The following is a 114,163-nucleotide window of genomic DNA, read 5'->3' as shown; positions in this document are numbered from 1 at the left end:
AACACGTAGAAAAAGGTGAGCAATTAGGTATGTTCCACTTTGGTGGTTCTACACACTGTTTATTCTTCAGACCTGAAGTAGATTTAGCATTCGATTTACACGGTCAAAATGCAAGTCTTGATGCACACAACATTCCATTGAGATCAAGAATCGCTCAAGTATATGAAACAAAACCTGAAGTTTCTGAAGTGACTGTAAAAGCTGCAGAAGGATTCCAAAAAACAGGTATTCAAGTTGCTGCTGATTCTTTATCAAAAATCGAATATGTAAGCGGTCTTTGGACTACAAACCCTCATATCACACAAAACGGTGGTCTTTACAACGCAGCAGGTAACCCTAATGCTGAAGCAGAACTTGCTACAGAGGAATATGTATTAGCCAACGAAAAAGTAGGTGCATTGATCGGTAAAGTGGGTGACACTAAATTCTTCATCGGTAACTACGCAACAATCCCTGCTGGTTTAGAAGGTGAATTAGAATTATGTATCAATGATAAAGCGGAAGAAGTAGCCAACAACCTTGGTGAAGTAGTAGTAAAAGTTAGCATTGCTTAATTCATTTAAGTAAGCTTAATATATAATTAAAGTCCAATGAGATAGCAACTTATCTTATTGGACTTTTTTGCATATTCATTTTTTTATAATAAAATCATATAGAAAGTGTAACCAATTTTGATCGTCAAATAGTACAATATTGAAAAATGAAAAGTAGATGTGCCATTTTAGGATTTTATGTTCGATAACGAACATGTGGATACCTTAAGAAATACTATAAAACATTTGTAACTAATTGTAATTGAGTTTATTATGATTTTATGGCACAATGATGGAATACTTAGTTAGTGTAAACAAAAAAACAATTACATCATTAAACTTAAAATAACTGTCATGAAAAAATTATTTTTCTCAATCGTCATCACTTTATCTTCTGTTGTTGCTTTTGCTCATAATGCTGAAAAACCATTAGATGATAATACAGATAAATTAAATAGAGCTGTAAAACAACTTGATGCTTCTGATTGGTCTTCTTATACTAAAGCTGCTGAATTAGCTATTAATTGGAATGGAGACTTAGATCTAGCGAAAGATTGGTTAGATAAAGCGATGAGTATTGAAACAAATGCTCAAAACCTTGAAGTTTTAGGAGATTATTATGCTCACAAGGGTGAAACGAAGAAAGCATTCGATACTTACATGGAAGCTTTATCAAAAGATGTTTCTAAAATGGACAAAGACGTGAGAGAAAGTCTTCAAAGAAAAGTTTTAGTTTATTCTAAATACAACTAGAAATTAAACAATAATTCACCATTAATTAGGGAATTATTAAAGATAAAATGTGCTTAAGGGAATGAATAAATAACGTCCCTTTTGTCAAGATAGTGGAACTTAAAGAACCCCTTTCAGTGTATGCTGATGGGGTTCTTTTTTATTTAAATTCTAATATAAATTTATAAAGATCTTCTCCTTGGTTTAGATCAAGTTTTTTTCTTAATCTATAACGACTTGTATCTAAGCTTCTTGTATTGATATTCATTAAGTTAGCAATTTCTTTACTACTTAGATTTAAGCGAATAAAAGAAATAATTCGAATGTCATTTGTTGTGAGATTAGGGTGTTTTTCAGTGATTGACCTGATGAAATCTTGATGTAAATCTGTAAAGAGTTGATGGAATAATAAATCTTTTTTCTCTCTGTTAATTTCTTCCTCGATTAACCCCGACCATTTCATAGCTTCTTTGGTACGCATTCTGTTGAGCCCACCTTGTACTTTCATTAGGAAATTATCTTTTAGATTAATGATTTCCATATATTTTAGAAGCTGTTCTTCTTTTAAAGAAATAATTTCTTGAGCATTTTGCCTCTGTAAATTGCTCTTATGGATATTTACTTTTTTGAAATGAAAATAACGACTGACAATGACAGAGATATAAATACTAAACCCAAAAATCAATAGAATAGGAAGTAGTACCAGGTAAGTCTCGTACCAATATTTTTCTATTTCAAAGACAAGAGTTGTGGTTTTGATACGTCCTTCATTGACTTTACTTTGAAGTTGTAACGTATATTTTCCTCCCTTTAAATTTTGTCTGGTCAAACTTGTATTATCAGCACTCCATTCAGACCACTCTGATTCTAATGGAGTTATTTTATATCTAAATTCAGCAATATCCGTTGATAATTTATCGATAAAAAAGTTGAATTGAATATCTTTTTCCCCTTGATTAAAAACAATTTGATCAGAATAGGGATAAATTAATTTTTGATTTTGATTGGTAATTTCAATGGAACCAATCATTGGTTGACTGTCTTTTTTAAACTTAGACTGATACTTTACATCAAAGGTAGTAAGACCTCGGTCAGTGGCTATTCTAAAGAGATTGTCTTTAAAATCAATGAATTCAAAATCTTTATTTATATCGTTTTGAAGAGATTTAAGTTGAGCATTATAAGTATGAATATTTCCATCGGAAAGTAACTCTATTAGATGAATTTTGTTGTCATAAACATACCCTAAGATATTCTCAGAAGCATTCATAGCCAAGGCAGGAATGTCTTTATTAGAAATTGGATTTAATAATGGATGATTAAGAGAAACAAACTTTCCTTCTTTGTATTTTAAGAATTTATTAGGCCCCCAGAAATAGAGTTCATCATTAATATTATAAATGTTCATAATATTTTTAGCTCTTTCTGTTTTTACAATTGCACCATTTTCTAGTGTACAAAGTACCAATTCTTCATTGTTTATTTCTCCCCAAATACAGTTGTTTTCCTTGTCATAATGTAATTGGACATAGCCATAAATACCAGGGCTGTTGACGTACCAAAATTGACCATCTTTTTTAGCATACAACATTAATCCATCATAGGTAGAAATAAGGTAAAAAGGAGTACCTTCAAAAGCTGCAATATCAACGGTACCTGTATGCACAATCACTTCCTCGATACCATTTTCTTTTAATATTGAAAGTCCAGAATTGTGACAAACGAACAATTCATGATTGATTTCTTTGATATTCCATACCTGTCCCGAGATCTCTTTTTGAAGCGAATATTTACCTTTTTGATCGGATTGAAATAAACCTTTATTCGTACCAATCAAAAGTGAATTTTTATAATCTAAAAAACTGTAGGTGGCGGCACCTTTAAATTCATGAGAGATATTACTTTGCAATTCAACTTTAGCAATACCATAATCCAATCCTAGCCAAATATTGCCTAAACTATCTTTAGCCATTGACAAAACAGTATTATCCATCAGTCCATTGAGTTGGTCCACTTTTTCTGATGTATTTTGTGTTTCATCAATGATAATTAATCCATTTGCCACACTTCCAAGACTAATTTTTTGATCTTCATATGAAATACCTGTAAATAAAGCATCATTTTCTAAGGTCTTATCCAGAGCAACTTCAGTGAGGTTTAGACCGTCATATTTGAATAATTTTCCATTATAAAGTGGAATGTATAAGTCTTTATTGTGGATGAAAAGCTTTCTTACTTGTTGGTTGAGAAGAGAAGAAAACGTTTTTTGAAAGGTAATTTTTCCATTTTCAATAATACCAGTTCGTCCACTTCTAAAAAGTACCCATATTTTATTATTCCATTTAATGCAGGCATTAATACCTTCGTAATGTGTCAGAAAAGTAGTTTTTTGCGTGATTTTATCAAAAAGAGCAATTTTATCTTCCGTCTGAAAAACGATTGTATTCTCGAACGCTTCAATATTCCATACTTGTTGATAATCAAATTTACCTAAAGAAGTAAATTGAAATCCATCCTCTATATGAGTAAAATAACCATATTCATTACCGCCTGCCCAAATGGTATCATTTTCAATAAAAATTGAGCGAACGACCTCTTGATTATTCATCTGAGCAAGTCCCCAATTTCCACAATTATTGTAAAGTAAACCTTGAGAATTACCAAAGTAAATGATTCCATATTTATCAATTTTGACATCCCAATTTTGTCTACCTGCTTTATAATCTTTCTTATGATAATTAATTATGTTCGTTTTTTTGGAATAAGCATAAGTGTCTGATACATTGATTTGTATAACAGAAATGAAGATAAATGATAGTATGTATAGAATGGTTGATTTCATTAACAGAATGTTCTAATTGAGAGAGAAAAAATATAGTTTCTTTTGTGTAAAACTATTGATAGTATAAAAATCTTGTAATTAGCCTCTTAATTAAATCATTTGTTTTTGAATCTACAAATGTCATTTGATAAAAAAGAAGTGCCTTCCGAAATGTGAGAAAATATTCTCTATCAGAAGGCACAATTTAGCATACCAAAAATGACTATTTTAATCCTGTCATTTTATAAAGCGAACAATAAGTAAGTTTTGTTAGTAAAGGTTTATTCTCATGTTCAACCATAACATGACAATACACAACTATTCATTATTAATCTTTAGTTCTATTAAATAATCAGACTACTTGACGAATTCAATTTTATATTATTTTTATTGTAATTGATATGCTCTTACATAATCAATTTCAAAGCGGACTTCTTCATCAAACATACTATCATCTACACCTTGAGCACCACCCCAAGTTCCACCGATAGCAAGGTTCAATATTAAGAAGAAAGGTTCTTGAAAAGGCCAATCTCCAGCGTCTTGAAGTTGAGCAGTTTCTGCAAAAGTTTTGATTTTTTTACCGTCAATATAAATGTGAATTCTATCAAAACCGGCTAATTCATCCTCTACCCATTCCATTGTAACGATATGGAAATCATTCGCTACATTTTCATCGAACTCTTTATGACCTCTTGCATTTTGACCATTTAATCCGTTTTTATTTTTTGTATGTAATGCACAATGGAAAACATTTGGTTCATAGCCGACATGTTCCATAATATCAATTTCTCCAGCTCTTGGCCAAGATCCATATCCCAACATCCAAAATGCTGGCCATGTACCTCTACCTTTTGGTACTTTAAGACGAGCTTCTATTTTACCATATCTAAAGTCTCTTTTGTCTTTTGATACAATACGAGCAGAAGTATATCCTTTGCTTAAATAATTTTCTTTTCTAGCTTCAATCACCAAAATACCATCCTCAATTCTGATATTTTCTTCTCTATCTGTGTAATACTGAAGTTCTTGATTTCCTCCTCCAGATCCATTTACTTCATATGTCCAATTGTCCAAATTCAAAGAATTACCATCAAACTCATCTGACCATACTAATTCATATTCAGGAGAAGATACTGTAACTGTAACTGTTTGTACTTGATCACCTACGGTAGCAGAAATTGTTGTTTCGCCAACTTTAATACCTGTTACTGAACCATGAAAAACAGTTGCAATATTTTCATCATCAGAAGTCCATTGGACGGATACATCCACATCCGGAGCCTGAAGAACAGTAATTTTTTCTACTTCTCCTTCTTTTAGCTCAATGGTTGTTTTATCAAGTAATAATTGACCGTCAGTACTATTGTCTTGAATAGTGCTTCCGGAATCACAACTAACAAAGAGAAGTGCAGTAGACAATATGAGATATAAGTATTTCATTTCTTATTAAATTATTGGATTTTGTAATAGCAGATAGATAGTATATTTCGAGTTGGAAAAGAAAGTATTACCTATAAAGCATTGAATAAATACTTTATAGGTAATAAGAACTATACTTATTTTTTGTAAAAGAAAGCAGCATCCATATCTAATGTAGTTCCTGTTTCACCTCCAGCAAGTACAGAGATTACATTTACATTAGAAAGAGGTTGCTCATAGAATAAACCAATATCTCTTAAAGCTCTCATTGGAATTTCTACTGATTGCCATTCTCCATTTCTTTCAAAGTTTGTATAAGGCTCAATACCTTCTTGTGCAGCTGAACCTACAACAATTCTTCCTTCACTCACACCATCATTAAATAGTAATGTATATGAAGAGTTTTCTTGTGTTGTTTTAAAAGCAACGTGGAAATAATAATCGTCAGGTGCATTAAAAATTGAAGTCATGTCAACTTCACCATAAAAGTTATTGATAAAGAATCCAGCGCCTGACCAGCCAATTGAACCAACTACTAAACTTGTCCATCCTTCTTCTAATCCAAAGAAGTTATTTCCTTCAACTGTACCAGGAGTAAAAGTATCATCCCAGATATATAAGAATTTTGTATCATCATCTGGACGTAAATCTGCAGTAACATTATTTGCAATTAAATCAAAAGTAGTTTGGTCCATTTGAACAACAAAATAGTCTGTACCATTTAATGGAGCTTCTAAATCTGAGTTTCCTGTGTCATCTTTCGGATCTTCAACAACAACTTCTTCATTTACCGTGATATTACAAGTCGCTGAAAAAGCACCATGCGTAGCAGCTACAATTGCATTACCTTTGCTAACGGCAGTAACTGTTCCATCTACTACAGTAGCAATTGCAGCATCAGATGTACTCCAAGATATATCGCCAGTAATTCCTTCAGGTGCTAAAGTTGCTACTAACTGCGTAGTTTCTCCAACTTCTAATTCTACACTCTCTTGATCTAAAGAAAGTCCTGTAACTTCAGCAACGATATCATCTAAAATTTCTTCAACAGCATCTTCAGAACAAGCTGTGAAAAAAGTAATTAATGAGAATAGTGAAAGTGTAATAAGTGTTTTTAAATTGATAGACATAATCAAAAAAGTTTAGAATGTTAAAACTTAAAAAGCAATCCAACTACTACTTATATAGATATGAGAAAAAATGATAAGATAGATGTTTAGATTAATAAGTAAACAATAGATTGGTTATTCATTTCATTATCAACAATTCAGTTTACCGTTTTGTGATTGCTTGTTTACAATCTTAAGAAGTGATTTTTAAGGAATTAAATTTTGAATGTCTATTTGATCTATACAGTAATAAAATTGGTTGTCATATTATCTATACATGATTGTTGTAAGTTATTGATAATGAGTGTTTAGTTTGTTGTTTTTTGTGTGTTTTTTTGATTAAATCATCAACACTCAGAAAATGGGTTTTAACAGTAATTTTATTTAAGTGAATAACATTATCTTTTTAAAAAATAAATCCAGCTAAAACTTTTTCTTGTGGATAAGTAGTCTTTATTACTTTCATTTTTATAAGCCTCTTGTTCAAAAGATATTTTTCTGTAAGCTTTATCCACATTTTTGTGAATAACTAATAGAATAAAGAACTCAGAGATATACCAAAAAAAGAAAAATATAAACAACATTTCCTTTTGCTGTTGAAAATGAATTTTTTCATGGTGAATCATACGGTACCAACTGTTAGTATGTTGATAACTCTTAAATTCTTCACGTACAAAAAGAAATGGAAACACAGCCATAGCAGTATATCCTTTAAAAGGAATCAATTTGTTGAAAATTATAAACACATTTTCAGAATTGGGTTGCGAAAATAAAAAAAGCGAGCATACCAAAGTAAACTCGCTTAATATTAATAACAAATTGTTTGAATTAATATCCCTTCTTCTACGAAGACAATTTATTCTTACTCATTGTATAATTTTTCATAGTACTGTAACGCCATACGGTTAGCGTCGAAGTATGGAAGAACATCACGCATAGAATTTTTCACACGCTCAGTCCAAGCCTCTTGATTATCATAGTACATTGGGATAATCTCATTTTCTAACATATCCAATAAGCTGTTTAAGTCTTGCTCATCTTGCTCATGGATAGGCGCCTCTAAGTTAGCTAATGGAAGAACGAATGAGTTCTCGCCATTGGCGAATTCAGGAATCCAACCATCATCAGTTGAAAGGTTAATACCACCGTTCATTGCTGAAGTCATACCTGAAGTACCAGAAGCTTCACGAGGTACACGAGGGTTGTTTAACCAGATATCAGAACCTTGCTTTAACTTACGAGATAATTTTAATTCATAACCTACTAAAACAGCCATGTTGCTGTAAGATTTCGATAAATGAACTAAAGAATTAAACGTAGAAACAGCACCGTAATCCATTGGATAAGGCTTACCTGCCCAGATGATTTGAACTGGTTTATCAGGATTGTTCATGATACGGTCGAAACGCTCTTTGTTTCTAGTGATCAAGTCAGCACGCTTATAAGCAGCAAAACGACGAGCCCAAACGATTGTAAGAACTTTAGGGTCCATTAACTTACCCGTTTGATCTGCTACTGTTTCGAATAATTTCGATTTTAAGTAACGCTTACGCTTGATTAATTGATCGTCTTCCTCTTTGTGAAGCGCATTATATAATTGCTCATCAGCCCAATATGTACGGTTCTGAGCATTTGTAATAGAAGTAATACGGCAGATATCACCATATTTATTCCACATATCGTTAGAAACTTCACCGTGTAATTTTGATACACCGTTAGCAACTCTTGCAAGACGTAAACAAGCTAATGAGTGATCGAATGTATCATCATGAATCCCCGTAATACGACGCACTTCATCAAGTGGCATACCGTTGAAGTAACCTAATTTATTTAAGAAGTGAATATCATGCTTCTCGTTACCTGCTTCCTCTGGTGTGTGCGTAGTGAATACTAATAAGTCTTTCACTTTTTGCATATCACCATCAAACTTGTTCGCTAAGTGGAATGCAGCTGGCAATGCGTGAGCCTCGTTGAAGTGATATACTTCAGCATTGTACTCAAGCTCGTCAAGAAGTTTTGCACCACCTAAACCTAAAAGCATATATTGAGCTACTTTTGCAGAAGCATCAGCGTCATAAAGACGGTGAGAAATCGACTGTGATAAGTAGTCATTTTCAGGAAGATCAGTTGTTAAGAAGAACATTGGTACAGTATTAAATACGCCTGGACGTAAATATTTAGCTGTAACCCAAACTGGATGACCATTTACTTGAATCGTAAATTTAATGTTTGTGTCTTCTAAGAAGTTATTAATTTTTTCTTGGAATAAAGCATCCATTTCTTGGTTACCCTTACGAACTTGATCGTAGTAACCATATTTCCATAGAATACCAATTCCAATAAAGTTTTGGTTTAATTCATAAGCAGAACGCATGTGCGAACCAGCTAAGAAACCAAGACCTCCAGAGTAGATTTTGAACGGTTGATCAATAGCGAACTCCATACAGAAGTATGCTACACGTTTTTTATATTTTGGGTCGTAAGCATAAGGGTGCTTGAAATCTTGTTCGAAACGTGACATATTAAATGAATTAATTAATAGTATTATTGTTTAAAATGCATAAGAGTTGTCGGTATGACGTTTCTTAATACATGTGCAATTTTTATAAATTATTTATGGATTTGTATGATGTAGGTCATCAAAATGAGAAAGATTTTCTGTAACCGGTTGCGAAACCGTTAGAATGTTAAAGCTTTAACTAAAAATATAACTTTATTCACAAATTTATTTCAAAAACTCCTTCTATTAGTAAATATTTGCCAATAAAAATATATCAAATAAGCTGTTTTAAACAAACATTAAATCTATATTCTACTTATCGATACAAAATTTAAATTATTTTATAATGAAAGGTATAAATTTTAGTAGTGTTTGTGGATAAACATTAAAATTAAACTTGATTTTTTAAGACCATCCAAAATGTTAATGATTTTGTTTAAAAATCACACATTAAGTATGAATTGTGTCATATAAAAAACAATGACTTAAAGTATAACTTCAAAAAGCTATTCTAATATTGATTAATATCAATCAAACATTGTTTGCGATATTTTTCGAAATAATTAATAAAATTTTCAAAATATTATTCTATTCTAATATAAAATTGCATTTAAAAATTTTATGCTATCGTAGAAGTTTGAAATTCTACTTGATTTTGAGGTTTTTCATTTGATTTGAAAAGTTTTTTACTGTAAAAGTAAAGACCGATCACTAATGCAAAAAAGTTGATCATGATCCATGAAATAGAAGAAACTACATTTAAAATTACCCATGTAATTGCTTTGATTATTGGAACGAAAACAACCATAAAGCAGAATAAAATGATCCCAAATATTACCTTGAAAATACCCATAACAAAAGAAAAAGTTTAAGTGATAACTGGAGTGGTCTGGTGAGTGATTTTAAATTTGAAAAATGCTTCTTTTTTATACTTTTCAATGCCATAACGTAATTGAAGTGGAAATAGTTGCTATCTGAAAAAAAATATTAGTTTTTATTAATCTTCTTTTTTGGTCTACTATCAGTTTGTATTTTCGTTCAATTATCAAGAAAACCTTACAGATGTCACAAGATTATTCAATTCCCTTCTTAAAAACTGTAGCAGCTCAAATTTATAATGAGCATAAAAACCATTTGACAAAGATTGTTGTCGTTTTACCTTCTCGAAGAGCAGGAATGTACTTCAAGCAGTATTTTGGAGAGGTTATTCCTTCTACAACGATCGCCCCGGCTGTACTGTCAATGGAAGGTTTTGCAGAAAGGTTGTCCAATCTTGTGAAAGCAGATAGTGTGACTTTACTCTTTAAGTTATTTTCTCTCTATAGAAAAAAAGATAAGACAATTACCATTGAAAAGTTTGCTGCTTTAGGGAAATCATTATTGAGAGAATTCAATATGATTGATAACAACCTGACAGAAGAGCAAACCAGAAAAATGTTTGAACATTTGAAAGAAGCTAAAGCTATTGAACATTGGGCTGAAGCTTTAGGGGAAAAAGATGATGTAATTGAAGAAGTCAAGAATCAGCTTTTTGCAAAGAAAGATAGTATGACAGATTTTCTTGAATTCTGGGAAAATTTAGCAACTACTTATTTCGAATTTAAGGAAACACTAAAAAAAGATGGTTTAGCATATGGAGGTTTGGCTTTCCGTGAGGCGTATAATCATCTTGAAAACCGAATGGAACATTGGGGAATCCAAAAAGTAATCTTTGCCGGTTTTTCACAAATGTCAGGGGTAGAGCAAGCAATTGTACAGCAACTAACCGATCTTGGAAAAGCACAAACTATTTTTGATGCAGACAAACAATATTTTAGCCCTTACCATGAGGCAGGACATTATCTGAGAAGGTATACAAAAGGGTTTGCAAAACAACATATCGATTTTCAAAAAGATTGGTGGTCTTCACACCCTAAAGAGGTAAATATCACTGCTATAAGCAATGTTGTAGGACAGGCTAAATTTGCAGGAGAATGGCTTAATGAATTATTGGATACACCTGAAAAGAGAAGAGACTTCCAGCATACTTTAAATCATACTGCGATATTATTACCTGATGAAGCATTACTTCCAGCTTTATTGAGATCATTGCCAGATATCACATTTGAGGATGGAACATCATTGGCGGAGTTAACCAACATCACAATGGGTATGCCTTTCTCAAAAACACCTTTATTTGATTTATTGAGAGCAATATTTCAGCTTCAAGAAAGAATTAAACTTAATGAAGGGAAGTATTGTGCCTATTTTAGAGATGTACAAAATATTCTTCGTCATCCTTATTTTCAGTATACAAACTCCATCAAAGAGTTCGAAGAAATTTCAAATTCAATTTTAGATGAAATCGTCACAAATCAAATGATATGGGTGCCATTGGAAAAGTTAAATGATTGGGGAGATAAACATCCAATTTACCGTGCCGTATTCCAATACTGGAATCAAGATTATAGAGAAGCCTTAAGTTCATTTAATACATTAATCAAGACCTTAGCTGAGGTACTTAAAGCAAATCCTGATGTGTTAGGAGCATCCACTTCAGATATTCTAGAAAGTTCTTTTGAAGGGGAATTACTAGTACAGTTTTATAAAATAATCAAACGTTTAGAAGATACCTTACCACAGTTTGCTCAGGAAAATGGCCAATTATCAGTGCATGTTTTTAAGTCTTTACTCTTGGAGTTATTAAGAGCTTCTAATATTCCATTTACTGGTGTACCGATTGCTCCACTTCAAATTATGGGTATGCTGGAAAGTAGAGCACTAGATTTTAAAAATGTATTGGTCTTATCTTGTAATGAAGGGAATTTACCAATTAAGAAGGCAGTAGAAGCAATTATTCCTTTCGACACTAGAATGACGTATGGAATGCCTACTTATATTGATAATGAAGCAGCCTTTGCATATACTTTTTATCGATTATTTCATAGAGCAGAAAACCTATGTTTTACCTATCTAGATGGTAATGCAGGAGGTGACATTGGGGAAATGAGTAGATTGGTTTTACAAATTAAAGAGGAATTTGCCGAAGAACCTTCTAACCTAATAACACTTAATTCAGATGTTTGGTTATTGTCTAAAGCAGATAGAACGATGTCTGAGACAGTAACTATTCAAAAAGAGGAGATACTGCAAAAAAGAATAAAAGAACGATTAGCAAATGGTGTCAGTCCATCAGCATTGAATTCATTTATTAGAAATCCGCTTACTTTTATTGATGAAAAAGTATTAAAACTGGATGAAGAAGATGAGGTAGAAGAAGATTTAGATAATAGAACTTTTGGTACTTTGATTCACTTAGCTTTAGAATGGGGATTGAGAAGAATGGCGGGTATCAATGATAAAGATGAAAATACGCCTTTTGTACTCTATAAATCTCATTTTGATAAAGCATTAGACAATAAAGATTTTATACCTCAATTAATCCTTGACTCCGCAAAGCATGAAGGTGTGGATATGAGTAGGGGACAAAACCTCTTGCTAAAAGCAGTTGCTCACAATTTGATGGAACGCTATTTCAAAAAACAAATAGAAGAAATAGAACGCTCTCAAAGTAAAGCAATAACTATCGTTGGGTTAGAAAAGTTTGTCACTCATATTTTTGAGGTTGAAGTTGATAATGAAAAAATTCCTGTGAAATTAGCAGGTATGGCAGACCGTATAGATGTAATCGATGGACACTTAAGAGTTGTTGATTATAAGTCCGGAGGATACAATGTTACAGATCTTGGTGTTAAAGACTGGATGGAACTTTTAGAAGATGAACATAAGGCTAAGTTTATACAGTTAGTTGTCTACAGTTATTTGCTTACTAAAGCGGGCTTAGATGCAACAAATAAGAATTTTCAAACCAAGCTTCAAAAGGCCAATATCCTTCTTCAAAAGGAAGGTCTTCCATTAATCGATTTAGAAAAAGGTGTTGCTTCTGGTTTTTACTTTTTTAGAAATATCAAAGATGGTTTAAAAACGTGTAAAGTAGATCAACCTTTTGGTGATAAAGGGGAATTACCTTTCCTTGATAAAACTGAAAAATTAATAGAAGAGATAGTCAAAAACATGCTTGACACGGAAAAAGTATTAGAAGATGTAATTTGAATTGTAAAAAAACTTAAATAATCAAAATTTAAGGAGTGGATCTATAGAGTAATTTGTTACTTGAGTATAACTTGAGATGTTCTTCTGTGGAACAATCTAATTTATATGCAACTTATACCTGATATAAAATATACTTTGCAAGGATATTTTACTGTCTTTGTACTACTGATCACCTCTTCATTTTTCGTCCAAAGTGCAAGGTCTCAAACTTCTTTGCCTTCCTTGGATGAAGTGGATATGCTGATGACAAACCTGACTGTTCAGTTAGAGATTACATCAGGTATTGATGCTATGTACAATTTTGACTTTAAAGTTGCAGAAGGCCAATTCAGATGGCTAAAATCACATTACCCTGAACATCCTTTACCTTATTTCCTTTTAGGTTTGACACAATGGTGGAAAATTGAGCCTAATCTTAATAACACTTCTTACGATAAAGCTTTTCTCTCTTATATGGATTCTGCGATTTATTTTGCTGATCGTTTGTATAAAGAAGATAAAACAAATCAAGAGGCTGTATTTATTTTAGCGGGAACATGGGCATTTGAAGGAAGATTAAATGGAGAAAGAAAAAACTGGACGAAGGCAGCTTTTGCTGTTCGAAAAGCTCTTAATTATTTCGACAAGCTAAAAGAAATGCCTAAAACGGCACTTACTCCTGAATTACTTTATGGCGATGGTCTATACAATTATTACATAGAGTATATCAAAGAAAATTATAAAATGCTGCGAACCGTTTTGTGGATGTTTGAGAATGGCGACATGAAACTAGGTACCGAACAATTAGAAACGTGTGGGAGGGAAGCCTTTTATACAAGAATTGAAGCAATGTATTATCTAATGAAAATTCATGCTTCTAGTGGTGGAAAGATGATTCGTGCCTTACAGATTGCAGAATATTTACATGAGAAATACCCTAACAATCCATACTTCCAAAGATATTATGCTAGACTGCTCTATTACAGCGGAAGATATCCTCAGTTGTATAAGGTCAGTAAATCGTTGTTAGAACGCGTAGATGAAGGGATGACAGGATATGAGGAAATGAGTGGTAGATATGCAGCTTTTTATCTTGGATCTTATTATAGAGATTATGTTCATGACCAAGAGAAGGCAGATTTTTATTACAAAAGAGCTTTACAATTTGTAGAAGATATCGGAGATTATGGTTCTGGCTATTATCATTATTCATTGGCAGCTTTAGCTAGATCCGCAAAGAAAGCAGATCGTTGGGACGATGCTGAAGAATATTATTCTAAGATTTTAATTTATGCTACTGGACGAAAGAAACTTCAAGCGGAAGCGAAAGAATTTAAAAAGGAATATAAAAAACTCAAAAAGAAAGAAAGAAGAGCTCAAAAAGGAAAATAACCTTATCATTTAGAAATTTGATAAGGTTATTTTTTTGTCTTTACTGTAGGATTAATTGATCACCAAATGCTGTAGAAATTAACGAGAAAGAAATTCCTTTTGCTGCTAACTCATTTTCTACAGAAAGCTTTAAACTGCGGTAACTTCCCATTGCACCATTATATTTTTTATCCAATAATTCTATCTTCCCATTTAGTGTTTCTTTTTCTGCTAAAAGACCTTTATGACGGGCTTCAAGAGAAGCATAATTTTGCTCTAATGCTTGAATTTTATCTCTTAAATCGGTTAGAACAGTAGGATTATTATTTTTCTTTAATTCGTCAACGTATTGTAAAGAGAGAGTATAATTTTCCAATTTTTGAAATGTCGACTCCATCTTACTTTTTTCAGCCATTAGCTTTTTATTTTCAACGATATACTTAGCTACGACTAAAGCACTGTTGTTATTTTGAAGATTTTCGATGTCTAATTTTAGTGCTTGATTTTCTTTTAATAGTTTTTCAATTTCTGAAGAAGGATCAGCATTGGTTAGTAAGGCACTATTTTCTTTTTTTAATGAGGAAATTTCTTCTAATAGACTTTTATTTTTTTCTTGAATTAAATTAAAATTTTCCTCATAAGAATGATCATTTTCTTTCAATTTATCTTCTAAAGAGTCAATAACATTGTTCAGTATTTCTACTTTACTTTTTAGAGTATAATTTTCTTGAACCATTAAATTATTTTCAACAGATTGATCAATTTCATGGTCTTTTGAATTACAAGAAATGAACAGTGAGGTAGCAATGAATGTGAGTAGTAAATTTTTCATCTGAATAGAATTTTGTTTTTGTACATTTCTTAGACAAAACAACTATGCAGAGTGAACAATGTTATTGACTCTTATTTGGAATTTAATAATGATTTACTTGATCATCTTAATACTTTTCAGGAACGAAGGATTGCTCATTTAAAGGTGGTCTTACATATCCTTCTTTTTTGATTTTAGGTAGTTTGATCTTTTTATACTCAATCTCTTGATAAGGAACTTTACTCAAAAAATGGGAAATGCAATTAAGACGTGCTTTCTTTTTATCATCTGCTTTGACAACATACCACGGAGATTGTTTTGTATCAGTGTAAGAAAACATATCATCTTTAGCTTTAGAATATTCAATCCATTTTGATCTTGATTCTAGATCCATTTCACTAAACTTCCAACGTTTGATAGGAGAGTCAATTCTTTCTTTAAATCTTTTTTCTTGCTCTTCATCTGAAACAGAAAACCAATACTTTATGAGAATTATCCCTGAACGAATCAGCATTTTTTCAAATTCTGGACATGTTCTTAAAAATTCCTCATATTGTTGATCAGAACAAAATCCCATGACTTTTTCTACACCAGCACGGTTATACCAGCTTCTATCAAAAAGAACTATTTCACCAGCGGCAGGTAGATGAGGTACATATCTTTGAAAATACCATTGAGATTTTTCTCTTTCTGTAGGTACTCCCAAAGCAACTATCCGAGCAACTCTTGGATTAAGTCGTTCTGTGATTCTTTTTATAACTCCCCCTTTTCCTGCTGCGTCTCTTCCTTCAAAGATGACGACAACTTTAAGTCCTTCTTGTTTAACCCATTCCTGAAGTTTTACCAATTCATTTTGTAAACGAATAAGTTCTTCTTCATAATAAGGTTTTGATAATTTTCCTTTCTTGGTATAGTGTTTTGCTTTCATGATTTATTGATTATTTTCTTCCGAAATCGGCAGGGATTTCACCCCATGCTTTGGTTTCCCATTTCAGAATTGGGTTTTTATAGGTATTATTTTCAAGCCATTTTATAGCTCTGTCTATATATTCAAAAAGAATTTCATTTTTATTATTCTTAGGTAAAGTTGTTTTTATTTTTCGATCTCTCACCCATTTCATTGCTGTACGACTATCCGTATAGACAATCGTATCATCATATCCATGTTGTTTAAGGTAAGCCAATGCATGAACAATACCCAAAAACTCTCCTATGTTGTTTGTCCCATCTTCATAGGGGCCTTTGATAAAGAGTTGTTCTCCGTTTTGAATCCATACCCCTCTATATTCCATAGGTCCTCTAGCGCCACTACACGCGGCGTCTACGGCAATACTATTTGTAGTTATAGGTGAACCGATATTTGGGTCAATCACCTTATTTTTTTTTGCTCCGCCTTTATTTCTAAAGATATATTCTTCAGGTTTTGCTTTGAATGCTTTTTCGGCTTCAGCACGAGAATCAAAAGATTTATATTTAGCTCCTTTTGTACCTTGAACTTGTTTTTGACAATCAGCCCAATTTGTATAAACTCCAGGTTTTCCACCTGACCATACTACATAAAATTTAGGTTTTTTACTTCCGCCCATTCTAATTTTTTAAATTCATTTTTGAATAAATAAATATACTAAGTAAGGTTCCAAAAAGACAAGAAAGGGAAGTTATATATTCAATTCATATTGAAGCCACTTTTGTTGATTTTCTTCAAAACTGTATTGAAATTTCATTCCTAGTTTTTCTATGACGCGAAGAGAGGCAGCATTTTCTTGATTTGCTCTTGCTACTATCTTGTCTAATTTTAAAGCTTTTCCAAAAGCAAGACTCCTTTCAGCGGCCTCTGTGGCATAACCTTTATTCCAACATTTCCGATGAAACCGAAAACCAATATCGACTTCTTCTTTATCTTCTGAATATTTTAATCCACAGAATCCTATGTAGGTGTTATCTTCTTTCAAAAATACAGACCATCGACCAAACCCATATTTTTTGTAATGATCATATTCTTCAATGAACTGTTCCGTTTCTTTGATATTTTGAAAGGCAGTGTCACCTGTAAATTTGAGAACTTCAGGATCATTATTTAAATCAAAAAAATCAGCAGCATCTGAAGTCGAAAATTCTTTGAAATATAATCGTGTTGAAGAGAAAATTACATTTTTATCCATATTTGTTAGCTTTTGATGAATGATAAAAAGAACAATAACAATTATTTAATACTCTAAAATTGTCATTTTCAGACCCAATAAGGCACTTTTTCAAAATAAATTGAAAATTTATCAGTTATTTTTACAAAAGAACTTGAGCAATAAGGATATATCAGTTAAATTTGCACGCTCATATTTCTAGGAATATGTTTTAACTTTGATAATTGATATTAATAAAATATAGTCATGGGATATACAAAACTTATCAGAAAAAGTAAAAGAAATAAGACGATTGCTAAAACTCGTGTTACAACTATCCAACGTTTAAGCGCGAAGCCAGTAATCAAGAAAGTAGACGTAGAAGCTATCAAAGCTGAATTCGCTGCTAAGTAATTTCTTATTACTTCAAGACTAAAAAAGGTCTGATGTTTTTTAACATCAGACCTTTTTTATTTTATATCGTAGGTTATTTATTTTTTAAATAAATCCTTCACTCTTCGCTTTTGTCACTGCTTCAATTTTATTAGAAACTTGCAGCTTCAAATAGATATTTTTGATGTGGAATTTAACGGTATCTTTAGAGACTGAAATAGTGTCCGCAATATCCATATAACTTCTACCTTCAGCTAATAAGTTAAGCACATCTGTTTCTCTTCCCGTAAGTGGAGATTCACTTTCTCTTCTAAATGATTTTACAACAAGCTTGGCAATATGTGTTGACATAGGTGCACCACCTGCAGATACTTCATCTAAGGCTTTTAAAAGTTGAGTATGATTACTATTCTTAGTGATATAACCAGTAGCACCGGCACAAAGAGCATCAAATACATATTGACTGTTTTCGTGTACAGAAATGATAAGGATATCTGTCTTAGGTAAAGTTTGACGAATATGTCTTGTACCCTCAATACCGTTCATTCCGGGTAAATCAATATCCATGAGTACAATATCAGGCTTGTCGTTTTTTATGTTCTTAATTGCATCTTCACAATTATCATATGTGTTTACGACGGCATAATTGTCAGTTTTGGTTTCTATTAGTAGCTTAAATGCCTCTTGGACATCAAAATTGTCCTCAACAATGATAATATTTTTTTTCATGTTACAAATTTACAAAAAAAAAAAAGAGGTGAAACAACATAGGATCACCTCTTTTTTAATTTCAACAATAAGAATGAGTTCCCCAACTCTATAGTAATATATAGGGTTACGTTAGGATTTGTACTGCTTAACGATTCATTATACCCAAATTTAACTTCTTTAGGTATCCCTTGTACTACCCTTAAGGGTAGTATTTCTGTTTATTGCTCAAATTTAGTGTTAAATTGTACTATAATGGTAGTTCCCTCCCCTTCCTGAGACTCTATATTAAGAGTTGCTGAACCTAATTTATTGATTCTTGATTGCATATTTTTCATGCCATTTCCATTTTTCGAATTCTTACTTTTGGCAATCCCTATACCATTGTCTCGAATACTAAATGTGGCGATATCATCTTTAATCATCAAAGCTAAATATACATGAGTTGCTTGTGCATATTTTGCAATATTGGTCATCGCTTCCTTAAAAATGAAAACGAGTTGTAAACTCCAACTTTGTGGTAATAATAAATGTTCATTTTCACCAATCTCTTTATGGGTATGGTATCTGATTTCTAAATCATCAAAAAATTCTTCACCAAAGTCTTTGATGTAATCATAAATAACACCCAATTCGTCATTTTGAGCATCAATTGACCAAATAAAATCTCTAGTACCAGTATATAATTGTTTTGACTGTGATTCTATTCTCGTCAATATTTTAGCTGTATCATCGTCTTTATCTTTCAGTTTCATTGAAGCTAAATCTGCCAATACAGTAATACTAGCAAGTTTATTACCCATTTCATCATGAAAATCTTGAGCAATTTCTTTACGTACTTTTGTTAGTTTTTCTTGTGCTATCGTTTTTTGACGAAGTGTTTCTTTCAGATGATTGGATTTAGACTGTTCTCGTTTAATTAAAATATTAGCATAATAAATAACTGAAATCAACAAGAGTATTATAATTCCACCTTTAAAGATTTGATATTCCCAAAAATAACCATCAATTACTAGGACTGTCTTTTGTGGTACTGACCAATTTGAACCAGTAGTTCTTCCACGAATAAAAATATTATACTTTCCCGGTGATTGATTACTGATCGTAAGTTTTTCCTGATAATTAAAATTGATCCAATCACTTTTTTGAGAGATTTTGAACTGAAGCTGTAACGATTCCATTTCTGAAAGAGCACCAATATCCAAGGGAAGGTGAATAGCTCCATCGCTACTATGAATAAAATATTTTTTTGAAGTCCAATTTACAATTGGAGGAGGAATGTTTTCTACAATTTTATCATTGGTCATACTAACCATTCCTCTATGAGTACCAATCCAGATGATATTATTTCTTGATTCAAATATTGTAGTGATTTGATCTGAAAGTAAACCAGAAGATTCATCAAATTGCCTTTTCAAGATACCATTTTTAAAAACAAAAAGACCACTGGATGTACCAACCCACAATTGATCCATATGATCAAAGGTTAGATTAAAACAGTTGATTCCATCCAAAGAACGGATCTTTGTTAATTGACCGTTGTCTATATCAGTTGTGTTTAAAGTAAATAAACCGTTGGTTGTTGCAATCCATAATATATTACTTTGTTCATCAAGCTTAATATCTTGAACCCATTCCCAATCATTAAAATCTTTACTCCATGTTTTGATGAATGTCAGCTTGTAGTTCTCACTATATTCATAATAGTTTAATGCCCCTTTTGTGGCGACCCAGATTCTATCTTTTTGAATTACAGCACTACTTATTCGAGGAACATCAATGACCCCTTTTGGGAAATTTCCGAACATCTTTTTTAATTCGATTTTTTCTTTTTTAAAGTCAAAAACTTTCAAACAATCTTCTTCTATAACCCAATACCCTCCATCATTGACTCCTGGAAATTTAGCCCATAACAAAGGAATTTTTTTATCTGTATTTGTAAAACTAAAATTATAAGTACTGAATAGTTTTAGAGAATCATCTGGGTTTGAATAAACATCTCTAATAGCAAAACCTTTGAAAATTTTAATGGAGTCACAATCAAACTTTTTAGTGTAGGCTTTATCTGAAGTAGAAAAGATTAAAGAGGAATCATTTAATTGATTAATTGTTTGGATATGAGGAGTGGGAATATCATTAATATCAATGTAATTAATATCAATATTTTCAATCATGTATAAACCATCGCCTTGTGTTGAAATCCAAATACGTTCACGAGAATCCACAAACATATAAGCTGAGGAAGACTTGATTTCTAATAATTTTTCAAGATTTAGAATACTTCCATCTTTTGGATTAATAATGACGCTGGTTTGTACGTTGGTACTTGGATTGATAGAAGCCGCTATTCTGCCATCTTCTAATTCATACATCATAGAAGTATAGCAATTCTCAGGTATTTTAATCGTATAGATGATATTCCCATTAGGGTCTACTTTGTAAATTTCTCCAATAGATCCGACTAAGGCTCCTCCATCTTTCGTTTTTGTAAAAGTTGAAATTACTTTATCACCTAAAGTTTTATGAAAAAAAGATTCTTTTAGTTCTGTGCCTTCAATAACTCTTATACCATGTGATTTATAGCCATAAACTAACATTTTATTCTGATATCTAGAAAAGCTAATAGGTACACTTTGTTCTTCTGGAAGAGGATGATTCATAAACGGTGCAGAAACTGTAGAAAGAATCAAAGTAGTATCTCCAACATAAAAATGTAGGTTTTCAGATTGTCTCGTTTTTTCATTAAAATAAAACCCTCCATTCCATTGCCATGCATAGATATCATCTTTTATTCTGAGTGCTTTATGTAATTTTTTTGCTTTCTCTTTTTGTAGGTAAGGGTAGGTTTTTATTGAGTCTGCACTTTCATCAAATACATGAATACCACCAGACCAAGTAAGTAAATATAAAGAGTCAGAATAGTTTTCAATAAAACCAATCACATAAGGTGATTTTAAACCTTCTTTCGTTCCGTAATTTTTAAATGATTTACCATCAAACACAGACATGCCATTGTCTGTACCAATCAAAAGTTTGCCCTTATTTTCTTTAAGTAAAAAAGTATAATTATGGGGAAGTCCATCTTTTTTTGTGAAATGCCTAAAAAAGACATCTTGCCCGAAAACTGGTAAAGTAACAATTAAGAAAAACAGTATGTTTGTAAATTTTTTTAGCGCCATTAAATGTTAAAAAAAATAATTTTTTAAGAAGTGATTGTACTGCAACCCGTTGTAATATAAAAAGATTTACTCAGATAGAACAATAATGCCTAATATCATTAATTTGAGCAAGTTACTTAAATATATTTGTCTTGAAATGAAAATGAAAAATAAATATAACCTGTAAATAGACTCAATAATTACATTATGTTAGAAATTCAAAAGAAATTAAAATCCTCATTTTTTGCTATACTTAGTTTGCCCGCAACAGCCATGGGGTTTGCACTGTCAATACAAATTGCTGCGTTAAGTTGGATTTTATCCACAAAATATGGTTTTGATATTCATGAGGTTGGTATTGTTTGGGCAGCAGGACCTATTGCAGGTATAATAGGTCAACCCTTAGCTGGTCTCGCATCCGATAAAGTTTGGTTTCTTGGAGGTAGAAGAAGGCCTTTTATTTTAATAGGAGGAATTTTAACTGCTTTAATGCTATTAGCATTGCCAAACATTCATATTATTTCTGATTTTTTTGGATTTGAACCAACAAAAGCCGTAAGTGATTTAAAAGAAGGACAGTTGCAGGCATCAATATATGTTGCCATATTTGTAGCATTAGTACTTGATTTATCCATTAATATCAGTTTTAACCCTACAAGATCAATTATCGCTGACGTTACAGATGATAATTCAGTTACAAAAGGGTATACTTGGATGCAAACCATATCTGGTACATTTGGTGTATTAGCCTATTTTATTGGTTCTACTTTAGGTAACGTAAACTTAATTTATATTGGTGTATTCTTAGTATTCATCTTCTCTGTTTTACCCGTTTTCTTTATTGAAGAACCAGAGACACTTGAGAATACTGATGAAGAAAGTAATGGAGATGTACACTCTAAGAATGAAACAGATTTAGTAGGGTTTTCTAAGGTGCTTTTAGCACATGCACCAACCTGGCTAGGTATTCAAACAATGTTTGTCTTTATGTTTGCCTACGTGCAACAAGTTTATCCAACTCTTGATGATAATGAAGTAGGTAGTGTTATTAATTGGTCGTTCCTTATTTTTAATGCTGTAGCCGCTGTTTTACCTGCATTTGTATTAGAACCGATTACACACAAGATTGGAAGAGTTAAAACCCATGCTATTTGTATAGCAATTATGGCGATAGGATATGCATTAATGATATTTTTTGGGGCTAATTCAGTTTATACTATTTATGGGATAATGGTTATTCTTGGTGTAGGCTGGTCTGCAACGGTATCTTTACCGTTCGCTATTATGTCTGAAAAAGTTGCTAAAGCTAAGATGGGATTTTATATGGGAATTTTTAATTTGTCTGTTGTGCTTCCACAATTAGCAGTTTCAGCTATTATTGGTATGACCTTAAAAGATGCAGAGGATAAAACATTGATGTTTTACATTGCAGCCATTTCTTTAGCTATTTCAGCTGTAATTTGGATGACTGTAAAAGATTCTGATTCCCAAAATATTGCTTCTAATAAACCTTCAGGAGGTGGACATCACTAGAAGAAAAAAAGAGCTAAGATTTCAAAACCTTAGCTCTTTTTTTTGTCTATATTTTAATGCATTTCTGTGTGTAAATTCCTGTATCAGAACTTATCTTAAAAATATAGGTGCCAATTGGTTGTTGTGTAAGATCTACTTGTATTAAAACCTCTTGTTTTGATAAATTTTCAGTGTAAACCTTTTGACCATTTGTATTCCATATTTCCAATATACCATAATGCTGTACATATTCATTGATGTTTACTTTAAAGATACCTTTTGAAGGATTAGGATAAATTACAAAAGACTCTTTTTCAATATTTTCATTGCTTAATACACCATCTCTAAACTTTATTACATTTGAAGATAAAGAATACCCATCTCGATTTACAAGATAGACTCTGTAAGAGATGATTTGATCATATTCTGAGGGATCATAATAAGCTTCGTATGTATTTGTAGTTAAGTCTAAAACAGGGCTTATAGTTTCATACCCTTCATTTTCTAATTGTTTTTCAATAATATACCCAACGGCATCTTCTTCATCTGTTACAGTCCAATTCAAAATATGAAAGTCAGAACCATTGGAAACATTTAAAGAAATTGTACCGCTTGGAACACCTAAACTTAGTGTGTAACGTTGAGGAGCAGATTCTAATACAGCATCAACACGGAGCTTTTGATCCAATGAAAACATGGTCATACAAGCATCATCTGTATAATCCATATAATTCTGATATTGTGAAGATGAGAACATCTCAAGGTCACAAAGGTTATTTGTAATAGCACTTGAATCTCCATCACAAAAATCAGAACCAATTGTACTACCATGATCTCTACTGATCATAGGTGTATCTTCACAATAATCATCTTTAGTACAATCATTTACAGAACTACCTAATCCCCATATATGTAAAATTCCTAAGTAATGCCCTAATTCGTGTGTTAATGTTCTTCCTAAGTTATAAGGTTCCTCAAGATTAGGGAAATCATAAAATTCATTAGAACCAAAATAATCTGTATGCATAACGACACCATCTTCATTAGAAGAAGCTATTTCGTCGCTTGATAGCCCATCAATTCCTTCTAAATCGGGATAATCTGGGAAAAAAGCATAACCTAAGTAATTACTATTAATCTCGGCCACCCATATATTTAAGTATTTTTCTGGGTCCCATATATTTTGACTCATGATATTTCTAATTTCCGATTTATTGAAATATCCTTTTGAACCTGGATTACCTACAATTCTATTTACGCCTGGCTCATATAGTTCATTTCCTTCTGGATCAAAAGCAGCCATTTTAAGTTCAATATCAAGATCGGCGACATCATCTTTAAATTCATGTAATGTGTAATTCCGATTAGTATTGATATTTAATAAATCTTTGTTGGTAGCATTGATTTGAGACATGATCTGTCTATAAGATAGATTACTACCATTTCCTACATTTTCACTACTTAAATGTACGATATGTACAATGGTTGTAAGATTTGTAGTGTTTATCCTTGAAGTTTGTTTTAACTTTGCTTGCGATAGATAAGGTGTTGTTCTAAATTGTACAACAGGCTCATTTATTCCACTTAAACAAATTCTTCGGGGTTTATTTTCTTGTGCAAAAAGTGAGATAGAAGTAAGAAAAATAGCACTAATTGCCAGTGTTATATGTTTTATTGATAACATGTTTAAACAGGAAGTTGAATAAAAAATGCTAATATATTGTCTTGCAATATGATAAGTTTTTATGAAAGGTACATATTTTCTCCCATCATTTGCTTGACTTTTTTATATTTGCAAAACTTCAAGAAAGCCATATATGAAATATAAAAGAGTTCTTCTAAAATTGAGTGGCGAAGCCCTAATGGGTGAGCAACAATACGGTATTGATCCATCACGTTTAGTTCAATACGCACAAGAAATTAAAAAAGTAGTAGATCAAGAGGTCGAAGTAGCCATCGTTATTGGTGCTGGAAATATCTTCAGAGGTATGCAAGCTGATAAAATGGGTATTGATAGAGTACAAGGAGATCACATGGGAATGCTTGCCACTGTAATCAACGGTATGGCATTGCAAAGTGCATTAGAGGGAGCAGGTGTATACACTCGTCTAATGTCAGGTATCCAAATGGATCAAGTATGTGAGCCTTTTATTCGTAGAAGAGCTGTAAGACACCTTGAAAAGGGTAGAGTAGTCATCTTTGGTGCAGGTACTGGTAATCCATACTTTACTACAGATTCAGCAGCATCTTTAAGAGCAATTGAAATCGATGCTGATGTTGTATTGAAAGGTACTCGTGTGGATGGTATTTATACTGCAGATCCTGAAAAAGACCCAACAGCAACTAAGATCAATGAATTGACTTTTGATGAGGCATTAAGCAAAAACTTAAAAATTATGGACTTAACAGCCTTTACTTTATGTAAAGAGAATAGTCTTCCAATTGTAGTTTTTGATATGAATAAGCCAGATAATTTATTCCAGTTAATGTCTGGTGAAGAAATCGGAACAGTAGTTTCAAACTAGTAAAAATAGATTATTATATAATCCTTTAAAAAATAAAATAATGGAAGAGGAAATAGGAATGTATCTTGACGAAGCAAAAGAGATGATGGATAATGCTATCACTCATACAGAAAACGAATTAAGAAAAATTCGTGCTGGTAAAGCTTCTGCTTCAATGTTGGACGGTTTAATGGTAAGTTATTATGGTGCTCCAACTCCTATTAACCAAGTAGCGTCAGCTTCAACTCCTGATGCTCATTCTGTCGTTGTAAAGCCATGGGAGAAAAACATGCTTGCAGAAATCGAAAAAGCAATTCGTGATTCTGACCTAGGTGTGAACCCAATTAATGATGGAGAACAAGTTCGTATCAATATGCCTCCATTAACAGAGGAAAGACGTCGTGAGCTTGTGAAAAGAATTAAAGGTGAAATTGAAAAAGGTAAAATCAGCCTTCGTAACGCTCGTAAAGAGACAAACGATGGTCTTAAAAAGCTTTTGAAAGATGGAGCTTCTGAAGATGCTATCAAAGATGCTGAAGCGTCAGTTCAAGACCTTACAAATAAATATACTGCAAAAATCGATGCGATCTTTGTAGCAAAAGAAAAAGATATTATGACTGTATAATTTCAATTTTCTTATACAAAAAAGGCCAATCAAATTATTTTTGATTGGCCTTTTTTGAGTTCTTTATTTTTAAGAAAGAATTTCTTCTTCTATTATCTCTTCTTTCACAGCTTTGTGAACTTTTGCATTTTTCTTTCTACTTTTGATATTTAATAATTCAACCCCAAAAGCAAAAGCCATTGCAAAGTAAACATATCCTTTTGGAACATGAACACCAAATGCTTCAATTGTAAGTAAGAAACCAATCATTACTAAGAATGATAAAGCAAGCATCTTAATAGTAGGATTGGTGTCTACGAAATTTGCAATCTTCTTCGAAAAGAAAAGCATTACACAAAGAGAAATAATTACAGCTCCAATCATGATTGGTAACTCTTTAACTAATCCAACTGCTGTTAGAATAGAATCAAAAGAGAAAATAATATCAATAAGAACAATTTGAGCAACGCCACTCCAAAATGAAGTCACTTTTTTGACTGCCATTTCATCTTCTTCTTCACCTTCTACATGTTGATGAATTTCACTAGTCGTTTTAGCTATTAAAAATAAACCACCACCTAATAGAATGATATCTCTACCACTCATCGCTCCGTCTACTCCTAATAAGTCTAAGAAAGGAATTGTAAATAGAGGATCTTCTAAGCCTACAAGCCAAGAGATTGAGAATAATAAACCTATTCTGACTACTAAGGCCATCATGATACCTACTGATCGTGCTTTATCTTGATGTTCTTTTGGTAATTTTCCACTGACGATTGAAATAAAAATAATGTTGTCAATTCCCAATACAATTTCTAATAGTGTAAGGGTGATTAAACTGATAAGGCCAGCAGTCGTAAAAAGAGCTTCCATTCGAAATTTAGTTTTTAAATTATAGTTAAAAAGTATCCAAGGCTATAATACCTTTGAAAAAATTATTTTGAGCAATAGTTTATACACAAAAGCTTTAAAACAAAATGCATTGTTTTAAAGCTTTTGATTTTGATAAATTTGATGATGCTTAGATTTCTAGCAATGCACCAAATAAACCTAAGTTCCTAACTTTATCTTTGATAACCATAGTAGAAATCGTAGTGTGTTGCTTTAGCAAATTTTCTGTTGTACTACCAATAAAAGTAGCTGCTAATGCAGAGCGACCTCTAGATCCCATAATAATTAAATCTGCATCTTCAACAAGAGAGATATTGGAAATAATCTTAGCTTCATTACTTCCATAAATATCAAAATGAAGACGTAGTTTATATCTGATATCACCAAATTTAAATTGCTTTAAAAAGTTTTTACATCTTTTTTCAGCATGTTGCTTTAAAACTTGTGCATACTCTTCCGGAGTTTTTCCTGAGGTATGGTATCCTGTAGGTAACGCATAAATATGAAGAATGGTTAGCTCCATATCGTTTCTTTTTGCTATCTCAATTGCATTTTTCATAGCCATTTTTGACATTTCTGAAAAATCGATTGGAATAACTGCTTTCTTAATTGGTACCTTAGGATTTTCAGTGACAGTCAATACAGTACAATAAGCATATCTTGTCAAAAGGCGTGCAATTGTACCACTACCTTCAGCAATATTCTTTTTACCTGCAATAACAACATCTACTTTATTTTTTTGAATCGTTTTTAGAATTTTAGAAGTTGGATCACTAGATTCAGCTACGATAAAATCAAATGTTATATCTCTTGTATTCAGGTCTTTATGTTTGTCTACTAAAGCATGCATTTTCTGCATGACCATGTCTTTTTTAGTCACAAGTTTACCATTATACTCCACTTCTTCATTAGCAGAATTATCTCTAATGACATGCATTAAGATTACTTTCTGTACTAAAAATACAGGTGCTGCAGTAAGTGAATAACGTATAATTGCGTCATCAATATATGTTAGGTCTATAGGTAAAAGTGCTGATAGTGCTTTACTCATTATTACTATATTTTAATAGTAAGAAGATCGGTCCGATTATATAATAATTTCAAGTATGCAAAATACGTGCATATTTTGAATAATTTAACAGAATTAAGAGATTTTTGTTAATAACCCTCCAATTAATTTTGAAAGGTGTGGTTCTGCGTTTCTAGCATTTTCCAAAATTTCAGATAACTCTACTGGTTTTAGTGCTCCTTCGTAACATAAATCAGTCACGACAGATACTGCAAATACTGGTAATTTCATTTGAACAGCAACAATTACTTCAGGAACTGTAGACATTCCTACAACGTCTGCACCAATTATTCCTAAGTATTTGTACTCTGCTTTTGTTTCCAAATTTGGACCAGTAACTGATGCATAAACACCCTCATGTACAGGTAAATTATGTTCTGCAACAACTTCTTTTGCTTTTGCTATAAGTTTATTGCTGTATGGTTCAAACATATCAGGAAAACGGTCTCCCCATTCTTCTTCATTTTTGCCAATTAATGGATTAGCAAACATAAGATTGATATGGTCATTAATGATCATCAAATCACTTTTTTGAAAAGTAGGGTTAATTCCTCCTGCTGCATTTGAAATGATAAGTGCTTTAATTCCTAATAGCTTTAATACTCTAATCGGGAATGTAACTTCTTTCATGTCATACCCTTCATAGAAATGAAATCTACCTTGCATTGCAATCACTTTTCGTCCATTAAGGTAACCAATGATAAGCCTTCCTTTATGAGATTCTACAGTTGATAAAGGAAAATGTGGAAGCTTTTCATAAGATAAGTCGTATTTGATATCTAGTTCATCAACTAACCCTCCTAATCCAGTTCCTAAAACAATCCCTATTTCAGGTTGGAAGCCATCGCATAATGTTTGAATTTTCTCAACACAGGCTTCTACTTTTTCTTTATATGTTAGCATTATATTGGTCTTATTTCTTATTGGAATAATTTACCCCTACTTATCTAAGCGACAAATAGGGGTAGTTTATTATTTGAAGCGATTTTTTAACATCGCTAATTTGTCTTCCATTGAAAGGTTTTCTTCTTGACTAGAACTTCTTCTATTACTGTTTTGAGAGGCAGCAGGTCTTCTATTTGAATTACCTTTGTTCTGAGAACGTCCAGCATTGTTGTTAGCACCGTCGCCACTCTTCATTGATAGAGCAATTCTATTTCTCGCAATATCAACATCTGTTACAATAACTTGTACTTTCTGATTTACTTTTACAACTTCATTTGGATCAGAAATATATCTGTCAGCCATTTGACTAAGGTGTACTAAACCATCTTGATGTACTCCAATATCTACGAACGCACCGAAGTTTGTTATATTTGTGACTATACCTGGTAATTTCATACCTACAGATAAATCAGTGATTTTTTCTACTCCGTCTGCAAACTGGAATACTTCAAATTGTTCACGAGGGTCACGACCAGGTTTGGCTAATTCTTTGAGAATATCTGTAAGTGTAGGAATACCTACATTTTCAGTTACGTAATTCTCTAATTTAATTTGCTTATGAAGATTCTCTTTCGTCATCAATTCAGCAACTGTTACACCAAGATCACCAGCCATTTGTTTAACAATCTCATAGCTTTCAGGGTGAACAGCACTAGAGTCTAATGGATTTTTAGCATCTCTGATTCTTAAGAATCCAGCACACTGCTCATATGCTTTTGGTCCTAATCGAGGTACTTTCTTCAATTGAGCTCTACTTGTAAATGCACCATTTTCATTTCTGAAATCAACAATATTTTGAGCAATACTTGGTCCTAATCCAGAAACATAAGAAAGTAATTCTTTACTAGCTGTATTTACTTCTACACCTACAGCGTTTACACAGCTCATAACGACATCATCAAGACTCTGCTTCAAAGCAGATTGGTCTACATCATGCTGATACTGTCCAACACCAATTGATTTAGGGTCAATTTTAACTAGTTCAGCAAGAGGATCCATTAATCTTCTACCAATAGAAACTGCACCTCTAACAGTAAGGTCAAGGTCAGGGAATTCATTTCTTGCAGTTTCAGAAGCAGAGTAAATAGATGCACCACTTTCATTGACAACGACAACTTGAACCCCTTGTAAGCCTAAGTTTCTAACAAATGATTCTGTTTCGCGGCTTGCTGTACCATTACCGATAGCAATGGCTTCAATATTATGTTTTTCACATAAATGTTTAACTATTGAGCCAGATTCAGCAACTTTTCTCTGAGGTTCGTTAGGATAAATAGCTGTATTTTCTAATAATTTACCTTGTCTGTCCAAGCAAACTAATTTACAACCCGTTCTAAAACCTGGATCAAGTGCTAATACTCTTTTTTGGCCCAATGGAGCACTTAATAGTAATTGTCTTAAATTTTCAGCAAATACACCAATTGCTTCTTCATCTGCTACTTTCTTAGTATTCAAGCGAGATTCTGTTTCCATCGAAGGCTTTAATAAACGCTTATAAGCATCTTTCACAGCCATTTGAATTTGTGCAGCACTTGGTGTTCTTTTATCAACATGAAGGTCTTCCATCAAGAATAAAGCATCTTCTTCCTCTGGAGAACAGTCAAGAGAAATAATCATTTCTTTTTCCGCTCTTCTCATGGCTAATACTCTATGAGAAGGAGCATTTTTTAATGACTCATTCCAATCAAAGTAATCTTTATATTTGGCACCTTCTTGTTCTTTACCAGGAATTACTCTAGCCGTGAATGTACCTTTATTCATGAAAAGATCACGCATTTCAGCACGAGTCTCTTGGTCTTCATTTAACTTTTCAGCAATGATATCTCTAGCACCAGCTAATGCTTTTTCGATATCTTCCACCTCTTTTTCAGGGTCGATAAAGTTTGCAGCTTCTTTTTCTATATCTGTTGATAAATCTGGAGAAAAAAGTAAATCTGCTAATGGTTCTAGTCCTCTTTCACGAGCGATACTAGCTTTTGTTTTGCGCTTAGGTTTGTAAGGAAGGTATAAATCTTCTAAAGCAGACATAGTTTCTGCACCTACGATTTTATCTTTTAAAGCATCCGTAAGTTTTCCTTGATCTTCGATACTTTTAAGAATACTTTCTCTTCTTTTATCTAATTCACGAAGTTGTAAAGCTTTGTCACGGATATCTGCTACTTGAACTTCATCAAGACTACCAGTAACTTCTTTTCTATATCGAGAAATAAAAGGAACTGTAGCTCCTTCATCTAATAGGGCAAGTGTATCTCTCACTTGCTTCTCTGAAATCTTCAGAGCCTGAGCGATTTTATTAGTGATATTTACCATTATATTTTTATGCTGCGTTGGAATATGTGCAACTTGTTTTAATCAAAAGTGTTTTCAAAAAATGAATCGTCGATCGTTTACAACGATATAAAATTGGGTTGACCATGAATTGCGAAAATAACTCATTTCTTTATTTATACCCTTAAAAAAGTGTTTTTTTATATATATAAATGTAAAGTAAATTAAATAAAAAAAACCTCCAATTCCTAAACAGAAATTGAAGGTTTTTTGATGTATTAAAAGTACTTGTTAAGTACGGTATTTTAATTTTCACCTGGGTTAATCATCGCACAACGGAAACCGATAGTTGCAGTAGCTGAATCTTGATCTAAGAAACGACGAGTACCCGCAGCCATCCAGTATGCAACATCTTTCCATGAACCACCTTTGTAAACACGGATTGAGTTAGAGATGAATGAATCATACTGACGAACATAACCATATGATTGGTAGTTATATCCTTGCTCAGGACCATCTAAGTAATCATTCTTACGAACTGGGTTTAAATCATCCATATCAGCATAAGATAAAGGACGGTAGATATCTTCCACCCACTCAGAAACGTTACCAGCCATGTTATATAAACCGAAATCGTTTGGAGGGTTATCATATACCCAAGTTGTTACCATTGCTGCATCATTCAATTTACCACCGATACCAGCGTAGTCACCACGACCACGTTTGAAGTTTGCCATCATGTCACCCATGTGCTCACCGTAAGGATTTCTTACTGAGTGACCAGACCAAGGGTAGATACGACGCTCAGAGTAGTTCTCATCGATATCTTGTAAACCGATAAGTGCTTGAGATGCATAATCCCATTCTGCTTCAGTAGGTAAACGGAACGCAGGAAGTACAACACCTGACTCTAATGGAATTGATTCGCCATTCTCTGCCGCTTCAGCTTCCTCGTCAGTACCGTTATTAACGGCTAAGTTTTTATTTACTACTGTTGTTCTCCAAGTACAGAAGTTTTGTGCTTGAGTCCATGTTACACCAACTACAGGGTGAAAACGGAAACCAGGGTAACGCAAGTAGTGATCTACATATTGATCATTGAATGCTAATTGTTCAGCCCATACAGTTGTATCAGGAAGTGCTTCTTCGTAAGAAATTCCTGAAACTGATGAATCAGAACTTACATAATGAAGGTATTCTAACCAGTGTACGTTAGCAACTTCAGTTTCGTCCATCCAGAAAGATGCAACAGATACTGTACGTTCTAAGTTGTCACGTGATTTCATTAAATCCTCTTCGTAAGAACCTAATACGAAACGACCACCTTCGATGTATTTCATGTTTGGAACTTCAGGCATTCCTTTGTATTCTCTAACTGAGAAACTATTATCGTCCTTTCCGTTATACTCCAAACCTGTCATAGTACTGTAACCACCTGGGTTATTTGCGTCAGGCTTTGAACTTTTGGCACAACCTGTAACAACCATTGCTGATAATACTACAGAAGCCAAATAAAGCAGATTCCTTTTGCTCATGATATTCAGATCTCTTATTTATTAATGTACCCAGTACGGCACATACTAATTTTCAAAAAATGTGTTTCATTCCCTTGATGAAACGTCGACACAAAACATTTTATTCAATAATTGTACCCAAAAGTATAAGATGTGAATATTTTTAAAAATAAAGTGATTAATTCTTTAAGTTTTGTAAAAGAAGCATTGCTTTGTTAATGTCATTAATCTCTTCAATATTAAGGATTAAACGCTTTTTTGTCTCTTTAATCTTACAAACTTGAGGGTGTGTTTGAACATACATTAAAATTTTTCCAAATTCTTCAGATTGGTAATATTCAGCATGTGTATGCTCTAATAAATACGCTTTTAATATTTCATTTTTTAAGATTAGTTTCTCAATACCAATGGTTTGAGCTACCCATCGCATTCTTACAGTATTTAATAAATCTTCCACAGGTTGTGGGATGGGACCGAATCGATCCATCAAACTTTTACGGAATTTTTCAATTTCTTCCTCGTCCTTCAATTTATCAGCCCTCATATAAAGGTTTAGTCTTTCAGAGATATTGGAGACATATGAATCTGGAATCAAAATTTCAAAATCAGTTTCAATTACTGTTTTTATTTTAATAGTTTGTTTCGCTAATTCCTCTTTAAATAAGCTAGCAAACTCTGTTTCTTTAATTTCTTGTACAGCTTCCTCTAAGATTTGGTTAAAAGTATCAAAACCAAGATCATTAATAAACCCTGACTGTTCACCACCAAGTAAATCACCGGCACCTCTAATATCTAAATCTCGCATTGCCACTTTAAACCCATCTCCTAAATCAGAAAATTCCTCTAAAGTAGATAATCTTTTTCGTGCATCTGAAGATAAACCAATCGTAGGCGGTGTTAATAAATAACAGTAAGCCTTTTTGTTAGAACGTCCAACACGACCTCTCATTTGGTGTAAATCGGATAATCCAAACATATGTGCTTGGTTTACAATGATTGTATTGGCATTTGGAATATCTAATCCAGATTCAATAATATTGGTAGAAATTAATACATCATATTCTCCTTGAATAAAACGTAGCATGACTTTTTCTAATTGAGGGCCGTCCATCTGTCCATGAGCATAGGTCACTCTTGCGTCAGGAACTAGGGTCATGATTTTATTTGCAAAGTGCTCAATATCTGCCACTCTATTATGTACGAAGAAAGCTTGACCACCACGCATTAATTCATGATGAATAGCATCTCTTATTACCTCATCGTTTAATGTAGATATTTGAGTTGTTACTGGCTGACGGTTTGGAGGAGGAGTCTCGATTACTGAAAGATCTCTTGCTCCAAGTAAAGAGAAATGTAAGGTACGGGGTATTGGGGTAGCGGTCAATGTAAGTGCATCTACATTGATTCGCATCTCTTTTAATTTTTCCTTCGTTTTTACACCAAATTTCTGTTCCTCATCAATAATCATCAAGCCGAGATCTTTAAATTCAACATCCTTACTTGTGATTCTATGAGTACCTATTAATATATCAACTTTTCCTTCTTTTACTCTTTTGAGTGTTTCTCGGATCTGTTTTGTAGTTCTAAAGCGATTAATATATTCAACTGAACAGGGTAAATCGCCAATTCTGTTGACAAAAGTCTTGTAATGTTGCATGGCCAAAATAGTTGTAGGAACTAATATGGCGACTTGCTTACTGTCACAAACTGCTTTAAATGCAGCACGAACAGCGACTTCTGTTTTACCGAACCCAACATCACCACAAACAAGTCGATCCATTGGATACGGTTTTTCCATATCTTCCTTTACTTCTTGTGTAGCTTTTGCTTGATCTGGAGTGTCTTCAAATAAGAAAGAAGATTCTAATTCAGCTTGTAAATAACCATCCTTATCAAATTGATAGCCTTTTGATTCTCTTCTTTTAGCGTATAATTTGATAAGCTCACTAGCAATATCTTTAACTCTCTTTTTTGCTTTCTTTTTTTTATTTTCCCATTCAGGAGAACCTAATTTACTGATTGTAGGTTGGCGACCCTCTTGACCAGAATATTTCGAAATTTTATGAAGAGAATGTAAACTAAGGTAGAGTAAATCATTATCTCGGTAAATCAAACGAATACTTTCCTGCATTTTGCCATTGATTTCCATTTTTTCCATACCACCAAATCGTCCAACACCATGGTCCATATGCGTAACAAAATCTCCAGCCTTTAATTCACGAAGTTCTTTTAACGTCATGGATTTAGACTTAGAGTACTTTTGCTTTCCTTTTGGAGCATGAAAACGTTCAAAAATTTGATGATCAGTAAAACAAGCAATGTTCATTTGCTTGTCGATAAATCCACCTCTTAAGCTAAGGTTTAATTCTTGAACGAATAAATTGGGTTTTATTTCTTCAAAGATTGTTTGTAAACGCTCCAACTGTTTAGGTAAGTCTGAAATAATGATATTTCGAGTACCTTCTAATTGTTGCTTTTCTAAACTCTCCCCTAACAAATGGAAGTTTTTGTTGAAAGAAGGCTGAGGTTTACTGTCAAACTCAATCGTTTCAGCTCCTCTAATGCCTTTTCGAGTACCAAAAAGTACGCGATGTGATTTATTTAATAATTGAAGGAACCCTTTTTTTGTTTCAAAAATCTCTTCTGGTTTATTAATCACATAAGTTCCTCCGCTTACTTTTAATATATCTTCAAAAGCTTCAGTAGCTTTCGTAAAGTACTGATCAATAGTATCTGTCAGTAATTCATAATCTTTAATCCAAACTGTAGCATTTGGTAAGAACTCTAATAATGATTCTCTTACTTCCTGTAATAATCGATTATGAACATTTGGGACAATAGGAGCATGGTCTTTCTTTTCTTGTGATAGTTGAGTAACAGGATCAAAAGTTCTAATACTTTCAATTTCATCACCAAATAATTCTATTCTGAAAGGTAATTCATTGGCATAAGAATAAATATCAATAATACCACCTCTAATAGCAAACTGTCCAGCTTCATACACAAAGTCAGATGGCTCAAAACCATATTCTAATAATAATTCCCGAATAAAGTTTTGATCAATATCTTCTCCAATCCTAGCTACATAAGTATTTTCAACTAATGACTTTTTATTAATCACCTTTTCGGTCAGTGCACCAGGATGGGTAATTAAAATAGCTCCATTGTTTTTTGTTTCATTTAAAGAACTAAGTGTTTCGGCCCTTAATAAAACATTGGCATTTTCAACATTTGTAAACTCGAAAGGTTTCTTATACGAAGAGGGGAAATATAAGACTTGCTCTTTTGGAAGAAGATTCTGAAGATCATTCATAAAATAAATTGCTTCCTCAGCGTCATGCATTACAAATAAATGACAACCTTTTCCCTTGCCCTTAAATCCAGAATAGGTGGAAGCAGCAATAATAGCATCCAAACTTCCTGACAAACCTTTTAGGTAAGTAGCCGAATTATCCTTCGTTTTTAATGCATTAATGATAAGTTGAACATTAGTGTCTTCTTTGTAAGCTTTTATTAAATCAGCTAATTCTATTTGATTGATGTTTTTCGATTCTTCCATGAATTACAAATGCTTGAGGTTACAAAAATAGAATTACTGTTGAAGTTTTCTCTAACCAAAGGCAGATTTCTTTTAATATGTCTTTTCTCGATTAACTTTGTGAGGATTTTCAAAAGAAATAGTTACACACAACGATGAGAAGCAAAGGGATGCAAACAAATATTTTTTCAGTAAACATTTACAGGTTTATTCTAATCATGTTATTATATAATATAGCAAGGATAATCTTTTATGTTGTAAACCGTTCTTATTTCCCAGATGCTGATTTGCCTATCTTATTTTTAGGAGGTTTAAAATTTGATCTACCAGCGGTAATTTATACCAATGCAGTATTTATTATCATGAGTATTTTACCGTTTTCATTTCGATATAATCAGAAATATCAAAATGTCATTAAATGGTTTGTGTATATCGTTAATGCGATCACATTGGCTGTAAATTTTGCAGACACTATCTTTTTTCAGTTTACCAATAAAAGGACAACAGGAAGTATTTTTCAAGAATTCTCTCATGAATCAAATGGCTTAACTTTGATGTTACGCTTTATTTTCGTTGACTATTGGTATATGACAGTGTTGTGGGTAGTACTTCTATTTTTATTTTTTAAGAGTTATCAATTAATACAACCTTATAAGAAGGTTTATGTTCACAATAAATGGATGTATTTTGGAAAGCACTTTTTGATTTTCGCACTTACAGGTGGGTTATTAGCCGCAGGTGCAAGAGGTGGTTTTGATGGTACAACTCGTCCAATTTCATTAAATAATGCTGGAGAATATGTTCAAAAGCCTCTTGAAATGGCTATTGTGTTGAATACTCCTTTCAGTATTTTAAGAACCTTAAATAAGAAAGGTGCTAAAAAGAAAGATTATTATTCAAAAGAAGAACTTGCAACAATTTATTCTGCTTATCATAAAGCAAATGGTGAGAAAGCAAAGAAAATGAATGTTGTGACTATTGTGATTGAAAGTTTTGGTAGAGAATACATCAGTTCATTGAACCAAAATCCAATTGATAAGACGTATCAAGGTTATACTCCTTTTACAGATTCATTGATTCAACACAGTAAAGCTTTTGTAAATGCTTATGCAAATGGTAGAAAATCAATTGATGGATTACCAGCTGTAGTTTCTAGTATTCCTTATTTTTATTCTCATTACGTACTTTCTCATTATTCGACAAATGCGGTCAATAGTATGGCTTCTGTATTAAAAGATGAAGGGTATAGAACAGCATTTTTCCATGGAGCTCCAAATGGATCGATGGGTTTTGATGCTTTTATGAATCTTGCAGGATATGATGAGTATTACGGGAAAACGGAATATAATAATGATGACGATTTTGATGGTGTTTGGGGAATATGGGACGAGCCGTTTTTACAATATTTTGCGGAAACGATGAATACATTCGAAGAACCTTTTCTTACTACATTATTTACGTTGTCATCTCATCATCCATTCAAGGTTCCTGAACAATATAAAGAGCGTTTTAAAGGTGGGCCTTTAGCGTTGAATAAAGCGACTGAGTATACAGATTATGCATTGCAACAGTTCTTTAAAACCGCTTCAAAAATGCCATGGTTTGAGAATACACTTTTTGTAATTACTGCTGATCATACCAGTCAAGTATATTACCCAGAATATAAAACCTCAACGGGAATTTTTAAAGTGCCAGTTATCTATTATGCTCCATCTGATTCGACTTTAGTTGGAATAGATTCCACTGTGACGCAACAAATTGATATTTTCCCCACAGTAGTAGATTATGTAGGTGTAAAGGATGATTATATAGCTTTTGGTCAAAATGCTTTAGATTCTACTGCTAATCATTTTGCTGTTAATTTTTATGCTCCTAATATTTTTCAATTGGTAAAAGGTGATTATGTAATTGGTTTTGATGGAAATAATGTGAAATATTTTTATAACCTAAAAACAGATCCATTACAGGAGAAAGACCTCAAAGGGCAGGGTATTCCAGAAGAAAAAGAACTAGAAAGGCTAGTGAAAGGAGTGATACAAGAGTTTTCAGAAAGAGTGATTGATAATAAAATGACAGTAGAAGGTAGTTAGTTCATTTTATTTTTAAATTGATATAACCAAAAAGAGGTAGTCATTTCAGTGACTACCTCTTTTTGGTTGAAAAGCTTCTTATGCAGCTTTAACTTCTTTCTCCCAAGGTTTTAATTTGATCCAACCCTTTTTATCACATAAATACCAACAAAGCCATACAATCGCAAATCCTGATACTCCAGCGAAAGAAACATCAACGAGGAAGTGTTGTGCTAAGTACATTCTTGATATTGCGACAATCAAACCATATGACATACCGATTGCAAAGCCTTTCCAATTAGGTATGATTAGCATAAACATACCTGCAATCACAAAACCTGTTGTAGAGTGGCCTGAAGGGAATGTATCTATCAAATGCATATGTACATCTAATATCTGATTAAAAGCTTCCTCACCATGTAATCCAGCGGGTCTTAGTGCGAATTCAGATCCTTTTAAGATGACCTCTTTCCCGATATAGACAAAGATGCCATGTAATGCAGATGCGAATACTAATACTAACCAATATTCTTTTCTAATCAATAACAGGATGACTAGGAAAGGAATTAAAGCAAGACCGTCTCCCATATTTGTAGTGTACTTAAAGAAGTGGTCAAAGATGGGAGTATGATTTCCATTTAATAAATGAACACACCATGCTGTAGCAGTTTCATTTGTGATGATAGAAATAATATAATGGGTAAACATTAGTCCAATTGAATAGACTAATAGTTTAGATTCAATTTTTTGTGCCATTTTGTTTGACGTTTATATTTATCGCTCAATATGAATGTTTTTTTCTTTTGAGCAAAAGCGATCCTTGTAAAATTCACTAAGGAAGTTGATTCGATAAAATGAGAAACAAAAAAAAGCGACTCTCTTTCGAAAGTCGCTTCATTTGTTGTCGGGATGGCAGGATTCGAACCTGCGACCCCCTGGTCCCAAACCAGGTACACTAACCGGACTGTGCTACATCCCGAACTTTGCGGAGAGTATGGGATTCGAACCCATGCATCGGTTTCCCGATGACGGTTTAGCAAACCGCTCCATTAACCACTCTGGCAACTCTCCTGACACATAAAAGGCTTTCATTTCTGACGCCCTTTTCGTTTAATGCGATGCAAATATAAGTGGTCGAATTCCATTAATCCAAATCAGAATTAATAAAAAAGTGTTAATTAAATTTAGTATTTATGCATTAATCTGATATTCAATGATTAAAAAGTATAATTTTATTTTAGGTATTCTATTGCATGAATAATTCTTTTAAATTAGCAGGAGATTTTAAAGAATAATTTATCCTATTTACATAAAGTATGACATTTGCGAGGGACCTAGGAGGAATTGAATTTGCATTGATCGCAATATTTATCCTGTTTTACTGTCTATATCTTTATAGAATTATTACTGCTCGAAAATCATTTAGAGCAAAAGGTGGAGCCACCTTATATAAGCTAATACTAAGAACAATTTATTTTGGGTTGTTTATGGTTGCATTGATGGGACCTTCTTTTGGAGATATGAAGAAAGAAGTGAAAGCAGTGAGTAAAGATATTTATATCTGTGTCGATTTATCCAAATCGATGGACGCTACTGATATCAAGCCTTCACGACTGGCAAAATTGAAATTTGAATTAAAGCAAATTGTAAAATCATTTAATTCTGACCGTATTGGTTTAATCATTTTTACAAGTGATGCATTTTTACAATGTCCATTAACCTATGATGGTAATGCATTGAATATGTTTATTGAGACGATGTCTACGTCCTTAATATCAAATTCTGGTACAGACTTCGGTCCTCCGTTAAAATTAGCTATAGGGAAGCTTGAAGACGCTGAGGAAGGTATGCCTGCTGCAAAGAAGGCTTCTAAGGTAATTATTCTTGTCAGTGATGGTGAAGATTTTGGAGAAGATACTGAAGAAGCTGTTAGAGAAATCAAAGACAAAGAAGTGAAGTTATTCACGATGGGCATTGGTACAGAAACAGGTTCTAAAATTCCTGCAGGCTATCGTTTCAAGAGAGATAAAATGGGTAACGACATTGTGACCAAACTTAACTCTACATCTTTAGAAAAATTGGCAAGTGAGACTGGAGGTGAATATTTTGAAATTAGTGATAAACAAAATGATATCAATCGATTAATCAGCTCAATAAATAAAATTGAAGGTGAATTAAAAGGTTCGAAAATGGCAGACGTTTCAGCAAATAAGTATTTTTACTTCTTAGCTATCGCGTTTATATTATTAGCGTTTGATATTATGTTTGCTGTAAGGGTTATAAAAATATAATTTTTAGCTTAAAATAGAAATGTCCCAATGTGTTTTCGATGACAAATTGGGGCTTTCTTTATACCATAGTATTTACTATTAGTGTATTGAAATAGAAGAATAAGCCAAGAAAAATGAGCTCATCATCTTCAAGATCTGTTGATATTTTTCCTGAAGTCAAAGACTTATCATACAAAGCTAATTTTTCTTTATTTTCATTCAGGAGATACATATTTTGTGATAATATATTTTTATTCTTTAAGCTATATTTTTCACCTCTAAAGATTAAATAAGGAGTCAATGAAAAATTTTTATAATAGATTTTTCCAATAATTTCTTTTGTGCTTTCTTTTATTAATTTATAGTTGTTATTCCAAAAACTATCATTTTTGAAAATAATTTTTTCTCCTCTAAAATATCCGTAATCTTTTTTTGATAGGGCAGTGGTTTCAATTGAACCAATATGATCTTGAAAATCATAGATATCTGATTTGTCATTAAAAAGGCCTGAGCTCTGCCAAGTTAGTTTTCTTTCGTAATCCATTGAGAGTGTAATAAATTGATTATCTTTAGATAAACGTAAAAACCAGAGAATAGTTACTAATAAAAAAAGAGTAATACATTAATGCATTACTCTTTTCTCTATAAGAATTAATTGCTTTTTTAAGCACTTAACTTAAATCGCCTTACTGTAGATATGATAGTTCCTATCGTTAAAAGGATAGTACCAATCCATAATAAATTGATAAATGGTTTTTCAATTGCTTTCATAATTACCCAATCTTTTTGAGTAGTTTCAGCAGTGAAAACAAATTTATTTTCTTTAGGTTTTATTTCTTTCAAAGCGATTCTTAGACCTAATTCTCTATTGGTGTCAGAGATTATACCTGCGTCCCAATCTTCTGTAACACCACCCATACCCATTCTTTTTACTTTTGTCAAGATATATGATGGTTTAAGATCTATACTTCTACCATTACCCACTAGAACTCTAAGGTTAGCTTGTAATGCTACATCATTTTCTTTAATTACATAGCCTGGGGCTTTTGAAAGTGGTTTTACACCATCAAAAATGACAACATAATCATTTAAGAAAACAGTATCTCCAAGAGACATGTTAAGCAATTCTTCCTCACTCCATTCGATTTCCTCTTCATCTACAGCAAGGTTAGTAATGTGTGTATACATATCTTTGTTCCAGAAAGATTCAATATCTGGAGAAGGAATAGGTCCCATTTGTTCATTATCTTGAACTCTTGGGTATAATGAGAAAGATTTTCCTTCTTCATCAGTATATTCAATTTCATAATAGATGTTCTCATTGTAAATCTGAATTTCATCTCCAGCTTTAGCAATTGTTTCTCCATTTTGAATTAAATCTTCCATTACGATAGCGTGATATGGATCGTTGATTTTTTGTCTTACTTTTTCTTTGTCAAAGTAGCCAGGAAGATCTCTAGAAGTTAATCTAGGCCCTTTATAAGTTAAAAGATAACGATCCATTTTCTTTGGTTGCCCTCTGAAAAGTAGCACATTTTCTTTATTCATTTCCTCTGGGAATTCACTGTTGTAAATTCGACCTGAAAGGTTTAAAGAAATTACTCTTTCAAAACCACTTGAACTTAAAATACCTAGTAACATTAAAGCTGCACCAATATGTGATACTGCTCCACCTGAAACTGATATTTTCATTTTTGTATATTGAATCAGTACATGAATATTCGCAACAATAGAGAATATTGATACCGTCAATAAAATAATATAAGTTGGTTGGTGAACACTACCTAAAACGATCACTAATGCCGCACAGATTAATGTGATGACATAAGGAATAGACAATGTACTCCAAATATTTTTCTTATCAATTCTCATCCAGAAGAAGTACTGTGTAGTACCCGATACTACAGCAACCGCTACAGCAAACCAAAGTTGGAATTTAGTGTAGAAAGTAACAGCATCCGCTGGAGGAGCAATATTGGATTGAATGCCAAAGTTAGAAACCAATGCATTCCATGCAGGAATTGAAGTTGGTACCAATACTTGGAAACTCATTAATGTTAATGTAGTTGCTCCAATAAAGAACCAGAATTCACTGCTGTACAAACTTGGCTCATCATTGTCTTTTGGCATTTCTTTCCATCTAAGGAAGAATAATACAAAAGCAATTGTAGTGAAGAATACCAAATACAATAAAAGTTGTCCTGATAATCCTAGGTCTGTAAATGAGTGTACCGAAGCTTCACCTAAAACACCACTTCTCGTTAAGAAGGTAGAGTATAATACTAGGATAAATGCTGTTACCACTAAAATCATACTTGTTTTTAATGCTGTATTACTCTTGTGTTGAATAACCATTAAATGGAGTCCAGCAAGTAAAATTAGCCATGGAACATAGACAGCATTTTCTACTGGGTCCCAGTTCCAATATCCACCAAAGTTTAATGTTTCATAGGCCCAATATGCACCCATCATTATACCTAATCCTAATACAGATACAGCTAATACAACCCATCCCATTGCGGGTTTCACCCATTCAGAATATTGTTTCTGAATTAGTGCAGCAATTACATAGGCAAAAGGAACGATTGTCAATGCAAATCCAAAGAATAAGGTAGGAGGGTGAATTACCATCCAAATATTTTGTAATAATGGATTAAGACCGGTACCGTCTTCTGGAATAAAATTAGGATTGCTTGCAAAAACAGGTGCTTCGATTGCATCTCTCAATAAAATAAATGGAGAAGAACCGATTTTATTACCGAAAATGTCAATACCTAAAACCATTGACATTAAGAATGCTTGAACAGCAGCAATGATAAACATGACATTGCTTTCCCATTGATCTGCTTTTTTGATTAAGAAAATACTTATCAAAACATGCCAGAAAGCCCAAACAAGGAAACTACCTTCTTGTCCTTCCCAAAAGCTAGATACAATATAATAGGCTGGTAAATTGTCTGAAGAGTGACTCCAAACATAGTGGTATTCATAATAATGATTAAAAATCATGTAGAATAGAATACTCACAATACTAAAGATGGAGAAGCCATGTATATAAAATGCTCCTCTACCTAATTGTAACCACTGAGATTTTTCAATGGAATTATTTTCTATAGCGGAAAGTCGATATGCAATGGCAGATAGAATTGCACCAACAAAAGCTACGATGATTGAAATATGTCCTAAATCACCAATAAATGAGTGAATCATTGTGAATTTTGTTTGAAATGTAGGTAGTTAAGTTACCCTTGACGGCGAAATTACAAAAGAGGTTAATTAACCCCTAATTCAAAGTAGGTATTAACTTTCCTTTTGATGAATAATGCAGGTTTGAAGTAATGATTTTAAGATAAAATAAGATTATCAAGTCTTAAAAAGTTAAACTTGAAATGGTTACCTTGTTACAAAAGAATGTTGAAGGAGGATGTTTTGTTAAAGACGAAAAATTAAATTCTATAAATACTATAAATTTTTCTCAAAGGGTAAGAAAATAGAATGACCTTCGACAACTTGAGGATTGAATTGTTGGATTAATTGAACACCTTCTTTGGTGTTGTCATAGTACATTTTGGCAATTTTTTGAAGTGTTTCACCTTTTTGAACAAGATGAGTACCTTTCACGGGAACTATAAACCAATTTTCCCCCATGACTACTTTTGCTTCAATAGCGAGAGGATTGTAAATGTTGAATTTTTCAGCAACTTGAACCCGATTAAATTTAGTCCTAACATCTCTGAAAAGTGCATACATTCGATAACGTTCACTATCTAATGCGTCAAAGTCTCTGTCAGCAATGGATTTAATATGCAGTTTTTGATAATTATTGTAAGATCGAATTGTGCTATTTGCTTTATCTAGTTCTTTTTGTAAAGCCATTAATTGTTGATCTTTTTCCTTCAGATCACTCTTCCAATTACTTTTGTTAGCACTATACATAAAGATGACTAGCAATGTAAATAGGACAAAACCAACAAAATTATAAATCGTGTTTCTTTTTTGGTCAGGATTAGCAAGACGTTCTTCTGCTTCTTTTTCAAAAGGAAAAACCTCTTGAAGTACTTTCATTCGATCTCTACTTGGTGTATTATCTCTTAAGAATTCACAAGGAAGGATAGCACAAATTGAATTTTGCCCGGCAGGATTTCCTGATAGAAGTAATTTTTCAGCAATCTCTTGTGGAAGAGAAGAGGTGAATATCTCTTTTAGAATTTTAGGATCGTTATTAAAAAGAAGAGAGGAAGTTGCTATAATTAATTGGTCATCTTCTTTTAATAAGAACGGAGTTGATACAGTAGTTGCTTTATGATGTGGAGGAGATAAAAAGCGACCTTGTCTAAATACGAATACACGAATATCTCCCGCACGAGTATGCCACATTCTACGGTCCTTGATATACACTAAAGCAAAGTTATTACCCGTACTTTCTTGAATAATTTTAGCTGCATTTTTTAAAGCAATCTGCGGTTTATGTGATTCCTTAAAAGCAGTTGTGATATTAATTTCTTGTTCAGAGTTAATCAAATGATCCGTATGAACGGCACCAATTTGTAAGCTGTCATCACTTAAATCTTCAATCCAATGTTTGGATAAGTCTTCTTTTATTGAAGTATAACCTAAAGTATATTTTTGAACTGTATTGACGGTCATGTTAATGTTTAAAAGCATAAGCTATCGAACAGCACTTATTAAGAAAAGGTATTCGACTCTCCTGTTTTCAAGATGTTTTAAGTTAGAACATTTTACGTTATTCTTACATTCATTGAGTAAGAAGTTTTCTCCAAAACCCTCAATTAGTATTCTTTCAGGAGAAATTCCCTGTAAAATTAAGTAGTTTTTGATAGAAGATGCCTGTTCTTTTGAAATTTTTAAATTAAAATCATCATCACCTCTAGAATCTGTATGACATTCAATTCTGATATCAAACTTATCTTTCTCCTGCATTTTTTTGGCTATAGCATCTAATTCAGGATGAGCTTCTTCTACTATTTTTGAGGTGTTTACTAAAAAAGGATAGACTTCTAATTGCTTCTTTTGTGAGGATGGGATATGAATGTCAATATATTGTTTTGGCTCCTTGATAATTACATTTTTCATGTAAAGAATGTTCTTATTTGTATTCATTACTTTTAAAATATATTCGCCTTTGTGATTAAAATAGAAGGAGAAGTCTTTATTGATATTATTTTGGATGAAAATAGTATTGGCTGCTATATCAAATACTTCAAACGTTAAGTTTGAATGATCATTATTTTCAGAAGTTAATTTTCCATCTAAAAAATAAGAGCTATTACCTTTTGACATCTTGCACGTTATACTTATTTTTTGCGTTTCTTTCGCATTTTTTGCATAAATGATTGTTTCCTTGTGCATTTTCCAACCTTCCTTTATACATTGGATATAATAATTGCTTTGATTATCTATCGAAAATTGGAACTCACCCTCTTTATTGGTAGTAGACGAGATGATAGGGGTTAATTTTGTAACATCACCTTTCTTTGAAAAAGTATATGCGATGACCTTTACTTTAGGAATAGGTTTTGATTTTTCGGAATAGACCACACCTTTAACTGCTACTTTTCCATTGGCAAGACAGATAGTGCATGTAAGTAATATTAAAAGCAGGACATTATTTACGTGTAAAAATCTATTCATATATTAATCTTAAAGCCTAAAAGCGTCTGAAAAATACAATTATATGAATATGGGATAATTATATTTTTTTTGACTTAAGTAAGAATATTTGAAAATTAGAACAACTTAAATGATTAACAAACGTTTATTATTTGTATATTTGATTTTTAAGAACTTCGAAAACGTCCAGTAACGCAAGTGTGTTATAAACTTTCTGTTATGCGAAACATTAATTGTTTTTTTAAATACCCACTAATTACTCTACTCATTTGTTTATTATCAGTATCCACAAATGCTAGTTCAAAAAAAGAGTACACCTTAAAAGGTTCATACCTAGACAGTAACACTGGGTTAACTGTTGAGGGTGTGAAGGTATGTGTAGTAGATACCAAAAGTGGTGCCAAGACAACTATTTATACCGACCAAGAAGGAAAATTTGTTTTAACAATAAATGGCGAATCTGATTTTACTGTTTTAGGTACTAAAGAAAGGTACTTTGATCAGATTGCTCATGCCTTTACTACAATCGGAAAAGATACAAATGATATCATTGATGTAACTTATACTATCAATGAGGTAAAATTAAATATCCCTTATACTTTAAATACTGTTGAATTTGAAATTAATAGTGGATATAAAATTCAAAATAAAGATCAAATAGATGCTCTTGCAGATTTATTGCAAGATTTTACAGATGTGAAATTATATATTACAGTTCATTCTGATTCAAGAGGATCTGAAGAATTTAATAAGGATATAACATCACGCAGGGCAGAGTATATTAAGGAATACCTCATGTCTAAAGGTATTTCAGCTAATATTCTTATTGCAAAAGGAGCTGGAGAAGAAGAGTTGCTCAATGAATGTGGTAATGGTGTTAGATGCTCTAATAACAAGCACCTTGAAAATAGAAGAGTTGAATTTCTGATTGTAAGTAATTAATTACATTTCAGTTAATACAAAAAAGGCATATTGAAATAATTTCAGTATGCCTTTTTTTCGTTTTCTATCTTTAGTAAGATTGTAAGACTACCACTGCTCGAGGAGCAATAGTGTAATATCCTGGTACTATTTGAACAGCATCTTCAAAAGAAACGATATCTTGAGGTGATGGAAGTCCTGTATCAATCATTCTTTTCCATTTAGTCTGTTTATGATTGATTGTAGATTCAGGAATTTCAAAGTTTAGATCTTCCCAATAGGTATTCACCATGATATACAATTGCTCTCCTGTGTTTGGTGAAGTCAACATATATCCAATAGCATGAGAATTTCCGTTCCAATCTGGATAATCAAATTCTACTCCATGCCATGAAATGATTGGTTTTCTAGCTCTTGCTTTAGAACTCCAAAAACGTTCAATTTGGAAGCATTCATGTTTTAAGTTGAACTGAATTAATTCTTTTACAAAGCGTAAAGAATTTCCATTGTTCATTGGGTCGTTCCAATTGAACCAACTTAAACCATTATCTTGACAATAAGCATTGTTATTACCATGTTGTGTCTTTCTTACTTCATCACCCATTAAGATCATAGGTGTTCCTTGAGATAAAAGCAGAAGAGTAAAGAAATTTTTTATTTGTCTTTCTCTTAATCCATTAATTTCTGGTGAATTCGAAGGTCCTTCTTCGCCATGATTCCAGCTGTAGTTGTCATTACTACCGTCATTATTATATTCACCATTGTCTAAATTATGTTTCTCATTGTAAGAAACAAGATCATTCATCGTGAAGCCATCATGACATGTAATAAAGTTAATACTACGATTAGGATCTCTATGTTCTTGATCTTTAAAGATATGATGTGAACCTTCAACACACCCTGCGAATGCACCTATTTGATCGTTATCTCCTTTGACAAAACGTCTAAGAACATCACGATATACACCATTCCACTCACTCCATCGATCACCTACAAATGAGCCAACTTGGTATAATCCTGCAGCATCCCAAGCTTCAGCGATCATTTTTGTTCCTGCCAAAATTGGATCAGATTCAATTTCCCAAAGAATAGGAGGGTTTTCTAATGGTTTGCCTTCTTCATCTCTGGATAATACAGATGCAAGGTCAAAACGGAAACCATCTACGTGCATTTCGGAAACCCAATATCTTAATGAATCCATAATCATTCTTCTTACAACAGAATGATTGGCATTAAAAGAATTACCACATCCAGAGAAATCTAAGAATTCATACTTATTATTTTTATCTGTAATGTAATATGTAGTAGCATCTAATCCTTTGAAATTGATCGTAGGACCTGCTTTCGGACCAACTTCAGTGGTGTGATTGTAAACGACATCAAGAATTACCTCAATACCAGCTTGATGTAAAGCCTTTACCATATCTTTAAACTCTCTAACTGGGCTTGTTGGATCATTTTTATCCATTGCATAAGCCGAGTGAGGGGCAAAGAAATTGACAGGGCTATATCCCCAATAATTGATACGTCCTTTCGGAGCATCATGTGGATCAAATTGGTAGATTGGTAATAATTCAACGGCTGTAATTCCAAGTTCCTTCAAGTAAGGAATCTTTTCTATCAAACCTGCATATGTACCTCTTTTGTCATCTGGTAAACCCGATGAAGGATCTTTTGTGAAACCAGCGACATGCATTTCGTATATAATCGTTTTTGAGTAAGGTCGAGAAAGAGGTTTGTCACCTTCCCAATCGTATTTACTATCATCAATGACAATACTTTTTAATGCATGGAGGCAATTGTCTCCAGGACGGATAGCTGCTTTTCTTGAATAATTATCATTCATACAAACTGCTCTTGCATAAGGGTCTACAAGAACTTTGCTTCCATCAAACCACTCTCCTTGTTCTGGTAGATAATCTCCAAAAGCTCTATATCCATATACTTGTCCATGACCAACACCTTCTACGAAAACGTGCCAATAATAAAATGTTTTATTTGTCTCAGGATTAAGTCTGATAACTTGGAAAGGTCTTGGGCTGTCTTTATCTGTAAATAGCAATAACTCAATGGCTTTAGCACCTTTAGAGTATATGCAAAAATTAGTTCCATTCTCTTGTACCGTAGCTCCTAATGGGTAACTATTTCCTTCTGAATACTTCACACTCATCGCTTATTGTTGTAATTTTTCGAACATGAAGTTAATGAAAAAAATATTTGTAAGGAAGATTGATACAATAAATACAAGATTCATTTATATGCTTCTAAAATATATAATAAATTGCCATTATTAGATTGTAAATAATCAATGTTTTTTACTAAACTTCATTAACCTGTTGAAAAAGAATATACTAATAACTGCTTTTTTTGGTTTCGTATTGTCATTTTTTGGTTGTCAAAAAAATACTACAACATCAGATAAATCAGTACTTTACCCTTCTGATACTTTAACCATAATATATTTTAATGATTGGGTAGAAAATCATTACAAAGAGAGAATAGCATCTTTTAAAGCAGATCCTATTCAAAACGGGACATTGTCTTTTTAGGAAATAGTATCACTGAGCAAGGTGGAGATTGGGCAGCAAAATTTGATCTTAAAAATATAAGAAATAGAGGAACCAGTGGAGATGTATCGGATGGAGTTTTGCATAGATTAGGTGAAAACGCTTACTACAAACCATCTAAATTGTTTATAATGATTGGGGTGAATGATTTATTTAATATCCATTATAAAAAACAAATCCCTTCTCCAGAATATACAGCAAATAATATCTTGAGAATCATTGAAAAGGTAAATGAACTTTCACCGAATACGCAAATTTATATTGAAAGTGTATTGCCAGATCATCGTGATTTTATGTTTATAGTCCTAAAATAACGATACAATAAAACCATCGTTATTATGGAAGGACATAAAAGTCAGTATGTTAAACGTACACAGAAGGATTACCCATTGTCTTTAAAACTTCAAATTGTGTCAGAAGTTGAAAGTGGCCAGCTAGGTTTAAAAGCAGCTCAACGTAAATATGGAATTCAAGGTAATCGAACAGTAAAGGTATGGTTACAAAAGTATGGTAACTTTGATTGGAACTATAAAGTGAATACCATGAAAAAGAAAACACCAGAGCAAGAATTATTAGAGCTGAAAATGGAATTAGAAGCTGCTAATAATAAAATTAACCGTCTGGAAAAAGAAGCGCAGAAAGCCGATCATAAAGCAATTATCTTTGATATGATGATTGATCTTGCCGAGAAAGAATATAAGATTGATATAAGAAAAAACTCCTCACCCAAGTAGTTGACAATTTTAAAATTTGATTATTCACGTTCGATAGAATATTCAAGTCAGTTACTTGGGAAAAATCGTCAAGTCTATTATCGTTCAATTTATCGTAAAAGAGATAATAAAATAGTCGCTCAGAAAGTTATTGAACTCATCCAACAGGAAAGAGTAATACTTCCTAAGTGTGGTCATAGAATGTTATACAAGAGACTTTATCCACAGTTAAAGTCTTTAGGTGTAGGCAGAGATAAATTGCTTACAATTATGAAAGCAAACCATCTAGAAATCAAACCAGAACGAGCATATCATATCACAACGGACTCAGATCATAGATTTAGAACATATCCAGACCTTGTTGATGGTTTAGAAATTAACCGTCCTGAACAAGTGATTGTATCTGATATTACATATGTTGGTTCACGTGATAACCCTTGGTATTTAGCACTGGTCACAGATGCTTATTCTAAACAAATTATGGGATATGATTTATCTAGATCTTTAGACAAAGAAGGAGCAATTCGAGCTCTGAAGATGGCAATTAAAAATAGACACTACAAGAAAGAAAAACTGATACACCATTCGGATAGAGGAGTACAATATTGCAGTAAAGCATATCAAAAATTACTTCGGAAAAATAAGATTACAACGAGTATGACAGAAACATATGATCCTTATAAAAATGCTATCGCGGAAAGAATAAATAGAACCATCAAGCATGATTTTAATCTTAGCAGATATGTAAATTATGAAACAATATTTGAGTCTTATTTGAAAGAATGTATTAAAACATATAATTTAGTCAGACCTCATATGTCTTGTTATATGAAAACTCCTTCTCAAATGCATAAAACTAGAGGGCTTCAGAGAAGGACATATAAAAAAATAAGACCCAATAATTAATCAATTACTGAGTCTTATCTTAATTTATTTTACACTGAAAAACTGTATCGTTATTTCAGGGCATTACATAAATTTTTTGATTAACGACGCTCGATTTTCGCACCAATCTTACGTAAACGCTCATCGATAAATTGATATCCTCTATCGATTTGATCAATATTAGAAATTACTGAAGTACCTTCTGCAGATAATGCAGCAATCAATAAAGCTTGACCTGCTCTAATATCTGGAGAAGTCATTTTAATTCCTTTTAATTGAGACTGACGGTCCAATCCAATTACAGTTGCTCTATGTGGGTCATTCAAAATAATTTGAGCACCCATGTCGATTAATTTATCTACAAAGAATAAACGACTTTCAAACATCTTTTGGTGAACTAGTACAGTACCTTTCGCTTGAATTGCAGTTACCAAAACGATACTTAATAAATCTGGCGTAAATAAAGGCCAAGGTCCATCAGCAACCGTTAAAATTGAACCATCAATAAAACGATCCAATTGGTAATGCTCTTGAGAAGGAATGTAGATATCATCGCCTCTGAATTCCATTTGAATACCCAAACGTTGGAATACAGTAGGGATTTGACCTAGTTCATCAATACGGCAATTCTTAATCGTTAACTCAGATTGTGTCATGGCAGCCATACCAATAAAACTACCGATCTCAATCATATCAGGTAGCATCGTATGTGTTGTGCCTCCTAATCTGTCAACACCTTCAATCGTCAATAAGTTAGAACCGTGACCAGAAATATTGGCACCCATACGGTTCAACATCTTACATAATTGTTGGATATATGGTTCACAAGCAGCATTGTAAAGAGTTGTTTTACCCTTTGCCATTACAGCACCCATGATGATATTGGCTGTACCCGTTACAGAGGGCTCATCCAATAAGATATACGTTCCTTCTAAATGCGTAGCATCGATTTCGAAGAAACCATCTTCTGTATAATTAAATTTTGCTCCTAATTTCTTAAATCCTAAGAAGTGAGTATCTAATCTACGGCGACCAATTTTATCTCCACCTGGCTTAGGAATTTTACCTTTACCAAATCGAGCCAATAATGGACCTAATACCATGATTGAACCTCTTAGTTTAGAAGCTTTATCTGAATATTCTTTAGTTTGTAAATGCTCGATGTTGATATCTTTCGCTTCAAATTCGTAAGAACCTTCACCTAACTTTTCTACTTTTACTCCTAAGTCTGCTAAAATGTCAATTAATTTCATGACATCAATGATATTAGGAATATTATGAATCGTAACTTTCTCTTCTGTAAGCAATACAGCACAAAGAATCTGTAAAGCCTCATTTTTTGCCCCTTGAGGTATGATTTCGCCACTTAGTTTATGGCCTCCTTCTACAATAAATTCTCCGGCTCCAGTTGATGCAGACATATTATTATAATTTATGTTTTAGTACGCTCAATTGTATTGAGTGAGTATCTTTTTTACTCTAAAAAATGGGTGTCGCTTAAAAATAAAGCGAGTTACTCTATAAAAATACAGTAACTCGCTTCAATATTAATGAATTCAATATTAAAATTCTATTTATTCTTGGTTCAATGCGTTAATAATTGCCGTTGGACTCATTCTATTTGAATATCTAGGGTCATATTGCATCGCAATTACCGTTTGATCCTTGCCAATGATGTAAGTGGCAGGGACAGGAAGAGAAGCTTGCTTGATCGCATTATTAGCAGCAATATCAGTAAACAAAAATGTCTTAATTTTCTTCTGATACTTTTCTGTTACTTGAAAAGTTACTTTATAACTATCCATAATACTTAAATCCTGATCAGTAATCATAGGGAATGTAAATCCTTTCTTTTTAGCGAAAGCATCTAAACTTTCTTTTTCCTCAGGACTCACCATAATCACTTGAGCACCCGTAGCTGTAATGTAGTCCAATGAATCTCTTATACTTTTTAAATGTTTGAAACATGACGGACACCAACTTCCACGGAAAAAATTAACCACAACAGGTCCTTCTTTTACCATTTCGGAAAGTTTTCTTTTTTGACCATTCTGATCAATTCCTTCAAAATCTGGAGCAAAATCACCGACCTGTAGACCTGGCTGTAAAGTTTCTACTTCAATACCATATTTAGCATAAATATCTTTTTCTTGGCTATAGGCTAATGTACTTACACAAATAATAAGAGATAAAATGATGTATTTCATAGGTTTAATTTTGAGTGTGGAATTCCAAGTTACTGTATTCCTTGATTAAAAAAATCTAATTTTAACTATTTGTCTAAAGAATGCCTGTTTCATTACATTTAGAAACGTTAAAAAATAAAAAAGCCCTATTAAAACTAATTTTAAAAGGGCTAATATATTGTTAAAATAGAAATTATGCCTTCAAATGCTTGAGCATAGTTTCCATTTTTAATTCTGTTTCTTTCCATTCTTTTTCAGGATCTGAGTCAGCTGTAATTCCAGCTCCAGCATAGAGTAATGCATGATCTTCAAAAAGTTGTAGGCATCTTAAATTTACAAAAAGGTGATCTCTATCTTGAATCCCAATAGGACCTAAATAACCACTATATAATGAACGATTGTATTTTTCATTCTCCAATATAAATTGAGTGGCAATTTCCTTAGGCATACCACATACCGCAGAAGTAGGATGTAATAGCTTCAACATCACCGTACCTAATTGTGGAAAATTAGTTGCTTTTGTATCAACCGTGAAATCAGTTTTTAGATGAAGTAAATGTCCTGCGGCAACAGTGCGTGGACCTTTTTCTTCATATTCTCTAAGTCTGATTTTCTTAAAACAGTTGATGATATATCTACTCACTAAAGCTTGCTCTTCAATCTCTTTCATCTTCCAAGAAGCTTCTTTTGGAGACATTCCATTGCTTGCTTGAGTTCCAGCTAACGCAACAGTATTAAATATACCATTCTCATCTGTACTGATTAATGTTTCTGGTGAAGCACCAATCCAAAGTCCAATATTGGGAAGGTAACACATAGAAACGAAAGCATTAGGATAAGCTTTACAAAGACGATGGAAAAACTGAATTGGAGAAAAATCCTCTTTTAATGGAGCTTCTTTAGTTCTAGAAAGCACTACTTTTAGGAAAGCATCATTATTCATTGCATCAATACTCTCTTGAACAATACTTGTAAAATGCTCTTTTGAAGTAGGCGGGAAGTGAGTATCTAAGCGATGTCCTTTCCACTGACTTTTCTGTCCGTGCTTATAATAAGTACTTAAAGCACGTTCCACTTTTTGCTTAGTTTCAAAATCATAATCATTTGAAAATTCAATATGTGATGATTCTGAAGTATAATAAATATCAGCTGGAATAAAATAAGCTTTATCTTGCTTATCTTGGAAAGGTCTAGCAATAAATCCTTTAGGTAATTCCTCTAAATCAACATCAACCTTGCGTGCTTCTCTTTGTAAAGAAACAACTACTTGTTGAATTTGTTCATTAGGCATTTTCCATGTAGCAAAAGGTTGTCCGCTGTCTAGTGCTGTTCCCAATACTTCATCAAAATGTAATGGTGTACGTTCAACATCCAAGTCTATTTGCTTTACGATATTTTCCAATTCCACTGTTTTCATTATATCTCAATAACTAAAAAAATAAGAATATTGTTATATTCTTTTTGCATTTATTAGGCTAGTATATGCAAATGTATTAGAATAAGGTTGAAAAGTTTCACCTTTAAGGTAGAAAGTTATCTTATAAATTCACTTACGTGGCTTCAATTTTGTTAGAATTTACGCTTAAAATAGAGAAGATTTTTTCTTAATGAGTAATTATAAATTAAATAAGGAATACCAAAAGTTTTACTTGAAGAAAGTAGGTTATCATTTTATCAATAAATGGACAGTATACCTTCGAGCGTTAATATTAATAGCAATATTGATTACTCTCGGTGACCGTTTGAATATATGGTACTTTAAACCTTCAAAACTATACACTCTTCTCGATCGATTTTTTTATGACTACGCAAAAGAACACCCTGAAGTACTTACCAAAACAAAAGCATTTAAATGGCCTTATATATCTAGTGGGTCAGAAGGAAAATTAAATGATGTATCTACATTCCAAGTAGAATTTGATTCGTTATATGTTCAAAAAGAATATGAATTTCTAGATAGATATAACCTTAATGAAATGACCGCAGATGAGCAATTATCTGCTAAAACGTTTCGCTATATCATTGAACAAGAGATCCTTGAGAAATTATTATTTAAAAATACAAAGTTTCCTATTGACCATGTTCAAGGAATACAGGTACAATTACCTATGTTTATGTTGAACTGTCATACGATCAACTCAACATCAGATGCAAAAAACTACATCAGTCGGTTAATCGATGCTCAGGATAAAATTTCAGAACTAATTACAGGAAATAAACTTAATCCTAAAGGGACAAGTGAAAAAATAACAACAAAAAATATTCTATTTAGACGTTCAAACGAATCGTTGGAAGAAGCTATTCATCACTTTCATGTCAATGATGCACTTACCATTCCACCTAAAAATGTATTGAACAAAGTAAAGGAACAACTTAAAGTGTTTTTATCTACTCCTGTTGAAGAAAATATATTTTATGTAGATTTTATCAATAAACTCGATAATCTTGAAGGTGAAGAATTGCTTACAAGTAAGAGAGAATTAAAATATGAACTCAAAAAAGCCATAGAAGGTGCTGTTATACCTTCGTTTGATGCTTTGTACAGAACGGTGTCTGAATTAGAAATACAAGCACCTGAAGAAATTACATCAATGCAATATAAATTTGGGGAGTTATATTATCAGCATTGTTTGAGAGCCTCACTTGGTATGAATGATGCCCATCTTGATTATCATTACAGACCAAAGAATTTATACTTTTTAGGTAAAAAAGAATTGTCAAAAGAGACAAGAAAACTTCATGAATTGCTAGATTCTGCAAATATTGCATCTGGCTCATTAAGAGAAAGAATTGATATTTTTGCAACAAAAGAACTGCAAATGACGCATCATGAGTATATGATGTTATTTGAAGATACTTTTATGGAGTTTGAAAAAGAAAGTTCAAAACATTATCCTATTGAGATTGGTTATTATCCAAGTCTAGCTCAAGGAACATTTATTGAACCTTTTTATTATGAGGGTAGTTTTGATAATACAAGAAAGAGTAAAATTTTCTTTTCTGATTCTATCAGTTTGTATAGTAAAATAGTTGTGAAACCGACTGCAATTGCCTATCAAAATGTGCATCAATGGTCGAATTCTAAACTTTTGAACCCTAATCTACCTTTATTCAGAAGAGGACTTTCAATGGAATACATTACTGAATTCTGGAAAAATGTAAGTATATACAAGCACTATAATAATGCAGACTTACACCAAAGAATCAGGTATCAACTATGGAAAGTTCATCAATATGCTTTTATGGTTTGTGATTTGGGAATTCACCATTATTTATGGACAAAAAAGGAAGCAGTGGAATATGTTTATGATAAATCAATCTTATCCGTTAGTGAATCAGAAAATATTGTAGATTTTTCGACTTCTTCTATTGGTTATTTGGCTGCAAAAGGTTTTGGTGTTCATTTATTAAATGAATATTTAAAGAATAAACATGAAGATTTTGATAGTCAATTAGTTATGGCTGAAATGCAAAACCTTTTTAAGGAAGGAGCTGTTTCTTTTTCAGAATTTAAAGATTTAATGTTTGTCAATAAATCTGAAAAATAGGTTCAACATTTTTTTAAACATGGTCAGAAAGTGCTAAAAGGTGAAATTAAATCTTATCTTTGCACGTATTTTTGAAACAAAGTTTTACAGTTAAGTAAAAATATGAGTCTAACAATCAGAGAAAAGCACGGCTTTAAATATATAGATGAAGGTGAGGGTGAAGTATTAGTCCTATTACATGGATTATTCGGAGCGTTAAGTAACTGGTCTGAGGTATTGAGCTACTTCTCAGGTCGCTACCGTGTCATTATTCCAATGTTGCCTATTTACGATTCACCTCGTAATGAATCAAACTTAGAAGGATTGGTTGCTTATACTGAAAAGTTTGTAGAAGTTTTTGAACTTGATAAATTTTCTTTATTAGGAAATAGCTTAGGTGGTCATGTTTCATTACTTTATACTTTAGCAAATCCAGAAAAAGTACAAAAACTTATCCTTACAGGTAGCTCAGGATTGTATGAGTCTGGAATGGGACTTTCATATCCCAAAAGAGGTAGTTATGAATTTATCAAAGATAGAGTAGGATATACTTTCTATGATCCTGAAGTAGCTACAAAAGAATTGGTTGATGAGTGTTATGAAGTGACTTCTGATAACGCGAAGTGTTTGAGAATTGTATATTATGCAAGATCAGCACAAAAGCACAACCTAAGAGATGAGTTAAATGAAATCAAATGTCCTACTTTGTTGGTTTGGGGATTGAATGATACAATCACACCTCCTTCAGCAGGTCATGAATTTAATAGAAAAATACCTAACTCTGAATTACATTTTATCGATAAATGTTGCCACGTACCGATGATGGAACATCCAAATCGATTCAATATGTTAGTAGACGATTTCTTGAGAAATAACTAACAATAATGTAGTTTAGAGAAACCTTTTAATCATTTCTCTAAATATATTTCGGAGATTTCGAATAGTAGTGATGACTATTCACAGATTGGGAGGTAAATATTGATGAAAGTCAATGTTTTATCTCCCAATTTGTTTATACTTATAGTTGAAACAAAAAATAATGGTATGCAGATAGCGAAAGAGTTAATATCAAAGACTTTACCCCATATAGACCCAAATACCTCTCTAGAACGTGTGTTTGCTTATTTTGAAGAGCATAACATCCTTTCACTTCCTGTTATTAAGGATGAGAAGTATATCGGTTTAGTGATGGAGCGTGATTTTTTTGATCTTGACTTAAGTGAAGGGGTGAAATCAGTGAAATTACCATTGTCATTTGAGGAAGTTTCTGTACTTCCAACAACACACTTATATGACATTCTAAGAGTTGTTGATGAATTTGATGTTGAAATAGTCCCTGTAGTGGATAAAGAAGGTGGGTATCATGGTGTGATCATCGTGGAAGATATGATGATGGAACTTGCACGTGCCCATGCTGATCAAATTGTAGGAAATATTGTTGCTTTAAGAATCGAAGCAATTCATTATTCATTAGAAGATCTTAGTAGATGGGTAGAATCTAACAATGTGAAAATATTAAGTGCATTTGTAGAATCTGATCCTAATGATCCACAGATGGTCATTGTTACGCTTAAATTAAACAAAGTGGAAGTAGATGCTGTAATCGCTACATTTGAAAGATTCAGTTTAAATGTGATCTATTCTTCCTCTTTTACAGAAGGTAAAGATGACAGCAAAGATAGACTAGATAATCTCTTAAGGTACCTAGAACTTTAAAAATGATAATAGCATTACACAGCCGTAAATTAGAAACTGAACGAAGCAAGTTTATTATAGATTCCATTAAATATATTCTCGGAAAAGAGGAATTGGAATTAATTATTTCAGATGCATTAGCGCCTTATTTAGAAAAAATAGAGCCTGAACTTTTCAAGCAACTACGCGTTTTTAGCACAACTGAAGATTTACGGGGTGTTGATTTTGTCATCTCTATCGGAGGTGATGGAACACTTCTACAAGCCTTGACGTACGTTCAAGAACTTGAAATTCCTATTGTAGGGGTCAATGCTGGAAGATTAGGTTTCTTGGCTTCTATTCAAAGAGAAAATTTCCAATCAACAATTGACGCTTTAATCAATGGGTTTTATTCTATTGAAGAAAGAACGATGCTTACACTAGTAAGTGATCGTGATGATCTTTTTGGTGGTATTAAATTTGGATTAAATGAATTTACTATTCTAAAAAGAGATACTTCCTCAATGATTGTTGTACATACCTATCTTAATGGTGAGTACCTAAATTCTTATTGGGCAGATGGTTTGATTGTATCCACACCTTCAGGTTCTACTGGATACTCTCTGTCAGTTGGAGGACCTGTTGTTATTCCAGGTTCTGAAAACTTTATTATCTCTCCTGTTTGTCCTCATAACCTTAATGTAAGACCATTAATCGTTTCTGATAATAGTATTATCTCTTTTGAAATTGAAGGAAGAAGTAAGAACTTCTTAGTTTCTTTAGATTCAAGATCGGAACCAGTGGATGCTTCTATTCAATTAGCAGTAAAGAAATGCCCTTTCAAAGCGAAGTTAGTAAGTATTGGAGGTTCAGAGAAATTCTTGGATACACTCAGAAAAAAGCTAAATTGGGGCTTAGATAATCGTAACTAGAAACACATACATAGGTTTGAAATAATTACTGTTTAAACCTAACTACAATAAATTAATAACAACTTATCAACAAATGAAGCAATTATTTAAATCGCTAATAGGTGTTGGTGTCCTTACGGCAACACTTTATAGCTGTTCATCTACCAAACAAGACGAGGTGAAAATGACTTCTAGCAACCCTCTTTTACAAGAATGGAAAGGTCCTTACGGAGGAGTTCCTGCTTTTGATCAAATGAATCTAGCAGATCTTCAAAGTGCAATTGAGGAAGGGATGGCTATGAAACTCAAAGAAATTGATATTATTGCTAATAATCCAGAAGCTCCCACTTTTGACAATACAATTGTTGCACTCGAAAAATCAGGAGCTCCTTTAGATAGAGCATTTACATACTATGGTATTTGGAGGAGTAATATGTCTTCACCTGAATTAAGAGAAATATCAAAAAACTTAGCACCAAAAATCTCTGATTATTCATCTAAAATTAATCAGAATGAAAAGCTTTTTCAACGTATTAAAACGGTTTATGAAGCTTCTCAAGAAAAGCCATTAGAACCAGAAGCTCAAAGAATTGTTGAACTGATCTACACAGGTTTTGTAATGGATGGAGCTGATCTTGATCCAGAGAAAAAGAAAAAGTATGCTGAGATTGATAAGAAATTATCATCTCTATATAACTCATTCTCGAACAATGTTCTTGCTGATGAAGAGCGTTATGTAGTTTATTTGAAAAAAGATCAATTAAGTGGTTTACCAGAGTCTTATGTAAAATCAGCTGCTAAAACGGCTGAAGAAAAAGGACATCCTGGTGAATATGCTATTACAAATACAAGATCATCTATGGAGCCTTTCTTAATGTACTCAGATGAAAGAGCATTAAGAAAAGAAGTGTGGACGAATTACATCAAGAGAGGGGATAACAGAGATGAACACGATAACAATAAAATCATCGCTGAAATCCTTCAATTAAGAGATGACAGAGTAGCTTTATTAGGCTATGACAATTATGCTACTTGGAGATTACAAAATAGAATGGCAAAGACGCCTGAAAATGCAATGGAGTTGATGGAAAAAGTATGGCAAGCTTCTACTGCTCGTGTTAAGGAAGAAGTGGCTGATATGCAAGCTGTAGCAAATAAACGAGGGGATAAAATCACAATCGAACCTTGGGATTACCGCTATTATGCTGAAAAAGTTCGTAAGGCAAAGTATGATTTGGATTCTGATGAAGTAAAACAATATCTTCAGTTAGAGAAATTAAGAGAGGCGATGTTCTTTGTGGCAGGGGAGCTTTTCAATTTTCAATTCAAAGCTTTAGAAGAAGGTAAAGTTCCTGTTTTTCAAGCTGATGTAAAGGTTTGGGAAGTAACAGATAAAACATCAGGTGAAGTTATCGGTTTATGGTATCTTGATCCATATGCTCGTAAAGGTAAGCGTTCTGGTGCTTGGGCGACAACATACAGAAGCTTCACTTCATACCAAGGAAAGAAAATTGTATTGGCTTCAAATAACTCTAACTTCATTAAGCCTGCTCCAGGTGAAGTTTCATTGGTGTCTTGGAGTGATGCTGAGACTTTCTTCCATGAATTTGGACATGCATTACACTTCTTGTCAGCAAATGTAAAATACCCAACTTCAAACAGTGGTGTAAGGGACTACACGGAATTCCAATCTCAATTATTAGAGCGTTGGTTATCGACTGATAAAGTAATCAATGGATTCTTGACACATCAAAAAACAGGAAAGCCAATGCCTGCATCATTAGTGAAAAAAATCGAAGCAGCCGCTTCATTTAATCAAGGATTCAGTACTACAGAATATTTAGCGTCAGCGTTAATGGATATTAAATACCATACTGTAGACCCTACGGATATTGATCCAGTGAAATTTGAAGAAGAAACATTGACATCATTAGGAATGCCTAAAGAAATTGTAATGCGCCATCGTTCAACCCAATTTGGACACGTATTCTCAGGCGAAGGATATGCAGCAGCATACTATGGATATCTTTGGGCAGATGTATTGACATCAGATGCAGCTGAAGTATTTGCAAATGCTCCTGAAGGGTTCTACGATAAAGATGTAGCTGATAAATTAGTGAAGTACTTATTTGCACCTCGAAATGCGATTGAACCCGCTGAAGCCTATAAAATGTTTAGAGGTAGAGATGCTGATAGTGAGGCATTAATGAGAGATAGAGGTTTTACGAAATAAATTCTTTCCAGTATTTATTGAGTTAAAAACTTAGAATGAAGAGTTAAGAATGAGTCATATAATCTTGTTCTTAACTCTTTTTTTGATACTCCTTATTTGTTATTAAAAAAAAGAAGAGCTAAAACCAGAATAACTAAATCCTTTCTTAACTCTTCATTTTTATGCTTATCTTCAAAAGATTCTACATCGCTACTTCTGATAAGAATTTTACTCTTACAAGGCGAATTTCATCTTCACCTATATCTTCATCTAATTCATCATAAGCATCATCGAGATCATCTGTATCGGCATTCATAAAGTAATCATAGATTTCATCTAAGCGATCTTCATCCATGATTGTATCGATATAATAATCAAGATTTAATTTTGTCCCAGAATCAACAATATTTTCGATTTCATCTAATACATCATCAAAAGATATTTTTAATGAATCGGCGATGTCTTCTATATCTTGTTTTCTGTCTATATGCTGAATAATTGTAATCTTAGCTTTTGATTTGTTGACCGTACTTTTAACGACAACATCTTTGGCGGTTACAATTTCATTTTGTTCCACATAATCTTGAATAATATCCAAGAAAGGTTTACCGAATTTTTTTGCTTTACCAGCACCAACACCATTGACTTGCATCAATTCTTCATTGGTGATTGGATAAACAGTAGCCATTTCCTCTAAAGAAGGTTCCTGGAAAATAGCATACGGTGGAATACCTTTTTGATGTGCAAGTTTCTTTCTTTTTGCCTTTAATAAATCAAATAGTTCTTTGTCAAAAGCATTAGTGACAACAGCTTCCTCATTAAGTGCTTCTAATTCAGAAGGCCATTGATAATCTTGAGTAAAATCAATATCAAAAGGATGTTCTAAGAACTCTTTACCTTTCTCTGTGATGCGAATTAAAGTAATCTGATCAACATCTTTCGCTAAAAGCCCATGAATCATGGATTGACGGATGATAGATTCCCAATGTTTATTATCAAATTCGCTACCCTTGCTAAAAGACTTAAGATCTGTATGATTATAGCTTTCTACATAGTCCGTTCTTGTCCCTGTCAATACATTACAGATATGTTCGATACCAAAACGTTCCTCTGTCTCTTGAACTGCCTGTAACACAAGAACAATATGATCTTTTGCATTAAAGGAAGTATGTTTTGCTTTACAATTATCGCAGTGTCCGCAGTTTTCCTTTACATTTTCACCAAAGTAATGTAACAACTGCTTTGTTCTACATACCGAAGAATAAGCATAATAACTCATTTCTTGTAAAAGAATATGAACATTCTCTCTCTCCGTTATAGATTTATCTTTATGAAATTTTTCAAGTTTAGCAATATCATCAGGACTAAAAAGCATCATACAGTAAGACTCTAATCCATCCCTACCTGCACGTCCTGTTTCCTGATAGTAACCCTCCAATGACTTTGGAGCATCATAATGCACAACAAAACGGACATCAGGTTTGTCGATACCCATACCGAAGGCAATTGTAGCGACAATAACATCACAATCTTCATTCAAGAAGGCGTCTTGATTTCCCATACGTTGAGAAGATTCCATGCCTGCATGATAAGGTTGTGCATTGATACCATTGATACGTAAAAACTCGGCAACTTCTTCTACCTTTTTACGACTCAAACAATAAACAATTCCTGATTTATTTTGATGATTACGAATAAATTTAATCAATTGTACCTTAGGATCTTTCTTAGGGTGTATCTCATAAAATAAATTATCCCTATGGAAAGAAGATAAGAAGATATTAGCATCTTCCATTCTAAGGTTCTTTTGGATATCAGCTCTTACTTTTGGTGTTGCTGTAGCAGTAAGAGCGATAATTGGAAGGTCTCCAATTTCCTCAATGATCTGTTTTATTCTTCTATATTCAGGCCTAAAATCATGTCCCCATTCTGAAATACAGTGGGCTTCATCAATTGCGATGAATGAGATATTAGACTTTTTAAGCAATTCTATATTGTCAGGTTTAGTCAAAGATTCTGGTGCAACATAAAGTAGTTTTGTTTTACCTTCTAGAGTTTCTTTTTTAACTCTATTGGATTCACTTTTACTTAATGTTGAGTTTAAGAAGCTTGCGTTAATTCCTAGTGCTTGAAGTTGATCAACTTGATTTTTCATAAGTGCGATCAAAGGAGAAATTACAATTGTAGTTCCTTCTTTGATAACTGCTGGCAATTGGTAGCAAAGAGACTTACCTGCACCTGTAGGCATGATCACAAAAGTGTTCTTGCCATCAAGTATATGTTGAATAATCACTTCCTGATTTCCACGAAACTGATTATACCCAAATACTTCTTTTAATTTATCTTTTAAAGGTGATTGTACATTCGTACTAGCCATATTCAAATTCTAATAAATTATCTAATCTAGATAAGTAAAAATAATTGGATGCTTTAATTATGTGTTTGCATAGATGAATACTAAAGCTTAAGTAGCATCTTCATTTTCTATATATGAATATACAAAAACACAATTAGTTTTCATAGTAGTAATTCCTAACCAATTGTAATAGTTCACTTTGAATTTATTTTTTTGAGTGGAGTAGAAGTGGAATATAGTCTAGGGTATAAAAAAACCCACATTTTTGAGATGTGGGTTAAATATATTTTTTGAAAAAAATTAATGACTCAATCGTTCTAATCGAGGTAAATTGATAATTGTAATGTTTTTATCTTTTATTTCAATTAATTTTTCATCTTTAAAATCAGAAAGGGTACGAATTAATGTTTCCTTAGCTGTACCAACGATTTTTGCTAAATCATCTCTTGTAATTGACATTCTTTCGTTTGGTCCTTGTTGATAGCGTTTGTCTAATTGTAATAATACTTCAGCAACTCTTTGTCTCACAGAACCATATGCTAATTTTAATAGTTTTTCTTCTTGTTCAATCACTTCTTTTGTCAATAACTTGATAAAAGCATGTGAAACGTCTCTATTATTATGAATTAAACTAAAGAAATCTTCTTTAGGAATCATTGTAATTTCACATTCTTCAAGTACCATAGCACTCTCAGGGTAAGTAACGTCTTTTAAAAGTGCAACATAACCTAAGAACTCGCCAGGGCCATGAATACCTGTGATATATTCTTTACCGTCTTCATTTGTCTTATAAGTTTTTACTTTACCACTTACTATTTGTAATAAAGCATTTGGGTGATCTCCTTCATAAAAGAGTACACTTTTCTTCTTATAAGTACGTGTTTTTCTATTTTCAGATAATTTCTCCAAGTTATTTAATCCTCTAGCATCACTGATGAAAGAGTCAAACCCTTCAGGAGATTGTTCATAATGCTTACGTACAGTATCAGATTTTTTAAGTCTACTTTCGATTGCATCTAATAATTCAACATCATCGAAAGGTTTAGCAATATAGTCATCAGCACCGTGGCTCATTCCTTTTCTAAAGTCTGTTTTTTCTGCTTTTGCAGTTAAGAAGATGAAAGGAATACTCGCTGTGTTAGGATCTTTAGATAAAGCGAATAATACACCATAACCATCTAATTCAGGCATCATGATGTCGCAGATGATTAAGTCAGGATTAGTAGTTCTAGCTTTTTCAACGCCCACTTTACCATTTTCAGCTGTTATTACGTCGTAATTTGATAATTCAAGTATTTCTGATGTGTTTTCACGCATCTCTAAATTATCCTCGATCAACAGTATTTTTTTCATTTGGAATATACTTTTTCGGTATTTTAATTGAGAATGTTGTACCCACGTCTTCTTTACTCTCGAAGGAGATAGATCCATTCAGCATTTCTAAGTATTTCGTCACAATATTCAATCCAAGGCCTGTTCCTTGGATATTTATTGCATTTTCAGCTCTAAAGAATCGATCAAATAAATGCACTTGATCTTTTTCAGGAATACCCATTCCTTCATCTTTAATGCTGATACTCAATTCATTTTCATCTATACAGGATTCAATCCAAATCCGGTCTCCTATGCCAGAGTATTTGATGGCGTTTGATAGTAAATTTATAATTATATTCTTCAGTATTTGGGGGTCTGTCTTAAATTGAGATACCCCTTCATGACTGATGATTATGTTCTGTCCTTGTTTGGTCATCGATGTCATCTCATCACACAATCCATCGATAAAATTATCGACATCAATTGTTGAACGGTGAACAAATTGCTTACCTTCCTCTAATTTACTAATTGATAAGAAATCATTCAAGATCTGTGTAAGATTATTAACGCTTGATTTGATACGTTTAATATGTTTCTCCTTTTTCTCTTGCTGTTCGACTGAATTATACCTCGAAATCAATGATACAGAAGACATTATAGTACTAAGAGGTGTTCTGAATTCATGAGATGCCATAGAGACAAATCGACTCTTTAATTCATTCAATTGACGCTCCTTAGTTAATGCTTTTTTGATTTCTTCTTCGGCTTTGGCTTGTTGTGTAACATTGAGCATTACAACCAAAACTTGTTTTGTTTGTCTTCTACTGTTCTTGATGGGAACAATGATAGAAGTGTAGTTTAAATCTTTATATCTGAAGTCAAAAATTACTTCTTCTCCTGTATCAATTACTTCCTTAGCGAGATGATAACATTTTTTGTATTCATCTGCTCGTGAAGGATCATTTTCAGAGAGAAATTTAAAGTATTGAGCACCTACAATTTTATCTGCATCAAGATCTAAGTCAGTAAAACCTGTACCATCAGCAAAAATATAATTTAGATTTTCATCTAAAACGGCAATTATACCATAAGGAAAATTATGAGCGATGATTTTATAAATCGCCTGACTCTTCAATAATTCATCTTCCGCTTTTTTTCGCTCAAATATTTGAAGCTCTAAATCTTCATTAGAACGTTGTAACGTTTTGATTGCATTATCAAGTTGTCTCGTACGATCTTGAACTCTTTGTTCTAATTGTTCATTAAGCTCTTGAATATGATTTAAATGCTTACTGTGAAGAATACTGTGGCGTATAGCTCTTTCTAATTGTTGAGGAGTAATTTGCCCTTTTACCAAGTAATCAGAAGCACCTGCAACCATGGCCTGTTCATCTACTTTCACATCGCCTTGCCCCGTCAGGAGAATAAATGGTTTAAAAGGTTTATTTTCCAAAGATTCTTTGATAAGATCGAGGCCACTTTTGGCACCAAGAAGGTAGTCTACAATGTAGACATCATGCGCCCCAAGATTGATGATTTCTAATGCATCTTCAAAATTAGGCACCCAATCCAATTTATAGTTGCGATAAGGGATATCATCCAAAACATCTTCTGTGATGATATAATCATCTTCGTCATCATCTATGAGTAGAACCTTTATGATTTGATTTTGTGAATCTGGCTGATGTGAAAAAGACATATTCAGTAGTATTAATTTGGTAGTCTTACGATTTGAAACCAATATTGATTGAGTGATTTTACAATATCAACCATGGATTCAAATGTGACTGGCTTTGTAATAAATGAGCTTACCCCCAAGTTATACGTTTTTGTAACATCTTCTTCATCATTAGAAGTTGTTAATACAACGACAGGGATTTTTCTTAATAACTCGTTTTCTTTTATTTCTTTTAGACATTCACGACCGTCTTTTTTAGGCATGTTTAAGTCTAATAAAATTAGATCTGGAATTGGAAATTTTTCCTCATCGGAAAAGTCACCTCTATGATTAAGGTAATCCATTAATTCTTCTCCATCTTCAACAAACTGAAGATTTGCAGATAACTTACTTTCTTCGAAGGCTTCTTCGGTTAACATTCGATCCTCTGGATCATCATCTGCATAAAGAATGGTCATCATAATATTTTAATAAAAATTGAATATATAATTTAAGAAAAAAATTAACTTTCTTCAAGATCAGTTTTTAAAGTGAAAGTAAAAGTTGTCCCTTCACCAATTTTACTTTTGGCAGTAATGTCTCCTCCATGACGTTGAGTGATTTTTTTACAAATTGCCAAACCAATTCCGGAACCATTGTACTTTCTGCCTTCTAAACGTTGGAAGATTTGGAAAATACGTTCGTTGTATTTTTCATCAAACCCAATACCATTATCAGAAATAGAAATTTCAATTTCATCAGGCTTAACTTCATTCGTTTTAGCATCTATTCTGATCTGTGGTGGTACATCTTCTTTCTTAAATTTAATAGCGTTAGATATAAGATTTTGAAAAAGTTGTCTTAGTTGAGTGATATCTCCTTTTATTGTTGGAAGTTCAACAGTGCGAATTACCGCTTCTGATTCGTTAATTGCAATTTCTAGATCAGATATAACATCCGTTAACACAGTATTAAGATCCACTTCTTCAAAAGGTTTAGCCTTAGATGAAATTCTAGAAAAACGAAGAAGATCCGTAATCAGTTGTTGCATTCTTTCCGCCGAATTCAACATTCGATGGATATAATCTTGACCCTTTGGAGATAGATTTTCTTTTTCTTTCTTACTTAAACGATCACCAAAAGCGCGAATCTTTCTTAATGGTTCTTGAAGATCATGCGAACTGACATAAGCGAAATCTTCTAATTCTCTATTTTTAAGAATTAGTTCTTGCATATATTGTTTTACCTTTTGCTCATTTTCCTTCCTTTCCGTAATATCTTCTGCGAAAATGATGATCCCGCTAATTTCATTGTCATTATTATACCAAGGATGAGCTTCCCATTCAATCCAAATATGATTTGTATTAAATCTCTCAATATAATCGGATTGATTTCCCGACTTTTCTCCTTTTAAAACTTTCTGGAAGATAGCATCCCAATGTTCTTTAAAGTGAGGAAGTGATTCTTGGATTGTTTTTCCCTCTAAATCCTCTTCAAGTCCTAATGTTTTTTTCCAACGATTACTTGCGATTAGGTAATTGAAATCTTTATCTAACATGGCAATAGCAGCCGGTGCATAGTCGGCATAATATTCCAAAAGCTGTTGCTGTTTGATGACCTGTAATTCAGCATTTTTACGCTTTGTTATATCATGGACAAAAGCTGCAACGTGAAATTCATCATGAATCATTAAATGACTGATGCTGACTTCAACATAGAAAATTTCCTTCTTTTTATTTTGTGCAATAAACTCCTTTCCCAATCCCATAGGACGGGTTTCGGGGTTTTTTATATAATTTTCTCTAAACTTCTTATGCATTTCTCTGATTGCATTAGGAAGTAGAGTTTCTAATTCTTTTCCGATTAATTCATCTTCATCATATCCGAAAATGGAGTTTCCCATAGGATTGATAGCAACGATTGTCCCTTTTTTATCACAAATAACAATTCCTTCTGAAGCGGAATAGAATAACTGTGATAAAAAATCACCTCTTTCTAATAACTTTTTGGGCATTATTGATAGGTTAATTGTTTTTAATGTAAGCGATCGCTTCTTCTAGTTGAGAAGGGTGGATCCAATGTGTAGTTTCATCTCGTTTAAACCAACTCAATTGTTTCTTAGCATACCTTCTGCTATTTCTTTTTAAATGCTCAACAGTAGTTTTCCAATCAAATTTTCCATCCCAGAAATCAAAAATTTCTTTGTAACCCACCGTTTGTAAAGCGTTTTTATCTTTATAGTCGGCCAAACTTTCAACTTCTTTAAGGAGACCATTGTTAAGCATTAAATCCATTCTCAGATTAATTCGATCGTATAATTCCTGACGGTCTCTAGTTAAGCCAATTTTTATAATTTTAAAAGGTCTTTCAGCTTTATATTTACTTCGTTGATCAGAATATTTTTTTCCGGTGATTTCCATCACCTCTAATGCTCTAATTACTCTTTGATAATTGGCTTTATCAACTTGATCATAATAGGTAGGGTCTTTTTCTTTTAGCTCTTCTAATAATGGGTCAATGCCTTCTGTTTGGTGACGAAGATTTAATTTATCTCTCACTTCAGGATCACTTGTAGGCATTGGATCGATACCATTGCAAACTGCATCTACATACATTCCTGAACCTCCGGAAAGAATTACATATTGATGTTTTTTAAAAAGTTTTTCAAGAAGTGATAAGGCATCTTTTTCGTAGTGACCAAAGCTATATTCTTGATCAATAGATAGGTGTCCAACAAAATAATGAGGGATTTCTTTCATTTCTTCAAGTGTAGGACGTGCTGTTCCAATTTGCATTTCCTTAAAAAACTGTCTTGAATCGGCATAAACAATCTCTGTAGAAAAGGCTCTAGCAAGCTCTACACAAAAATCTGTCTTCCCTACAGCTGTAGGACCTACAACAACTACTAATACTTTCTCTTTTTCTGACATCTTTTTTTATTTACCACTAAGATACAAAGTTAACATTAAGTAGGTAAGCAAATGCTAACAAAGTATGGTAAGATAAAAACAAAAAGTTACCTTTACAGCCCTATTATAATTTTTTATATCATGTTTGTAGAACCTAGATTTCAAGACCGTACGGAGGATAAGCCTATAGGCTGGATAGAAGTAGTTTGTGGATCCATGTTTTCTGGAAAAACAGAAGAGCTTATTCGTCGTGTAAACAGAGCTGCTATCGCTAAACAAGTAGTACATATTTTCAAACCTGCTGTAGATACAAGATACCACGAAGAAAACGTAGTTTCTCACAATGCAAACGCAATTATTTCCACTCCAGTGAAGACTGCAGAGGAAATTACACAATATGTTAGCAAAAATGAAGTTATAGCTATTGATGAGGCACAGTTTTTTGACAACGGCCTAATCGATGTTTGTGTAAGTTTGGCGAATGCTGGACACAGGATAATTGTATGTGGTTTGGATATGGATTTTATGGGAAAACCATTCGAACCTATGCCACAATTAATGGCTATTGCAGAATATGTTACAAAATTGCACGCTATTTGTGTTAAATGTGGAGAGCCTGCGCTATATTCATACAGACTTACAGCTTCTGAAGAGCAAGTGCTTTTAGGAGAAACAGACTCATACGAAGCGAGATGTAGAAAATGCTACCAAAAAGGCATGACTTCTCGTAGTGCAAATTCTTAATTTGTAGGGAATTATAGTTGATTTTTTTGCTATGATCTCTACAAGGACATGGCAGAAAAATAAACTTCTCGATGACGAAAAGAATAGATACAGATAACTTAAAGCGTCAACTATCGCGTTATTTTAGTTTTAGGACGATACAAGGAAGAAATGTATTACTAACTACTTCCTACTTATTAATCTTAATAACATTTACAATTCTTGTTGTTTATCAAAACAACTTGGTAAGTGATGTCGGTGATAGGGTAATCCAGACAAGAAACCCTATCACTGTCATGACTTCAAGAATTAATGCGGGTTTAGACCGAGTTTCCGCTGCTCAAAGAGGTTATTTCTTAACAAAAGATGATACCTATAAAGATGAACGTAACTCTTTGTGGGATACCGATATTCTTCCTGCATTAGAAAAGCTAGAAGAACTTGGAAAACAACTTACTTCTCAAGATAGAAGGTCAATTGATGGTTTGGGAATCTTACTTAAAGAATACAAACACCGTCAAGATGACCTTGAACTTTATTTTGAGCAACACATTACAGATTTTGCTGCCATTCAAGAAGATAATATTCAATCTTATGATTCTCTCACGTTGAGATTGAAATTAGAAAGCTTCAAGAAAAAATCTACATTAGATGAGTATATCGTAGAATATTTATTAACTCAAATCTCACCCCTTAAATCTGAAATTAGAGAATATCTAGGTCCATTATCACAACAACAGCGTAAAGCCATGTTGGATGATGTGAAAAGAATTAATGAAGATATTGAATCAGCCAATTCATCTATTGCCTTTGTGACGGCATTCTTTGCAATTCTTGCCATTGGTTCTTCATTGTTAGTAATCAGAACTTTAAATACTTCTTTAGTAAGACCGGTAAACCAATTGGATAGATTATCAATTGGTGATTTAGGTAAACAAATTGATGAAACTTCAGACGAGATGAATGAAATCATTTTGTCAAGTAATAAACTTAGGGATAACCTAGGGAAAGCCAGTAAATTTGCTCTCAGTATTGGTGAAGGGCATTTTGAAGCAAAATTCCAACCAGCCAGTGATTACGATATCTTGGGTAATGCTCTCGTTCAAATGAGAAATAAATTGAAAGATGTTGCTTATCAAGATGAAAAAAGAAACTGGATTACGAAAGGTATGGCTCACTTTGGTGAGATACTTAGAAAAAATCAAGATTTAAAAGAATTATCAAATGCGATTATTTCTGAACTTGTTTCTTACCTAAATGCCAATCAAGGTGAATTATATTTCTTAGATGAATCTGAAGATCAGAAATATTTAAACCTCGAAGCTACTTATGCCTTTGAACGTAGAAGAATCATTGATAAGAAAATTCATATTGATGGTAGATTTGGTGAAGGTTTGCTAGGGCAATCCTATTTATTAGGTGAAACAATTTACCTTAATGATGTCCCAGAGGGCTACACAGAAATTACTTCTGGACTTGGTGATGCAACTCCACGTTCAGTATTAATTGTTCCTCTAAAAATTAATGAAGAGGTAGAAGGAGTACTTGAAATTGCTAGTTTCACAGAAATTGAACCATTTGAAGTTGAATTTGTGGAAAGAGTTGCAGAAAGTATTGCATCTACATTGCGAACGGCAAAAAATAACCAAAGAACAAAACAACTTCTCTTATCTTCTCAAAAACAACGCGACCATTTAAGAAGTCAAGAGGAAGAAATGAGACAAAATTACGAAGAACTTCAAGCCACTCAGGAAGAGATGGAAAGAAGACAAAATGAGTTGGAAGGACTTCGTATGAATCTTCAAAATCAAGTAAAAGAGAGAACAGAAGAACTAGAAAAAACAATTGAAAGATTTGATTTGGCTCTTCAAGGTACTTCAGAAGGTATCTGGGATGCTGTTCTTCAAAATGGTAACCTTGATGAATTCACAAACTTCTGGTGGTCACCTCGATTTGAAGAATTATTGGAATACGAAGAAGGTGAATTACCAAATGATCTTGAATCATTTACCAACAATATTCACCCAGAAGATAGAAATAAAGCAATTAAAATATTTAAAGGGTTAATTGCCGATCACTTGGGTATCGCACCAGACTCATTGGATGTTCGTTTAAGGTTGAAATCTGGTACTTATAAATGGTTCCATATTTCTGGCGCTGTAAAACACGATGATGAAGGGGTTGCAAGACGATTCGCAGGAGCTATTAATGATATCTCTAGTACTATTGATTTAAAAGAATCTCAAGAACAGTTATATATGAGAGAGGCAAATCTTAAAGCCTTCTTAGATGTAACGAATGACTTCGTAATCGCAATCGATCAGAAAATGGTCATTACATTAGCTAATAATTCAATTAAAAATGCATTAGCTACGAGAGGTGTAAATATTGTAGAAGGGGAAACAGTAATTCTTGATATTGTTAGACCAGAAAATAGAGAGAAATACAAAGAAAATACGAAGAAAGCATTAGAAGGTAATATTTTCACAGATGAAATGATCCTTCAATTTGGTGCTGAAAAACGAGTAATGGATACCCGTTATTATCCAATTAATGGTGATGACGGTTCTACAATAGGGGCAACTGTAATGTTCCATGATATCACAGATAGAAAGAAAAGAGAATCTGATCTTGAAGAATCGAGAAGACAGCTGAAAGCTATTTTCGATACGTATGAAGCAGAAGTATATATGAAAGATTTACAAGGTAGGTATATCATGGTAGATCAGACATTGACGAAACGCTTAAATCTTGGGTATGACATCATTGGTAAAACGGATGTTGAAATATTTGGTGAAGAAGAAGGTAGCATGATTTGGGAGTTAGATAGAGAAATTTCTGAACAAGAAACAGAAGTATCTTATGTTGAAACACGTGCTGATGGAACCCGATTTAAATTTGTGAAATTCCCTATGGTTAATTCTTCAGGTAAAATATATGCTATTTGTAGTATCGCTTCAGAATTAGAATTTGAAGGGGAATCTGATCAAATACTTGAAAAAGTTCCTGTATCCTTGATGTATAGAAGTTTTAATGATCCGTCATTAGTAGTGAAGACGACAGGAGCATGGCAAAACCTATTTGGAGGTGCTACAGATCTTGATGTTTTCGTAACCGAAAAAGATCAAGCAAAGTATCATCATGCTATGCATAATATTAAGAAAGCCGTAAAAGAAGGTAAATCTTATTACGAGACATATACACTTACACTTCGAGATCAATCAAGAATTTTAGTCCTTGAAAAAGGAAATTCAGTAATAAATGATTTTGAAGGTAGTGAAGTTGTTATTTCTGCAATGATTAATATTACTCCTTTAAGGCCAAACCATGGTAAAAATGGATAATTTATTACCTTTGTGGCACGATTAATTTATCATTCAAAAAAATAGAGAGATGAAAGCGATCATTAAAACTGAGAAAGGAGACATGAAAGTAGAGTTCTACGAAAAAGATGCTCCTAATACAGTAGCTAACTTTGTAGATTTAGCAATGCATAATTACTATGATGGTTTAACTTTCCACAGAGTAATTCCTAACTTCGTAATTCAAGGAGGTTGCCCTGACGGAACAGGTGCAGGTGGACCGGGATATAGAATCGCATGTGAATTGGATGGAGACAACCAATACCATGATCGTGGTGTGTTATCAATGGCTCACGCAGGTAGAAATACAGGTGGATCACAATTCTTTATTTGCCACAGCCGTGCGCAAACTTCTCATTTAGACCGTAACCATACTTGTTTTGGTAAAGTAGTAGAAGGTGTTGAAGTTGTTGATGAAATCCGTCCTAATGATAAAATTCTTTCTATCGAAATTATCAAGGAAGATGGAGATCCTGACGAAATGCCAGAAGTGAAAAAATTATAATCTCATTTATGTTGAGAGAAGAGACTGTTTCTATTTTGAAACAGTCTTTTTTTATGAAAAAATACAATGAAGAAATATAAAGCAATAATTTTTGATTGTGATGGTGTATTAGTTGATTCTGAGACTTTAACAATGCAATGTTTTATTGATACATTAAAAGAGTATCAAGTAAATATATCTCTTTTAAAAGCTTTAGAAATGTTTAAAGGAAAGGCTTTTAATCAAGTAATACCCATATTAGAAAATAATTATAATATTGTTTTGGAAGAAAATTTTGAACAGAATTTTAGAGCCAAAACATTTGAAGTTTTTGAAAAAGAAATTCAACCAATAGAAGGAGTTGTAGAGCTAATTTCGTCTTTAGAAGTACCTTTTGCTGTGGCATCAAATGGTCCAAGACATAAAATGGATCTAACTTTGAAAACAACGGGATTGATAGATTTTTTTGGTGAAAATATTTTTAGTGCCTATGATATTGGTTTTTGGAAACCAGATCCTCATGTATTTTTAACAGCAGCAGAATTTTTAGGATATGCACCAGAAGAATGCTTAGTGATTGAGGATAGCATGTCAGGAGTTATGGCTGCAAAAAATGGAGGCTTTGATGTAATGGTTTATGCCAAAGGACAAGAGAGTAGTGTTTTTGAAGAAAAAGAAATTCCAATCTTTTATGAGATGAAAGAATTGAATAATTATGTATAAAAAATGCCCACCTATACGGTGAGCATTTTTTAAGAACTATGATTTTTCTTCTTCCATCATAAAGTTCTGTTTATTAAAGTGATTTAATGTTTTTACTACAGTTTTATGACGTTTCACAAAGATATTTGTATCATCCCAAACATACCCTGCTAGGATTGAAGTGATTTGCTTTTTGATATCACTATTTACATTTTCAGAGTAAAATAATTCTTGTAGTGAACCATCATACCAATTTTTGATATATGATTTAAAAACTTCAACTCCTCGTAATATGTATTTTGAATAATCTTTTTCCCAATCTACTTTTTCTCCGTTTAATTCTTTTGTAACTAAACGTGCAGCTACAGCAGCTGATTCAGCAGCGAAAGAGACTCCTGAAGAAAAAACAGGATCTAAAAATTCTGTGCTATTTCCTGTTAAGACAAAACGATCTCCATATAATTTCTCGACTCCAACGGAATACGCATATTTATAATGAGGATCAAATAAAAACTCTTCCTCTTTAAATCTATCTTTATAATATTCTGAAGTAAGCATCATTTCTTTCATTTTTGATGCTGTGTCTTCAGGATCAATCCCATCAAAGAATGGAGGAGTTCCCACTAAACCTAATGAAGTTTTACCATTTGAAAATGGAATAACCCAATACCACAACTCTTGATCTAAAATATCAAAAGTAATACATGTACCTTCTCTACCTTCAGGACGCTTTGTGTCTTCTATATGAGTAAATAAAGCACCCTTTGGAGATAAGTCAGAAGGTTTTTCTAGCCCTAGTAATCGAGGTAAAACTCTTCCATATCCACTACCATCAATAATGTATTTAGAAGAAATAGTTTTGATATTCTGGTTCTTATCTGAAATAGTGGTGACTACTTCATTTTCTTTGAATTCCACATTTTTAACCATGTGCTCAAATAAGATTTCTCCACCTTTCTCTTGAACAACTTCGGTAAGGGCTAAGTCAAAATCAGCTCTAGGCATTTGCCAGGTCCATTCCCAGCCATCAGTATATTTGTCAGAAAATAAGAATTCACATTCTTTTCCATCTCTTAAAAAACGAGCTCCGTATTTTTTCTCAAAGTTTTGTTTATTAAGATGATCAAGAAAGCCACCTTCTTCAAGATGATCCATCACTCTTGGGATTAGACTTTCTCCAATCACAAAACGAGGAAATTTTTCTTTTTCAATTAGGGTAACAGAAAATCCATTTTTTAGCAATATACCAGCTGCGATACTTCCAGAAGGGCCAGCCCCTATAATGGTAACATCAGTGTAAGTCATTTTATTTTTTTAATTCTTGCTTGACAGCTTTTTTAAATTTGGGTCCACCATATTTCATAGTAGCATGAATGGTTGATGCCCAGTAGTTTCTTATTCCAAATCCCCCTGGTTTACTCATTTCGTAGTCACTATAAAGTATTTCTTTTGTTTTAGTATTAAAAAATATGGTATAGGTAATTCCATAAGATTTTACTTTATCGAAACGCATAACTGCATACAGTAGTCCAAGGTTCTCCTCCTCTGTAGGAGTATATTTTGCTAATATAGTGTTTAAATCTAAAGGTTTTTTATTTTCTGTAGAAAGAGTTGTAATAACTAAGCTATCAGGGTTAATTTTTTCATTGAACCTAGTCACCTCGTTAATATCGACAACTACTGTATTTTTTTTATAATATTTTGGTATGTTATATTTTGAAGCTTCGTCAAGAATAAGACTATTCCATTTTTTTAAATAGTTCTCTTGTAAGTCTTTAGGGTTTGTGAATCCTTCTTTTCCAACGAACTTAGCTTTGGTGAAATCTATACCATAATAGATGATTTTATCATTTATTAGCAAAGATTTTTGAGAAAATGATTGGAATGATAAGAAAAGGAAAAAAACAAATAGTATTCTTCTTGTAAATATTTTAGATTGCATGATAATTAATAAAACTAGGTTAATGGATATTTTTCCATAGTATAATTACAAATTTTTTAGAAGAAAGAAAATACAATGTTGTCAATAAATGGAAATATTCAAGGAATATCATTCTTTGAAGACATCTTGTCAGGTGAGAGAGAGTTAAGTGTAGAGGCAGCGACAAAAGACAAAGTAGTATCAAGCTTCAATTTTTTAACTGATTTTTCTTCTGATAAAGTTATTTATGGTATCAATACTGGTTTTGGACCAATGGCTCAATATAAAGTCGATAGTTCAGATCAGATACAGTTGCAATACAACCTGATTAGAAGTCATGCCTCAGGTGGTGGACAAAAGATACCTCGCGTTTACGCAAAAGCTTTATTGGTGTGTCGACTAAATACCTTCTTACAAGGTAAATCTGGTGTCCATGTAGAACTTATTGAATTAATGACCACGTTAATCAATAAAGATATCATACCCGTAATCTATGAACATGGTGGTGTAGGTGCAAGTGGAGACTTAGTACAGTTGGCTCATTTAGCCTTAGCTTTAATAGGTGAAGGAGAAGTTGAGTACAAAGGAGAAGTAAGAGATGCTGCTGAAGTTTTTCAGCTTGAGGAAATCAAACCTCTGAGAATTCACTTAAGAGAAGGCTTAGCACTTCTTAATGGTACGTCATGTATGACTGGTATTGGTGTAGTGAATATTATGCAAGCCTATAAATTATTGGATTGGGTAATGATTGGTTCATCAACAATCAATGAAGTAGTCAGCAGTTTTGATGATTATTTCTCAGTTCAATTAAATGAGGCCAAAAAACACAAAGGTCAAAGAGATGTAGCTGAGAAGTTGAGACAGTTGGTAGAAAACTCTCAACTTATTCGTAAAAGAGAAAATGTTCTTTACCAGGATGAAGCTCAGTCAATCGCTGTCTTTGAAGAAAAGGTACAAGAATATTATTCTATACGTTGTGTACCTCAAATTTTAGGTCCAATCTTGGATACAATCAGAGAGGTAGAAGAAGTAGTTCTTAATGAAGTCAATTCAGTAAGTGATAACCCTGTTATCGATATTGAATCACAAAATGTCTTTCATGGAGGAAACTTCCACGGCGATTATGTTTCTTTAGCTATGGATAAATTGAAAATTGTCATGACTAAACTATCAATGATGATGGATAGACAATTGAACTATTTGTTTAATAGCAAACTAAACAATATCCTTCCTCCATTTATCAATCATGGGGTATTAGGATTAAACTTCGGCATGCAAGGTGCTCAGTTCCCTGTAACTTCTACAGTAGCTGAAAATCAAACCCTTTCATTCCCTAATTATGTGCACAGTATTCCAAATAACAACGATAATCAAGATATCGTAAGTATGGGAACAAACTCTGCATTGATTACAAAGAAAATCATTGAGAATTCATTTGAAATAGTAGCCACTTATCAGTTAAGTATCGCTCAAGCGGTAAATTATTTAGATATTGCTGATAAAATGGACCCTAAATTAAATGAAGTTTACCAACTAGTTTGTAATATTGTCCCTCCTTTTAAAGAGGACTACCCAATCTTTAAAGATTTAAGAAAATTGAAAAATGAAATTAAAGACTTTAAAGTGGAGAATTTTTTTACTCAAGTAGAAGAAGTATAACAACCAAATGAAATACGCATTAGTAACTGGTGCTAGTAGAGGAATTGGTAGAGCCATTTCTGTAAAACTAGCAAAGATGGGGTATCATATTTTAATTAACTACCAATCTAACGACGAAGCTGCCCAAGAGACTTTAGAACTGGTAAGACAAGAAGGACAAGACGGAGAATTATTGAAATTCAATGTTGCTTCTAAAGAGCAGGTAACTGAAGTACTAGGAGGCTGGATAAAAGAACATTCTGATGATGTAATCGAAATCTTGGTAAATAATGCAGGGTTTAGAAAAGATGCTGTATTCTTATTTATGGAAGATGAAGAATGGGATAGCGTTTTGGATGTGAATTTAAAAGGATTCTACCTTCTATCAAAAATGGTTCTTCAAACAATGTTAGCACAAAAGTTTGGTAGAATTATTAATGTAGTATCTCTTTCTGGAATAAAAGGTTTACCTGGTCAAACAAACTATTCTGCTGCAAAAGCAGGAGTAATTGGTGCTACAAAAGCATTAGCTCAAGAAGTTGCCAAAAGAAAAGTTACGGTAAATGCTGTCGCTCCTGGTTTTATTAAAACAGAAATGACAGAAGACCTTGATGAGAAACAACTTAAAGGTATGATCCCAATTAAACGCTTTGGAACTGCAGAAGAAGTAGCTTCAGCAGTGGGATTCTTTGCTTCAAAAGACGCTTCATATATTACAGGTGAAGTGTTATCAATTAACGGCGGACTTTATACATAAAATTTTTTGATAATGAATAGGAGAGTTGTAATTACAGGAATGGGGATTTACTCTTGCCTTGGTGAAAATCTATCAGAGGTTACCGAATCACTGAAAGAGGGGAAATCAGGCATTATCTATGATAATGAAAGGAAAGAAATGGGTTACCGTTCAGCACTAACTGGAATGGTTGACGCCCCAAATCTTAAAGGTGTAATAAAGAAGAGAGAAAAGGCTAGATTAGCTGAAGAAGGAGAGTATGCTTTAAATGCTACTTTGGAAGCTATCGAAAATGCTAATCTTACAAAAGAGTTTATTGCTGAAAATAACTTTGGGATCCTTTATGGTAATGATAGTTCTGCAAAGGCTGTTGTTAAAGCTACTGATACTATTCGTGAAAAGAAAGATACAACATTGTTAGGTTCAGGCTCAATTTTCCAGTCTATGAACTCGACTGTAACTATGAACCTTTCTACTATTTTTAAGTTGAAAGGAATTAACCTAACAATAAGTTCAGCTTGTGCAAGTGGTTCTCATGCTATTGGTTTTGGCTATTTATTAATTCAAATGGGTCTTCAAGATAGAATTATCTGTGGTGGAGCTCAGGAGATTAATCCATATGCTATGGGAAGTTTTGATGGATTGAGCGCATTCTCTATTCGAGAAGACGCACCAACGAAAGCTTCGAGACCTTTTGATTCAGGTCGTGATGGCTTGATTCCAAGTGGAGGAGCTGCTACTGTAATTATAGAGAGCTTAGAAAGCGCTCAAGCAAGAAATGCCCCAATCTTAGGTGAAATTACTGGTTTTGGATTCTCTTCGAATGGAGATCATATTTCAAATCCAAATACAGAAGGACCTATCCGTTCATTAAAGATGGCTATAGAATCAGCAGGTATTGATCCAACTGAAATTGATTATGTAAATGCTCATGCTACTTCTACACCTGTTGGTGATGCGAATGAAGCAAAAGCAATTGATGAAGTATTTGGTGAAGCAAAACCATACGTTTCTTCTACAAAATCAATGACAGGTCATGAATGTTGGATGGCAGGGGCAAGTGAAATCGTTTATTCTTTATTAATGATGCAAAATTCTTTTGTTGCTCCTAATATCAATTTGGAGAATCCATGTGATGAAGCAAAAGACTTAAACATTCCAAAAGAATCGGTAGAAGCTAATATTGATACATTTTTATCAAATTCTTTCGGTTTTGGAGGTACAAATTCAACATTAATTGTTAAGAAATTTAAGAATTAAAAAATAAAAATCGATTTTTACACCACTTTAGAATTATTAAACTAGATATAATGACAAATTCAGAAATTATAGAAATCATCAATAATTTTTTAGTTGAAGAGTTTGAGGTAGAAAGAGAAGATATCTTACCCGACGCAGTACTAAAAGACACTTTAGAGCTTGATAGCTTAGATTATATCGACTTAGTAGTTGAAATTGAAAGCAATTTTAACTTCAAAGTAAAGCAAGAAGATTTTATCGGTATCAAAACATTCCAAGACTTTTATGATTACATCATCAATAAAGTCAACGAGAAGGTAGCATAAGTTCTTTAAAATATGGCTATTTGGAGTGGAAAAACGAAAGGTGGGGTATTAGGCTATTCTATTTTTATCAATTTATTGAAAAAGTTTGGTTTAGGCCCTGCTAGATTATTACTTCGTTTTGTTGTCCCTTACTACATTATTTTCGATCCGAAGTTATCAAAGCTTATTTATAATTTCTTTAGAAAGAGAATAGGATATACACCTATTAAATCTTTCTATTCTATCTATAAAAATACTTACCTTTTTGGTCAGGTTTTGTTAGATAAATTTGCAATGATGACTCCCATTAAAGATCAATATACTTTTGAATTTGATGGTGAGAACAACTTACATAAAATTGCAGATGAAGGTAAAGGAGGAATAATAATAACAGCTCATATCGGTAATTGGGAAATTGCTGGTCAACTTTTGGATCGTCTATCGACTAAAGTAAATGTGATTATGTTCGATGCTGAATACGAAAGAATAAAGCATTTGATATCCTCACAATTGGGAGAGAGAAACTTTAATATTATTCCACTAAAAGAAGATATGTCTCATATCTTCGCTATCAACAAGGCCTTAAAATCTGGTGAACTATTGTGCATTCAGGGCGACCGTTTTTTAGAAAATGCACCAACTTTGAAGTTGAAATTCTTCGATGAATTAGCATCCTTTCCAAAAGGACCATTTGATTTAGCGGCTAGGCTAAAAGTTCCAGTTTGCTATGCTTTTGCAATGAAAGCTGGAAAAACGCATTATAAATTAAATTCAACTGAGCCCTATTTAGGTTTAAATAGTAAAGAATTGGCTTCAGAGTTTGTGAACGTTGTAGAGAGAAAAGTAAAAGAATACCCTGAGCAATGGTTTAATTTTTATGATTTCTGGAAACAGTAAATCTTATGGACACAAACAATAAAATTTTATTTTTATCCGCTAACAAACATAGAATTCCTTATCCAGTTTATCCCATTGGGATATCCTATCTAGCTACCTATCTAAGGCAGAAACTGACAGACTATGATTTTAAACTAGGAGACCTAAATCTTCAAAGTTTAGATGAAATCAAGCAAACCATTAAAGAGTATAATCCAAAGTATATTGGAGTATCTCTTAGAAACATTGATGATTCTGATTCTTATCATCAAAAGAGTTTTATTGAGCAGTATAAAGAACTGGTAGATGCTATAAAAGAAGTCTCTAATGCTAAAATTATTTTAGGAGGCTCAGGTTTTTCTATTTTTTATGAAGAGTTATATAAAACCCTTCAAGCTGATTATGGTATTATTGGAGAAGGAGAAGAAAGTTTGTATCAGCTAATTACAGCTTTGGATACAAATTCATCTCTAGATGCAATTCAGGGGTTGGTTTATCAAAAAGACGATAAGATAGTCTGTAATGATAAAAACACCTTTACATGTCACCTTAATTTTTCTTTTGAAAAGAATTTGTTTGATTACTATTGGCAAGAAAGTGGTCTTGTGAATATTCAAACAAAAAGAGGATGTCCTTACAATTGTGTGTATTGTAGCTATCCTTTTATTGAAGGAAAAAAGGTGAGAACATTGGATCAAGATTTAATTATTGATTCATTAAAAGAAATTAAGAAAAAAGAGAAAGGGAGTTATTTATTTTTTACTGATTCTGTATTCAATCTTAAGAATGATTACAATAGAGAGTTAGCTGAAAAAATGATTCGAAATGATGTCAACATGAATTGGATGGCATATTTCTCTCCTTCTAATATTTCAAAAGAAGATCTTCAACTTTTTAAGAGATCAGGTTTAACGCATATTGAATTCGGAACAGATTCTCTTTCCGATACACAATTGAAAAATTACAATAAGCGTTTTACGGTAGAGGATGTGCTATCAGTATCGAAGACCTGTGATGAAGTTGGAGTTCATTTTGCTCACTTCTTGATTTTGGGAGGTGTGGGTGAAACAAATGAGACAATTCGAGAGACTTTAGAAAATTCTAAAAGGTTTCCAAGAACTGTATTTTTTCCATTTGTTGGTATGAGAATTTTTCCAAATACACCACTTTATCAAACAGCAATTGATGAGGGTGTAATCACAAAAGATACTTCATTACTATCACCACACTATTATATATCTAAAGATGTAGATTTAAGCCAAGTGCAAGAAGATGCTCAAAAAACAGGAAAGAAATGGGTTTTCCCTAATGAAATGGATGCCATTTCTGAGCAGATGAAATTTTTAAGAAGTAGAAACAAAAAAGGCCCACTTTGGGAATTTATTACAAGATGATAGCTACACCTGAAACAATAATTGATTTTATTCCTCAACGATCACCTTTTGTTTTGATCGATAACTTAGTGAGTGCTACAGAAAGTGAGACTATCACTTCTACAGTCATTAAAGAAACATCTTATTTTATAACAGATGAAAAAATGACAACTCCTGGATTATTGGAAAATATGGCTCAAACTGCAGCTGCAGGAGTAGGTTATAAATGTAGTCAAGCAAATACAGAAGTTCCTGTTGGATTTATTGGAGCAATTAAAGATTTTCAATTAATGCAAGAACCAAAAGTAGGAGATGAAATTACAACGAAAATAACAGTACAAAATGAAGTATTTGGGGCTTCGATTGTAAAAGGAGAAATCTTTATTGAAGACAGACAGATAGCTTCAGCTGAATTAAAAATATTTCTCCAAACTGAAGACAACTAAAATGGGTAAGAAAAAAGAAAAAGCTACTCATTTAGTAAATCGCACTGAATTTCCAGTAAGGTTTAGTGAAGTGGATACTATGCGTATTGTATGGCATGGACACTACATTAAATACATGGAAGAAGGAAGAGAAGCTTTTGGTTTGGAACATGGAATTAGTTACATGCAAATTTATGATAGGGGCTATATGGTTCCTATCGTAAGTGTGCAATGTGATTATAAACAGCCACTTCGATATGGTGATAATATCATCGTCGAAACTACTTTTGTAGAAACACAAGCGGCTAAAATTATTTACGCTTTTAAACTTTACAGAAGTACAGATAATGAATTGGTTGCTACAGGAAAATCATATCAAGTTTTCATTACTGAAGACCATGAATTGCAACTTACTTTTCCTGATTTTTTTATGGATTGGAAAAAATCCAAAGGTATAGAAGTTTAAAAAAATGTCGAAAGAAGTATACATAGTATCTGATCATTTAATTTCTCCTTTAGGAAATAATTCTGAAGAGAATTTCAAATCCTTAATGGAGAATAAATCAGGTATCAAGCCATGTTCTATACATCAAGAAGATGTAAATTACTTGTCTTTGATTGACGAGGAAAAACTGATAAATTATTTTCCATTTTGGAATGAATTATCAGATTATACTCGTCTTGAGAAGGTATGTATTGCTTCAATAAAATCAGCTTTAGAAGACACAAATGTTGATTTGAAGGATAATAAGACTTTATTATTACTTTCTACGACAAAAGGAAATATTGATCTTTTAGATCAAGGAGAAGTTAATAGAGAAAAACTATTTATTTCTTCTATGGCTAATACTATCGGTGGTTATTTCCAATGTGCTAATAAAGTTCAGACCGTATCTATTGCTTGTATTTCTGGTGTAGCAGCATTAAATATTGCTACTCGTTCATTACAGTTAGGTAAATATGATAACGTGATTGTCTGTGGAGGTGATATTATCAATAATTTTACACTTTCAGGTTTTACAGCATTTAATGCAGTAGCAGATGAACCATGCAAACCTTTCGATAAAAATAGATTGGGTGTTTCACTAGGTGAAGCAATCGGTACAATCATTTTATCATCAAAGGAAAAGAAAACATTCATAGTATTTGATGGTGGAATATGTAATGATGCTAATCATATTTCAGCTCCTTCTAGAACAGGGGAAGGCGTATTTAGGGCTGTAAAAAGAGCATTGGATAAATATCAAATTTCTGAAAAAGAGATTGACTTTATTTCAGCGCATGGTACGGCAACCATGTATAATGATGAAATGGAGGCACATGCTTTTAATCGTTTATCATTATCTGATACTCCTCTCAATAGTTTTAAAGGATATTTTGGTCATACTTTAGGTGGTGCTGGTGTAATCGAATCAATTATGACGTTGCATTCGATGAAGAATAATCTTTTGATATCCTCAAAAGGTTTTTCTGAATTAGGAACAACATTACCTCTAGATGTAATTACCGAAAACCACTCAAAAGAAATTAATTTAGCATTGAAAACAGCTTCAGGATTTGGAGGATGTAATGCAGCAATTTTATTCCAAAAAATAAGCGACTATGACTAATTATTCTATATCTGATTCTATCAGTTTATCCAAAAATGAAGTAATTCTTAAACAGGATAAAAAAAGCTATAGTGCAGACGATACAAAGAGCTTTTTAAAGGAACTTTATAAAGAATTATCTTTGGGTTATAGCAAGTTTTTCAAGATGGATGTTTTATCTAAAGCAGGTGTATTAGCCACTGAGATTTTAGTGAGAAATAATTGTCTTAATGAAAAGTATGAAAGCGATGAAATTGCATTAGTTATTGCGAATCGTAGCTCATCTTTGGACACTGATTTAAAGCATCACGATACGATCAAAGATGAAAAGGCTTATTTTCCAAGCCCTAGTATTTTTGTATATACTTTACCAAATATCGTTTTGGGTGAAATTTGTATCAAAAATAAATGGCTAGGAGAGCAGATCTTTTTTTTACAAGATGAATTTGATACTGTTTTTATGACAGATTATGTTCATCAACTTTTTGAAACTACGCCTACAAAAGCATGTGTTTTAGGTTGGGTAGATTATTTAGATGAAAAATTAGATGTGAAATTGGTATTAATTGAAGCTTCGAAAGATGGACAAATGCCATTTGATGAGCAAAATATCAAAGTCATATTTGAATAAAAATTGTTGATAAGATTAACATACAAACAAGATATTAATATGAACATTGAAGAATTAAAAGAGAGTTTAAAAGAGCAAATTATTGATCAACTAAACCTTGAAGAAGTAGAGGTAAGTGACATCGAAAATGATGAACCTTTATTTGGTGATGGATTAGGATTAGATTCTATCGACGCTCTTGAATTAGTATTGCTTCTTGAAAAAGATTACGGAATCAAATTAGAAAACCCTAAAGCGGGTCGTGAAATCTTTGGTTCTATCAATACTATGGCTGAATTTATTATTAAAAATAAGTAGACTAAGTAACTAGACTTACCAACCACAATGTCAAAAATTTTTGTTACAGGTATAGGTGTTATTTCTGCCATAGGTAATGATGTCTCTTCTAACTATCAATCTCTTCTTGATAAAAAATCAGGAATTGGACCTATGAAAAGGTTAGATAGTGTGCATGCAGACCGATTACCAGTAGGTGAAGTGAAACTAACAAACGATGAGTTAATCGCTGATTTAAAATTAAACCCTGATGAGACTTATTCAAGAACTCTTTTATTGGGTTTAAAGGCTGCTCAGGAAGCTTGGGATGATAGTCAAGGAGCTGTTGACTCTTCTATTAAAACAGGCTTTATATCTGCGACAAGTGTAGGAGGTATGGATTTAACGGAGAATATTGCAAAAGCTTATTTCTCTGAAGAAACAGTTGATACTTCTGTTATAAAAAAACATGCTTGTGGTAATAATACTCGTTTTATTGCTGAACAACTTCAGATAAAAGATCATATTTCGACTATTAGTACAGCTTGTTCATCTTCTGCAAATGCAATGATGATGGGTGCTAGATTAATCAAACATGGTATTTTGGATCGTTGTGTTGTTGGAGGTGTAGATGCATTGACAAAGTTTACTTTAAATGGTTTTGATTCCTTAAGAATTCTAGATTCAAATTATACAAAGGCATTTGATGAAAATCGTCAAGGTTTAAATTTAGGTGAAGGAGCTGCTTATTTGGTAATTGAATCAGAAAAGTTAGTACAAGACCAAAATAAAAAGACCTATTGTGAAATCGTTGGCTATGCAAATACTAACGATGCTTATCATCAAACTGCGTCATCTCCTGATGGTACAGGTGCCTTTCTTGCAATGGAAGAAGCATTAGCATTGGCAGGGATTGAAAAAGAGAAGATTGATTATATTAATGCTCACGGTACAGGTACTGAAAATAATGATTTGTCAGAAGGAACGGCTATTCAGCGTTTCTTTGGGAAAGGAAATGAACCCTTATTTAGTTCTACTAAACCCTATACAGGTCATACTTTAGCAGCATCTGCAAGTATTGAAGGTGTGTTTTCATGCTTAATGCTTAACCATAAAGTATTGTTCCCGAATCTGAACTTTGAGACACCAATTCAAGCATTAGGAATTGTACCTGTCACTGATGTTTTAGAAGATCAATCAGTACAGACAATATTATCCAACTCATTTGGTTTTGGAGGCAATTGTTCAACAGTAATCTACCAGAAAAAATAGTATGAAAACGTATATCAACGGAATTGGTTTAATCTCACCTCAACCTTCGTTTGAGAAAGATTTTACAGTCAATACTATCGCAGGTGCTGAAGGACAATATGCAGAAGTAATTCTTCCGCAGATTAAAGAATATCTTTCGCCAAAAGTATACAGACGCATGAGTAAAATCATTCGAATGGGAGTGATTTCAACAATGATTGCCATGAAAGACGCTGGTGTTGAAGAAATATCAGGTGTTTTGATTGGGACAGGATTAGGTTGTGTTCAAAATACTGAAAAGTTCTTATCCTCTGTAGCGACAACAAATGAGGAATTATCAAACCCTTCTGCTTTTATCAATTCCACTCATAATACTATTGCAGGTCAAATTGGATTAGTATTAAAAAATAATGGGTACAATACAACCTATACACAAGAAGGAGTTTCTTTCGAAGTAAGTTTATTAGATGCTTTTCTACATACAAAAGAACAACCTTCTAAAAACTGGATTGTAGGTGGTATGGATGAAGTAACTTCTGTAATGCAGGATTTGTATGCTAAAAATACAGATACGAAGGAAGTTTGGGGAGAAGGCGCCGGTACATTTTTATTATCAGGTACAAAAGCATCTTCGACTTATGCAGAATTAATCGGGATTCATACACTACAGGGAGAGGTAGATAAAACAGACTTAACTTCATTAGTCACTGATTTTTTACAACGTTATTCATTAACTGTAAAAGATATTGATCTTGTATTAACAGGGGATCATTTCGTTGAAAAGAAATTACAAAACTTTTATTCTTCAAAAGAATTAAGAGTTGTTGATTATAAAAAGTTCTGCGGTAATTTTCATACTTCATCATCTTTTGCAGTAGGTTTAGCCGCTATGATTTCGAAAAATAAAAGATTATCTCAAGACTTATATGAAGGAGAAGAAATGAAGGGCTATACATTAATTCATACCTCTTATTTCGATAATTCTCAAGGATTAATACTTATCAAGAATGTCTAAGTTTCATTATTTTATACTGATAAATACCTTATTACTTTTACTTTATTCAGGTATAAGTTTATATCATAATGTATTTATGGTAGGGATAGTGATCGCTTATTTATTGGTTTGTTCAGGAATAATTGCAATTGGAGCCACCAAAATTGAGTTGAATTTTTTTTTAACTTCTTGGAATAAAAACCCTTATAAAAAACAAGTTGCCCTTACCTTTGACGATGGACCTGATCCTGAATTGACTACAGAAGTATTGGCATTATTAAAGAAACATGATTGTAAAGCAACCTTCTTTTGCATTGGTAAAAAGGTTAAGGAACAACATGAAATAATTAAAAATATCAATGATGAGGGACATGAATTAGGAAATCATACTTGGAGTCATAGTAACTTTTTTGATATTTACCCTACAAAAAAAGTAGTCGAAGAACTACAAAACACATCCGATGAACTAACGAAAGTAACTGGAAAAAACCATTTTCTTTTCCGTCCTCCCTATGGAGTTACAAATCCACATATTGGAAATGCAATAAAAAAGTTAAATTTGCAATCAGTAGGTTGGAGTGTACGTTCATTTGATACTGTAGCGAAGGACAAAACAGCATTAATTGAAAAGGTTACTCTGAAGATTAAACCTGGTGATGTCATCCTTTTACATGATACCAAAAAGGTAACTGTAGAAGCTTTGGAAGACCTAATTCAAGACATCAAGCAAAAGGGTTTAAAAATGGTTACTGTTAGTGAATTATTTGACAATACAAGCTTGCAATGAAAATATACCTAAGTTCATTTTTTATTTTTTTCTATCTCATTACCCTTAATTGTTTTGCTCAATTAACGCAGATAGAAAGCACAGATAATGAAGTAAAGCAATTAACAGAGCATTCAGCATCACTTCTAAGTATAAGTAGTGACTTTGTTCAGAAGAAGCACCTTTCACTTATGGATCAAGATCTAATAAGTAAAGGGTATTTTTTGTATAAAAAGCCTAATAAATTAAGATGGGAATATACTACACCTATCGAATATAGAATCATCATTAATGGAGATATTATTTCCATGAAAGATGAAGAAAAAACGAATACTTTCGATGCTTCTACCAATCCTATTTTTGCTGTGATCAATTCACTTATGCTAAATATGATCAATGGTAAAATTCAAGAGGATGAAAACTTCCAAATCAATTATTTTAAAGGTAAAGGAGAATTAATTGTAGAGTTAATTCCTAAGGACATGAATTGGAGTAGTTATCTTTCTAAACTAAAACTATACATCAAAACAGATGGATATGATGTGTACAAAGTAGTAATAGAAGAGGAAGGAGAAGATTACACGCAGTTTGATTTTGTGAATCGTAAAAACAACCAAACTATTTCAGATGAAAAATTTATTGAGAAATAGTATTTTATTATTGTTAGTTTTTACGGTTTTTGGCTGTAAATATTACGATAAAAAAGGATTTCATAAAGAAGGTGTTACAACATGTGACCCATCTGATATAGCGATTGATTTTTTTGATAAAACATCGCTTTTCAAGATGAAGATCTTTTTTTATAAAGAATATTATTCTGGATTATTGGTAGTAAAAAAAATAGATGAAACACATCGTCAAGTAGTATTGTTAACTGAAATTGGGATGAAACTCTTGGATATGACAATTACGAAAGAAGATTATGTTGTCAATCACGTAATACCTCCTCTAGACCGTAACATTTTATTAAAAGGTTTGTGGGATGATTTCAGTGATATTTTTATTACGACAGAATATGAACAAGAGACCATTAAAAAATATTGGTCTAAAGATGAGCAAAAGCTTTTCAAAGTAAAAGAAGATGAAAAGCAATATTTACTCATAGATAAAGATAACCATAGAGTACAACTTAACGATATAGGTATGTTAGGAAGTATCTCAAAAGTGATCAGCTTTGAATATGTTGGTGAGGAAATAGAGAAAGTAGTGATACAATCCAACCAATATAAATTGAAAGTTCAACTTGAAAAAAAGAAATTGAACAATGCTAAGTAAGACAGGATTTTTTGAACTTAATAATATAGAAAGTACTGAAGGTAAATACCATGCAAATGTAAACCTTAACAGTACTCATGAAATATATAATGGACACTTTCCAGGACAACCTGTAATACCAGGGGTTTGTATGTTGGAAATGATTAAAGAAATTTACCAACAAGAAACAGAACAAGATTTTTTTGTGACTAACATAAAAACGATAAAGTTCTTATCCATTATAGATCCAACTGCCCAAAGTGCAATTGAGATCATCATTCAGGAGGTAAAAGTAGAAGAAGAAGGAGTGGAATTGAAAGCGGAGATAAGAGATACAGAAAAAGCTTATTTCAAATTCAGAGGAAGATTCCAAAAAAGATAAGTGATGCAGGTAGAAGAGCAATATCAAAAGTTTCAACAAGAATTCGATACTAAAAAGTGTTGTGTTCTAATACCTACGTACAATAATGCAAGAGAATTAAAAGGTGTTATTGATGCGGTATTGGAATACACATCAAACGTGATTGTTGTAAATGATGGTTGTACAGATGAAACAGCTTCTATTCTAACAAAATACGATACCATCACTATTATGGGATGGGAAGTAAATCAAGGAAAAGGTACAGCTTTAAAAGAAGGTTTTAAAAAAGCAGAAGAACTGGGGTATGATTATGCAATTACCTTAGATTCTGATGGCCAACATAGAGCGACAGATTTACCAGTTTTCTTAGAGAAATTAGAAAACCACCCCAATGCAATTATCATTGGGGCAAGAGATATGGAGCAAGGAAATGTTCCCGGTAAAAGTAGCTTTGGTCATAAATTTTCGAACTTCTGGTTTACTTTTGAGACAGGAATTAAAGCTCCAGATACACAATCAGGTTACAGATTATATCCATTGAAAGCTGTGAACTCTATTCGCATGATTTCATGGAAATATGAGTTCGAAGTTGAAATTTTAGTTCGATCTGCATGGATGGGAGTGGAGATTACTTCTGTAATTATTGATGTGTATTATCCACCAACGGAAGAGCGAATTTCTCATTTTAGACCTCTTCAGGATTTTACGAGAATTAGTATTTTAAATACTGTATTGGTGACGATTACGCTTTTGTATATCAAGCCAAGAGACTTATATCGTAAGATTAAAAAAAAAAATCTGAAGGACCACATTTATGATCTTTTCTTAGATACTAAAGAGACACCATTACTGAAAGCTACATCAGTTGGTTTTGGTGTTTTTATGGGAATAGTACCAATTTGGGGGTATCAATTAGCAGCAGCAATTGGATTGGCTCATGTATTAAAATTGAATAAGCCATTAGTTATTGTAGCAGCAAATATTAGTATTCCACCTTTTATTCCTTTGTGGTTGTATGCAAGTGTAAAAACAGGAGAATATCTATTGAATAGAAAAATGGAAATCCATAGCTTGGACAGTATTACTATAGAAGCTGTTCAAGAGCATTTATCTATTTATCTAACAGGAGCAACTGTATTTGCAATAATTATGGGCTTAGGTTGTGGTATCTTAAGCTTTGGTGTTTTTTACCTTTTACAATTCAGAAATAGAAAATAAAAACAAGATTTGTCATTCTTTACTTACAGATCTATTATTTTTGAAATTATTATCTAACAATGATTGAAGTAGACTATCAATGGACAATTTTTTTCTAAGTATTTTTTCATTCTTCCAACGCCATTTTACCGTATTAATAGCATTAATTTTGATGTTTCTGATATCAGTAGCCTATACATTTTACACAGTAGGCTTTGAAGAAGATATTATGAAGATGCTACCTATTGACAAAAAGGTAGAACAAACGAGCTATATACTAAAAAATAGCCGTTTCATGGAGAAAGTGATTGTGATGGTTTCTTCAGAAGAAGAAAAGTCCACTCCAGATCAATTGGTAAAAGCGATTGATGCCTTAGATGAAAAATTGAACCAAGAACCTTTATCTCAATATATTGAAAGTAAAGTGGGGGAAGTTGATCCATCATTATTTTCAACCTATTATGATAAAACCTTTGAGCATTTACCAATTTACTTGACAGAGCAAAATTATGCTAATTTAGAATTAGAATTTGAGAAAGGTAGTGATTATTTGTTCAAGAAACTTTACCAACAACTTATCACTCCTTCGGGTTTGATGGTCAAAAAATATATTCCTAAAGATCCTTATATGTTGGTTCCTCAAGCGTTGAAAAGACTTGAAGGTTTCCAAATGGATAATGGAGTGTCTATATATAAAAATCATTTTTTAAGTGCAGATAAAAAAACGGCATTACTTTTCATTTCACTTTCTCATGCAGGAAGTGATTCAAAGAAAAATGCAGCTTTTTTAGAACAATTTAATTTAGCAACAGCAGCGATTAATGGATCATCAAATCATTTAAAATTTGAAATTTTTGGGAATCCAATAGTAGCCTTATCAAATGCAGATCAGATTAAAAGTGATGTTCATCTAACCGTCACAATTGCTTTAGTTTGTATCATTTTATTGATTAGCTACTACTTTAGAGATAAGTTTATCTTCCTTTTATTATTAATACCGATTGTATTTGGATTTGGTTCTGCCGTAATTTTTATGAACCTATTCAAATCTTCCATTTCATTGATAGCAATGGGAATGGGAGCAATTTTGATTGGTATTAGTATTGATTTCTCACTACATGTTCTCACCCATTATAGAGAAAACAATTCTTCAAAAAAAGTAATAAAAGACCTGACTGTTCCGATTCTTTTAAGTGCAGTGACAACTTCTATTTCCTTCTTATGTCTTTACTTTTTAAAGGCAGAAGCAATGAATGATCTTGGGTTATTTGTGGCCATAAGTATTGTATTTTCGGCATGTACAGCATTGATAGTATTGCCTATTTTGTTAGAGAAATTTGGGTATAAAGGAAAGAAAAATAGAAGAACTCCAGTTATAGATTATTTAGCAGAAAAGAACTTTGAGAAGAATAAATGGATAATACTACCTATTCTTCTGTTTGTGGTGAGTTGCTTCCTCTTTACAGATAAAGTGACTTTTGATCCTCATCTAGATAATTTTAATTTCAATTCAGTAGAAGTTGATGAAGCAAGAGATCACCTTGAAAGTGTAAGTTCATCTATTGTAGATAATGTACTGTTGGCTTCTCAAAGTACAACTTTAGATGATGCAGTTTATAAAAATTATCAATTACAATTTACTTTAGATTCAATCCAAAAGGAAGGATTTGACTTTGATGATATGATCGTAAGTCAGTTAATTATTCCTACGAAAGTTCAAGAAGAGCGAATAAAGAAATGGAATTCATTTTGGACCACTGAGAAAGTTGATTCATTAAAAATTGCATTTACAAAAAGTGGTGCAAAATATGGATTTAAAGAAAGTACTTTTGATCAGTTTTGGAAAAAAGTGCTAACAAAAGGGACTATTTACCCTATTGAAGAACAGGTCAAAGTCTACCAAGATTTAGTAGGTGATTTTATCATTCAAGATGAAAATAAAGTGGCTGTAACTTCACTTCTTAGAGTCAATAATAGTGGTCAGAAGAAAGAATTAATAGCGTCTTTAAAATCAGAGACTAAAGCAATAGTAGTAGAAAAGCAAAGTTTCTTAAATACAATTATTGAATTATTACATACTGAATTCGATGCTTTAGTTTTAATGTCATCATTAGTGGTATTTGTACTGTTATTAATGACTTTTGGAAGAATCGAATTGACAATAATATCTTATACTCCAATCATTCTGTCATGGGTGATGACTTTAGGTATAATGGGAATGTTTGATATTCAATTCAATATTTTTAATGTAATTATTTCCACTTTTATCTTTGGTATTGGTGTTGATTACAGCATTTTTATCACAAAAGGACTGGAGGAAAATACAATTAACCAATCTAATAATCCATTGAAGATTTATAAGAGCTCAATTTTATTATCTTCAACAACTACTTTATTAGGCATTGGAGCAATGTTTTTTGCCCATCACCCATCGCTAAGGTCAATGGGAACATTGACGATCATTGGCATCTTCTCGGTATTGATCATGACATTTGTGGTACAACCTTTTTTGTATAATTTATTTATAACAAATCGTGTAAATCGAGGAAGAATTCCAGTCCAATTTATACAATTAGTTAGAACAATCATTGGGTATTTTATTTTTATATCAGGAGCTATTGTTCTGTCTATCTTTAGTTTCTTTTTATTCTTTCCTGGTTTAAAATGGAAACTACAACAGCGTAAAACATTTTTCCATCATTTGATCTGTCGTTTTTGTAAAATATTCTTAGCATCTCCTTTATTTGATGGTAAAATTTTTACAGGACAAGAAAATACGAATTTTGAGAAACCTTCAATAATTATTGCGAATCACCAATCATTCCTAGATATATTTTTAGTGTTAGCGACAACACCGAAAACTTTATTATTTACAAATGAATGGGTTTATAATTCACCATTATTTGGTAAGATTGTTCAAAAGGCGGATTATTTCTTGGCTTCTAAAGGAATTGATGAAAATCAATTGGATAACTTCAAGAATTATGTTAATCGTGGTTATTCAATTATCATTTTCCCGGAAGGAACAAGATCAAAAACTGGAGAAGTCAAACGTTTTCATAAAGGAGCATTTTTCTTAGCAGAACAACTCGGGTTGGATATTCAACCTATGTTGATTCAAGGAACTCATCGTTCGATAAATAAGGGTGAATTCTATTTTGAAAATGCTGATATCAATGTACGATACTTACCAAGAATTGCAGCCAAAGACTCATCATGGGGAACTACGTACAGAGAAAGAACAAAAAGTATTTCTAAGTACTTTAAAAAAGAGTACCAACAGTATTGTCAGGAAATTGAAACAGTAGATTATTTTCAGAAGAAAGTAATGTCAAATTACCTTTATAAAGGACCTGTAACTGAATGGTATGTACGTGTGAAATTGATGTTGGAAGACAACTTTAGATTGTTGGATTCTTTGATTCCAAGGGAAGGTGTGATTACAGATTTAGGCTGTGGTTTAGGTTATGCGACACAAATGTTGGGTTATGTATCTCCAAAAAGGCAGATTTTAGGGGTAGATTACGATGAAGATAAGATAAGAATTGCTAAAAGTGGTGTATTTCATGATTCAAATATTAATTTTACAGCTGGAAATATTGTAGATGTTCCAATTGAAAAATCAGATGTTTTTATTATCAGTGATGTACTACATTATATTCCTAAACATCTACAGGTAAATGTATTAGATAGATGTCTTGCTCATCTCAATCCGAATGGTTTTCTTCTGATTAGAGATGGAGATAAGGATGAGGAGGAAAAACAAAAGAAAACTAAATTGGCAGAAGTGTGGTCTACTAAGATTATCAAATTCAATAAGACAGAATATGATTTAGAATTTATTTCTAAAAAGGAGTTTACCTCTATCATAGAAGAGAGAAATTGTACTATCGAAACAATTCCTATGTCTAAGATTACTTCAAACAGTCTTTATATTATTAGAAAAAAAGAGAATTAAACCATGGAGAACACATTTGATATTGTAATCATCGGTAGTGGACTTGGCGGTTTACAGTGTGGATATATTCTTGCTGACGCTGGATATAGTGTTTGTATTTTAGAAAAAAACAGACAGTTCGGAGGTAATCTTCAAACTTTTGTAAGAGATAAAAAAATCTTTGATACTGGTGTACATTATATTGGAGGATTAGATAAAGGACAAAATCTTTATCGCTATTTTGAGTATTTTGGATTAATGGATGATCTAAAAATTAAAAAATTAGATGAAGATGCATTTGATCTGATCTCGTTTGATAATGATGAAACGATCTATCCTTATGCTCAAGGATATGATAATTTCATCAATAAACTTTCAGAAATTTTTCCAAAGGAAAGAGAAGCAATTGAAACATTTTGTGATAAAATGCAAGAGATTGTACGACAGTTTCCTATGTATAATCTTGAGCCTGCAAGTATTAATGAAGAATATTTATTATCACTTGAAGAAGGTCTGGTAGATTATCTGAAATCAATTACAGATAATGAGAAACTACAAAATGTTTTAGCTGGAAATAACTTATTGTATGCTGGGAGAGCTTCAAAAGCACCGTTATATGTGCATGCTTTAATTCTGAATTCATATATAGAAAGTAGTTATACATGTATTGGAGGAGGTTCTCAGATTGAAAGAATTTTGACCAAAAACTTAAAGAAAAAAGGTGTTGTATTAAAAAATTACGCTGAAGTTACTTCTATTAATATTGGAGATAATAAATTAGCTGAATCAGTAACAATCAATAATGATGAGGTAATTTATGGTAAGAAGTTTATTTCGAATATACACCCAACGATGACTTTAGATTTAGTCGAAGCGCAACATATTAGAAAATCTTACAGAAAACGTATCAACAGTCTTGAAAATACTATTTCAATTTTTATTATTTATGGTGTTTTTAAAGAGAAATCATTTAGACATGTAAATAGCAACATTTATCATTTTGCAAGTGATAATGTTTGGGATAGTGTTGAATATACGGATGAAGAATTTGCGAAAAGTTATGCATTATTCTTCTCCCAAGATGAGAAAAATCCAGAATACAGTGAAAGCTTCTCTTTAATGACTTATATGAATTATGAAGAGGTGAAACAATGGGATAAAACATTCCACACAATACCGAAACATAAAACTGACAGGGGAGATGGGTATACTGAATTTAAACAGGAAAAAGCCGAAATTCTTTTAAAAGAAATTGAAAAACGTTTACCGGGTTTTAACGGTAAAATCAAGAGTTATACATGCTCGACTCCTCTTTCATTTAGAGATTATATTGGAACAGTAAATGGTTCTTTATATGGAATTGAAAGAGACCACAAAAATGCTCTAAAGACATTTTTAACTGCTCAAACAAAGATTAAAAATTTGCTACTGACTGGACAAAACTTAACACTTCATGGAATTTTAGGTGTAACGATCAGTTCATTTATAACTTGTAGTGAAATTATTGATCTTAATGTATTAATGGAAAAGGTTAATAATCAAGCAAAATGAAAAAGGCACTTATAATATTAACGATACTCATCTTAGGTATTGTTTTTTGGGTAAGATCATTTTTATACATAGATCCTCCTGTGATCAGTGAGGAAGTATTTAATGAGACTATTGTGATTGATACTCTTGGTAAAGATCATTACAGTCTTGGAAAAAATTATATTAAGAAAAGAAAAGAAGGACTTTGGGAAGTGTATTCAGAAGGGACTCCATTCGAAATGGGAAGATCTGTGGGGACATTGGCTTCAGAACTTTTGTATAATCAAGAGGTTGCTTTTGTTGCTCAAATCAATGAAATCATTCCTTCTAAATCTTATTTGAATTTCTTGAGGGTATTAATCGCTTTCTTTAATAGAGATTTAGATAAAAATGTACCGGATGAATACTGTGAAGAAATTTATGGTATGTCTCAAGGTTCTAGTGATGAGTTTGAATACATTGGGCCAGCTTATCAACGTCTATTGAACTACCATGGTGCACATGATATTGGACATGCTTTACAAGCGATGGCTTTAGTTGGTTGTACATCTTTTGCTGTGGATGGGCCAAAATCTGATGATGGAAACCTTTTGGTCGGTAGAGTTTTTGACTTTTATGTTGGAGATGAGTTTGCGAAGGAGAAAATGATTCATTTCGTCAATCCTGAAAAAGGGTATAAGTTTGCTTCAGTCACTTGGGGTGGGTTTATTGGTGTAGTTTCAGGTATGAATGAGACAGGTTTAACTGTAACAATTAATGCTGCTGAATCTGAACTTCCGTCATCTGCAGCAACACCTATTTCATTAATTGCAAGGGAGATTTTACAGTATGCATCAACAACAAAAGAAGCCTATGAAATTGCTAAAAAAAGACAAGCATTTGTCTCTGAAGCTATCTTAGTTACTTCTGCAAAAGATAATACAAGTATTAGTATTGAAAAATCACCTTCGGCTATTGATTCTCTAGGAATGTCGAATAACATATTATTAACGACAAACCACTATAAAACGGAATCAATGAAGATGCCGATTGATTACGATACTTCATATTCTAGCATTTATAGATATCAAAGATTAGAAGAATTAATTGAGCAAAAAGATAGTCTAACTGTCACTGATGCTGCTAGTATTCTAAGAAATAAACAAGGAATGCATGATGCAAATATTGGTTTAGGTAATGAGAAAGCTGTCAACCAATTAATTGCTCATCACGCAGTCGTATTTAAGCCTGAAACAAAAGAAATGTGGTTGTCATGTACAGATTTCCAATTAGGTGAATTTGTCTATTATAATCTTGACTCTGTTTTTTCTGAGGACAATATTGCCATGCACAGTACAGCTCCAAATGTAGAGAGAAACATCGCTCAAGATGAATTTGTAGCAACTGCAGATTACAAACAATATTTAGAATTTAGAAAACTAATCAAGGAGTATAAAAAATTGGATGAAGGAGAAGGTTTATCAAAAGCTCAAATTGAACATTTCATCAGCCTTAATCCTAATTCTTATTATACTTATGAAATTATCGGAGATGTGTTTTCAAAAATAGATAATGGTGAACAAGCTATTTTCTATTATAAAAAAGCACTAGAAAAAGAAATCGCTACCCACCACGAAATGGAGAATATTAAAACTAAAATTTCTTCATTCACTGAGAATAACAAGAGTTAGAATGTTACCGACTATAGATAAAAAACCACTTCAGGAAATTAAAGTATTTCAAGAGGAAAAGCTTCGTGAGTTAATGAATTATGTTTACGAAAAATCACCTTTTTATCAATCTAAGTTTAAAGAAAATGGAATTGTTCCTGATGATATTCAACATATAGAAGATCTTCAGAAATTACCTGTTACTGTAAAGGAAGATTTGAATGCGAATGAAGAGGCTTTTTTATGTATACCACAGCATGAAGTAGCGGAATATTTTACGACTTCTGGTACATTAGGTGATCCCATAACGATCATGTATTCAGAAGAAGATTTGGAGCGATTAGCCTACAATGAAGCCATTTCTTTTGCAGGACTAGGTGTTACAGATAAGGATATCGTTCAGTTGATGACGACTGTTGATAAAGGTTTTATGGCAGGGATTGCCTATTATCTTGGAGCAAGAAAACTGAAAGCAGGGTTTATGAGAGTGGGGCCTGGAGTTCCTCAAATGCAATGGAATATTATTGAGAAAATTAAACCAACAGTACTTGTAGTTGTTCCTTCTTTTATTCCAGTATTGATCAATTTTGCCATTAAAAACAATATTGATTATAAAAACTCATCAGTCAAGAAACTAATCTGTATTGGTGAACCTATTCGAGATCATCAGTTAGCATTAAATGCGTTAGGAAAAAAAATAGCTTCACTTTGGGATGTAGAAATGTATTCAACATATGCTTCTACTGAAATGGGTACTGCATTTACAGAATGTGAAGCGCAACAAGGTGGTCATCATCATCCTGAGTTGGTTATTGTAGAGTTATTGGATGAAAATAATCAGGTGGTTCCTGATGGGGAGAAAGGTGAATTAGCGATTACAACTTTAGGTATGAAAGGAATGCCTTTGGTTCGATTTAAAACCGGAGATATTGCTATCAAATATACTGAAGCTTGTAGTTGTGGAAAAACATCTTTCCGTTTGAGTCCAATACTTGGCAGAAAAAACCATCAAGTAAAATTAAAAGGAACAACACTTTATCCACCAAAAATTGAAGATGTATTGCATCACATACCGGGTGTAGAAAATTTTGTGATTGAAGTATCGAGTAATGAAATTGGACTGGATGATCTATGTGTTATTGTTGGTACCAATGAAGATCATGTAGCACTCAGCAGAAGAATTAAAGTTGCATTCCAAAGTACATTAAGAGTTTCTCCAAAAATCGAATTACAAAAACCAAAAGAAGTGCAAGGCTTGATGTTTAAAAATGGAGGACGTAAACCTGTGAAATTTTTCGATTACCGTCAACAAGTTATTGGTTAAGATGTTGGTATTTTTTGGCTAATTCTTTTGGTCTCAAATTATATTTCTTTTTAAAATAATGTGAGAATTTAGAATTGGATTTGAAACCACATGCTCTGGAGACATATTGAATATTATTGGATTCTGTAGCAAGCATAATTTTTGCCTTTTCTAATCGATAATTAATATGAAATTGTGTAATAGAGGTTCCGAATACTTGTGTGAAATCTCTTCTTAGTTTAGAAACAGAAAAACCATACATTTCAGCTAATTCCGTTAAGGAAGGTACTTCATCCAAAGAAGCCAAAATATGATCTTTAATGACCATTAAATTATCAAAATCTTCTGAATGCAAACCTGTTTGTGGTTTATGATTACGACTTAATAATCGGTCAAAGAAAATACTAAGCATTTCACTTGATTTGGCAACAAGCAATGTATTTTGAACGATAGGAGGCTTTGTGGTATTCATTTCAAAAATTTCTTTCAATAGAATATGAATTTCTAAGGGAATCGTATCATATAGAAGCCATGGCTTGTCTTTGGTAAATACATCTCCAAAAAAGTTTTTTAAAAGATGTTCTTCATTATCCATGATGTCTTTATGGACACGAACGCCCACCCATTTCTGAGGTATTCCTGCTCTCATAATTAATTCGGTTGATACAACAGAATCAAATACAGTCATTCCTCCAGATAGCTTCTCTTCTGGATGTTCCTTGACTTTACCTTTTACTACATCTCCTGAATAAGTAAATCTATAACAAATGTGTCTGCTTTGGTTGTTGTCACCTTCGAAGTAATAATAGGTGTCTTTTTGATATTCAAAATTATTAATAGAGAATTTTATACCAGGTAAAAGTTGGAAATATTTTGCTTTACCTTTTACTACATCAGTGTTTATACTAAAGATTTGGTTATGATAGCTCCCACCTAATTTTTCCACCAATTGATCGATGATGGACTTCATGGAACCTTCTCTATAAATATGTTTATCCATTTCTATTCGGAGATTAAAAAAGCCTCTAAGCATAAAGACCTAGAGGCTAAATATAATAGATAATCGATTACTATTTCATTGATTTTGGTCTTTCTTCATTCCATTTTTGGTAAGATTCCATTGTCTTATCAATTGAGAATGAATCAATTTTTTGATTTGAGGATATTGATATAGCGATTGAATAAACATACCTGCAGTAGCACCACCTTTGTAGATGTAAGGTGCTCTCTTCGCTAACCAATTCCAATACGAGTTTGAATCAGTATCTGCTCTTTCGTATGGATCTCTTCTTAAGTTGAAGATTTTTGGTAATCTTAATGGAACGAATGGTTCAGACCATAATGCCATACCATGAGCTCTTTGTTCCATGAATACTACTTTCCAATCGTCCATACGAACAGCTGTAATATCTCCATCATCTGAAGAGTAGATGAAGTTATGACGAGGAGATTCATCAGTATCACCTAAGAGGTAAGGCATCATGTTGAAACCATCGATTGTAGTTTGAACACTACGACCAGCATAGTCAATACCACCTTCTAATTCTTCTTTGATATTTTCTTTACCTGCCAATGACATTAAAGTAGGTAACCAATCTTGGTGAGAAACCATACCTTTTAAGATTCTTCCTTCAGGAATATGACCTTTCCACATTACGTGACAAGGAACACGATAAGCACCTTCCCAGTTAGAGTTTTTCTCAGATCTATAAGGAGTTACAGCACCATCAGGCCATTCGTTGTAGTGAGGTCCGTTGTCTGTAGAATACATGATGATCGTATTCTCCATTAAACCTAAATCTTCTAATTTTTGAAGGATTTTTCCTATGTTTCTGTCGTGATCAACCATTGCATCAGCGTAGAATGCATCATCTTCCATTCCTGATAAACCTTTGATGTCATCAGCAGGGTAAGTAGGGAAGTGCATACCAACAGTGTTGTACCACAAGAAGAAAGGAGCATCTTCTTTTGACTTTTCGTCGATCCATTCAATAGCACGTTCAGTGATTTCACGGTCAACAGTTTCCATTCTCTTTTTTGTCAAAGGACCTGTATCAGAAATACGACCGTCTGCATAAGAATGAATAACACCTCTTGGCGTAAATCTTTCTTTAAACCACTCTTCTTTTGGATAATCAGGATGTTCTGGCTCTTCTTCCGCATTTAAGTGGTAAAGGTTACCATAGAACTCATCAAATCCGTGGTTTGTAGGAAGCATTTCATCTCTGTCACCAAAGTGGTTTTTACCAAATTGAGCAGTGTTATACCCTTCTCTTTTTAGTAACCAAGCAACTGAAGGGTGTTCATTTCTGAAACCTGCATCAGCACCAGGAAGACCTACTTTAGATAAACCCGAACGAATAGGGTTTTGGCCTGTGATGAAAGATGAACGACCAGCAGTACAAGACTGCTGACCGTAGTAGTCTGTGAAAGCAATACCTTACTCAGCGATTCTTTCAATGTTAGGAGTTTCGTAACCCATCTGACCGTTCCAGAATGATAGGTTGAATTGACCAATATCATCACCCCAAAGGATCACGATATTAGGTTTTTTAGGAGCCTTTTTGGTAGGCTTATCATCTGCCATCACTTGGAAAGCAGCAAAGAATGATAAAGTCAGTAATAATAATTTTTTCATATTTGTATCTATATTGCTTTAATAAAATATTAAATGATTCATTAAGTTTACATTATAGATAAACGGTATGTTTTAGCTGAAGAATATACTTGAATGTTCAGAAGTTAGGCTAATTTGTTCAATGTTATTTTTTTGAGGATTTAATTATAACTATACTTTCGGTAAAATACCTCTTAGTATGTTTCAAGTGTTAATCGCAGCGTCACTTGGAACTGATTATTGGCGAAGTCTCCTGACTTCGAATAAAAATATTCTAATTTATTCATTTCGAAGTCAGGAGACTTCGCCAGTTTATCATCACAAGTGTCGCCTATCGGCTTAACACTTGCGATATAGAAGAATCCTTTTGGTCTTCAGTATTAGGACAGTAAGAGTTACAAACCTTAAATATTGAGTTTTGTTTTTTCATCTATTACTTCTTTTAATACCTCAATGTAGTTTTTGATTTCACAAAAAAAGCCCAAGCCAGCAGTAATAAATGAAATAGCAACTTCTCTATCTAAAGAACTTTCAGCATTTAGGTAACTAATAGAACCAATGAACATTCCAAAAACAGTAATTATAAGCAAGAATGATAATTTGATTTTTTTTCTTTTAATAGAATTTGCTGATAAATCTTTAGTAATTGAGTTTTTATTGATTTCCTTGAATGAACCAAAAATTTGAACCATACCTAAATAAAAAAGCCCCTTGCTAAGAGCTTCTAAATCAACACTATCATCTAAAGATGAAATTTTAGCACCTATAGTATAGATTAATAGAATAATAAATGGATATTTTAAGTAATGAAGTTTTGTAATGTATTTACTAAGTGTAGTCATTGTAAAAAATATAAGTAGTAAGATATTCAAAGGTATGAATAAATCAATACTTGTAACATAGTGAAATACGTTAATTTTAAAAAGTTTGATGTTAATAAAAAGCACAAATCCTCATTTAGAATAAAGACTTGTACTTGTTCGTTTAGTAAATTTCTTGGAAGAAGTCTTTTAGTTTTTGCTCATCGAGTTTTTCATCTGTTCTTACTCCACTACAAAGATCAATACCAAATGGTTGTACAGCTTCAATCGCTTGACGTACATTTTCTTTCTTTAAACCTCCCGCTAAGAATAATGGAATATCAATCGACTCTCTAATCTTTTTACTTAGACTCCAATCATGCGTATTTCCTGTTCCCCCAAGTGTTTTCACTTTAAGGTTTGGATTTCCACTATCTAAAAGGATAGCATCCACATATTTTGAAATTTCGATCGCTTCTTCCACAGATTTCTCATCGATAACGTGAATAACTTGAACAATTCTCACATATTTAGGAAGTTGTTCACGCAATTGTTGATAAGTTCCTGATTTTAGCTCATCAACGATCTGAATAGTGTTAGTATTTACCTTTTTGTAGTGAGTAACTATTCCTTCTACACTAGTTTCACTCGTTAATAAAAACGAGGCAATGGGAGGAGGAGTAACTTGAGCGATTTCTTGAATCAATGTATCATCTATCACACCTGGTCCACTAGGCATATTTCCCACTAACCCTATGGCTGAAGCTCCATATTCAATTGCTTTTTTTGCCTCTTCAATACTGGATATACAGCAGATTTTAACTCTTGGTTTTGATATTCCTTTCATGTTATAATTATCTTACTTCTTTTCACACACCCAAACAAACCTAGTAAATTTCACTTTACCTACTTTGTCTACAGTACAAGAATCTACAATTTCTAAGCCTGCATTATGAATGAAATTTTTAATATTGGTTATGGAAACGATTACAACTCTATTAGCAATTTTAGAAGCAGAAAGGATAATATTTTCTGCAATATCTTCTGTAGAAAGAGAATACAAATTATAAGGTAAATCAACTATTGCTGCATCATAAGTATTCGCAATATCTTTGATATCTTCATTATATACTTTTGCTGAATATCCATAATGTTCTAAATTTTTTTGGGTATGATGATAGGCCTTCCAATTGATATCATTTCCTTCAATATCAAATCCGCCATAACACCCTTCGAGCATTACTGTTCCTACACCGCAACAACCATCGATAAGTTTTGCTTTTTTGTCTCCTTTAGAAGCAATGTTGACTAGTGTTTTTGCAGTATTCATACTCAATGAATTACTAAAAGAACATGGTTTATCGTTATGATTCTGCCACTCAGCTGTATTTCTATGCGATTGCCCAAAATACCATACACCTTCGTAGTTACACAATGCATAAGTGATTGTAGGATTATAATAATCAGGTTCACCTTCTACAACATGTCCAATTTCTCTTAAAAGATTAAGACGTTCTCTATATCCAATTTTATCTCCTTTCAGTTTTTCATATTCCAACTTAAAACCTTCTGCTTTGATATCTTCTTTTTTTATCATTTCAAAAAGTTCTTCAAAGTTGTCAGACTTAAATTGAATATCTATTCTCTTCTTAAGAAAAGCACTTGTATCAGGATCAATTTTAATATCAGAGAAATGAACTCTTTCTACTTCCTGATGAAAAAGAATTCTAGATTCTAATTTAAAAAGTTCAGCTTCATTAGAATTATATTTTATGCAATATAAAAAGTGTTCTTCTCTCATTAATATTAAGGTATAAATTCAAATATCGCTCAATTTACTATGAAATGAAGGACTTGTTGCATTTTCATGTTTTAACTTATTCAAATAAATAAATACTTTATCCTATCGAAAGCAATTGTAGAACAATTCTAAGTTAAGAGGATCTAATTAGGGAATATGTATTATCTTATAATAATACATGATCTGATTTACAATGTTAGTTAAACTGCTCAATTATTGGAATATCCCAATCGGTGGGAAAATTTCTCAAGGTAAACTTACTTTTGAAAATAAAGTAGGAAAAGGATGGATCGATACACATGTTCTTACCCCAAAATCTCAATTGATTCGCATTAATTGCACTCTTAAAAAAAGTATTAGTGGCAAACCGTATCTTTTAGAAGATGAAGATGAGTATTTGTCCGTTATTTTTGGTGATGCGTCTTGTATTTTTTTTGATGGAGTAATATCAGCAAACTTAGATGGAGCTATTTTGTCTAACGAAAAAGAAGGCGTACAGTGGGCGATACCTTCCAAAAAGAAAGTAGAATTGATACTTCTTCGTATTCATTATTCTTATTTTAATGAACTTGTCAATCGATCAGATTATTTAAAATCTATCTTTTCTAATGGCGATAAGTTTACAATATATGAGGAGATGAGTATGGATATGAAAGGTGTATTTTATCGACTTCTTGATATCAAAAGTGTATTCTTTCAGAAAGAATTATTATTTGGCTGTACGTTTTATTTATTCCATTTATTAATTGAAAAGATATCAGAAAGGGACAATGGAAAAGAAGATAATCTACCCATTAATTTTAGAGGAGTTACAAGGGCTAGAAAATTAATTCAGGACAGTTTTAAACCTTTAGAAATAACAAATTTGGCAAAAGAATGTGGAATGAGTGAAAGTAACCTCCGTCTTCAATTTAAAAATATATTTGATATTACAATTTATAAATTTCAACAAAAACAACGGATGATTCATGCTAAGGAAATGTTGAAACAAAAAGACAAGTCAGTGAGTCAGGTTTCTATTGAATTAGGTTTTTCTACAATGAGTCATTTTGCTGCTACTTTTAAGAAAGAATATGGCATTACCCCAAAACAGTTTCAGAAAGAACTTTTGAAACGATAAAAAAATTCAGTTATGATATAATCTGCTGATTTTTTGAAATAATCTGTTGTTTTTTTCTCATTAGATATCGTTTGATTACTTAAACTTATATTAAAAAATAGTCGATTTAGAGATTTCAATGAAACTATAAGTAATAATGACAATGAAAAAAATTTCTTTTATACTTACTTTAATCGCCGCAATGATGTTTCAAAACTCATATGCACAACAAGGACTTAACAGTCAGCAAAAGGTAAAACTTTTAACACAAGCGTATGTGTATGGTTATCCTTTGCTAACAATGAAGTACACCTTTGATGTATCTACAAACACAGAGTTACCTGATGCCGTAAAAGGACGTTCTCCAAAAAATCAACTAGCAGCACTTTACCCATTTCCTAAAGCAGGTTTTACAGCAGTCGTTAGACCAAATGTAGATACTTACTACAATTTGGTATACGCTGATCTTGAAAACAATCCATTATATATTCACATCCCAGCTACGGAACGTTATTACTTAATTCCAATCCTTAATGCCTATGGAGATGTGATTGAATCGTTAGGTTCTAGAACTACAGGACAAGGTGCAATTGATATTGCATTAGTAGGACCAAACTACAATGATATTTTGCCAAAAGACATGACAGTGATTCGTTCGAATACAAATATGAACTGGCTTTTAGGTAGAGTACAAGTAAACGATGATGAAGATGGAAAAGACGAAGTAAAAAACTTCCATGACAAAATCGTTGTGAGACCTTTAGGTGAGTACAAAAACAAAAATTATGTAGCACCAAAAGGGACTTTCACAAAGAAAAACAATATCGTACCAATGGATAAAGTGGACGATATGTCGGCAGAAGATTACTTCAACAACATGATGACATTAATGGTCGCTAACCCTCCTCAAAAAGATGATGCATTATTTATGCAACAATTGAGACAAGTAGGTATCAGACCAGGTGGTAAATTTGATCTTTCGACTTTCTCTGATGAAGAGCAAGCAGCTATCAAAAATATTCCAGCACAGGTTCAAAAAATGTTTGCTGCTCAAACAGCAAAACCTGACTTAAGCTTAGTGCAAAACGGTTGGTTTGTAGTTACAAAAGGTTTAGGCGAATACGGTATTGATTATGCTTTAAGAGCTTATGTAACAAAAGTAGGTTTTGGTGCTAACCAAGCAAAAGATGCTATTTATCCTAACTCAGCAGTAGACGTAGAGGGTCAAAACTACAATGGTTCTAACAACTATGTTTTACACTTCGATGCAGATAAATTACCTCCAGTAAGAGGTTTCTGGTCGATCACAGCATATGATAAAAAAGGTTTCTTGATCGATAATGAAATCGACAGATATAACCTAAGTAATAAAAAGGATTTAGTGTATAATGAAGACGGTTCATTAGATATCTATATCCAGGCTAAAGCACCAAAAGGTCATGAAGCGAACTGGTTACCAACAACACAAGCTGGTGAAGAATTCGAATTGACTTTTAGAATGTACTGGCCAAAAGAAACGGTATTAAACAGAACATGGGTAATGCCAGGTGTGAAAAAGGTTTCAAAATAATTACAGAATATAATTGTTTGAAAATTTAAAGTTTGATGTTACTCCTCTCGGTTGTTATCGAGAGGAGTTTTTACTTTTTATAATATCAGATATTCATGTAATGGAAGATTATATTTAGTATATTCGTAATAACCTAACTGTTATCCTATAAATGACCAATATGAAGACCATTAAATTCTTTTTTTTAATATCATTATACTTCTTTTGTAATGCTGTTTTCGCTCAAAAAGAATGGAAAACAGAAACCACTGAAAATGGTAAAATTACTGTTTTAAGTAGAGTGGTTACAAAATTACACGAAGGTGAAAAAAAACAATTTATAGAGTATAAAGTATCCACAGTTACATCAATACATCTGGAGAAATTACTGGCTGTACTTCGTGATGCTAATTATCATAAAGCGTTTAGTGATGATACAGATGAAAGTAAAAAGCTGAAAGATCTTCCTAATGGAGAATGGTTGGTTTATTATTATATAGATGCTCCTTTTCCAATGCCCAATAACGATTTGATTGTTACCATGAAGGAAGTACGTTCTGAAAATACCTTTGAACTTATAGGAAAATCTACACCCCACCTTTATGAAGCAGGAGATGTCAAGAGAATGAAGGATTATAATTTAACCTATAAATTAATCGAATTGCAAGATGGAACAACTCAACTTTCTATGGATGTTAGTATGGTACCTATTGCAAAAGCTCCAGATTTTTTAGTAAAAACATGGTTTCCTGAAGGTCCTTCAGATATGATTCAAAATATACTAAAAGAGGCGGAAAATTATGATGAGTAAATGAAATTATATTGTCTCGATATTTAAAAACTGTTGTTGTTCTTTTTTCCATTCAATTTGAGAGTCATTAATAAGCTGATTTATTGTATAATTACCATCGACTTTTTCATAGAACTGATCTATTTTTTTATCATATATTTTATCAACAAAATGTTTTTGTTGTCCAATAGTAAATGTACATGTAATGAAGAGAAGGAATAGTGTAATGCTAGTTTTCATGATTGTTTCTACTCGTTTGGAATATTTATTTTAATAGTTAAACCAGCACAATTAATGATTTCTATTTTACCTATCATTAAGTTGACTCTTTGTTGAATATTTTTCATTCCGATTCCACTTTTAACCCGTTTCTTTGGCAAGCCACATCCATCATCGGAATATGTAATTTGAAGGGTTTCGTTCTCTTTTTCTATGGATAAAAAGACATGTTTTGCTTTACTATGTTTGGTAGCATTGACAAATAGTTCTTGAATAATTAGATAAATATGTTGCTTGTATTCATTTTTTACGGCAACTATATTTGAAGTTGACATGCATTTAAAATGAATGTGTTGAGAGGTAAACTGAAGCGCAAGTTCATTTAAGTTAAGCATTAAATCAGTATCTTTTTCTATATCCTTTTCCAGTGATTGATTGATTAAGCTAACTTTATTTATTGTATCTTGAACTACTTCCTGTAAGTGGGGTTCTGATTGTTGTATTACATTATTAATGTAACCTAAATCATTACTTATCTTATTTTCAATCTCCGTTTTTATTTTGATTCTTTCTTGCTCTTGACTTTGAATAATAGCCTCTAAATATTCTTTTTGAAATTGTTTTTCTTGTTCAATTAATCTTTGATTTTCAGCAAAGGTTTTTTGATACTTTAAACCTAATAAATAGTAAATAAATAACGATCCTAAAACTCCTGCTACATAAATGAAAAATGGTGAAAAAATAGATCTTTTTGTAAGACCAATATGAGGGGCAGTGATAAAAATAAAAGCAAGTGAAATTATTGCTAAGAAGTTTAGAATAGATTGGATACATAAGAAGTGTTTTTCTTTATATGCTTTCACAAAAATGAAAAAAATCTTCATACTAATATAGTAACTAATGAGCATCGTAAAGACGATAATACCTCCCCAATGTAATCGATAAGGTTCATATACCAACATTAAAACTTCTTGAATGACTAGAAAGGTATTAATGATGATAAAATCATAAGCAATTTTTTTCCCTTTTTGAGACAATATACCCTTGTAGAAATAATATATTGAGAAGACGAAAATATGATTGCCAAAAATGCGTAAAATATATCCAATTTCATTTTTATCATAATAAAAATAGCCTAATAACCCACCTGATTCAGCGTCTGCAAAAAGAATAATACCAATGAGTAAAAATATATGAGAGAGGTAGGTTTTGTCTTTTAAGGTAAAGTATAGAACTAATGAGGCGATAATAAAAAAGAGACAAAGTGTTCTACAGATTAACATCAAAGTAGTGTTCTGCTTCAATAAATCAAAATATTCATGTTCTGAAATAATTGCTGGATTGGATGATAATGAAGAACCATTTTACCATAGACACGAAAGTAAACAGTTTTAATCTCTCCAGGTTGAAATCTTAAATTTATTGATTTTCTTTTTTTTCCTTTATAAGCTTCTGTTCCTAAATGATAAATTTTGAATTGATTGGTTTTCGTAGAATGAATAAAAACATCTAACTCAGGGATCATCTCATATTTGTAGATAAGTAATTTATGGATAGATTGAAAAGATTTCACACGAAATCTATACCAATGAGGTTTAGAAAATGGAGCCAAACTATAGGTAGATTTGGGTAATTTCTCCCACTTATAATGTTCGGGGTGTTGATATACATTCAAGTCATAGGTACCTTGACTGATTACTTCTACATGTTGATCAAGGTTATTCTCATTTGAAATTAGAAAAGTTTCTTGACCAGTAGTTATGTTTTGGAAGAGTATTAGAAATAGTATAGTGAGGGAAAAACGCATTTAGTTGTCTGTAACATTCCAGTTGTTAATACATCAAAGATATTCTTTATATTTTCATTAACAAAAAAACAACTAATTTCCTGTTTGTAAAATGTTGTTATTAAGATATTTATCAATAAAAAAGCCTCTCTATTTATATAAATAAAGAGGCTTTTTGTAATGCAAAATTAAACTATTGTTTAATCCAAATTTTAAGTGAGACTGCAGGTACTTTAATATCAGTGCTTTGTCCTCCTTTTAATTTCTTTATTGCTTTAATGTCTTTGACACCTTTGTGAACGTTTACAGCATTATTATTAGCGATTAATTTCCAATCTCCTTCAGGCAGTTGAATATTTTTGAAAGTCGCTTCAGTCTCTCCTGTGTTCAATAATACAAATACCTTTTGGTCTACAATATAACCTAGTTGATGCTCATCCTCAGGAGTTATGAACTGATAATAGCCTTCAGGAGCTTTTTCTGCTCTTCTAAAAACTTCACCATATTCCGAAAGTCTAAACTCATTCATTCCTTTCCAGAAGGCATACATATTTTTGTAATCATTGGTATTTCCATCTTTTGGTGTTTGACCAACGTTGTCCCATTTGTACTGATTTGCAAAACGGTGATTGTAGGTGTCACGGTAGCCATGCATATAAACTTTATATCCTTTCTTGGTCACTTTTACAACCTCTTTCAAAGGAGCATCAGCTTTAGAACGCATAATTTCTGAACCTCCATTGGTCACAATTGGTCCCAGTGAAGTATATAAAAGCGTGACAGCAATTTTATAATTATCTTGATCAACACTTGTTCGTCCATCAAATTTTTCACCACCAAATTGATCCGATAATGTAAAGTTGTCGTGGATGTCAAGATATGTGATTCCTGAGTTTGGTGTTTTATCCTCTTTATTAGAATTTTCCAACCCATGCATTACTGCAGTTCTATCGGTCGCTTTTCCACCAGCCCAACCACGGTCAGTCAATGGATCTGTAAGTTTAAAAACGGGTCCTTTGTATGCACTCCTAGAATCATCTTGGAAGAAAGTAATAGGAGAATCTTCTTTGTACCAATCCCAAGATGGATTAGCTTCAAACTCTGGATCATTAGACCCGATCCAAGGTTCACCATAAACAATTTTATCTTGACCTATTGTTTCTTTTAAAGCGATGAGAGTTTGCTGATCTACTTGTCCTGCCAAGTCAATTCTGAAACCATCGATACCAAATTCTTTGATATAATATTGACATTGATCGATCAACCACCTTTGTGTCATTGGACGGTTTTCTGTTTTGACTTCATTTCCGTAATCACCAATATGTTCTAGATCTCTAGTTCTATAGTAGTATTGTTTGTCGATTCCATTGAAGTTAAAAATCCATGCATTTCCATCCATATTTTCGGCAGTATGATTCGGTACAATATCGATGATGACTGCAATGCCTTTGTCGTGAAATGCTTGTACTAGATCTCTGAATTCATTTCGTTCTTCACCTGCTTCTTTATCCAGTGAACGGTAACGTGTTTCCACTGCCATTGCATGTGAAGTTCTGTAACCCCATTGGTAATTTTCTTCACTTACACCTTGAGAAATCATGTATTCATCATTTTCAAAAGATGCTTTCCAATCATCAGTAGGGTAGTGGACATACTCTTGTACAGGCATGAGGTGCACGACATTAATTCCCAAATCTACAAGATAGTCGAAACCAATCTTTTGTCCTTTTTTATTCTTTAAACCTGACTTCGTTACAGCAGGAAAACGCCCTTTAATATTTTTATCTACTGGAAGTTGATCTGTGAAATCTTGAACATGTACCTCATAAGCGATCACATCTTCCATTGCAGGAATACCATTTTCTAATGGAGAAGCTGGTGTTGTTCTATGCCATATTCTAGCTTTACCCCAAGTATCATCACTCACACGAGCATAAGGATCTGTAACGTGAGCTTTTGTAGTTTCGAAAAATAAATTCCCAGGATCTTGATGACCATGGATTGTGAAATCGTACCAAACACCATGAAGATCCTCCTCAAAAAATGCTTCCCAAACACCATCCGTATCTTCTTTCATATCAATGATTTGATATGCTTCTTTATCATCTTTTCCTTTATATAAATATAATTTTACACCTGTAGCTCTTGGTGCAAATAAACGAACGGAAGTTTTACCTTCATCTACATTAGCACCTAATTCTTTTGTAGAATATGTTTCTCTAAACCATCCATCGTATGAACATAATGCTGTTAATTCTTGGGACGGAATATGTAAGTAATACACTCGTTTTTTGTCCAAAGGAGTGGCAGGGACAATCAAAGTTGAAGTGGCTTCATTCGGCATTACTCCTTTTACCTTAATAGTATCTCCAGCTGCTGATGTGATGATGTATGCATTTGGATCTAGAGGTCTTTCACCTACAATATTTGCCCAGACTAAATTACTGTTTTTGAGCTCAGCTTTTAGACCAGGTAAAACTGCATCTTGCATGAAGATTAGATTTCCTCCTTTTTCATTAGGAGCAACAGAAGCAGGAGCTAACCATTCTCCATCATCAATTCTGAACTTAAATTCAGATTGAGGAGAAATCACTTTAAAATCTTT

Annotated in this window: 95 protein-coding genes and 2 tRNA genes (1 of these 97 cut by a window edge); 49 read left to right on the top strand and 48 right to left on the bottom strand. The window is 32.7% G+C overall.

The window, feature by feature from the left end; genetic code table 11:
- Together ACXAHM_RS03600 and ACXAHM_RS03595 are read left to right on the top strand one after the other, a co-directional pair.
- Nucleotides 1-554: hypothetical protein (locus ACXAHM_RS03600; protein ID WP_474959025.1), on the top strand; the 554-nt coding region annotated here is incomplete at its 5' end.
- Nucleotides 555-887: 333 nt separating this feature from the next.
- On the top strand, nt 888-1,286 hold the full coding sequence (locus ACXAHM_RS03595; RefSeq protein WP_474959024.1) for a hypothetical protein: 399 nt from the start codon (nt 888-890) through the stop codon (nt 1,284-1,286).
- A 139-nt stretch (nt 1,287-1,425) separates the two neighbouring features.
- Here the strand turns inward: ACXAHM_RS03595 and ACXAHM_RS03590 are convergent, their stop codons facing one another.
- The 6 genes from ACXAHM_RS03590 to ACXAHM_RS03565 form a co-directional block, all read right to left on the bottom strand.
- Nucleotides 1,426-4,107, bottom strand: a complete 2,682-nt coding sequence (locus tag ACXAHM_RS03590) for a helix-turn-helix and ligand-binding sensor domain-containing protein (RefSeq protein ID WP_474959023.1) — start codon at nt 4,105-4,107, stop codon at nt 1,426-1,428.
- 366 nt (nt 4,108-4,473) lie between these two features.
- Nucleotides 4,474-5,529: a family 16 glycosylhydrolase gene (locus tag ACXAHM_RS03585; RefSeq protein ID WP_474959022.1), complete on the bottom strand. Its 1,056-nt coding sequence runs from the start codon at nt 5,527-5,529 to the stop codon at nt 4,474-4,476.
- Nucleotides 5,530-5,645: 116 nt separating this feature from the next.
- The gene (locus ACXAHM_RS03580; RefSeq protein ID WP_474959021.1) at nt 5,646-6,638 is read right to left on the bottom strand and encodes an Ig-like domain-containing protein; all 993 of its coding nucleotides are present in this window, start codon (nt 6,636-6,638) and stop codon (nt 5,646-5,648) included.
- 377 nt (nt 6,639-7,015) lie between these two features.
- Nucleotides 7,016-7,342: a hypothetical protein gene (locus ACXAHM_RS03575; protein WP_474959020.1), complete on the bottom strand. Its 327-nt coding sequence runs from the start codon at nt 7,340-7,342 to the stop codon at nt 7,016-7,018.
- Nucleotides 7,343-7,479: 137 nt separating this feature from the next.
- Nucleotides 7,480-9,138, bottom strand: a complete 1,659-nt coding sequence (gene glgP, locus ACXAHM_RS03570; protein ID WP_474959019.1) for an alpha-glucan family phosphorylase — start codon at nt 9,136-9,138, stop codon at nt 7,480-7,482.
- 598 nt (nt 9,139-9,736) lie between these two features.
- Nucleotides 9,737-9,970 carry a hypothetical protein gene (locus tag ACXAHM_RS03565; RefSeq protein ID WP_474959018.1) on the bottom strand — a complete coding sequence of 78 codons (234 nt, stop codon included), beginning with the start codon at nt 9,968-9,970 and terminating at the stop codon, nt 9,737-9,739.
- Between the two features lie 209 nt (nt 9,971-10,179).
- Between ACXAHM_RS03565 and ACXAHM_RS03560 the strand changes: the two genes are divergently transcribed.
- Nucleotides 10,180-13,209, top strand: a complete 3,030-nt coding sequence (locus tag ACXAHM_RS03560) for a PD-(D/E)XK nuclease family protein (protein WP_474959017.1) — start codon at nt 10,180-10,182, stop codon at nt 13,207-13,209.
- Between the two features lie 105 nt (nt 13,210-13,314).
- Nucleotides 13,315-14,580 carry a tetratricopeptide repeat protein gene (locus ACXAHM_RS03555; protein WP_474959016.1) on the top strand — a complete coding sequence of 422 codons (1,266 nt, stop codon included), beginning with the start codon at nt 13,315-13,317 and terminating at the stop codon, nt 14,578-14,580.
- Nucleotides 14,581-14,620: 40 nt separating this feature from the next.
- On the opposite strand, the gene ACXAHM_RS03550 is transcribed toward ACXAHM_RS03555, so the two are convergent.
- The 4 genes from ACXAHM_RS03550 to ACXAHM_RS03535 form a co-directional block, all read right to left on the bottom strand.
- Entirely contained in the window at nt 14,621-15,391 is a 771-nt protein-coding gene (locus ACXAHM_RS03550) for a hypothetical protein (RefSeq protein ID WP_474959015.1), read from the bottom strand.
- A gap of 106 nt (nt 15,392-15,497) precedes the next feature.
- Complete coding sequence (gene ppk2, locus ACXAHM_RS03545; RefSeq protein ID WP_474959014.1) at nt 15,498-16,298, bottom strand: polyphosphate kinase 2; 801 nt, start codon at nt 16,296-16,298, stop codon at nt 15,498-15,500.
- Nucleotides 16,299-16,308: 10 nt separating this feature from the next.
- On the bottom strand, nt 16,309-16,956 hold the full coding sequence (locus ACXAHM_RS03540) for a ribonuclease H1 domain-containing protein (RefSeq protein WP_474959013.1): 648 nt from the start codon (nt 16,954-16,956) through the stop codon (nt 16,309-16,311).
- Nucleotides 16,957-17,028: 72 nt separating this feature from the next.
- Nucleotides 17,029-17,532, bottom strand: coding sequence for a GNAT family N-acetyltransferase (locus tag ACXAHM_RS03535; protein WP_474959012.1), 504 nt, complete (start codon nt 17,530-17,532; stop codon nt 17,029-17,031).
- A gap of 225 nt (nt 17,533-17,757) precedes the next feature.
- On the opposite strand from ACXAHM_RS03535, the gene ACXAHM_RS03530 reads away from it, so the two are divergent.
- The gene (locus ACXAHM_RS03530) at nt 17,758-17,904 is read left to right on the top strand and encodes a hypothetical protein (RefSeq protein WP_169657760.1); all 147 of its coding nucleotides are present in this window, start codon (nt 17,758-17,760) and stop codon (nt 17,902-17,904) included.
- Nucleotides 17,905-17,988: 84 nt separating this feature from the next.
- Here the strand turns inward: ACXAHM_RS03530 and ACXAHM_RS03525 are convergent, their stop codons facing one another.
- Nucleotides 17,989-18,612, bottom strand: coding sequence for a response regulator (locus ACXAHM_RS03525; protein WP_474959011.1), 624 nt, complete (start codon nt 18,610-18,612; stop codon nt 17,989-17,991).
- A gap of 200 nt (nt 18,613-18,812) precedes the next feature.
- Nucleotides 18,813-21,770, bottom strand: coding sequence for a sensor histidine kinase (locus ACXAHM_RS03520; protein ID WP_474959010.1), 2,958 nt, complete (start codon nt 21,768-21,770; stop codon nt 18,813-18,815).
- 186 nt (nt 21,771-21,956) lie between these two features.
- Between ACXAHM_RS03520 and ACXAHM_RS03515 the strand changes: the two genes are divergently transcribed.
- Nucleotides 21,957-23,282 carry an MFS transporter gene (locus ACXAHM_RS03515; RefSeq protein ID WP_474959009.1) on the top strand — a complete coding sequence of 442 codons (1,326 nt, stop codon included), beginning with the start codon at nt 21,957-21,959 and terminating at the stop codon, nt 23,280-23,282.
- 46 nt (nt 23,283-23,328) lie between these two features.
- Here ACXAHM_RS03515 and ACXAHM_RS03510 read toward each other — a convergent pair whose 3' ends face one another.
- On the bottom strand, nt 23,329-24,945 hold the full coding sequence (locus tag ACXAHM_RS03510) for a zinc-dependent metalloprotease (RefSeq protein WP_474959008.1): 1,617 nt from the start codon (nt 24,943-24,945) through the stop codon (nt 23,329-23,331).
- 133 nt (nt 24,946-25,078) lie between these two features.
- Between ACXAHM_RS03510 and pyrH the strand changes: the two genes are divergently transcribed.
- Together pyrH and frr are read left to right on the top strand one after the other, a co-directional pair.
- Nucleotides 25,079-25,786, top strand: a complete 708-nt coding sequence (gene pyrH, locus ACXAHM_RS03505) for a UMP kinase (protein WP_474959007.1) — start codon at nt 25,079-25,081, stop codon at nt 25,784-25,786.
- A gap of 40 nt (nt 25,787-25,826) precedes the next feature.
- Nucleotides 25,827-26,390, top strand: a complete 564-nt coding sequence (gene frr / locus ACXAHM_RS03500) for a ribosome recycling factor (protein ID WP_474959006.1) — start codon at nt 25,827-25,829, stop codon at nt 26,388-26,390.
- Nucleotides 26,391-26,459: 69 nt separating this feature from the next.
- Here the strand turns inward: frr and ACXAHM_RS03495 are convergent, their stop codons facing one another.
- The 6 genes from ACXAHM_RS03495 to mfd all read right to left on the bottom strand — a co-directional run bounded on the left by ACXAHM_RS03495 (nt 26,460) and on the right by mfd (nt 36,615).
- Nucleotides 26,460-27,242 (bottom strand): TerC family protein, encoded by a 783-nt coding sequence (locus ACXAHM_RS03495; RefSeq protein WP_474959005.1) that lies wholly within the window; start codon nt 27,240-27,242, stop codon nt 26,460-26,462.
- 148 nt (nt 27,243-27,390) lie between these two features.
- Entirely contained in the window at nt 27,391-28,311 is a 921-nt protein-coding gene (locus ACXAHM_RS03490) for a universal stress protein (protein ID WP_474959004.1), read from the bottom strand.
- A 93-nt stretch (nt 28,312-28,404) separates the two neighbouring features.
- On the bottom strand, nt 28,405-29,232 hold the full coding sequence (locus ACXAHM_RS03485) for a purine-nucleoside phosphorylase (protein ID WP_474959003.1): 828 nt from the start codon (nt 29,230-29,232) through the stop codon (nt 28,405-28,407).
- 69 nt (nt 29,233-29,301) lie between these two features.
- Complete coding sequence (locus tag ACXAHM_RS03480) at nt 29,302-31,584, bottom strand: Tex family protein (RefSeq protein WP_474959002.1); 2,283 nt, start codon at nt 31,582-31,584, stop codon at nt 29,302-29,304.
- 263 nt (nt 31,585-31,847) lie between these two features.
- Nucleotides 31,848-33,077, bottom strand: a complete 1,230-nt coding sequence (gene gldJ / locus ACXAHM_RS03475; RefSeq protein WP_474959001.1) for a gliding motility lipoprotein GldJ — start codon at nt 33,075-33,077, stop codon at nt 31,848-31,850.
- 157 nt (nt 33,078-33,234) lie between these two features.
- On the bottom strand, nt 33,235-36,615 hold the full coding sequence (gene mfd, locus ACXAHM_RS03470) for a transcription-repair coupling factor (RefSeq protein WP_474959000.1): 3,381 nt from the start codon (nt 36,613-36,615) through the stop codon (nt 33,235-33,237).
- A 197-nt stretch (nt 36,616-36,812) separates the two neighbouring features.
- On the opposite strand from mfd, the gene ACXAHM_RS03465 reads away from it, so the two are divergent.
- Complete coding sequence (locus tag ACXAHM_RS03465; RefSeq protein ID WP_474958999.1) at nt 36,813-38,684, top strand: LTA synthase family protein; 1,872 nt, start codon at nt 36,813-36,815, stop codon at nt 38,682-38,684.
- A 78-nt stretch (nt 38,685-38,762) separates the two neighbouring features.
- Here ACXAHM_RS03465 and ACXAHM_RS03460 read toward each other — a convergent pair whose 3' ends face one another.
- The 3 genes from ACXAHM_RS03460 to ACXAHM_RS03450 form a co-directional block, all read right to left on the bottom strand.
- Nucleotides 38,763-39,419 carry a phosphatase PAP2 family protein gene (locus ACXAHM_RS03460; protein WP_474958998.1) on the bottom strand — a complete coding sequence of 219 codons (657 nt, stop codon included), beginning with the start codon at nt 39,417-39,419 and terminating at the stop codon, nt 38,763-38,765.
- A 148-nt stretch (nt 39,420-39,567) separates the two neighbouring features.
- Nucleotides 39,568-39,642 (bottom strand) — tRNA-Pro (locus ACXAHM_RS03455).
- Between the two features lie 7 nt (nt 39,643-39,649).
- A tRNA-Ser gene (locus ACXAHM_RS03450) sits at nt 39,650-39,734 on the bottom strand.
- A gap of 245 nt (nt 39,735-39,979) precedes the next feature.
- Between ACXAHM_RS03450 and ACXAHM_RS03445 the strand changes: the two genes are divergently transcribed.
- Entirely contained in the window at nt 39,980-40,954 is a 975-nt protein-coding gene (locus tag ACXAHM_RS03445) for a vWA domain-containing protein (RefSeq protein WP_474958997.1), read from the top strand.
- A gap of 58 nt (nt 40,955-41,012) precedes the next feature.
- On the opposite strand, the gene ACXAHM_RS03440 is transcribed toward ACXAHM_RS03445, so the two are convergent.
- From ACXAHM_RS03440 to ACXAHM_RS03425, 4 genes are all read right to left on the bottom strand, one after another.
- Nucleotides 41,013-41,477, bottom strand: a complete 465-nt coding sequence (locus ACXAHM_RS03440) for a hypothetical protein (protein ID WP_474958996.1) — start codon at nt 41,475-41,477, stop codon at nt 41,013-41,015.
- Nucleotides 41,478-41,596: 119 nt separating this feature from the next.
- Complete coding sequence (ccsA, locus tag ACXAHM_RS03435; RefSeq protein WP_474958995.1) at nt 41,597-44,143, bottom strand: cytochrome c biogenesis protein CcsA; 2,547 nt, start codon at nt 44,141-44,143, stop codon at nt 41,597-41,599.
- A gap of 252 nt (nt 44,144-44,395) precedes the next feature.
- Entirely contained in the window at nt 44,396-45,580 is a 1,185-nt protein-coding gene (locus tag ACXAHM_RS03430; protein ID WP_474958994.1) for a LysM peptidoglycan-binding domain-containing protein, read from the bottom strand.
- A gap of 21 nt (nt 45,581-45,601) precedes the next feature.
- On the bottom strand, nt 45,602-46,585 hold the full coding sequence (locus tag ACXAHM_RS03425; RefSeq protein ID WP_474958993.1) for an OmpA family protein: 984 nt from the start codon (nt 46,583-46,585) through the stop codon (nt 45,602-45,604).
- Nucleotides 46,586-46,783: 198 nt separating this feature from the next.
- Here ACXAHM_RS03425 and ACXAHM_RS03420 point away from each other — a divergent pair, with 198 nt between their 5' ends.
- Nucleotides 46,784-47,506, top strand: coding sequence for an OmpA family protein (locus tag ACXAHM_RS03420; protein WP_474958992.1), 723 nt, complete (start codon nt 46,784-46,786; stop codon nt 47,504-47,506).
- 70 nt (nt 47,507-47,576) lie between these two features.
- Here ACXAHM_RS03420 and glgX read toward each other — a convergent pair whose 3' ends face one another.
- Nucleotides 47,577-49,655: a glycogen debranching protein GlgX gene (gene glgX, locus ACXAHM_RS03415; RefSeq protein WP_474958991.1), complete on the bottom strand. Its 2,079-nt coding sequence runs from the start codon at nt 49,653-49,655 to the stop codon at nt 47,577-47,579.
- 166 nt (nt 49,656-49,821) lie between these two features.
- Between glgX and ACXAHM_RS03410 the strand changes: the two genes are divergently transcribed.
- Genes ACXAHM_RS03410 through ACXAHM_RS03395 form a run of 4 tightly spaced genes read left to right on the top strand, consistent with a single transcriptional unit; the run spans nt 49,822 to nt 51,671 of the window.
- Nucleotides 49,822-50,034 (top strand): hypothetical protein, encoded by a 213-nt coding sequence (locus ACXAHM_RS03410; protein ID WP_474958990.1) that lies wholly within the window; start codon nt 49,822-49,824, stop codon nt 50,032-50,034.
- On the top strand, nt 50,022-50,366 hold the full coding sequence (locus ACXAHM_RS03405) for a GDSL-type esterase/lipase family protein (RefSeq protein WP_474959035.1): 345 nt from the start codon (nt 50,022-50,024) through the stop codon (nt 50,364-50,366). Before ACXAHM_RS03410 ends, ACXAHM_RS03405 begins: the two co-directional genes overlap by 13 nt.
- A gap of 24 nt (nt 50,367-50,390) precedes the next feature.
- Complete coding sequence (locus tag ACXAHM_RS03400; protein ID WP_474958989.1) at nt 50,391-50,786, top strand: helix-turn-helix domain-containing protein; 396 nt, start codon at nt 50,391-50,393, stop codon at nt 50,784-50,786.
- The gene (locus ACXAHM_RS03395; protein WP_474958988.1) at nt 50,787-51,671 is read left to right on the top strand and encodes an IS3 family transposase; all 885 of its coding nucleotides are present in this window, start codon (nt 50,787-50,789) and stop codon (nt 51,669-51,671) included.
- Between the two features lie 80 nt (nt 51,672-51,751).
- Here the strand turns inward: ACXAHM_RS03395 and murA are convergent, their stop codons facing one another.
- The 3 genes from murA to ACXAHM_RS03380 all read right to left on the bottom strand — a co-directional run bounded on the left by murA (nt 51,752) and on the right by ACXAHM_RS03380 (nt 55,253).
- Nucleotides 51,752-53,071, bottom strand: coding sequence for a UDP-N-acetylglucosamine 1-carboxyvinyltransferase (gene murA, locus ACXAHM_RS03390; protein WP_474958987.1), 1,320 nt, complete (start codon nt 53,069-53,071; stop codon nt 51,752-51,754).
- A gap of 153 nt (nt 53,072-53,224) precedes the next feature.
- Nucleotides 53,225-53,857 carry a peroxiredoxin-like family protein gene (locus tag ACXAHM_RS03385; RefSeq protein ID WP_474958986.1) on the bottom strand — a complete coding sequence of 211 codons (633 nt, stop codon included), beginning with the start codon at nt 53,855-53,857 and terminating at the stop codon, nt 53,225-53,227.
- A gap of 172 nt (nt 53,858-54,029) precedes the next feature.
- Entirely contained in the window at nt 54,030-55,253 is a 1,224-nt protein-coding gene (locus tag ACXAHM_RS03380; RefSeq protein WP_474958985.1) for an isochorismate synthase, read from the bottom strand.
- 190 nt (nt 55,254-55,443) lie between these two features.
- On the opposite strand from ACXAHM_RS03380, the gene ACXAHM_RS03375 reads away from it, so the two are divergent.
- The 5 genes from ACXAHM_RS03375 to ACXAHM_RS03355 all read left to right on the top strand — a co-directional run bounded on the left by ACXAHM_RS03375 (nt 55,444) and on the right by ACXAHM_RS03355 (nt 62,181).
- Nucleotides 55,444-57,384, top strand: coding sequence for a DUF885 family protein (locus tag ACXAHM_RS03375; protein WP_474958984.1), 1,941 nt, complete (start codon nt 55,444-55,446; stop codon nt 57,382-57,384).
- 102 nt (nt 57,385-57,486) lie between these two features.
- Complete coding sequence (locus tag ACXAHM_RS03370) at nt 57,487-58,242, top strand: alpha/beta fold hydrolase (RefSeq protein WP_474958983.1); 756 nt, start codon at nt 57,487-57,489, stop codon at nt 58,240-58,242.
- 165 nt (nt 58,243-58,407) lie between these two features.
- Nucleotides 58,408-59,079: a CBS domain-containing protein gene (locus tag ACXAHM_RS03365; protein ID WP_474958982.1), complete on the top strand. Its 672-nt coding sequence runs from the start codon at nt 58,408-58,410 to the stop codon at nt 59,077-59,079.
- A gap of 2 nt (nt 59,080-59,081) precedes the next feature.
- A complete protein-coding gene (locus ACXAHM_RS03360; protein WP_474958981.1) occupies nt 59,082-59,969 on the top strand; it encodes an NAD kinase in 888 nt (295 codons plus the stop codon).
- A 73-nt stretch (nt 59,970-60,042) separates the two neighbouring features.
- Complete coding sequence (locus ACXAHM_RS03355; RefSeq protein WP_474958980.1) at nt 60,043-62,181, top strand: M3 family metallopeptidase; 2,139 nt, start codon at nt 60,043-60,045, stop codon at nt 62,179-62,181.
- 181 nt (nt 62,182-62,362) lie between these two features.
- Here ACXAHM_RS03355 and recQ read toward each other — a convergent pair whose 3' ends face one another.
- The 6 genes from recQ to miaA form a co-directional block, all read right to left on the bottom strand.
- Nucleotides 62,363-64,537 carry a DNA helicase RecQ gene (gene recQ / locus ACXAHM_RS03350; RefSeq protein ID WP_474958979.1) on the bottom strand — a complete coding sequence of 725 codons (2,175 nt, stop codon included), beginning with the start codon at nt 64,535-64,537 and terminating at the stop codon, nt 62,363-62,365.
- A gap of 279 nt (nt 64,538-64,816) precedes the next feature.
- On the bottom strand, nt 64,817-65,869 hold the full coding sequence (locus ACXAHM_RS03345; protein ID WP_474958978.1) for a response regulator: 1,053 nt from the start codon (nt 65,867-65,869) through the stop codon (nt 64,817-64,819).
- Nucleotides 65,841-67,529, bottom strand: coding sequence for a sensor histidine kinase (locus ACXAHM_RS03340; RefSeq protein WP_474958977.1), 1,689 nt, complete (start codon nt 67,527-67,529; stop codon nt 65,841-65,843). Before ACXAHM_RS03340 ends, ACXAHM_RS03345 begins: the two co-directional genes overlap by 29 nt.
- Nucleotides 67,530-67,540: 11 nt before the next feature.
- Nucleotides 67,541-67,966 (bottom strand): response regulator, encoded by a 426-nt coding sequence (locus ACXAHM_RS03335; RefSeq protein ID WP_474959034.1) that lies wholly within the window; start codon nt 67,964-67,966, stop codon nt 67,541-67,543.
- A 44-nt stretch (nt 67,967-68,010) separates the two neighbouring features.
- The gene (locus tag ACXAHM_RS03330) at nt 68,011-69,501 is read right to left on the bottom strand and encodes a PAS domain-containing sensor histidine kinase (RefSeq protein WP_474958976.1); all 1,491 of its coding nucleotides are present in this window, start codon (nt 69,499-69,501) and stop codon (nt 68,011-68,013) included.
- A 10-nt stretch (nt 69,502-69,511) separates the two neighbouring features.
- Nucleotides 69,512-70,417: a tRNA (adenosine(37)-N6)-dimethylallyltransferase MiaA gene (miaA, locus tag ACXAHM_RS03325; protein ID WP_474958975.1), complete on the bottom strand. Its 906-nt coding sequence runs from the start codon at nt 70,415-70,417 to the stop codon at nt 69,512-69,514.
- A gap of 120 nt (nt 70,418-70,537) precedes the next feature.
- Between miaA and ACXAHM_RS03320 the strand changes: the two genes are divergently transcribed.
- The 4 genes from ACXAHM_RS03320 (at nt 70,538) to ACXAHM_RS03305 (ending at nt 75,688) form a co-directional block, all read left to right on the top strand.
- Nucleotides 70,538-71,140 (top strand): thymidine kinase, encoded by a 603-nt coding sequence (locus ACXAHM_RS03320; RefSeq protein WP_474958974.1) that lies wholly within the window; start codon nt 70,538-70,540, stop codon nt 71,138-71,140.
- Nucleotides 71,141-71,211: 71 nt separating this feature from the next.
- On the top strand, nt 71,212-74,463 hold the full coding sequence (locus tag ACXAHM_RS03315) for a PAS domain-containing protein (RefSeq protein ID WP_474958973.1): 3,252 nt from the start codon (nt 71,212-71,214) through the stop codon (nt 74,461-74,463).
- Nucleotides 74,464-74,512: 49 nt separating this feature from the next.
- Nucleotides 74,513-74,986 carry a peptidylprolyl isomerase gene (locus ACXAHM_RS03310; protein ID WP_474958972.1) on the top strand — a complete coding sequence of 158 codons (474 nt, stop codon included), beginning with the start codon at nt 74,513-74,515 and terminating at the stop codon, nt 74,984-74,986.
- A 66-nt stretch (nt 74,987-75,052) separates the two neighbouring features.
- Nucleotides 75,053-75,688, top strand: a complete 636-nt coding sequence (locus ACXAHM_RS03305) for an HAD family hydrolase (RefSeq protein WP_474958971.1) — start codon at nt 75,053-75,055, stop codon at nt 75,686-75,688.
- A 36-nt stretch (nt 75,689-75,724) separates the two neighbouring features.
- Here ACXAHM_RS03305 and ACXAHM_RS03300 read toward each other — a convergent pair whose 3' ends face one another.
- On the bottom strand, nt 75,725-76,972 hold the full coding sequence (locus ACXAHM_RS03300; protein WP_474958970.1) for an NAD(P)/FAD-dependent oxidoreductase: 1,248 nt from the start codon (nt 76,970-76,972) through the stop codon (nt 75,725-75,727).
- Nucleotide 76,973: 1 nt separating this feature from the next.
- Entirely contained in the window at nt 76,974-77,609 is a 636-nt protein-coding gene (locus ACXAHM_RS03295; protein ID WP_474958969.1) for a hypothetical protein, read from the bottom strand.
- 75 nt (nt 77,610-77,684) lie between these two features.
- Here ACXAHM_RS03295 and flxA point away from each other — a divergent pair, with 75 nt between their 5' ends.
- The 22 genes from flxA to flxY all read left to right on the top strand — a co-directional run bounded on the left by flxA (nt 77,685) and on the right by flxY (nt 100,918).
- Nucleotides 77,685-79,247, top strand: a complete 1,563-nt coding sequence (gene flxA / locus ACXAHM_RS03290) for a flexirubin biosynthesis tyrosine ammonia-lyase FlxA (RefSeq protein ID WP_474958968.1) — start codon at nt 77,685-77,687, stop codon at nt 79,245-79,247.
- Nucleotides 79,248-79,254: 7 nt separating this feature from the next.
- Nucleotides 79,255-79,983, top strand: a complete 729-nt coding sequence (flxB, locus tag ACXAHM_RS03285; protein WP_474958967.1) for a flexirubin biosynthesis SDR family reductase FlxB — start codon at nt 79,255-79,257, stop codon at nt 79,981-79,983.
- Nucleotides 79,984-79,995: 12 nt separating this feature from the next.
- A complete protein-coding gene (locus ACXAHM_RS03280) occupies nt 79,996-81,222 on the top strand; it encodes a beta-ketoacyl-[acyl-carrier-protein] synthase family protein (RefSeq protein ID WP_474958966.1) in 1,227 nt (408 codons plus the stop codon).
- A 50-nt stretch (nt 81,223-81,272) separates the two neighbouring features.
- Nucleotides 81,273-81,527, top strand: a complete 255-nt coding sequence (locus tag ACXAHM_RS03275; RefSeq protein ID WP_474958965.1) for a phosphopantetheine-binding protein — start codon at nt 81,273-81,275, stop codon at nt 81,525-81,527.
- Between the two features lie 12 nt (nt 81,528-81,539).
- The gene (locus ACXAHM_RS03270; protein ID WP_474958964.1) at nt 81,540-82,403 is read left to right on the top strand and encodes an LpxL/LpxP family acyltransferase; all 864 of its coding nucleotides are present in this window, start codon (nt 81,540-81,542) and stop codon (nt 82,401-82,403) included.
- A 5-nt stretch (nt 82,404-82,408) separates the two neighbouring features.
- Nucleotides 82,409-83,776, top strand: a complete 1,368-nt coding sequence (locus ACXAHM_RS03265) for a lipid biosynthesis B12-binding/radical SAM protein (RefSeq protein WP_474958963.1) — start codon at nt 82,409-82,411, stop codon at nt 83,774-83,776.
- A complete protein-coding gene (locus ACXAHM_RS03260) occupies nt 83,773-84,201 on the top strand; it encodes a hotdog family protein (RefSeq protein ID WP_474958962.1) in 429 nt (142 codons plus the stop codon). Before ACXAHM_RS03265 ends, ACXAHM_RS03260 begins: the two co-directional genes overlap by 4 nt.
- 1 nt (nt 84,202) lies before the next feature.
- Complete coding sequence (locus ACXAHM_RS03255) at nt 84,203-84,646, top strand: acyl-CoA thioesterase (RefSeq protein ID WP_474958961.1); 444 nt, start codon at nt 84,203-84,205, stop codon at nt 84,644-84,646.
- Between the two features lie 4 nt (nt 84,647-84,650).
- A complete protein-coding gene (locus ACXAHM_RS03250; protein WP_474958960.1) occupies nt 84,651-85,790 on the top strand; it encodes a beta-ketoacyl synthase N-terminal-like domain-containing protein in 1,140 nt (379 codons plus the stop codon).
- On the top strand, nt 85,783-86,400 hold the full coding sequence (locus tag ACXAHM_RS03245; RefSeq protein WP_474958959.1) for a hypothetical protein: 618 nt from the start codon (nt 85,783-85,785) through the stop codon (nt 86,398-86,400). The genes ACXAHM_RS03250 and ACXAHM_RS03245 overlap by 8 nt, the downstream gene beginning before the upstream one ends.
- 39 nt (nt 86,401-86,439) lie before the next feature.
- Nucleotides 86,440-86,697 carry a phosphopantetheine-binding protein gene (locus ACXAHM_RS03240; protein ID WP_474958958.1) on the top strand — a complete coding sequence of 86 codons (258 nt, stop codon included), beginning with the start codon at nt 86,440-86,442 and terminating at the stop codon, nt 86,695-86,697.
- Between the two features lie 27 nt (nt 86,698-86,724).
- The gene (locus ACXAHM_RS03235) at nt 86,725-87,927 is read left to right on the top strand and encodes a beta-ketoacyl-[acyl-carrier-protein] synthase family protein (RefSeq protein WP_474958957.1); all 1,203 of its coding nucleotides are present in this window, start codon (nt 86,725-86,727) and stop codon (nt 87,925-87,927) included.
- Between the two features lies 1 nt (nt 87,928).
- Entirely contained in the window at nt 87,929-88,921 is a 993-nt protein-coding gene (locus ACXAHM_RS03230; RefSeq protein ID WP_474958956.1) for a beta-ketoacyl synthase N-terminal-like domain-containing protein, read from the top strand.
- Complete coding sequence (locus ACXAHM_RS03225; protein WP_474958955.1) at nt 88,914-89,687, top strand: polysaccharide deacetylase family protein; 774 nt, start codon at nt 88,914-88,916, stop codon at nt 89,685-89,687. Before ACXAHM_RS03230 ends, ACXAHM_RS03225 begins: the two co-directional genes overlap by 8 nt.
- Nucleotides 89,684-90,316 carry a flexirubin biosynthesis/transport protein LolA2 gene (gene lolA2, locus ACXAHM_RS03220; RefSeq protein ID WP_474958954.1) on the top strand — a complete coding sequence of 211 codons (633 nt, stop codon included), beginning with the start codon at nt 89,684-89,686 and terminating at the stop codon, nt 90,314-90,316. Before ACXAHM_RS03225 ends, lolA2 begins: the two co-directional genes overlap by 4 nt.
- Nucleotides 90,294-90,941 carry a flexirubin biosynthesis protein LolB2 gene (gene lolB2 / locus ACXAHM_RS03215; RefSeq protein ID WP_474958953.1) on the top strand — a complete coding sequence of 216 codons (648 nt, stop codon included), beginning with the start codon at nt 90,294-90,296 and terminating at the stop codon, nt 90,939-90,941. Before lolA2 ends, lolB2 begins: the two co-directional genes overlap by 23 nt.
- Nucleotides 90,931-91,302: an ApeI family dehydratase gene (locus ACXAHM_RS03210; protein ID WP_474958952.1), complete on the top strand. Its 372-nt coding sequence runs from the start codon at nt 90,931-90,933 to the stop codon at nt 91,300-91,302. The genes lolB2 and ACXAHM_RS03210 overlap by 11 nt, the downstream gene beginning before the upstream one ends.
- A gap of 3 nt (nt 91,303-91,305) precedes the next feature.
- Complete coding sequence (locus tag ACXAHM_RS03205; protein ID WP_474958951.1) at nt 91,306-92,499, top strand: DUF2062 domain-containing protein; 1,194 nt, start codon at nt 91,306-91,308, stop codon at nt 92,497-92,499.
- Between the two features lie 79 nt (nt 92,500-92,578).
- The gene (locus ACXAHM_RS03200) at nt 92,579-96,436 is read left to right on the top strand and encodes an MMPL family transporter (protein WP_474958950.1); all 3,858 of its coding nucleotides are present in this window, start codon (nt 92,579-92,581) and stop codon (nt 96,434-96,436) included.
- Between the two features lie 3 nt (nt 96,437-96,439).
- Nucleotides 96,440-97,966 (top strand): phytoene desaturase family protein, encoded by a 1,527-nt coding sequence (locus ACXAHM_RS03195; protein WP_474958949.1) that lies wholly within the window; start codon nt 96,440-96,442, stop codon nt 97,964-97,966.
- The gene (locus ACXAHM_RS03190; protein WP_474958948.1) at nt 97,963-99,615 is read left to right on the top strand and encodes a C45 family autoproteolytic acyltransferase/hydolase; all 1,653 of its coding nucleotides are present in this window, start codon (nt 97,963-97,965) and stop codon (nt 99,613-99,615) included. Before ACXAHM_RS03195 ends, ACXAHM_RS03190 begins: the two co-directional genes overlap by 4 nt.
- Before the next feature lies 1 nt (nt 99,616).
- Complete coding sequence (gene flxY, locus ACXAHM_RS03185) at nt 99,617-100,918, top strand: flexirubin biosynthesis putative acyl-CoA ligase FlxY (RefSeq protein ID WP_474958947.1); 1,302 nt, start codon at nt 99,617-99,619, stop codon at nt 100,916-100,918.
- Here flxY and ACXAHM_RS03180 read toward each other — a convergent pair.
- The 6 genes from ACXAHM_RS03180 to ACXAHM_RS03155 all read right to left on the bottom strand — a co-directional run bounded on the left by ACXAHM_RS03180 (nt 100,908) and on the right by ACXAHM_RS03155 (nt 106,115).
- On the bottom strand, nt 100,908-101,897 hold the full coding sequence (locus tag ACXAHM_RS03180) for a helix-turn-helix domain-containing protein (RefSeq protein ID WP_474958946.1): 990 nt from the start codon (nt 101,895-101,897) through the stop codon (nt 100,908-100,910). The genes flxY and ACXAHM_RS03180 overlap by 11 nt on opposite strands.
- A 75-nt stretch (nt 101,898-101,972) precedes the next feature.
- A complete protein-coding gene (locus tag ACXAHM_RS03175; protein WP_474959033.1) occupies nt 101,973-103,277 on the bottom strand; it encodes a sulfatase-like hydrolase/transferase in 1,305 nt (434 codons plus the stop codon).
- 60 nt (nt 103,278-103,337) lie between these two features.
- Nucleotides 103,338-103,535 (bottom strand): hypothetical protein, encoded by a 198-nt coding sequence (locus ACXAHM_RS03170; protein ID WP_474958945.1) that lies wholly within the window; start codon nt 103,533-103,535, stop codon nt 103,338-103,340.
- Between the two features lie 383 nt (nt 103,536-103,918).
- The gene (locus tag ACXAHM_RS03165; RefSeq protein WP_474958944.1) at nt 103,919-104,356 is read right to left on the bottom strand and encodes a hypothetical protein; all 438 of its coding nucleotides are present in this window, start codon (nt 104,354-104,356) and stop codon (nt 103,919-103,921) included.
- A 142-nt stretch (nt 104,357-104,498) separates the two neighbouring features.
- Nucleotides 104,499-105,161: a phosphoribosylanthranilate isomerase gene (locus ACXAHM_RS03160; protein WP_474958943.1), complete on the bottom strand. Its 663-nt coding sequence runs from the start codon at nt 105,159-105,161 to the stop codon at nt 104,499-104,501.
- A 12-nt stretch (nt 105,162-105,173) separates the two neighbouring features.
- Nucleotides 105,174-106,115, bottom strand: coding sequence for a TRM11 family SAM-dependent methyltransferase (locus tag ACXAHM_RS03155; protein ID WP_474958942.1), 942 nt, complete (start codon nt 106,113-106,115; stop codon nt 105,174-105,176).
- A 193-nt stretch (nt 106,116-106,308) separates the two neighbouring features.
- On the opposite strand from ACXAHM_RS03155, the gene ACXAHM_RS03150 reads away from it, so the two are divergent.
- The 3 genes from ACXAHM_RS03150 (at nt 106,309) to ACXAHM_RS03140 (ending at nt 109,574) form a co-directional block, all read left to right on the top strand.
- Nucleotides 106,309-107,235, top strand: coding sequence for a helix-turn-helix domain-containing protein (locus ACXAHM_RS03150; protein ID WP_474958941.1), 927 nt, complete (start codon nt 106,309-106,311; stop codon nt 107,233-107,235).
- 142 nt (nt 107,236-107,377) lie between these two features.
- Nucleotides 107,378-108,784, top strand: coding sequence for a DUF1254 domain-containing protein (locus ACXAHM_RS03145; protein ID WP_474958940.1), 1,407 nt, complete (start codon nt 107,378-107,380; stop codon nt 108,782-108,784).
- A gap of 160 nt (nt 108,785-108,944) precedes the next feature.
- Nucleotides 108,945-109,574, top strand: a complete 630-nt coding sequence (locus tag ACXAHM_RS03140; RefSeq protein WP_474958939.1) for an SRPBCC family protein — start codon at nt 108,945-108,947, stop codon at nt 109,572-109,574.
- A gap of 6 nt (nt 109,575-109,580) precedes the next feature.
- On the opposite strand, the gene ACXAHM_RS03135 is transcribed toward ACXAHM_RS03140, so the two are convergent.
- The 4 genes from ACXAHM_RS03135 to ACXAHM_RS03120 all read right to left on the bottom strand — a co-directional run.
- Nucleotides 109,581-109,793 (bottom strand): hypothetical protein, encoded by a 213-nt coding sequence (locus tag ACXAHM_RS03135; protein ID WP_474958938.1) that lies wholly within the window; start codon nt 109,791-109,793, stop codon nt 109,581-109,583.
- An 8-nt stretch (nt 109,794-109,801) separates the two neighbouring features.
- On the bottom strand, nt 109,802-110,809 hold the full coding sequence (locus tag ACXAHM_RS03130; RefSeq protein ID WP_474958937.1) for a sensor histidine kinase: 1,008 nt from the start codon (nt 110,807-110,809) through the stop codon (nt 109,802-109,804).
- 263 nt (nt 110,810-111,072) lie between these two features.
- The gene (locus ACXAHM_RS03125) at nt 111,073-111,579 is read right to left on the bottom strand and encodes a 7TM-DISM domain-containing protein (protein WP_474958936.1); all 507 of its coding nucleotides are present in this window, start codon (nt 111,577-111,579) and stop codon (nt 111,073-111,075) included.
- A gap of 172 nt (nt 111,580-111,751) precedes the next feature.
- A protein-coding gene (locus ACXAHM_RS03120; RefSeq protein ID WP_474958935.1) for an alpha-amylase family glycosyl hydrolase crosses the window boundary here: on the bottom strand, nt 111,752-114,163 show its 3' portion. 261 nt of this gene lie beyond the right edge of the window; 2,412 of the gene's 2,673 nt are visible here — the last part of the coding sequence; its start codon lies off the right edge, out of view; the stop codon is at nt 111,752-111,754.

The organism is Flammeovirga sp. AWQ4_249, from assembly GCF_056161045.1.
Note: the sequence above shows the minus strand (reverse complement) of the source record. Positions and strands in the feature narration are given on the sequence as shown.

Excerpts from the sequence above, each read along its gene's own strand:
- ACXAHM_RS03365 (WP_474958982.1), top strand. The coding sequence starts at position 58,408 with ATGCAGATAGCGAAAGAGTTAATATCAAAGACTTTACCCCATATAGAC.
- ACXAHM_RS03180 (WP_474958946.1), bottom strand. The coding sequence starts at position 101,897 with ATGGATAAACATATTTATAGAGAAGGTTCCATGAAGTCCATCATCGAT.
- lolB2 (WP_474958953.1), top strand. The coding sequence starts at position 90,294 with ATGAAAAATTTATTGAGAAATAGTATTTTATTATTGTTAGTTTTTACG.
- ACXAHM_RS03520 (WP_474959010.1), bottom strand. The coding sequence starts at position 21,770 with ATGGCGCTAAAAAAATTTACAAACATACTGTTTTTCTTAATTGTTACT.
- ACXAHM_RS03355 (WP_474958980.1), top strand. The coding sequence starts at position 60,043 with ATGAAGCAATTATTTAAATCGCTAATAGGTGTTGGTGTCCTTACGGCA.
- ACXAHM_RS03315 (WP_474958973.1), top strand. The coding sequence starts at position 71,212 with ATGACGAAAAGAATAGATACAGATAACTTAAAGCGTCAACTATCGCGT.
- flxY (WP_474958947.1), top strand. The coding sequence starts at position 99,617 with ATGTTACCGACTATAGATAAAAAACCACTTCAGGAAATTAAAGTATTT.
- ACXAHM_RS03260 (WP_474958962.1), top strand. The coding sequence starts at position 83,773 with ATGATAGCTACACCTGAAACAATAATTGATTTTATTCCTCAACGATCA.
- ACXAHM_RS03135 (WP_474958938.1), bottom strand. The coding sequence starts at position 109,793 with ATGAAAACTAGCATTACACTATTCCTTCTCTTCATTACATGTACATTT.
- ACXAHM_RS03425 (WP_474958993.1), bottom strand. The coding sequence starts at position 46,585 with ATGAATAGATTTTTACACGTAAATAATGTCCTGCTTTTAATATTACTT.
- ACXAHM_RS03230 (WP_474958956.1), top strand. The coding sequence starts at position 87,929 with ATGAAAACGTATATCAACGGAATTGGTTTAATCTCACCTCAACCTTCG.
- ACXAHM_RS03440 (WP_474958996.1), bottom strand. The coding sequence starts at position 41,477 with ATGGATTACGAAAGAAAACTAACTTGGCAGAGCTCAGGCCTTTTTAAT.
- ACXAHM_RS03555 (WP_474959016.1), top strand. The coding sequence starts at position 13,315 with ATGCAACTTATACCTGATATAAAATATACTTTGCAAGGATATTTTACT.
- ACXAHM_RS03370 (WP_474958983.1), top strand. The coding sequence starts at position 57,487 with ATGAGTCTAACAATCAGAGAAAAGCACGGCTTTAAATATATAGATGAA.
- ACXAHM_RS03265 (WP_474958963.1), top strand. The coding sequence starts at position 82,409 with ATGGACACAAACAATAAAATTTTATTTTTATCCGCTAACAAACATAGA.
- ACXAHM_RS03150 (WP_474958941.1), top strand. The coding sequence starts at position 106,309 with ATGTTAGTTAAACTGCTCAATTATTGGAATATCCCAATCGGTGGGAAA.
- ACXAHM_RS03540 (WP_474959013.1), bottom strand. The coding sequence starts at position 16,956 with ATGGGCGGAAGTAAAAAACCTAAATTTTATGTAGTATGGTCAGGTGGA.
- ccsA (WP_474958995.1), bottom strand. The coding sequence starts at position 44,143 with ATGATTCACTCATTTATTGGTGATTTAGGACATATTTCAATCATCGTA.
- ACXAHM_RS03340 (WP_474958977.1), bottom strand. The coding sequence starts at position 67,529 with ATGTCTTTTTCACATCAGCCAGATTCACAAAATCAAATCATAAAGGTT.
- ACXAHM_RS03480 (WP_474959002.1), bottom strand. The coding sequence starts at position 31,584 with ATGGTAAATATCACTAATAAAATCGCTCAGGCTCTGAAGATTTCAGAG.
- ACXAHM_RS03360 (WP_474958981.1), top strand. The coding sequence starts at position 59,082 with ATGATAATAGCATTACACAGCCGTAAATTAGAAACTGAACGAAGCAAG.
- ACXAHM_RS03585 (WP_474959022.1), bottom strand. The coding sequence starts at position 5,529 with ATGAAATACTTATATCTCATATTGTCTACTGCACTTCTCTTTGTTAGT.
- ACXAHM_RS03170 (WP_474958945.1), bottom strand. The coding sequence starts at position 103,535 with ATGAAAAAATTATTATTACTGACTTTATCATTCTTTGCTGCTTTCCAA.
- ACXAHM_RS03495 (WP_474959005.1), bottom strand. The coding sequence starts at position 27,242 with ATGGAAGCTCTTTTTACGACTGCTGGCCTTATCAGTTTAATCACCCTT.
- ACXAHM_RS03160 (WP_474958943.1), bottom strand. The coding sequence starts at position 105,161 with ATGAAAGGAATATCAAAACCAAGAGTTAAAATCTGCTGTATATCCAGT.
- recQ (WP_474958979.1), bottom strand. The coding sequence starts at position 64,537 with ATGGCTAGTACGAATGTACAATCACCTTTAAAAGATAAATTAAAAGAA.
- murA (WP_474958987.1), bottom strand. The coding sequence starts at position 53,071 with ATGTCTGCATCAACTGGAGCCGGAGAATTTATTGTAGAAGGAGGCCAT.
- ACXAHM_RS03580 (WP_474959021.1), bottom strand. The coding sequence starts at position 6,638 with ATGTCTATCAATTTAAAAACACTTATTACACTTTCACTATTCTCATTA.
- ACXAHM_RS03165 (WP_474958944.1), bottom strand. The coding sequence starts at position 104,356 with ATGACTACACTTAGTAAATACATTACAAAACTTCATTACTTAAAATAT.
- ACXAHM_RS03310 (WP_474958972.1), top strand. The coding sequence starts at position 74,513 with ATGAAAGCGATCATTAAAACTGAGAAAGGAGACATGAAAGTAGAGTTC.
- flxA (WP_474958968.1), top strand. The coding sequence starts at position 77,685 with ATGTTGTCAATAAATGGAAATATTCAAGGAATATCATTCTTTGAAGAC.
- ACXAHM_RS03195 (WP_474958949.1), top strand. The coding sequence starts at position 96,440 with ATGGAGAACACATTTGATATTGTAATCATCGGTAGTGGACTTGGCGGT.
- ACXAHM_RS03330 (WP_474958976.1), bottom strand. The coding sequence starts at position 69,501 with ATGCCCAAAAAGTTATTAGAAAGAGGTGATTTTTTATCACAGTTATTC.
- gldJ (WP_474959001.1), bottom strand. The coding sequence starts at position 33,077 with ATGAGCAAAAGGAATCTGCTTTATTTGGCTTCTGTAGTATTATCAGCA.
- ppk2 (WP_474959014.1), bottom strand. The coding sequence starts at position 16,298 with ATGAAAGCAAAACACTATACCAAGAAAGGAAAATTATCAAAACCTTAT.
- ACXAHM_RS03205 (WP_474958951.1), top strand. The coding sequence starts at position 91,306 with ATGCAGGTAGAAGAGCAATATCAAAAGTTTCAACAAGAATTCGATACT.
- frr (WP_474959006.1), top strand. The coding sequence starts at position 25,827 with ATGGAAGAGGAAATAGGAATGTATCTTGACGAAGCAAAAGAGATGATG.
- ACXAHM_RS03250 (WP_474958960.1), top strand. The coding sequence starts at position 84,651 with ATGTCGAAAGAAGTATACATAGTATCTGATCATTTAATTTCTCCTTTA.
- mfd (WP_474959000.1), bottom strand. The coding sequence starts at position 36,615 with ATGGAAGAATCGAAAAACATCAATCAAATAGAATTAGCTGATTTAATA.
- ACXAHM_RS03535 (WP_474959012.1), bottom strand. The coding sequence starts at position 17,532 with ATGGATAAAAATGTAATTTTCTCTTCAACACGATTATATTTCAAAGAA.
- ACXAHM_RS03565 (WP_474959018.1), bottom strand. The coding sequence starts at position 9,970 with ATGGGTATTTTCAAGGTAATATTTGGGATCATTTTATTCTGCTTTATG.
- ACXAHM_RS03190 (WP_474958948.1), top strand. The coding sequence starts at position 97,963 with ATGAAAAAGGCACTTATAATATTAACGATACTCATCTTAGGTATTGTT.
- glgP (WP_474959019.1), bottom strand. The coding sequence starts at position 9,138 with ATGTCACGTTTCGAACAAGATTTCAAGCACCCTTATGCTTACGACCCA.
- flxB (WP_474958967.1), top strand. The coding sequence starts at position 79,255 with ATGAAATACGCATTAGTAACTGGTGCTAGTAGAGGAATTGGTAGAGCC.
- ACXAHM_RS03385 (WP_474958986.1), bottom strand. The coding sequence starts at position 53,857 with ATGAAATACATCATTTTATCTCTTATTATTTGTGTAAGTACATTAGCC.
- ACXAHM_RS03420 (WP_474958992.1), top strand. The coding sequence starts at position 46,784 with ATGCGAAACATTAATTGTTTTTTTAAATACCCACTAATTACTCTACTC.
- ACXAHM_RS03210 (WP_474958952.1), top strand. The coding sequence starts at position 90,931 with ATGCTAAGTAAGACAGGATTTTTTGAACTTAATAATATAGAAAGTACT.
- ACXAHM_RS03590 (WP_474959023.1), bottom strand. The coding sequence starts at position 4,107 with ATGAAATCAACCATTCTATACATACTATCATTTATCTTCATTTCTGTT.
- ACXAHM_RS03275 (WP_474958965.1), top strand. The coding sequence starts at position 81,273 with ATGACAAATTCAGAAATTATAGAAATCATCAATAATTTTTTAGTTGAA.
- ACXAHM_RS03515 (WP_474959009.1), top strand. The coding sequence starts at position 21,957 with ATGTTAGAAATTCAAAAGAAATTAAAATCCTCATTTTTTGCTATACTT.
- ACXAHM_RS03530 (WP_169657760.1), top strand. The coding sequence starts at position 17,758 with ATGGGATATACAAAACTTATCAGAAAAAGTAAAAGAAATAAGACGATT.
- ACXAHM_RS03510 (WP_474959008.1), bottom strand. The coding sequence starts at position 24,945 with ATGTTATCAATAAAACATATAACACTGGCAATTAGTGCTATTTTTCTT.
- ACXAHM_RS03560 (WP_474959017.1), top strand. The coding sequence starts at position 10,180 with ATGTCACAAGATTATTCAATTCCCTTCTTAAAAACTGTAGCAGCTCAA.
- lolA2 (WP_474958954.1), top strand. The coding sequence starts at position 89,684 with ATGAAAATATACCTAAGTTCATTTTTTATTTTTTTCTATCTCATTACC.
- ACXAHM_RS03225 (WP_474958955.1), top strand. The coding sequence starts at position 88,914 with ATGTCTAAGTTTCATTATTTTATACTGATAAATACCTTATTACTTTTA.
- ACXAHM_RS03280 (WP_474958966.1), top strand. The coding sequence starts at position 79,996 with ATGAATAGGAGAGTTGTAATTACAGGAATGGGGATTTACTCTTGCCTT.
- ACXAHM_RS03295 (WP_474958969.1), bottom strand. The coding sequence starts at position 77,609 with ATGCAATCTAAAATATTTACAAGAAGAATACTATTTGTTTTTTTCCTT.
- ACXAHM_RS03255 (WP_474958961.1), top strand. The coding sequence starts at position 84,203 with ATGGGTAAGAAAAAAGAAAAAGCTACTCATTTAGTAAATCGCACTGAA.
- ACXAHM_RS03155 (WP_474958942.1), bottom strand. The coding sequence starts at position 106,115 with ATGAGAGAAGAACACTTTTTATATTGCATAAAATATAATTCTAATGAA.
- glgX (WP_474958991.1), bottom strand. The coding sequence starts at position 49,655 with ATGAGTGTGAAGTATTCAGAAGGAAATAGTTACCCATTAGGAGCTACG.
- ACXAHM_RS03140 (WP_474958939.1), top strand. The coding sequence starts at position 108,945 with ATGAAGACCATTAAATTCTTTTTTTTAATATCATTATACTTCTTTTGT.
- ACXAHM_RS03335 (WP_474959034.1), bottom strand. The coding sequence starts at position 67,966 with ATGACCATTCTTTATGCAGATGATGATCCAGAGGATCGAATGTTAACC.
- ACXAHM_RS03430 (WP_474958994.1), bottom strand. The coding sequence starts at position 45,580 with ATGACCGTCAATACAGTTCAAAAATATACTTTAGGTTATACTTCAATA.
- ACXAHM_RS03595 (WP_474959024.1), top strand. The coding sequence starts at position 888 with ATGAAAAAATTATTTTTCTCAATCGTCATCACTTTATCTTCTGTTGTT.
- ACXAHM_RS03235 (WP_474958957.1), top strand. The coding sequence starts at position 86,725 with ATGTCAAAAATTTTTGTTACAGGTATAGGTGTTATTTCTGCCATAGGT.
- ACXAHM_RS03200 (WP_474958950.1), top strand. The coding sequence starts at position 92,579 with ATGGACAATTTTTTTCTAAGTATTTTTTCATTCTTCCAACGCCATTTT.
- ACXAHM_RS03240 (WP_474958958.1), top strand. The coding sequence starts at position 86,440 with ATGAACATTGAAGAATTAAAAGAGAGTTTAAAAGAGCAAATTATTGAT.
- ACXAHM_RS03345 (WP_474958978.1), bottom strand. The coding sequence starts at position 65,869 with ATGAAAAAAATACTGTTGATCGAGGATAATTTAGAGATGCGTGAAAAC.
- ACXAHM_RS03125 (WP_474958936.1), bottom strand. The coding sequence starts at position 111,579 with ATGCGTTTTTCCCTCACTATACTATTTCTAATACTCTTCCAAAACATA.
- ACXAHM_RS03525 (WP_474959011.1), bottom strand. The coding sequence starts at position 18,612 with ATGAAAAAAAATATTATCATTGTTGAGGACAATTTTGATGTCCAAGAG.
- ACXAHM_RS03460 (WP_474958998.1), bottom strand. The coding sequence starts at position 39,419 with ATGGCACAAAAAATTGAATCTAAACTATTAGTCTATTCAATTGGACTA.
- ACXAHM_RS03550 (WP_474959015.1), bottom strand. The coding sequence starts at position 15,391 with ATGAAAAATTTACTACTCACATTCATTGCTACCTCACTGTTCATTTCT.
- ACXAHM_RS03245 (WP_474958959.1), top strand. The coding sequence starts at position 85,783 with ATGACTAATTATTCTATATCTGATTCTATCAGTTTATCCAAAAATGAA.
- miaA (WP_474958975.1), bottom strand. The coding sequence starts at position 70,417 with ATGTCAGAAAAAGAGAAAGTATTAGTAGTTGTTGTAGGTCCTACAGCT.
- ACXAHM_RS03445 (WP_474958997.1), top strand. The coding sequence starts at position 39,980 with ATGACATTTGCGAGGGACCTAGGAGGAATTGAATTTGCATTGATCGCA.
- ACXAHM_RS03400 (WP_474958989.1), top strand. The coding sequence starts at position 50,391 with ATGGAAGGACATAAAAGTCAGTATGTTAAACGTACACAGAAGGATTAC.
- ACXAHM_RS03465 (WP_474958999.1), top strand. The coding sequence starts at position 36,813 with ATGTTATTATATAATATAGCAAGGATAATCTTTTATGTTGTAAACCGT.
- ACXAHM_RS03490 (WP_474959004.1), bottom strand. The coding sequence starts at position 28,311 with ATGAGTAAAGCACTATCAGCACTTTTACCTATAGACCTAACATATATT.
- ACXAHM_RS03380 (WP_474958985.1), bottom strand. The coding sequence starts at position 55,253 with ATGAAAACAGTGGAATTGGAAAATATCGTAAAGCAAATAGACTTGGAT.
- ACXAHM_RS03485 (WP_474959003.1), bottom strand. The coding sequence starts at position 29,232 with ATGCTAACATATAAAGAAAAAGTAGAAGCCTGTGTTGAGAAAATTCAA.
- ACXAHM_RS03145 (WP_474958940.1), top strand. The coding sequence starts at position 107,378 with ATGAAAAAAATTTCTTTTATACTTACTTTAATCGCCGCAATGATGTTT.
- ACXAHM_RS03300 (WP_474958970.1), bottom strand. The coding sequence starts at position 76,972 with ATGACTTACACTGATGTTACCATTATAGGGGCTGGCCCTTCTGGAAGT.
- ACXAHM_RS03270 (WP_474958964.1), top strand. The coding sequence starts at position 81,540 with ATGGCTATTTGGAGTGGAAAAACGAAAGGTGGGGTATTAGGCTATTCT.
- ACXAHM_RS03375 (WP_474958984.1), top strand. The coding sequence starts at position 55,444 with ATGAGTAATTATAAATTAAATAAGGAATACCAAAAGTTTTACTTGAAG.
- ACXAHM_RS03305 (WP_474958971.1), top strand. The coding sequence starts at position 75,053 with ATGAAGAAATATAAAGCAATAATTTTTGATTGTGATGGTGTATTAGTT.
- ACXAHM_RS03320 (WP_474958974.1), top strand. The coding sequence starts at position 70,538 with ATGTTTGTAGAACCTAGATTTCAAGACCGTACGGAGGATAAGCCTATA.
- pyrH (WP_474959007.1), top strand. The coding sequence starts at position 25,079 with ATGAAATATAAAAGAGTTCTTCTAAAATTGAGTGGCGAAGCCCTAATG.